The organism is Mesorhizobium sp. 1M-11 (genome assembly GCF_001303895.1).
GTDB lineage: Bacteria > Pseudomonadota > Alphaproteobacteria > Rhizobiales > Rhizobiaceae > Mesorhizobium.
This window is the reverse complement of sequence record NZ_LJSD01000054.1, coordinates 112706-206283: the sequence shown is the minus strand read 5'-3', so window position 1 is coordinate 206283 and position 93578 is coordinate 112706. Positions and strand designations below refer to the sequence as shown.

Annotated in this window: 87 protein-coding genes (1 of these 87 cut by a window edge); 51 read left to right on the top strand and 36 right to left on the bottom strand. The window is 63.4% G+C overall.

All coding sequences use genetic code 11. The features are described from left to right. Window positions 1–98 precede the first annotated feature (98 nt). From AO692_RS24415 to pncA, 3 genes are all read right to left on the bottom strand, one after another. Window positions 99–731, bottom strand: coding sequence for an HAD family phosphatase (locus AO692_RS24415; RefSeq protein WP_054312654.1), 633 nt, complete (start codon window positions 729–731; stop codon window positions 99–101). Between the two features lie 75 nt (window positions 732–806). After that, complete coding sequence (locus AO692_RS24410) at window positions 807–2222, bottom strand: sodium:proton antiporter (RefSeq protein WP_244483471.1); 1416 nt, start codon at window positions 2220–2222, stop codon at window positions 807–809. Between the two features lie 123 nt (window positions 2223–2345). After that, window positions 2346–2945 carry a bifunctional nicotinamidase/pyrazinamidase gene (gene pncA / locus AO692_RS24405; RefSeq protein WP_054312653.1) on the bottom strand — a complete coding sequence of 200 codons (600 nt, stop codon included), beginning with the start codon at window positions 2943–2945 and terminating at the stop codon, window positions 2346–2348. Window positions 2946–3309: 364 nt separating this feature from the next. On the opposite strand from pncA, the gene AO692_RS24400 reads away from it, so the two are divergent. Genes AO692_RS24400 through AO692_RS24375 form a run of 6 tightly spaced genes read left to right on the top strand, consistent with a single transcriptional unit; the run spans window position 3310 to window position 10380 of the window. After that, the gene (locus AO692_RS24400) at window positions 3310–4170 is read left to right on the top strand and encodes a xanthine dehydrogenase family protein subunit M (protein WP_054312652.1); all 861 of its coding nucleotides are present in this window, start codon (window positions 3310–3312) and stop codon (window positions 4168–4170) included. A 2-nt stretch (window positions 4171–4172) separates the two neighbouring features. Then, a complete protein-coding gene (locus tag AO692_RS24395; protein WP_244483476.1) occupies window positions 4173–6929 on the top strand; it encodes a molybdopterin-dependent oxidoreductase in 2757 nt (918 codons plus the stop codon). Beyond that, a complete protein-coding gene (locus tag AO692_RS24390) occupies window positions 6926–8461 on the top strand; it encodes a hypothetical protein (RefSeq protein WP_054312650.1) in 1536 nt (511 codons plus the stop codon). Before AO692_RS24395 ends, AO692_RS24390 begins: the two co-directional genes overlap by 4 nt. Continuing rightward, complete coding sequence (locus AO692_RS24385; protein WP_082407527.1) at window positions 8458–9351, top strand: hypothetical protein; 894 nt, start codon at window positions 8458–8460, stop codon at window positions 9349–9351. The genes AO692_RS24390 and AO692_RS24385 overlap by 4 nt, the downstream gene beginning before the upstream one ends. Next, on the top strand, window positions 9344–9928 hold the full coding sequence (locus AO692_RS24380) for an amino acid synthesis family protein (protein ID WP_054312649.1): 585 nt from the start codon (window positions 9344–9346) through the stop codon (window positions 9926–9928). Before AO692_RS24385 ends, AO692_RS24380 begins: the two co-directional genes overlap by 8 nt. Further along, window positions 9925–10380: a MarR family transcriptional regulator gene (locus AO692_RS24375; RefSeq protein WP_054312648.1), complete on the top strand. Its 456-nt coding sequence runs from the start codon at window positions 9925–9927 to the stop codon at window positions 10378–10380. The genes AO692_RS24380 and AO692_RS24375 overlap by 4 nt, the downstream gene beginning before the upstream one ends. 228 nt (window positions 10381–10608) lie before the next feature. Here AO692_RS24375 and AO692_RS24370 read toward each other — a convergent pair whose 3' ends face one another. The 3 genes from AO692_RS24370 to AO692_RS24360 are packed head-to-tail and all read right to left on the bottom strand — an operon-like array spanning window position 10609 to window position 15840. Further along, a complete protein-coding gene (locus tag AO692_RS24370) occupies window positions 10609–13626 on the bottom strand; it encodes an efflux RND transporter permease subunit (protein WP_054312647.1) in 3018 nt (1005 codons plus the stop codon). A 10-nt stretch (window positions 13627–13636) separates the two neighbouring features. After that, entirely contained in the window at window positions 13637–14698 is a 1062-nt protein-coding gene (locus AO692_RS24365) for an efflux RND transporter periplasmic adaptor subunit (RefSeq protein WP_054312646.1), read from the bottom strand. Further along, on the bottom strand, window positions 14695–15840 hold the full coding sequence (locus AO692_RS24360) for an efflux RND transporter periplasmic adaptor subunit (protein WP_054312645.1): 1146 nt from the start codon (window positions 15838–15840) through the stop codon (window positions 14695–14697). Before AO692_RS24360 ends, AO692_RS24365 begins: the two co-directional genes overlap by 4 nt. Before the next feature lie 261 nt (window positions 15841–16101). Between AO692_RS24360 and AO692_RS24355 the strand changes: the two genes are divergently transcribed. Further along, window positions 16102–17376: a 4-aminobutyrate--2-oxoglutarate transaminase gene (locus AO692_RS24355; protein WP_054312644.1), complete on the top strand. Its 1275-nt coding sequence runs from the start codon at window positions 16102–16104 to the stop codon at window positions 17374–17376. Between the two features lie 76 nt (window positions 17377–17452). Here the strand turns inward: AO692_RS24355 and AO692_RS24350 are convergent, their stop codons facing one another. Together AO692_RS24350 and AO692_RS24345 are read right to left on the bottom strand one after the other, a co-directional pair. Then, a complete protein-coding gene (locus AO692_RS24350; protein WP_054312643.1) occupies window positions 17453–18340 on the bottom strand; it encodes an EamA family transporter in 888 nt (295 codons plus the stop codon). Window positions 18341–18562: 222 nt separating this feature from the next. Further along, the gene (locus tag AO692_RS24345; protein ID WP_054312642.1) at window positions 18563–19807 is read right to left on the bottom strand and encodes an FAD-dependent oxidoreductase; all 1245 of its coding nucleotides are present in this window, start codon (window positions 19805–19807) and stop codon (window positions 18563–18565) included. A gap of 518 nt (window positions 19808–20325) precedes the next feature. Here AO692_RS24345 and AO692_RS24340 point away from each other — a divergent pair. From AO692_RS24340 to AO692_RS24315, 6 genes are all read left to right on the top strand, one after another. Further along, on the top strand, window positions 20326–21615 hold the full coding sequence (locus AO692_RS24340) for an imelysin family protein (protein ID WP_082407529.1): 1290 nt from the start codon (window positions 20326–20328) through the stop codon (window positions 21613–21615). A 93-nt stretch (window positions 21616–21708) separates the two neighbouring features. Beyond that, entirely contained in the window at window positions 21709–22020 is a 312-nt protein-coding gene (locus AO692_RS24335) for a (2Fe-2S)-binding protein (protein WP_054312640.1), read from the top strand. Further along, window positions 21986–22471: a bacterioferritin gene (bfr, locus tag AO692_RS24330; protein ID WP_054312639.1), complete on the top strand. Its 486-nt coding sequence runs from the start codon at window positions 21986–21988 to the stop codon at window positions 22469–22471. The genes AO692_RS24335 and bfr overlap by 35 nt, the downstream gene beginning before the upstream one ends. Before the next feature lie 11 nt (window positions 22472–22482). Further along, entirely contained in the window at window positions 22483–24105 is a 1623-nt protein-coding gene (locus AO692_RS24325) for a di-heme oxidoredictase family protein (RefSeq protein ID WP_082407526.1), read from the top strand. Further along, window positions 24105–25184 (top strand): imelysin family protein, encoded by a 1080-nt coding sequence (locus tag AO692_RS24320; RefSeq protein WP_054312637.1) that lies wholly within the window; start codon window positions 24105–24107, stop codon window positions 25182–25184. Before AO692_RS24325 ends, AO692_RS24320 begins: the two co-directional genes overlap by 1 nt. Window positions 25185–25194: 10 nt before the next feature. Continuing rightward, entirely contained in the window at window positions 25195–26295 is a 1101-nt protein-coding gene (locus tag AO692_RS24315; RefSeq protein ID WP_054312636.1) for a DUF1513 domain-containing protein, read from the top strand. Window positions 26296–26378: 83 nt separating this feature from the next. Here the strand turns inward: AO692_RS24315 and iolB are convergent, their stop codons facing one another. From iolB to AO692_RS24285, 6 genes are all read right to left on the bottom strand, one after another. Continuing rightward, window positions 26379–27176 carry a 5-deoxy-glucuronate isomerase gene (iolB, locus tag AO692_RS24310; protein ID WP_054312635.1) on the bottom strand — a complete coding sequence of 266 codons (798 nt, stop codon included), beginning with the start codon at window positions 27174–27176 and terminating at the stop codon, window positions 26379–26381. Window positions 27177–27180: 4 nt separating this feature from the next. Next, window positions 27181–27402: a hypothetical protein gene (locus AO692_RS24305; RefSeq protein WP_054312634.1), complete on the bottom strand. Its 222-nt coding sequence runs from the start codon at window positions 27400–27402 to the stop codon at window positions 27181–27183. A 12-nt stretch (window positions 27403–27414) separates the two neighbouring features. Further along, window positions 27415–28332 (bottom strand): myo-inosose-2 dehydratase, encoded by a 918-nt coding sequence (gene iolE, locus AO692_RS24300; protein ID WP_054312633.1) that lies wholly within the window; start codon window positions 28330–28332, stop codon window positions 27415–27417. Between the two features lie 35 nt (window positions 28333–28367). Next, the gene (gene iolD, locus AO692_RS24295) at window positions 28368–30221 is read right to left on the bottom strand and encodes a 3D-(3,5/4)-trihydroxycyclohexane-1,2-dione acylhydrolase (decyclizing) (RefSeq protein WP_054312632.1); all 1854 of its coding nucleotides are present in this window, start codon (window positions 30219–30221) and stop codon (window positions 28368–28370) included. Between the two features lie 208 nt (window positions 30222–30429). Continuing rightward, window positions 30430–32361, bottom strand: a complete 1932-nt coding sequence (gene iolC, locus AO692_RS24290; protein ID WP_054312631.1) for a 5-dehydro-2-deoxygluconokinase — start codon at window positions 32359–32361, stop codon at window positions 30430–30432. 123 nt (window positions 32362–32484) lie between these two features. After that, a complete protein-coding gene (locus AO692_RS24285) occupies window positions 32485–33306 on the bottom strand; it encodes a MurR/RpiR family transcriptional regulator (RefSeq protein ID WP_054312630.1) in 822 nt (273 codons plus the stop codon). A gap of 154 nt (window positions 33307–33460) precedes the next feature. Between AO692_RS24285 and AO692_RS24280 the strand changes: the two genes are divergently transcribed. Beyond that, window positions 33461–34570, top strand: a complete 1110-nt coding sequence (locus AO692_RS24280; RefSeq protein WP_054312629.1) for a Gfo/Idh/MocA family oxidoreductase — start codon at window positions 33461–33463, stop codon at window positions 34568–34570. 48 nt (window positions 34571–34618) lie between these two features. Here AO692_RS24280 and AO692_RS24275 read toward each other — a convergent pair whose 3' ends face one another. From AO692_RS24275 to hslV, 10 genes are all read right to left on the bottom strand, one after another. Next, entirely contained in the window at window positions 34619–35710 is a 1092-nt protein-coding gene (locus AO692_RS24275; RefSeq protein ID WP_054312628.1) for a 3-deoxy-7-phosphoheptulonate synthase, read from the bottom strand. A gap of 268 nt (window positions 35711–35978) precedes the next feature. Further along, window positions 35979–36773 (bottom strand): SDR family oxidoreductase, encoded by a 795-nt coding sequence (locus AO692_RS24270; RefSeq protein WP_054312627.1) that lies wholly within the window; start codon window positions 36771–36773, stop codon window positions 35979–35981. A gap of 19 nt (window positions 36774–36792) precedes the next feature. Further along, window positions 36793–37788: an inositol 2-dehydrogenase gene (gene iolG / locus AO692_RS24265; protein ID WP_054312626.1), complete on the bottom strand. Its 996-nt coding sequence runs from the start codon at window positions 37786–37788 to the stop codon at window positions 36793–36795. Between the two features lie 198 nt (window positions 37789–37986). Beyond that, entirely contained in the window at window positions 37987–38949 is a 963-nt protein-coding gene (locus tag AO692_RS24260; protein WP_054312625.1) for a DUF1402 family protein, read from the bottom strand. A gap of 166 nt (window positions 38950–39115) precedes the next feature. Then, on the bottom strand, window positions 39116–39409 hold the full coding sequence (locus tag AO692_RS24255) for a hypothetical protein (RefSeq protein ID WP_054312624.1): 294 nt from the start codon (window positions 39407–39409) through the stop codon (window positions 39116–39118). A 108-nt stretch (window positions 39410–39517) separates the two neighbouring features. Then, window positions 39518–40825 carry an ATP-dependent protease ATPase subunit HslU gene (gene hslU / locus AO692_RS24250; RefSeq protein WP_054312623.1) on the bottom strand — a complete coding sequence of 436 codons (1308 nt, stop codon included), beginning with the start codon at window positions 40823–40825 and terminating at the stop codon, window positions 39518–39520. 12 nt (window positions 40826–40837) lie between these two features. Continuing rightward, window positions 40838–42001 (bottom strand): hypothetical protein, encoded by a 1164-nt coding sequence (locus AO692_RS24245; RefSeq protein ID WP_244483470.1) that lies wholly within the window; start codon window positions 41999–42001, stop codon window positions 40838–40840. A 7-nt stretch (window positions 42002–42008) separates the two neighbouring features. Then, window positions 42009–42608: a DUF2585 domain-containing protein gene (locus tag AO692_RS24240; RefSeq protein WP_054312622.1), complete on the bottom strand. Its 600-nt coding sequence runs from the start codon at window positions 42606–42608 to the stop codon at window positions 42009–42011. Next, entirely contained in the window at window positions 42605–43129 is a 525-nt protein-coding gene (locus AO692_RS24235) for a GNAT family N-acetyltransferase (protein ID WP_280138660.1), read from the bottom strand. The genes AO692_RS24240 and AO692_RS24235 overlap by 4 nt, the downstream gene beginning before the upstream one ends. A gap of 2 nt (window positions 43130–43131) precedes the next feature. After that, a complete protein-coding gene (hslV, locus tag AO692_RS24230) occupies window positions 43132–43683 on the bottom strand; it encodes an ATP-dependent protease subunit HslV (RefSeq protein WP_054312621.1) in 552 nt (183 codons plus the stop codon). Window positions 43684–43921: 238 nt separating this feature from the next. Between hslV and hisB the strand changes: the two genes are divergently transcribed. From hisB to coaA, 9 genes are read left to right on the top strand one after another with little or no spacing between them, the layout of a single operon-like run. Then, complete coding sequence (hisB, locus tag AO692_RS24225) at window positions 43922–44521, top strand: imidazoleglycerol-phosphate dehydratase HisB (RefSeq protein WP_054312620.1); 600 nt, start codon at window positions 43922–43924, stop codon at window positions 44519–44521. A 2-nt stretch (window positions 44522–44523) separates the two neighbouring features. After that, the gene (locus AO692_RS24220; protein WP_054312619.1) at window positions 44524–45012 is read left to right on the top strand and encodes a DUF2628 domain-containing protein; all 489 of its coding nucleotides are present in this window, start codon (window positions 44524–44526) and stop codon (window positions 45010–45012) included. Window position 45013: 1 nt separating this feature from the next. Continuing rightward, entirely contained in the window at window positions 45014–45664 is a 651-nt protein-coding gene (gene hisH, locus AO692_RS24215) for an imidazole glycerol phosphate synthase subunit HisH (protein ID WP_054312618.1), read from the top strand. Window positions 45665–45674: 10 nt separating this feature from the next. Continuing rightward, window positions 45675–45965 (top strand): DUF1330 domain-containing protein, encoded by a 291-nt coding sequence (locus tag AO692_RS24210; RefSeq protein ID WP_244483469.1) that lies wholly within the window; start codon window positions 45675–45677, stop codon window positions 45963–45965. Further along, window positions 45966–46712, top strand: coding sequence for a 1-(5-phosphoribosyl)-5-[(5-phosphoribosylamino)methylideneamino]imidazole-4-carboxamide isomerase (gene hisA, locus AO692_RS24205; protein ID WP_054312617.1), 747 nt, complete (start codon window positions 45966–45968; stop codon window positions 46710–46712). Continuing rightward, window positions 46709–47554: an arginase family protein gene (locus tag AO692_RS24200; RefSeq protein WP_054312616.1), complete on the top strand. Its 846-nt coding sequence runs from the start codon at window positions 46709–46711 to the stop codon at window positions 47552–47554. The genes hisA and AO692_RS24200 overlap by 4 nt, the downstream gene beginning before the upstream one ends. Beyond that, window positions 47551–48345, top strand: a complete 795-nt coding sequence (gene hisF / locus AO692_RS24195; protein ID WP_054312615.1) for an imidazole glycerol phosphate synthase subunit HisF — start codon at window positions 47551–47553, stop codon at window positions 48343–48345. Before AO692_RS24200 ends, hisF begins: the two co-directional genes overlap by 4 nt. 9 nt (window positions 48346–48354) lie before the next feature. Then, entirely contained in the window at window positions 48355–48672 is a 318-nt protein-coding gene (locus AO692_RS24190) for a phosphoribosyl-ATP diphosphatase (RefSeq protein WP_054312614.1), read from the top strand. 23 nt (window positions 48673–48695) lie between these two features. Continuing rightward, the gene (coaA, locus tag AO692_RS24185) at window positions 48696–49655 is read left to right on the top strand and encodes a type I pantothenate kinase (RefSeq protein ID WP_054312613.1); all 960 of its coding nucleotides are present in this window, start codon (window positions 48696–48698) and stop codon (window positions 49653–49655) included. A gap of 29 nt (window positions 49656–49684) precedes the next feature. Here the strand turns inward: coaA and AO692_RS24180 are convergent, their stop codons facing one another. From AO692_RS24180 to AO692_RS24160, 5 genes are all read right to left on the bottom strand, one after another. Then, entirely contained in the window at window positions 49685–50833 is a 1149-nt protein-coding gene (locus AO692_RS24180; protein ID WP_054312612.1) for a glycosyltransferase family 87 protein, read from the bottom strand. A gap of 82 nt (window positions 50834–50915) precedes the next feature. Further along, on the bottom strand, window positions 50916–51530 hold the full coding sequence (locus tag AO692_RS24175) for an alpha-ketoglutarate-dependent dioxygenase AlkB (RefSeq protein WP_054312611.1): 615 nt from the start codon (window positions 51528–51530) through the stop codon (window positions 50916–50918). Window positions 51531–51636: 106 nt separating this feature from the next. Beyond that, the gene (lysM, locus tag AO692_RS24170) at window positions 51637–52107 is read right to left on the bottom strand and encodes a peptidoglycan-binding protein LysM (RefSeq protein ID WP_054312610.1); all 471 of its coding nucleotides are present in this window, start codon (window positions 52105–52107) and stop codon (window positions 51637–51639) included. Window positions 52108–52293: 186 nt separating this feature from the next. Next, entirely contained in the window at window positions 52294–52731 is a 438-nt protein-coding gene (gene arfB / locus AO692_RS24165; protein WP_054312668.1) for an alternative ribosome rescue aminoacyl-tRNA hydrolase ArfB, read from the bottom strand. Between the two features lie 169 nt (window positions 52732–52900). Then, a complete protein-coding gene (locus AO692_RS24160; RefSeq protein WP_054312609.1) occupies window positions 52901–54511 on the bottom strand; it encodes a phosphoenolpyruvate carboxykinase in 1611 nt (536 codons plus the stop codon). Window positions 54512–54862: 351 nt separating this feature from the next. On the opposite strand from AO692_RS24160, the gene AO692_RS24155 reads away from it, so the two are divergent. From AO692_RS24155 to AO692_RS24040, 24 genes are all read left to right on the top strand, one after another. After that, on the top strand, window positions 54863–55564 hold the full coding sequence (locus AO692_RS24155; RefSeq protein WP_129412111.1) for a response regulator transcription factor: 702 nt from the start codon (window positions 54863–54865) through the stop codon (window positions 55562–55564). A 16-nt stretch (window positions 55565–55580) separates the two neighbouring features. Continuing rightward, a complete protein-coding gene (locus AO692_RS24150) occupies window positions 55581–57362 on the top strand; it encodes a sensor histidine kinase (protein WP_054312607.1) in 1782 nt (593 codons plus the stop codon). Between the two features lie 23 nt (window positions 57363–57385). Further along, window positions 57386–57835, top strand: a complete 450-nt coding sequence (locus tag AO692_RS24145) for an HPr kinase/phosphorylase (protein ID WP_244483468.1) — start codon at window positions 57386–57388, stop codon at window positions 57833–57835. Between the two features lie 164 nt (window positions 57836–57999). After that, window positions 58000–58401: a PTS sugar transporter subunit IIA gene (locus AO692_RS24140; protein ID WP_054312606.1), complete on the top strand. Its 402-nt coding sequence runs from the start codon at window positions 58000–58002 to the stop codon at window positions 58399–58401. Further along, complete coding sequence (locus tag AO692_RS24135; protein ID WP_054312605.1) at window positions 58398–58694, top strand: HPr family phosphocarrier protein; 297 nt, start codon at window positions 58398–58400, stop codon at window positions 58692–58694. Before AO692_RS24140 ends, AO692_RS24135 begins: the two co-directional genes overlap by 4 nt. Window positions 58695–58732: 38 nt before the next feature. Continuing rightward, window positions 58733–59524, top strand: a complete 792-nt coding sequence (locus tag AO692_RS24130; protein WP_082407525.1) for an aspartate/glutamate racemase family protein — start codon at window positions 58733–58735, stop codon at window positions 59522–59524. Between the two features lie 144 nt (window positions 59525–59668). Next, entirely contained in the window at window positions 59669–61069 is a 1401-nt protein-coding gene (gene ahcY, locus AO692_RS24125) for an adenosylhomocysteinase (RefSeq protein ID WP_054312604.1), read from the top strand. Window positions 61070–61359: 290 nt separating this feature from the next. After that, on the top strand, window positions 61360–63918 hold the full coding sequence (locus AO692_RS24120) for a PAS domain-containing sensor histidine kinase (RefSeq protein WP_054312603.1): 2559 nt from the start codon (window positions 61360–61362) through the stop codon (window positions 63916–63918). Between the two features lie 8 nt (window positions 63919–63926). Next, complete coding sequence (gene tsaE, locus AO692_RS24115; protein ID WP_244483467.1) at window positions 63927–65420, top strand: tRNA (adenosine(37)-N6)-threonylcarbamoyltransferase complex ATPase subunit type 1 TsaE; 1494 nt, start codon at window positions 63927–63929, stop codon at window positions 65418–65420. Then, complete coding sequence (locus AO692_RS24110; RefSeq protein WP_054312601.1) at window positions 65417–66181, top strand: nucleotidyltransferase family protein; 765 nt, start codon at window positions 65417–65419, stop codon at window positions 66179–66181. Before tsaE ends, AO692_RS24110 begins: the two co-directional genes overlap by 4 nt. Beyond that, window positions 66178–69306, top strand: coding sequence for a double-strand break repair protein AddB (gene addB, locus AO692_RS24105; RefSeq protein ID WP_054312600.1), 3129 nt, complete (start codon window positions 66178–66180; stop codon window positions 69304–69306). The genes AO692_RS24110 and addB overlap by 4 nt, the downstream gene beginning before the upstream one ends. Next, window positions 69303–72821 (top strand): double-strand break repair helicase AddA, encoded by a 3519-nt coding sequence (gene addA, locus AO692_RS24100; protein WP_054312599.1) that lies wholly within the window; start codon window positions 69303–69305, stop codon window positions 72819–72821. Before addB ends, addA begins: the two co-directional genes overlap by 4 nt. Before the next feature lie 73 nt (window positions 72822–72894). After that, window positions 72895–73218, top strand: a complete 324-nt coding sequence (gene trxA / locus AO692_RS24095) for a thioredoxin (protein WP_024924257.1) — start codon at window positions 72895–72897, stop codon at window positions 73216–73218. Between the two features lie 383 nt (window positions 73219–73601). Next, the gene (locus AO692_RS24090; RefSeq protein ID WP_054312598.1) at window positions 73602–73883 is read left to right on the top strand and encodes a cupin domain-containing protein; all 282 of its coding nucleotides are present in this window, start codon (window positions 73602–73604) and stop codon (window positions 73881–73883) included. Window positions 73884–73943: 60 nt separating this feature from the next. Then, window positions 73944–74708 (top strand): sulfite exporter TauE/SafE family protein, encoded by a 765-nt coding sequence (locus AO692_RS24085; RefSeq protein ID WP_054312597.1) that lies wholly within the window; start codon window positions 73944–73946, stop codon window positions 74706–74708. Window positions 74709–75092: 384 nt separating this feature from the next. Next, window positions 75093–76592 carry an ABC transporter substrate-binding protein gene (locus AO692_RS24080; RefSeq protein WP_244483473.1) on the top strand — a complete coding sequence of 500 codons (1500 nt, stop codon included), beginning with the start codon at window positions 75093–75095 and terminating at the stop codon, window positions 76590–76592. Between the two features lie 102 nt (window positions 76593–76694). Further along, on the top strand, window positions 76695–77636 hold the full coding sequence (locus AO692_RS24075) for an ABC transporter permease (protein ID WP_054312595.1): 942 nt from the start codon (window positions 76695–76697) through the stop codon (window positions 77634–77636). Next, complete coding sequence (locus tag AO692_RS24070; RefSeq protein WP_054312594.1) at window positions 77636–78499, top strand: ABC transporter permease; 864 nt, start codon at window positions 77636–77638, stop codon at window positions 78497–78499. The genes AO692_RS24075 and AO692_RS24070 overlap by 1 nt, the downstream gene beginning before the upstream one ends. Further along, on the top strand, window positions 78499–79722 hold the full coding sequence (locus AO692_RS24065) for an amidohydrolase/deacetylase family metallohydrolase (protein WP_054312593.1): 1224 nt from the start codon (window positions 78499–78501) through the stop codon (window positions 79720–79722). The genes AO692_RS24070 and AO692_RS24065 overlap by 1 nt, the downstream gene beginning before the upstream one ends. A gap of 8 nt (window positions 79723–79730) precedes the next feature. Then, window positions 79731–80738 carry an ABC transporter ATP-binding protein gene (locus tag AO692_RS24060; protein ID WP_200911777.1) on the top strand — a complete coding sequence of 336 codons (1008 nt, stop codon included), beginning with the start codon at window positions 79731–79733 and terminating at the stop codon, window positions 80736–80738. After that, a complete protein-coding gene (locus AO692_RS24055) occupies window positions 80735–81727 on the top strand; it encodes an oligopeptide/dipeptide ABC transporter ATP-binding protein (RefSeq protein ID WP_054312591.1) in 993 nt (330 codons plus the stop codon). Before AO692_RS24060 ends, AO692_RS24055 begins: the two co-directional genes overlap by 4 nt. A gap of 12 nt (window positions 81728–81739) precedes the next feature. Continuing rightward, window positions 81740–82228, top strand: a complete 489-nt coding sequence (locus AO692_RS24050) for a RidA family protein (protein WP_054312590.1) — start codon at window positions 81740–81742, stop codon at window positions 82226–82228. Between the two features lie 22 nt (window positions 82229–82250). Further along, on the top strand, window positions 82251–83468 hold the full coding sequence (locus AO692_RS24045; RefSeq protein WP_152979949.1) for an aminotransferase class V-fold PLP-dependent enzyme: 1218 nt from the start codon (window positions 82251–82253) through the stop codon (window positions 83466–83468). A gap of 57 nt (window positions 83469–83525) precedes the next feature. Next, window positions 83526–84344: an IclR family transcriptional regulator gene (locus AO692_RS24040; RefSeq protein ID WP_054312588.1), complete on the top strand. Its 819-nt coding sequence runs from the start codon at window positions 83526–83528 to the stop codon at window positions 84342–84344. Between the two features lie 45 nt (window positions 84345–84389). Here the strand turns inward: AO692_RS24040 and AO692_RS24035 are convergent, their stop codons facing one another. From AO692_RS24035 to AO692_RS24010, 6 genes are all read right to left on the bottom strand, one after another. Further along, window positions 84390–85721 carry a folylpolyglutamate synthase/dihydrofolate synthase family protein gene (locus AO692_RS24035; RefSeq protein ID WP_054312587.1) on the bottom strand — a complete coding sequence of 444 codons (1332 nt, stop codon included), beginning with the start codon at window positions 85719–85721 and terminating at the stop codon, window positions 84390–84392. Between the two features lie 30 nt (window positions 85722–85751). Next, on the bottom strand, window positions 85752–86675 hold the full coding sequence (accD, locus tag AO692_RS24030) for an acetyl-CoA carboxylase, carboxyltransferase subunit beta (protein WP_054312586.1): 924 nt from the start codon (window positions 86673–86675) through the stop codon (window positions 85752–85754). 60 nt (window positions 86676–86735) lie between these two features. Then, window positions 86736–87575: a tryptophan synthase subunit alpha gene (gene trpA / locus AO692_RS24025; protein WP_054312585.1), complete on the bottom strand. Its 840-nt coding sequence runs from the start codon at window positions 87573–87575 to the stop codon at window positions 86736–86738. Window positions 87576–87666: 91 nt separating this feature from the next. After that, complete coding sequence (locus tag AO692_RS24020) at window positions 87667–87912, bottom strand: hypothetical protein (protein WP_054312584.1); 246 nt, start codon at window positions 87910–87912, stop codon at window positions 87667–87669. Further along, complete coding sequence (gene trpB, locus AO692_RS24015; protein ID WP_054312583.1) at window positions 87909–89129, bottom strand: tryptophan synthase subunit beta; 1221 nt, start codon at window positions 89127–89129, stop codon at window positions 87909–87911. The genes AO692_RS24020 and trpB overlap by 4 nt, the downstream gene beginning before the upstream one ends. 29 nt (window positions 89130–89158) lie before the next feature. After that, on the bottom strand, window positions 89159–89830 hold the full coding sequence (locus AO692_RS24010; protein ID WP_054312665.1) for a phosphoribosylanthranilate isomerase: 672 nt from the start codon (window positions 89828–89830) through the stop codon (window positions 89159–89161). Window positions 89831–89934: 104 nt separating this feature from the next. Here AO692_RS24010 and AO692_RS24005 point away from each other — a divergent pair, with 104 nt between their 5' ends. Next, complete coding sequence (locus AO692_RS24005; RefSeq protein ID WP_054312582.1) at window positions 89935–90153, top strand: hypothetical protein; 219 nt, start codon at window positions 89935–89937, stop codon at window positions 90151–90153. 30 nt (window positions 90154–90183) lie between these two features. Here the strand turns inward: AO692_RS24005 and AO692_RS24000 are convergent, their stop codons facing one another. After that, entirely contained in the window at window positions 90184–91056 is an 873-nt protein-coding gene (locus tag AO692_RS24000) for a LysR family transcriptional regulator (protein WP_054312581.1), read from the bottom strand. 170 nt (window positions 91057–91226) lie between these two features. Between AO692_RS24000 and bla the strand changes: the two genes are divergently transcribed. The 3 genes from bla to AO692_RS23985 all read left to right on the top strand — a co-directional run. After that, complete coding sequence (bla, locus tag AO692_RS23995) at window positions 91227–92123, top strand: class A beta-lactamase (protein ID WP_054312580.1); 897 nt, start codon at window positions 91227–91229, stop codon at window positions 92121–92123. A gap of 31 nt (window positions 92124–92154) precedes the next feature. Then, complete coding sequence (ampC, locus tag AO692_RS23990; protein ID WP_054312664.1) at window positions 92155–93327, top strand: class C beta-lactamase; 1173 nt, start codon at window positions 92155–92157, stop codon at window positions 93325–93327. Window positions 93328–93476: 149 nt separating this feature from the next. Beyond that, a protein-coding gene (locus tag AO692_RS23985; RefSeq protein WP_054312579.1) for a GNAT family N-acetyltransferase crosses the window boundary here: on the top strand, window positions 93477–93578 show its 5' portion. The gene runs 411 nt beyond the window's last position; the window shows 102 of its 513 coding nt (coding positions 1–102); its start codon is at window positions 93477–93479; its stop codon lies beyond the right edge, outside the window.

Below are 93578 nucleotides of genomic sequence, written 5' to 3'. Positions count from 1 at the left end.
CGAGATGGACGACTATCCCGGCCAGGCGGAACGGCACCTGGCCGAGCTGAAGGCGATCCTGGATGAGCAGGAGCCCGTCTACCGCAGTTGATTGACGGCTAAAGGCCGAGTTCGGCGCGCAACTCGTCCACGGTGTTGAGGACGACCGCGCCGTCCGGACCGGCCATCGGCCTTTCCGGCCAGAAGATCGTTTTCATGCCGGCGGCCAGGCCGGACATCGCGCCTGTTATGCTGTCGTCGATTGCCACAGCCTCGCTCGGGTCGACATCGAACAACCAGGCCGCGCGCAGGAACGGCTCGGGGTGTGGTTTGCCTTCGCGCACGTCGTTGCGGCTCACCGTCTTCATCCCGGCGTGCGAAAGGCCGACCGCGCCAAGATTGGCATCGACGATCAGCCGGTCGGAATTCGAGACCACCGCCTGCTTCACGCCAAGCGCCCGCAGTTCCTGATAGATCTCGATCGCGCCCGGCCGGGGCTGCAGGCCACCGACATTGGCCATGTAGTAATCATATTTGAGTGCGATCCATTGATCGAACGGCAACGTCAGGCCGAACTCATCGCGCATCATGTCGTAAACGAAAGCGGCGGTCTTGCCGAGCACACGCTCATGCAGATCGGCAGGCGCCGCCAGGCCCACGCTGCGCATCGCCGAAACCAGAGCGGCATCGTGCAGCGGTTCGCTGTCGACGAGTGTTCCATCCATGTCCCAGAAAACGGCTTTTGGCGTCATCGGTCATCCTTTCGGGATCATGCTCTAGAGGTTTAGGGCGACGGGACAATGTCTTCCGACGATCGGTCTAGCGCCTCACCTGAAGAAGATGAAGCCCGCAATCACGAAGGCCGGGATCAGCACCGCGCCCGACCATAGCATATAGCCGAAGAAACCCGGCATCTTGACGCCCTGATGACGCGCAATGGCATAGACCATGAAATTGGGCGCATTGCCGATATAGGTGTTGGCGCCCATGAAGACGGCGCCCGCCGAGATCGCAGCCAGCGTCGTCGCCAGTTCCGTCATCAAATGACGCGCGTCACCGCCAGCCAGTTCGAAGAAGACAAGGTAGGTCGGCGCGTTGTCGAGGAAAGAGGACAGCGCTCCGGTCAGCCAGAAATAGGCGAGATCGTTGGGTGTTCCGTCAGCAGCCGTCACCAGGGCAACCAGAGGCGCCAAGGCGCCATCCTTGCCGGCCTTCAGGATGGCGATCACCGGCACGATGCAGATGAAGATCGCGGCAAACAGTTTTGCCACTTCGGCGATCGGCCCCCAGGCGAAGCCATTGGCCTTGCGGTATTCGGGGCGCGACACCGCCAGTGAAACAAAGGCAAGGGCCAGGATGATCGCGTCGCGCACGAGATTCTGCAATTCCAGCACAACGCCCAACACCGAGACCTCGATGCCCGGTTTCCAGGACGCCGAGAGCAGGATCGCTGCGATTACGCCGGCAAGCAGCGGCAGGTTGGGCAAGCCACGTAGACGCACTTTCGAATCCGGCGTCGGGTCCTTGATCTTCGGCTGGCCTTCCTCACGCCAATGGAGGATGAAATCCAGCACAAGAAAGGCCGCCAGCACCAGCACGGTGACGAACAGCGTTTCCCGCCACAGGTTCGCCGTCGTCCAGAAGAACTCGACGCCGCGCAGAAAGCCGACGAACAGCGGCGGATCGCCGAGCGGCGTCAGTGAACCGCCGATGTTGGAGACCAGGAAGATGAAGAAGACGACGACATGGGCGTTGAACGGCCGGTTGTCGTTGGCGCGGATGACGGGCCGGATCATGATCATCGAAGCGCCGGTGGTACCGACCACCGAGGCCAGCAGTGCCCCGATCAGCAACAGGCCGGCATTTGTCCACGGCGTGCCGTGAATGTTGCCGGCAACCAGAATGCCGCCCGCAATCGTGAACAACGCGAACAGCAGGATGATGAACGACATATATTCGGTGAGCAGCGCGTGCAGCACGGCATTGAGGGAAAGGTCCGCACCGAAAGCCAGAGCCAGCGGGCCGACGACCAGCGCGGCCCAGACGGCGGCAATCTTGCCGTAGTGATGTTCCCACAGATGGGGAAACAGCAGCGGCCCGCTGGCGATGGACAGCAGCAAGCCGGCGAAGGGCAATCCCCACCAGAGCGACATGGTTGCGCCGGGCAGTCCCTCGGCGGCGAAAGCGGGAACCACACTCCCGCAAAGCAGCCCGATCGCCGCCAGAACTTTCCTGTAATGCACGTCGCCCCTCAACCGATCGCCCGAAACACCAAGAGCAATTCCAGGAAAAGTGCGTAGCGGTTTTCCATCCGGAATTGTGTAAAAGAGCTAGAGCGTTTCCGTGAAAACGGAAACGCTCTAGCGTCAAACCAGCACTACGCCGGCATCACGCATACGGCCAAGCATTGCGTCAAGTGAGCCATTCAGATTGATGCCACGGCAGGCATCGAGACGCACGGTCGTCGCAAAACCTTGACTGACCGCGTCGAGTGCGGAGAAAGCGACGCAGAAATCCGTTGCCAGGCCGACGAGCGTGATGGCCTCGATGCCGCGCTCACGCAGATAGCCGGCAAGCCCGGTCGGCGTCGTATGGTCATTTTCGAAGAAGGCTGAATAGCTGTCGATGCCCGAGCGGAACCCTTTGCGGACGATCAGTTCGGTCTTGCTCCAGGCGAGGCCGGAGTGGAAGTCGGAGCCAAGGCTGCCCTGGATACAATGATCCGGCCACAGGGTCTGTGGACCGTAGGACATTTCGACCATCTCGAACGGCTGCTTGCCCGGGTGGCTGGACGCGAAGCTGGAATGGCCGGCGGGATGCCAGTCCTGTGTCATCACCACGTGTTCGGCATTGCGGATCAGGTCGTTGACCAGTGGCACGATCTCATCGCCGCCGGTCACGGCAAGAGCGCCGCCCGGGCAGAAATCATTCTGCAGATCGACAACGATCAGTGCTTCATCGGCCATGGCGTTACCTTTCAGCGGGCAGGAGAGGCCGCCTCGGGTGTGTTGGGAACACACCCTGGGCGACCGGGGTGGAGAAACTCGATCAGATGGTCGCTCGCGTCAACCTTCTAAAGCTGCAGGCCGCTGAGGCCGAGCCGGGAATGCCCACTGCTTTGACAAAGCCAGCACGACTGATATCATTTGCATACGAATGAATTTGCCGGCGATGCACCGGCCGATCTTGGCGCATGACCCTGAAAATCGGAGTCGATTTTCAGAAGGCATCATGTGCTAATTCAGAGTGTTGGAGTGTCCTTTGCGCGCCCAGATGGCGCGACGCTCCAAGGGGAGAAGGCCTCCTTCGGGAGGAACCGGGAAGGCAGGCGTGATCCGTTACGCGAAACCCGCCACACTCGACGAAGCGCTCACGCTGCTCGACGAAACATCGTGGCGTGTGCTTGCCGGCGGCACCGATTTCTACCCTTCCCAGGGCAATCGACCCATTCGCGAGAACATTCTCGACATCAACGGCATCGTCACGCTGCGCGGCGTTGCCGAGAATGAGACGCACTGGTTGATTGGCGCCCGCACGACCTGGGCCGATATCATCCGCCAGTCTCTGCCCTCCGCCTTCGAAGCGCTGAAGCACGCCGCACGTGAGGTCGGCTCGCCGCAGATCCAGAATGTCGCTTCGGTTGCCGGCAATCTCTGCAACGCATCGCCTGCAGCGGACGGCGTCCCTGCGCTGTTGGTGCTGGATGCCGACGTGGAATTGCGCTCGAGCGAAGCGACCCGGTATCTGCCACTCGCCGATTTCATCCTTGGCAACCGCCGCACCGCACGCCGGCCCAACGAACTGGTCACCGCCATCCGTGTGCCCAAGACCAGTGCTGCCGGAACCTCGGGTTTCGTCAAACTCGGTGCTCGGCGGTATCTGGTGATCTCGATCGCCATGGTCGCCGCCCGGCTGGTCATCGAAGACGGTATCGTCCAGCAAGCGGCAATCGCCGTTGGCGCGTGCTCGGCCGTCGCGACACGGTTGTCCCACGTCGAAAAAGCCCTTGTCGGCCGGACGCTCGACGGTTCGCTTGCAGATATCATCCAGGCCACCCCGATGCCGCAACTCGCCCCTATCGACGACGTGCGTGGCTCTGCCGCCTACCGGCTGGATGCTGCTCGCGAGATCGTTGCCCGCGCCATCCAGGCGGCTGCCTGCCAATCTCCTCAGAGGGAGGTTGCGGCATGAGCATGGAGCGTGGGGACATAACCTTTCAGGTCAACTCCAGACAAGCGACCGTGTGTGCCTCACCGGTTAGCCGGCTGTCATCCGTGCTGCGTGACGAACTGCAGCTCACCGGGACCAAGGTGGGGTGCGATGCCGGAGATTGCGGGGCCTGTACCGTGCTTGTCGACGGCCAGCCGGTCTGCGCCTGCCTGACGCCGCTCGCTTCCGTCGGCGGAGCGAAGATCACAACAGTCGAAGGGCTGGCCAACGGCCGGCTCTCCGCGCTGCAGGCATCGTTTCTCAAACACGGCGCCGCGCAATGCGGCATCTGCACGCCCGGCCTGCTGGTGACCGCGACCGCGCTGCTGGACGAGAACCCGCACCCCGGCGAAGCCGAAGTGCGCGATGCGCTGGGCGGGATCCTGTGCCGCTGCACCGGCTATCGGAAAATCATCGCCGCGGTCCTCGATGTCGCCCGAGACAATGGCGCGGAGCTCGACTTTCGCCTGCCGATCGCCGGCAAGGCCGTCGGCTCATCTCCGGTGCGGCTGGACGGCGTGCCCAAGGTCACAGGCACCGAAAAGTTCGGCGCAGACTCCTTCCCTGAAGATGCCCTGGCCGTCCTCGTGGTGCGCTCCCGCCACCATCATGCGCATTTTGCGTTCGGCGATCTCGCAGCCTGGAGCGCAACCCATCCAGGTGTCGTCGGCATCTTCACCGCCGCCGATATTCCAGGCCGGAATGTGTTCGGCGCTATTCCCGCCTTCGCCGATCAACCCGCGCTGGCAGAGGGTGTTGTCCGCTTCCGTGGCGAGGCGGTGGCTTTGGTTGCAGTCGAGCGTTCTGTCGCTGCCGATCTCGACCTGGAGGATTTCCCGGTCACATGGAAGGAAGGCCAGCATCTGTTGGCCGCGGAAGAAGCACAGGCGCAAGATGCGATCCCGATCCACGCGGACCGCACCGGCAATCTTCTGACCAAAGGCTTCGTCGAGCGCGGCGAGCCCGACAAGGCTCTGGCTGCCGCCTTCGCCACCGCTTCGGCAACCATCGAAACATCCTATGTCGAACACGCCTATATCGAGCCGGAAGCAGGCTATGCCTATCTGGACGATGATACCCTTGTCATCGTCGCCTGCACCCAGGCGCCCTACATGGATCGTGACGATACGGCACGTGTTCTTGGGCTTGCCCCGGACAAGGTGCGCATCGTGCCGACAGCCACCGGCGGTGGTTTCGGTTCCAAGCTCGACATTTCCGTGCAGCCATTGATCGGCCTGGTCGCTTTGAAGACTGGCCGCCCTGCCGCCCTTGCCTTTTCTCGCTCGGAATCGATGATGGCGACGACCAAGCGCCATCCGGCAACCATGCGTGCCGCCATCGGCGTGGCGTTGGACGGCACGGTCTCCGTCATGACCTTCGAGGGCGCCTTCAACACCGGTGCCTATGCCAGTTGGGGACCGACGGTCGCAAACCGCGTGCCGGTGCATGCCTCGGGTCCTTATGCCACACCGCACTATCGTGCCGAGGGTCGCGCCATCCACACGAACGGCCCGATTTCCGGCGCCTTCCGTGGTTTCGGCGTGCCGCAGGCAACGATCATGCAGGAAGCCCTCTACGATCAGCTAGCAGAAAAGCTTGGCATCGACCGACTGGAATTCCGCTTGAAGAACTGCCTTCGGAACGGCTCGGAAACGGTCACCGGCCAGAAGCTGGAAGCCGGCGTCGGCATCGGCGCATGTCTTGAAGCGCTCGAACCGCATTGGGCGCGCGCGCTGGCGGAAGCGGACATGTTCAACACCGGCGATCAAGCGGCAAGCCGCGCGCTGCGGCGCGGTGTCGGTATCGCCTCGTGCTGGTACGGTTGCGGCAACACTTCTCTGCCCAATCCTTCCACGATCAAGCTGGGCATCTCGCGGGATGGCGAAGTTATTCTTCATCAAGGCGCGGTCGACATCGGCCAGGGTTCCAACACTGTCATAGCCCAGATCTGCGCGGATACGCTCGGCATCCCACTGGAAAATCTGAAACTGAAAGGCGCTGATACCGCAATCTCCCCGGACGCCGGCAAGACATCCGCATCCCGCCAGACCTTCGTGACCGGCAAGGCCGCCGAAAAGGCGGGACGTGCGTTGCGCGAGCGCATTTTGCGCTATGCCAATGTCTCCGAGGCGGCCACGCTCTCGTTCGACCAGGGTGTGCTGCTTATCCGAGAGGGCGACGCCACCCGCCGCGTCGACCTGGCCGGATTGCCGGCGGACGATGACGGTTTCGTCTTCCGCGCCGAAGAAACCTATGATCCGCCGACCTCTCCGCTCGACGCCAACGGCCAGGGCAAACCCTATGCCGTCTATGGCTATGGCGCGCAGATTGCCGAACTCGAGGTCGACATGCGTCTGGGAACGGTGCGACTGATCAAGATCACCGCCGCGCACGATGTCGGCAAGGCGATCAATCCCATTCTGGCCGAAGGGCAAGTCGAAGGCGGCATCGCCCAAGGCATCGGCATGGCGCTGATGGAAGAATACATCCCCGGCCGCACGGAGAACCTGCACGACTATCTCATCCCGACCATCGGCGATGTGCCGCCGATCGAGACGATCCTGGTCGAGGTGCCCGATCCGGAAGGGCCCTTCGGCGCCAAGGGGCTCGGCGAACATTCGCTGATCCCGACCGCACCGGCGATCCTCAACGCCATCCGCCACGCCACCGGCGTGATGATGGCGAAGGTCCCTGCGACGCCATCGCGCATCCTGGTTGCCATCAAGGAGGCGAGCCGATGAGCGAACTCGCCGAGCGTTTCGACACACATGACCCCGGCGAAAAGCAGGTGGCGGAAAAGATCCGCTGCGATGCCTGTCCGGTTATGTGTTACATCGCCGAGGGCCGCACCGGCGCCTGCGATCGCTACGGCAACCGGGCAGGACGCATCGTGCGGCTTGATCCGCTCACCATTCTGGACCACGCCGCTGAAACCGGCCAGGCCGTGGTGCCCTTCGTCGCCGATGGTGAGGCGTGGACTGGCGACCTCGTCAACACCGGCCGGCGTTTCGTGACGGCGATCGGCGCCGGAACCACCTATCCTGACTACAAGCCGGCCCCCTTCATCGTCAGCCAGGAGGTGGACGGGGTGGACCTCGTCACCGTGGTGACCGAGGGCATCTTCTCCTATTGCGGCGTCAAGGTGAAGATCGACACAGATCGCCATATCGGAGACGAGACGGCAACCGTGCGTGCCGGGGGTGAGGCGATCGGCCATGTCACCACCGGCGAATACGGCTCGCAGATGTTGTCGCTGGGCGGCGTCCATCACCTGACCGGCGGCTCCAAGGCGGAAGGCCGCGCCACCTGCGACGCGTTGCTGGCGCTGTGCAACCAACAGCCGGTCGAACTTGCGATCGACGGCGGTGCCACCCTTGTCGTGCAGGCGGGCAAGGCGCCGGTGATCGACGGCAAGCTGGAACACCGCATGCGGGTCGGTTGCGGCTCGGCCACCATCGGCATGTTTGCCGCGCAATGGCGTGGGCTGGTAGACGAGGTCGTCGTGGTGGACGACCACATCACCGGCGTGGTTTCCGAACACCAGGCCGGCAAGGTGCTGGGCTGGCCGGACACCGGCATCCGCATCGTTGGCCGTCGCTCCACCCCCGGCCGCTATTTCAAGGTCTCGGAGCCTGGGCTCGGCTGGGGTGGCACCGCCATCGACGACCCGCTGTCGATCCTTGGTCCATGGAATGCTGTAAAAGGCGCACGTCCCGGCCTGTCGCTGCTGATGGTTTCCACCACCGGCGAGCAGTTCGCCTATTACGAGCTCGACGAAGAGCTGAAACCGGTCGAAAAACCATTCCCGGAACGGCTCAGGAAATCGGTATCGCTCATCGAGGAGAATTGCGAGCCGGCGCTGTGCACGGTGCTGTTCGTCGGCGGGGCGGGCGGAAGCCTCAGGGCAGGCGTGACGGAGAATCCGGTCAACCTCACGCGGTCGGTGCAGCGCCTGGAGACCTATGTCACGGTCGGCGGCGCACCCGTCTACGTCTGGCCGGGTGGCGGCATCACCCTGATGGTCGATGTCAGCCGTGTGCCGGAAGGCGCTTTCGGCTATGTGCCGACGCCGGCTCTGGTGGCGCCGATCGAGTTCACCCTGCGCCGCGACGATTATCTCAGGCTTGGCGGGTATGAAGCCGAGATCCGCAGTCTCGCCGATATTTTCGCGCGCGGCGGCGAATATCTCAATCCGCGTCGCAACACCGAAGCGCCCAACGCGAATTCCTGGCCGCCGATGGCGCAGCTCAGGCGTCATGGAGGCGGCCTGTGAGCGGGCCACAGGCACACTGGCTGGCCGGTGGCAGGAGGCTGCATCTGAACCATGGCCCGATCGACCTGATCATCGAGGCTTTCGGCGATGCAGCCGAGGTGCGGATGGCCTGCGAACAGGCCGTGGCGCGCTTCCAGACGATCCTGTCCGAACTGGTCGACGAACTGCCGGCGTTGCGCCAGCCTGCTGCCGTCGCCGCGCGTCTCTTCGCCGGGCCGACCGCGCGGCGCATGGAAGCGGCTGTCTCGCCGTTGGCGGAGCGCTTCATCACACCGATGGCTGCCGTCGCAGGCTCAGTCGCCGACGAAATGCTGGCCGCGATGGTTTCAGGGCGAAAGCTCGAACGCGCCTATGTTAACAACGGCGGCGACAGCGCGCTGCATCTGGTGCCGGGCCAATCGATGACGCTGGCGATTGCGGGAACCGGGCATGGTTTCGCGGACCGTATAACCGTGCGTGGCGAGGACGGCGTGCGTGGCGTCGCTACCAGCGGCTGGCGTGGGCGTTCGTTTTCGCTGGGCATTGCCGACGCGGTGACGGTGCTGGCTTCCTCCGGCGCCGCTGCCGATGCCGCCGCGACGCTGATCGCCAACGCCGTAGACCTGCCTGGCCATCATGCCATCGAGCGGCGCCCGGCGCGTCAGCTTGCCCCCGACAGTGATCTCGGCGAGCGGCTTGTGACAACGGCGGTCGGAACGGTATCGCCGCAGGAAGCGGCGCGAGCATTGCAGTTCGGCCTGACCGTCGCCGAGGATTATCGCCGGCAGGGGCTGATCACGGCGGCAGCGTTGTTCTTCAACGGCGCGACCGCTTTCGTCGGGAATTTTCCCAACCTTCGCAGCGATCGGCTGCGCTCATCCGACCAAGCCAAGGATTTCGCCCATGCCTGAATTCCCCATTCGCAAGATCGCGGTACTGACCGAGGAGATCGTCCATGATGGCGGGCCGGTGGTGAACGTTCCGCGCCGCCGTGCTGCGGCGATGGCTCTGGTCAGGAACCCGTTCGCGGGACGCTATGTGGAAGATCTGCAAGGCGCGATGGAGGACCTGAAACCGCTCGGCCTGATCCTGACCGATCGGCTGATCGCGGCACTCGGCGGCGATGCCCACGTCATCGACGGCTACGGCAAGGGCGCCATTGTCGGCAGCGCCGGCGAACTCGAGCACGGCGCGCTCTGGCATGTGCCGGGCGGTTACGCGATGCGCGAGCGGCTGGGCGAGGCCAAGGCCATCGTGCCTTCCGCCAAGAAGGTCGGGGCTTTCGGCGCCCGCCTTGATGTGCCGATTGGCCACATCAACGCTTCTTATGTGCGCTCGCATTTCGACGCCATGGAAGTCGGCGTTGCCGACGGGCCGCGGCCCGACGAGATCCTGTTCTGCCTGGTGATGACCTGTGGTCCGCGCATCCACAACCGCATGGGTGGGCTGGAGGCCAAGGACATCAAGGTCTGGGACGGCCAGCGATGACGACGGGCAAAGCGCCGCTGCTATTGGTCGGTGATGAGTCGGACGACACCTACCGCCTGCAGGATCAGGTCGGGTTCGTGCTGCGCAAGGCGCATCAGCGCCATGTCGCGATCTTCGCTTCGCGCATCGTCGATCTGACGCCGCCGCAATTTGCCGCCTTGGCGAGGCTATATGAAATCGGCGAGACCTCGCAGAACCAGCTTGGCCAGATGATCGCCATGGATGCCGCCACGGTGAAGGGCGTCATCGACCGGCTGAGGGCGCGCGGTTACGTCGATCTCAAGAAACACGACGCCGACAAGCGGCTGCTGCTGGTATCGCTGTCGGCAGCGGGGCGCGAAGCCGTGGTGGAGCTCATTGCACGGGCCAAGGCGATCACCGAGGAAACGCTGGCACCGCTGACGGCGAAGGAAGCCGCACAGTTCCTGCGCCTGCTCGTCAAGATCGCGTAGGAGGATCTGGCGTAGGGGGATCGATCGTCGGTGCCCCTCACCTGCCTGCCGGCATCCTCTCCCCGTGAACGGGGAGAGGATTTCGCCAATCGCCAACATTGCAGAATGGGTACCATCGTTGCGGCCAGCCTCCTTCTCCCCGTTTTACGGGGAGAAGTGCCCGGCAGGGCGATGAGGGGCGGCGCTAATTTACGCCTGCTCCGCCGCCTTCGGCTCCTTCAGCCGGAACTAGGCGACATAGAGGGCCGGCAGGAAGAGCAGGGTGATCGCCGTGCCGGCGATGATGCCGCCCATCATGGCATAGGCCATTGGGCCCCAGAACACCTCGCGTGCGATCGGGATCAGTGCCAGCGAGGCGGCAGCGGCCGTAAGTGCGATCGGTCGCATGCGATGCTCGCTCGCCTCGATCACCGCCAGCCAGCGATCCTTGCCTTCGGCGACGAGGTCTTCGATCTGCACGATCAGGATCACCGAGTTGCGGATCAGGATGCCGATCAGCGCCAGCACGCCGAGCAGGGCGACGAAGCCCATCGGTGAAGAGGACGACACCAGCGCCGCGACGACGCCGATCAGGCCGAGCGGCGCCACCGCCACCACCAGGAACAGGCGCTGAAAGCTCTGCAACTGGATCATCAGGATGGTTGCCATGACGAACAGCATCAGCGGCACCACGGCGGCGATCGGGCCCTGGCTCTTGGCGCTTTCCTCGACCGAGCCGCCGGTGGCGATGCTATAGCCGGCCGGCAGCTTGGCGATGAAGGCGTCGACAGTCGGCTTCAGCTCGTTGACGACCGTGTCCGGCAAGGCATTGCCGACCAATCCAGCCCGCACCGTCAGGGTCGGAATGCGGCCGCGCCGCCAGATCGTCGGCTGCTCCAGCGCATAGTCGAAATTGGCCACCGCCGCGAGCGGGATGGATTCGCCCGTGCCGGTCGGCAGTTGCATGTTCTTCAGCGTTTCCAGCGAGCCGCGTTCTGTCTCGCGCGAACGCCCCACGACATTGACCAGGTAGGTCGCGTCGCGCACCTGGGTGATGGTGACGCCGCCGACCACGCTGTTCAGCGCCGAGGCGATGTCCTGCGAGGTGATGCCGAGCTGGCGTGCCTTGTCCTGCAGAACGTCCACCTTCAGCACGCGCTCCGGTTCGTTCCAGTCGAAATTCGGAGCTGCGAGCTTGGGGTTGGTCGAAATCTGACCGGCGAGATCCTGAGCGAGGCTGCGTACCTTCTGCACATCCGGCCCGCTCACGCGGTATTGCACCGGCCGGCCGACCGGCGGCCCGAGTTCCAGCGTCTTCACAAACGTATCGGTGCCGACGAATTCCTCGCGCAGCAGCTTGTCGATCGCCGCGTGCACGCGGTTGCGCTCCTCGACTCCCTTGGTAACGATGACGGTCTGTCCGTAATAGGGATTGGATGGCTGGACATCATAGGCGAGCACGAAGCGCACCGCGCTCTGGCCGACATAGGAACTCCAGTGGTCAATGTCTTTGTTGCCGACCAGCGCCATCTTCTCGAAACGCTCCATCTGCGCGCGCGTCTCGGCGATCGAGCTGTTCTGCGGCAGGTTCCAGTCGACGATCAGCTCCGGCCGGTCGGACGCCGGGAAGAATTGCTGCTGCACCAGGGTCAGCCCGGCAAGTGAAGCAAGGAAAAGCAGGATGGTGGCGATGATGGTCAGCCAATAGCGTCGCACCGAAAAAAACAAGGCACGCCGGAAAAGCATCGTGAAGCGGCCGGGCTGATCATGATGTTTCTTCATTGTCGCCGGCAGAAAGGTAACGCCCAGCAGCGGTGCGAACAGCACCGCCACGATCCATGAGATCAGGAGCGAGACCGCGATGACGACGAACAGCGTGAAGGTGTATTCACCGGCGGCGCTCGAATTGAGGCCGATGGGGATGAAGCCGGCCACCGTCACCAGCGTGCCGGTGAGCATCGGGAAGGCGGTGGAAGTGTAGACATAGGTTGCCGCCTTGTTGAGCGGATCGCCCGCCTCCAGCCGGGCCACCATCATCTCGACGGCGATCATCGCATCATCGACCAGAAGGCCGAGTGCGATGATCAAGGCGCCAAGCGAAACGCGCTGCAGCGAGATGTCGAGATAGGTCATGACCAGGAAAGTGATGGCCAGTACCAGCGGGATGGACAGCGACACGACAAAACCGGCGCGGACACCGAGGCTGACGAAAGAGACGATGAGCACGATGGCCACCGCCTCGAACAGCGCCCGCGTGAAGCCGGACACCGCTTCCTCGACGATCAGCGGCTGGTCGGCAACCAGATGAACGCCGACGCCGATCGGCAGTTCGCCCTTCACCTCCTCCATCTTGTGTTCCAGCGCCTTGCCGAACTCCAGCAGGTTGGCGTTGGGTTTCATGCCGACAGCGAGCCCGATCGCATCCTCGCCGTTGAAGCGGAATAGCGAGGCCGGCGGGTCGGTATAGCCGCGTGTGATGGTGGCGACGTCGCTCAGGCGGAAGAAGCGGTTGTTCACCCTGAGGTTGATGGCGCGCAGGCTCTCTTCGGAGCTGAACTGGCCGGTGACACGCACGCTGACCTGTTCAGGTCCGGATTGGATGACGCCGGATGGCGCAATCGCGTTCTGCGCCTGCAGCGAAGCGATGATCTGCTGCTGATTGAGGCCGAGCGCGGCGATCTGGCGGGTGGAGAATTCCAGGTAGATCACCTCGTCGCGCGCGCCGATCAGCTCCACCTTGCCGGCATTCGGGACCGTGAGCACTTCGGCTCGCACGTTCTCGACATAGTCGCGCAGCTGGCGTGGCGAGAGCCCGTCGGAGGTGAACGCATAGACGTTACCGAACACGTCGCCGAAGCGGTCGTTGTAGAAGGGCCCGAGCACACCTTGGGGAAACTGCGGCTTGATGTCCTCGATCATGTTGCGGACCTGCAGCCAGGTCGGCACCACATCGCGTGCCTTGGTGTTGTCCTTGAGATTGACGAAGACGATGGTGCGCCCGGCGGTGGTGACCGAACGGGTGAAGTCGAGCTTGTCGAGTTCCTCGAGTTTCTTCTCGATGCGATCGGTGACCTGCTTGGCCTGCTCATCCACGGAGGCGCCCGGCCAGTTGGCCTGGATCAGCATCGTCTTGATGGTGAAGGAGGGGTCTTCCTCGCGGCCGAGATTGATGTAGGCGAACACGCCGGCCACGATGAAGACCAGCATGAAATACCAGACCAGCGACCGATGCTCGAGCGCCCAGTCGGACAGGTTGAAACGCTTCACGTGTCCGCTCCTACTGCAACTTGATCTTTTGGCCAGGTGTCAGGCTGTGCACGCCCGCGGTCACCACGCGTGTTCCCGCGGCCAGGCCGTCTGCCACGGTGAAGGTTCCGCCGGTGCGGGTGGTAACCTGAATATCCTGTGGCGCGACGCTCGCCGTCTTCTCGTCGACGATCCAGACCTGGGTCTTGCCGTCCTTTTCCAGAAGCGCGGAGAGCGGCAATTCGATCGCCGGTTTGAGTGCGGTGGTCCGCGTGACGGTGACGGTCGACCCGATGCGGAAGGCGGCGGACGGATCGACAAGGGAAAGCCTGACGCGGCGGCTGCGCGTGGTGTCGTCGGATTGCGGCGCCATTTCGCGCAGTCTGGCCTGCGTCTTGATCGACGGCAGCGACTGTAACGAGACCTCGAAGGGTGCATCCGCGGTAAGGTCGCCGGTCAGCCAGTCAGGAATATCGACCACCGCCTCGCGCGCGTCGGCGCGCGCCACGGTGACGACCATCTGCCCGGGTGACACAGTCTGCCCGACCTCGGCGCCGACCGCAGTCACCACGCCATCGAAATCCGAGAACAGACGGGCGTATCCGAGCTGTTCCTCCGATTTGGCAAGCGAAGCGCGGGCACGCTCGACATTGGCATTGGCCGCCTGCTTTGCCTGTTGCGCCGCGTCATAGACTGCTTGCGAGGCGTTCCTGGAGGCCAGCAGCTGTCGCATACGTTCTTCGCTGGCACTGGCATTGGCCGATTGGGCCTGCGCATTGGAGAGTTCTGCCTTGGCCGCCTGCACGGCAAGGTCAAGCGCGGTCGGGTCGAGCGCGGCCAGCGTTGCGCCCTTGGCGACTGTATCGCCGACATTGACGTCGCGGGCGACGACACGGCCGAGCAGCCGGAAGGAAAGGCCTGCGCTGTAGCGTGGCTCGACGGTGCCGGCGAAACCGAAGCTTTGGGTGGCGCGCGGCTGCACGACAATCGATAGAACCGGTCGCGGCGTCTCCGCCGTCTTGTCGCCGGTCTCCTGTGAACAGCCGGCCAACAGTGCGATCACGGGTAAAGCGAACAGGATCGAACGGCTCATCGCGCCGCCTCCATCGTTTCGACCACCAGCCCTGGGCTGAGCATCTGCCCGCCGGCGGTGACAACAGTCTGGCCGGCTTTCAACCCTTCGCCGATGGCAACAGTCGCCGTTCCATAGGCCAGTACGGAGACAGGTGCGATGGCGACTGCCTTGCTCGCAGGATCGACCACCCAGACCGCCGGCTTGCCGTCGCTGGACGTGAGCGCTTGCCATGGCAGCACTACAGCCTGGCCATGCGTGCCACTGACGCTGCCGACGACTGCTGCGCCGAGCGGCATGGCGGCAGGGGTCTGGGGAATGCCCACCTTGACGCGGACTGAACTGGAAGCCGGGTCGACCACCGGCGATATCTCGCGCACCACGCCTTGCGCGGTGATTTTCGGGTCTGCCAGCAATGCCACGGCGACTGGTGGCGGCCCGCTGCCGTGCACACCGGCCACCAGCGTTTCCTGCACGTTGAAGACGGCGTCGCGGTCGCCATCCTCGGCGACGACGAACACGGTCTGCGCCGCCTGCACCACCTGCCCCGCCTCGACCGTGCGGGCTGTGACGATGCCGGGCGCGCCGGCACGCAGTTCGGTGAAGGAAAGGTTCTCCTTGGCGTTGGCCAGTGCGCTTTTCGCCGCCTCGACGCTGCCCTGCGCCACTTTCAGCGCCTGGTCGGCCTGATCGTAGTCGCGCCGCGTCGTGTAGCCTTGGGCAAGCAGCGTCTTCTGGCGATCGAAGGTCGCGGATGTCTGCGTGAGCTGTGCCTGCGCGGCATCCAGATTGGCTTGCGCGGTCCTCAGATCCGATTCCTGCTCCTGCGGGTCGATGCGAGCAAGCGTCTGGTTCTTGTCGACGTGGTCGCCCACCTCCACCAGCCGTTCCGCCACCCGTCCGCCGACCCGGAAGGAAAGGTTGTTCACCGTGCGCGCGGCGATCACGCCGGTCAGCGATACCGTGTCGGCATAGTCCGCGATCTCGGCTTTCTGCGTGGCGACCAGAACCGGCAGCTTTTCCGCTTTCTTGGCCTCCTGCCGCTGGCAGCCGGAAACGAGCGCGGCGGTCGCGGTTGCAGCCAGTATGACCGAGGCGAGGCGCAGCGCGGGTGGAAGACGGTTTGCTGCGGGATTGGACGTGACCGATCGTCGTGCTGCCATGGCCGGGCACCTGTGCGCGGGGGGCGCCGCTTCGACATGAAGGGACGCTGATTGAGGGAGCAGGATAGCCTGCGGTCTGGAATTTGAAATAGGTCATTGATTTCGTACCGCTGACGCGGCGGAAATCGAAAGACGGCGGCTTGCGCAGGCACAATGGCTTGGGCCAAGCTGTCGGCTTGAGTTGGGTTGGAAATAAAGCCAGAAGGCTAGGCGAAAGCTGAAGGATACCGGGGCAACGAAGCCCTTGAGGAGAGAAGCACGATGAGCAACGCGACCATTTCCGCCCGCAAGAATGCCGCCATCTCGCGCGGCGTCGGCATGACGACGCAGATCTATGCCGAGCGCGCCGAAAATTCCGAGATCTGGGACGTCGAGGGTCGCCGCTATATCGACTTCGCCTCGGGCATCGCCGTGGTCAACACCGGCCATCGCCATCCCAAGGTGATTGAGGCTGTCAAGGCGCAGCTCGACCGCTTCACCCACACCTGCCATCAGGTAGTGCCCTACGAGAATTACGTCCGGCTGGCCGAACGCCTGAACGGCTTGCTGCCGGGCAAGTTTGACAAGAAGACCATCTTTGCCACCACGGGCGCGGAAGCGGTCGAGAACGCCGTCAAGATCGCGCGCCACGCCACCGGCCGTCAGGCGGTTGTCGCCTTCACCGGCGCCTTCCACGGCCGCACCTTCATGGGCATGGCGCTGACGGGCAAGGTCCAGCCCTACAAGGCCGGCTTCGGCGCGATGCCCGGCGACGTCTTCCACGTGCCGTTCCCGGTCGCGCTGCATGGTGTGACCACGGCGGATTCGCTGGCCGCGCTCGACAAGCTGTTCAAGGCCGATGTCGATCCGGCCCGGGTTGCGGCCATCATCGTCGAACCCGTGCAGGGTGAAGGCGGCTTCTACGAGGCACCGCGCGACTTCGTCTCGGCGCTGCGCAAGATCTGCGACCAGCACGGCATCCTGCTGATCGCCGACGAGGTGCAGACCGGCTTTGCCCGTACCGGCAAGATGTTCGCGATGGAACACCACGACGTTGCGCCGGACCTCACCACCATGGCCAAGAGCCTTGCCGGCGGCTTCCCGCTTTCGGCCGTCACCGGCCGCGCCGAATTGATGGACTCGCCGAACCCCGGCGGCCTCGGCGGCACCTATGCCGGCAACCCGCTCGGCGTCGCCGCGGCCAACGCGGTGCTCGACGTGATCGAGGAGGAGAAGCTCAACGACCGCGCCAATGCGCTTGGCTCCCGGCTTAAGCAGCGGCTGGAGGCATTGCGCGACGACGTGCCCGAGATCGTCGACATCCGCGGCCCCGGCTTCATGAACGCGGTCGAGTTCAACGACGTGAAGACCAAGCTGCCGTCGGCGGAATTCGCCAACAATGTACGGCTGAAGGCGCTGGACAAGGGCCTCATCCTGCTCACTTGCGGCGTCTACGGCAACGTCATCCGCTTCCTGGCGCCGATCACCGTCCAGGACAATGTCATGACCGAGGCGCTCGACATCCTCGAGGACTCGATCCGGGCGGCACGGGCGTAAGCTCTACCGCTCCCTGCTCAATGAAAGAGGCCGGTGCCCGTCAGGCGCCGGCCTCTTTCATATTTCGCTGCACGCATCAGGTTCGGGCGCTGATCGTCGCACCGACGCTGGCGCAGATGACGCAGGCGATGCCGGTGATCTGCTGCGGGCTCAGCGGCTCATGCAGGATGAGATAGCCGGCGAGCGCGCCGATGCCGGGTTCGGCGCTCATGAGGATGCCGAACGTAGCCGAAGGCAATCGGCGCAGGGCCTGCATCTCCAGCACATAAGGCAAGAGCGGGGTCAGTATGGCGAGGCCGACCGTTTGAAGGACCAGACCGGCAGGGAGGTTGAGGCCGACCTCTTGGAGGCCAAAAGGTGTGGCGATGAGCGCCGAGGCCACGAAGGATATGGCCAGGCCGTCGAGGCCTCTGAAGGCGCTGCCCACGCGTTTGTTCAGCAGGATATATGAGCCCCAGCCCGCGCCTGCCGTCAAGGCGAAGGCCACGCCGAGCAGATCGACCGTCCATCCTTCCAGATTCCGCACCAGAAGCAGCACGCCGGCGAAGGCAAGCACCAGCCAGATCAGGCGCCAGCTGCGGGCAAAACCAAAGGCCGCAACGCCGAGGGGGCCGAGAAACTCGATGGCGACGACAAGGCCAAGCGGCACACGCATGATTGCCAGGTAGAAGGTCAGCGTCATGACCGCGATCGTGGCTCCCAGCGCCAGTGCGGCGGCAAGGTCTCGCGGCTGGTAGGTCCGGATATCGGGACGCACGACGAGCCAGAGCAGGATCGCGGCCCAGGCGAGGCGGCCCCAGGTCACCGCAAAGGGGCCGAAGCTGTCCATGGCAGGCCGCGCCAGCGCTGCCCCCAGTTGCACCGAGATCATCGCCGCGACCGCCATCAGCACGGCCAGCCCCAACTGCGAGGACGATGGATCCACTGCCGCCTTGTCGGGTGCGTTCTGCAAACTCGACTCCATGGACGTCTTCAGCGCATCGGCCAGAAAACCGGAACCGATTTTCGAAAAGCACGATGCGCAGGTTCAAAGCGTTAGAACGTCCTTTGTGCGTCCGAATGGACACACGGCGCTCCAATTGTAGCTGCACGGTATAATCGAGAAACCCCATAACGCGCCGTCCGGCATTCGCGCAGTTCCACGCGGCACGTGAATCTGATCCAGCCTCCGGCTCGTCAGGGTCGATTAAGCGGCGGGCTCGGCCTGCTGGTGTGCCGCAAGAGCCGCCTTCAGCGCGTCGGTTCCGGCCTCGACCTGGGAGGGTGTCGGCGAGAAGCCCGCGCCCAGCATCTTGCGGCCGAGCATGTGATCGGCCGGCCGATTGATGGATTCGATGGCGATCAGCCGGTCGCCGCAGAAATGATAGACGGAAAGCTTGTTCTCCGTGGCGTCGCCCGAAACGATGTGCCGGTCGCCGGCGGTCGTCAGCCCGACCATCTGCAATTTCATGTCGCCGATGTCGGACCAGAACCAGGGCACGGCCGAATAGGTGTCTTCGTGGCCCAGGATGGTGCGCGCGGCAAGCTTGGCCTGGTCGGTGGCGTTCTGCACGGATTCCAGGCGGACATCCGTATCTGTCGCCCAATGCCGGTAGTTGGCGACATCGCCCACGGCCAGCACTTCGGGCAATGAGGTGCGCATCCTTGTGTCGATGCGAATGCCGTTGCCGATGGCGATGCCCGCCGCTTCGGCCAGTTCGACATTCGGCACCACGCCGACGCCGACGATGACGAGCTGTGCCGGCAGCCGTTCTCCAGACGAGGTGACGGCCGCCGTGACGTGGCCGTTTTCGCCGTCCAGTCTGGCGACGGTGGTGCCGGTCAGGATGCGAACGCCGCCGGCAATCAGCCTCTCGTGGACATGGGCAGCGATGACCGGTGCGACGGCACGGCCGAGCACCCGATCCGCTGCCTCGACCACGGTCACCCGGCGCCCGCCGGCGCTGAGCGTCGCTGCGATCTCCAGCCCTATGAAACCGCCACCGAGGATGACGGCATCGGATGCCGCAGTGCTGAGTTCGCGGATGATGCGGGCATCGTCCAGTGAACGCAGTGAAATGACGCCGGCGAGATTGCTGCCCGGCAAGGGCAGCAATCTCGGCCGCGAACCGGTGGCCAGGATCAGCCGGTCGAACGGGATGGTGCCGCCCCCCGTGACATCGAGCACCTGCGCGCCTGTGTCGATGCGCTCGATACGGAGGCCAGGCCGGAGGTCGATATCGTGACCGGAATAGAAGGTTTCGCCGCGCAGCGGCTGCGGCTTGGCCTCGGCGTCCTTTATGAAGGTCTTGGACAGCGGCGGCTTGTGATAGGGCAGATCCTTCTCGTCGCCGAGAAGCACGACCGGACCGTCATAGCCTTCCTCGCGCAGGCTGGCTGCAGCCTGAACCCCGGCATGGCCGGTTCCGACAATGACGACACCATTCTTCATCACAACCCGCCTTCGCATGGAATTTAGATCGATGCCGCAAGTGGCAATTGTCCGCTGCCGCCACAAGAGGCCACCTGCGGGTCGCACCCTGGACAGCCGGCTGTCAATGCCATCTCTTGGGCCATTTCGGAACCATCGCCATGTGCAAATGCGGCGTAAACTTGATCCTTCTAGTTTAGAATTATTCTAAACTATTGTTTTGAAAGGCTTTATTGCCGAATTGCATTGACTTTCGCCTTTCTCGCAGCTTTATGGGAGCTCGCGCAACCCCGCGCATTCCTTTGATGTCTGGGCCTTGAACCCTTTCGATTGGAGGCAGTCCATTGCTTTTCCCGCGTGCGCCGCGCCTTCCGGCGGTTATCCGCTCGGCCTTTCGCGACAGCTGTCGCCGCGTCCGCATGCCTTTTTCTCGTAGTTTGCGCCATCTGCCGGCCGGGACCTCGTTTTCCGGGGCTGGTCATTGCCCATCATTGATTGTGATTGTCCCGAGGGAGACGTTTGAAATGCAGAACAAGAAGGTGACGGCACGCTTCGGCGGCAAGATCGTCGCGATCGCCGCCACGCTGGCGCTGACCACGGCCATCTTCGCGCTGCCCGCCAAGGCGGAAACCGACCCGAAGGCGGTCATCAAGACCTATTCCGATATTGCGCTCGCCAAATATGAGGACTCGCTGACCACCGCCAAGGCGCTGGATGCCGCCGTCGATGCGCTGATCGCCAAGCCGTCGCAGGAAACCCTCGATGCTGCCCGCACGGCCTGGAAGGCGGCACGCGTGCCTTACCAGCAGACCGAGGTCTATCGTTTCGGCAATCCGATCGTCGACGACTGGGAGGGCCGGGTGAATGCATGGCCGCTCGACGAAGGCCTGATCGACTATGTCGACAAGAGCTACGGCACCCAGTCCGACGAGAATGCGCTCTATACGGCGAATGTCGTCGCCAACAAGGAAATCGAGATCGATGGCAAGAAGATCGATGCTTCCAAGCTGACCAAGGAATTCCTGTCGGGCACGCTGCAGGAAGCAGGCGACATCGAAGCCAACGTCGCCACCGGCTATCACGCCATCGAATTCCTGCTCTGGGGGCAGGATCTGAACGGTACCGGCCCGGGTGCCGGCAACCGCCCCTTCACCGACTACGACGCCAAGAACTGCACCGGCGGCAATTGCGACCGCCGCGCCGAATATCTGAAGGCGGCCAGCGACCTCTTGGTGGCCGATCTGGAGGAGATGGTCGGCAACTGGAAGGAAGGTGGCGCGGCGCGCAAGGCGCTCGCCGATGGCGATCCCAAGGCCGGCATCTCGGTCATCCTGACCGGCATGGGCTCGCTCTCCTATGGCGAGCTGGCCGGCGAACGCATGAAGCTCGGCCTGTTGCTGCACGATCCGGAAGAAGAGCACGACTGCTTCTCCGACAACACCTACAACTCGCACCTCTATGACGCCGTCGGCATCCGTGACGCCTACCTCGCGAGCTACAAGCGTGTCGACGGCAGCACCGTTTCCGGGCCTTCCGTTGCCGAGCTGGTCAAGGCGCTCGATCCGGCGCTCGACAAGGAAGTCACCGGCAAGCTCGAGACAAGCGTCGCCAAGATGGAGGCGATCAAGGCGCGCGCGGAAGGCGGCGAGGCCTACGACCAGCAGATCGGCGAAGGCAACAAGGACGGCAACGCCACCGTGCAGGCGGCGATCGATGCGCTGGTCGACCAGACAAAGTCGATCGAGCGCGTGGTTGCGGCGCTGAAGCTGGACGCCATCGCCTTCGAAGGTTCGGACAGCCTCGATTCGCCCGACAAGGTGTTCAAGTAGGGGCATGGTGCCCGCCGATGAGGCGGGCGCGAACAAGTAACCCAGAAAGCCATGCGGCGCCGGTGAGGCGCCGCCAGCCATCCAGAACCGCAAATGCTGATCTGTCATTGCAATATCATCACCGAAAAGGAGATCGAGCAGGCAATCGTCGCCTTGCTGGATGAAGATCCGTGGCAGCTTATCGTGCCGGCCAAGGTCTATCATTCCATGCGCAAGCGTGGTCGCTGTTGCGGCTGCTTCCCAAATGTGGTGGAAACGATCATTCGGGTCACCGAGAACTACCACGCTCGCTCGGAGGCGGGCGGCGTGGATATCGTTTCACACCTGGACCGCGTGAGAGAGCTGCGTGTCCAATACGGGAGCAAAACCCATGAAGGGCGAAAAACAGGTCATCGAGCGGCTTAACGAAGCTCTTTTTCTGGAGCTCGGTGCCGTCAACCAGTACTGGGTCCACTATCGCCTGCTGGAAGACTGGGGTTACACCAAGCTCGCCAAGAAGGAGCGGGCGGAATCGATCGAGGAGATGCAGCACGCCGACAAGCTGGTGGCCCGCATCATCTTCCTTGAAGGGCACCCGAACCTGCAATCGGTCGCGCCGCTGCGGATCGGACAGAACGTCAAGGAAGTGCTGGAATCGGACCTCGCCGGCGAGTATGACGCGCGCACTTCCTACAAGCAGTCGCGCGAGATCTGCTCCCAACTCGGTGACTACGTGACCATGAAGCTGTTCGAGGAACTGCTGGCCGACGAGGAGGGCCATATCGACTTTCTCGAAACCCAGCTCGATCTCCTCACCTCGATCGGTGAAGAGAAATATGGCCTGCTCAACGCGGATGCGGCCGACGAAGCGGAATAGGACATGCGCGCATGCGGCGCATCGTAGACTTGTTGCGCCGCGCGCCGCGCGGAACACCTGAACCGACCGACCAGCCCTTAAACGGGATGGTCGGTGTCTTCTGGCCAATTGCCCGCCATTTGGCCGTTGCCGCATTGCTTGCGGCCTTGTCGCCCGCCGCGCTCGCGCTTGCCGGCGATACGTCCGGGCTGCCTGCCACGCGCACCGACCTTTCCGAGCAGGATCGCGCTCGCGTCGAGGCCATCACCAGGCCGACGACGGACTTCTCCAAACCGGAGGAGTATGAGTTGATGCAGGGCGGCGCCGGCACCTCCAGGAAACGCGTCAATGCCGACGCCTTTTCGCAATCCTCGGCCAACATCACCTTCGAGGAAGAAGGCACCTTCAAGCTCGGCAACGCCATCTTCCGCAAGAACTGGGTTTCGTCGCCCTCGTCCACGCAGGCGTCGGACGGGCTCGGGCCGCTGTTCAATGCACGCGCCTGCCAGAGCTGCCATCTGAAGGACGGTCGCGGCCATCCGCCGGAAGGCAATGCCGACGCCACCTCGATGTTCCTGAGATTGGCGCGCGAAGCCTCGACCGAAGAGGAAAAGGCTGATCGCGCCGCGCGCAAGGTGCTGAATTTCCCTGATCCGACCTATGGCGCGCAGTTGCAGGACCTCGCCGTGCCCGGTCTCGCCGGCGAAGGGCGCATGCGCATCACCTATGCCGAGCAGCCGGTGATGCTCGGCGACGGCACCAAAGTGTCGCTGCGCAAGCCGAGCTACGCGGTCGACGATCTTGCCTACGGTCCGATGCATCCGGGCACGACGCTTTCGCCGCGGGTGACCCCTGCGATGATCGGGCTTGGTCTGGTCGAGCAGATCCACCCAGCCGACATCCTGGCCAAAGCCGATCCGGATGACCGCGATGGCGATGGCATCTCCGGCCGCCCGAACATGGTGCGTGATGCCCTCAGCGGCGAACTCACGCTCGGCCGCTTGGGCTGGAAGGCGCAGACCCCGTCGATCCGCCAGCAGTCGGCGGATGCCTTCGCCGGCGACATCGGCATCTCGACGCCCGAGAAGCCGCAGCATTGGGGCGATTGCACGAAGGCCGAAAAGGCATGTCTGGACATGCCGAACGGCGTGCAGGAGCGGCTGGGGCCGGTCGAGGCACCGCCGCCGGTCATGGACCTCGTCACCTTCTATTCCCAGAACCTGGCTGTGCCGGCGCGCCGCGACATCAACAAGCAGCCGGTGCTGGCCGGCAAGAAGGCTTTCTACGAGATGGGCTGCGTGTCCTGCCACACGCCGAAATTCGTCACACGCCGCGACGCACCCAACAAGGCGCAATCGTTCCAGTTGATCTGGCCGTATTCCGACTTCCTGCTGCACGACATGGGTGAAGGCCTGGCCGACGGCCAGGCCGTGGGCGATGCCACCGGCAACGAATGGCGCACGCCGCCGCTTTGGGGCATCGGGCTCACCAAGCGTGTCAACGGCCACACCTTCTTCCTGCATGACGGCCGCGCCCGCAATCTGACGGAAGCCATCCTGTGGCATGGCGGCGAAGGCCAGAAGGCGCGCGACCGTTTCGCCGCTGCAGGTGCCGAAGAGCGCGACGCGCTGATTAAGTTCCTGGAGTCGCTGTGATGTTGAAACGCCTAACCACCGCGCTTGTCGTTCCGTTTGCTCTTGCCGTCGTCGAACCGGCGGGCGCCGCAGTGCAGGCCTCGGATGTCGTCAACAGTGCGGTCGACGGTTTCATCCGCCCGGCCTACGCTTCGCTGCAGCAACACGCCGCGGCGACAGCCAAGGCCGCCAAGGCGTTGTGCGAGGCCCCCTCGCAACAGGCTCTCGACGCCGCGCGCACCGAATTCGCGGGTACGGTGACGGCATGGTCGACAGTCGAGATCGTCCGCTTCGGGCCGATCACCGAAAACAACCGGCTGGAGCGCATGCTTTATTGGCCGGACCGCAAGGGGCTCGGCCTGAAGCAGGTGCAGGCGACGCTGGCCGAAAGGGACGTTTCGGCCACTGATGCCGCCGGCATTGCTGGCAAGAGCATCGCCATGCAGGGGCTTGGTGCGTTGGAATTCGTGCTCTACGGCACCGACGCGGAGACGCTCGCCGGCAAGGACGGCGCCTATCGCTGTGCTTATGGCCTCGCCATCGCCGGCAATGTCGAGACGATTGCCGCCGATGTGTCCGCCGCATGGGCGAAGCCGGACGGATTCGCCGCGCAATGGGCCAGCCCCGGTCCCGACAATGCGCTCTACCGTGACGGCAGCGAAGCGGTGACCGAATTGATGGGCGTCTTCATCAATGGGCTCGAGCTGGTGCGTGATCAGCGCCTCAAGAGTTTTCTCGGAGCCAATGCCGACGCCGCCAAGCCGAAACAGGCGATCTATTGGCGCTCCGGCCTCACCGGCGCCTCGCTTGCTGCCAATCTCGATGGCATGAACCGGCTGTTCCAGGCTTCGAATCTCGGCGATGCGCTGCCAAAGGACGATCGCTGGATCGCCGATTCGATCGAGATTCAGCTGGGCAACGGCGTCGCCGCGGCCAAGGAAGCGTCAGGGCCCGCCGCCGAGGTTCTGGCCGATCCCAAGCGTCGCGCAGCACTTGAACATTTCCAGCTGATCACCAGCAGCCTCAGCAACCTGTTCGGCACCCGGCTGTCGGCCGCCTTCGGCCTGACCGCCGGCTTTTCCTCGCTGGACGGTGATTGAGGGGTTCGCCATGCGCACGCCGCTCATCGACCGCCGCGATTTCCTGAAGGCTGCAGGTGCCGGCTTCCTGGCAGCGCTTGCACCGCAGGCCTGGGCCGCGACGCTGGAGGCAGACGCCGTCTTTGCCACTGCCTACATGAAGCGCGACGGCAGCTACGGCGCTGCCGTGCTTTCCGAAGCCGGCAAGATGCTGCATGCGGTCGATCTGCCCGACCGCGGCCATGACGTGACCTTCGATCCCGTTTCGGGTCGTTCAGCGGTGTTCGCCCGCCAACCCGGAACGTTCTTCGTCGTCTTCGACCACAAGGGCCGCGCTGAACCACTGACCATTGCCAGCCAGCCCGACCGGCATTTCTTCGGCCATGGCGCGTTCTCGAACGATGGCGCGCTGCTCTACGCCACCGAGAACGATTACGACAATGCCGCCGGCATGGTCGGTGTCTACGATGCCAAGGGCGGTTTCAAGCGCATCGGCGAATTCCCAACCTACGGTGTCGGCCCGCACGAGCTGCTGTTGCTGGGCGATGGCCGCACCATAGCGGTCGCCAATGGCGGCATCGAAACGCATCCCGATTTCGGTCGCGCCGAACTCAACATCGCCACCATGAAGCCGTCCTACACACTGGTCGATCGCGTCACCGGTGAGCTGATCGAAAAGCACGAGCTGCCACCGTCGCTGCACCAGCTTTCCATTCGCCACATGGATCTCGATGCCAAGGGTACGGTGTGGTTCGGTTGCCAGCATCGCGGGCCGGCGACGGAGCAGCCGCTTCTGGTCGGCCGCGCCGAGCGCGGCAAGGACCTGGCATTGCTCGACATGCCGAAGGACGTGCTGAGCGGCTTCCGCAATTATATAGGCTCGGTGGCAACCAATCCGGATGCCGGCACGGTCGCGGTGTCGTCACCGCAGGGCAATGCCTTCGCCGTGATCGAGGCGGCGAGCGGTAAGATCGTCAGGACCAGCAGCCTGATTGAGGTCTGCGGCCTGGCACCCGACCAGGCCGGGTTCCTCGCCTCCACCGGCGCCGGCGCCATCATGCAGCCCGACGGCAACACGGTGAGCGAGCCGGATTATGTGTGGGACAATCATATGTTGAGGATAGGGGAGTAGGAGAGTAGGAGAGTAGGGGAGTGGGCAAGTATCGCTCGGCAGTTCCGTGCCTCACTGTTTTATTCCCCTACTCCCTTACTCCCCTACCTGTTCACCAGCCACTCATGCTCCACCGCATTGTGGAACTTCCACGTCCGCTTCGGTCCGGCCATGACGTTGAGATAATAGAGGTCGTAGCCGTGGCAGGCGGCACAGGGGTGGTAACCTTTGGGCACCAGCACCACGTCGCCATCTTCCACCGCCATCGCTTCGTCGAGTGAGCGGTCATCCGTGTAGACGCGCTGGAAGGCAAAACCCTGCGGCGGGTTGAGCCGGTGGTAATAGGTCTCTTCCAGATAGGATTCGGCGGGCAGATTGTCCTGATCGTGCTTGTGCGGGGGGTAGCTGGATGTATGTCCGCCCGGCGTGATCACCTCCACCACCAAGAGCGAATCCGCCGGCTCGCTTTCCGGCAGGATGTTGGTGACATGGCGGGTGTTGGTGCCCTTGCCGCGCACTTCCTGGCCAAGGTCGTCGGGCCGGATCACGCGCACCGGCAGGCCGCCTCCAAGTCCCGGTGCCGTGCAGACGGCAAGCTCCAGCTCGGTTTCTGCCGTCACCGACCAGTCCGAACCTTGCGGCACATAGACCGACCATGGCTTGCCGTCGAAGGGCGACATGCGTTCGCCGAGCAGGCCGAGTTCCTGCCCGCCGGCTGTAGTCTTGCCCCTGCCAGTGACGAAGACCAGGCAGGCTTCACGGCCGCCCGTCTCGCCGGACACGCTTTGTCCCGGCGCCAGCCGGTGCAGGTCGAAACCGACATGGGTCCAGCCGGCGTTCTGCGGCGTGACATTGGCGACATGGCCATGACCTTTCCTGGCCTTCACCAGCAGTTTCGACATGGTCTCAATCCTTGGTTTTGGTTTCACCGGAGGGCGGGGGCTCTTCACCCGGCTTGTATTGGATCAGGAAGGTCCAAACGGCGTAGATGGCCATGCCGGCAAGCAGCGTGCCCCAGAACGGCGTGCCGACCGCGAATTCGACCGCCGACCAGATCACGCATACGGCTATGACCGCGATCCGGCGCCACAATGGCCGGAAGAAGGGATGCTGGTTGTCCTTGGTCATGGCGATGTCCGTTCAGCTGTTAGGGAAGCCTTGCGTCTCCACCGTATAGCCTGCCGCGGTCATCACGCGCATCAGTTCCTCGTGCCCGACCTGTGCCATCCTCAGCGGCGGGTTCTTCTTCGGATCCTGTTCGGCTTCGACCACGAACCAGCCTTCATATCCATAGCCGGCGAATTTCTGCACGATGGCGCCGAAATCGAGAGAGCCATCGCCTGGCACGGTGAAGGCACCCAGCGCTACCGCGTCGAGGAAGGACTGTTGCGACCAGTCCAGGCTCTTGATCACATCCATGCGCACATCCTTCACATGCACATGGTTGATGCGCTTGTGGTGGTTGTCGATGGCCCGCAGCACATCGCCGCCGGCGAAGGCGAGATGACCGGCATCGAGCAGTAGTGGAATGCCTTCGCCCGAATGCGTCATGAAGGCGTCCAGCTCGTGCTCGAACTGCACCACCGCCGCCATGTGGTGATGGTAGGATAGCGGCATGTCTTGTTCGGCGCACCATTCGCCGAACGCCGTCACCTTGCGGGCATAGGCTTTCATCTCATCGTCGCTCAGCACGGTCTTGGTGGCGAGCGGCCTGGAGCGATCGCCCTGGATCGAGCGGCCAACCTCGCCATAGACGATGCAGGGCGCGTTGACCGCCTTGAACAGCTCGATCATCGGCGCGATGCGATCCTTGTTGGCGGCAAGCTCCTCATTGACCAGCGTGCCGGAGAACCAGCCGCCGCACAGTGTGACGTCGGCCTGTTTCAGGATCGGCAACATCTCTTCCGGCGTGCTCGGGAAACGGCGGCCCTGCTCCATGCCGGTGAAACCGGCCGAGCGCGATTGCCTCAGGCACTCCTCGAGCGACACGTCATCGCTCAATTCCACGAGGTCGTCATTCCACCATGCGATGGGGGACATGCCCAGTTTGGCTTTCAATTCAGGACTCCGGTCTCGATGGTTGGCTCGCAAGCTCAGTCGCCGATACTCTGCAGCTTGCGCTTTTCCTCATAGCCTTTGCGGGCGGCGTTGACTTCCTCGCGGGCACTGACTTCCGGCACCGCCACATCCCACCAATGGCCGCCAGCCTCGGTTGAGATCAAGGGGTCGGTGTCGATGACGATGACCGTCGTGCGGTTGTTCGTCTTCGCCTTCGCCAAGGCGCTTTCCAGGTCGGCGATCGAAGACACCTTTTGCGAGATGGCGCCGAGACTCGCGGCATGGGCGGCGAAGTCGATGTCGGGCAGCGTCTCGTGGCGAGTGTCCTTGAGCAGGTTGTTGAAGTTGGCCCCGCCGGTCGCCATCTGCAGCCGATTGATGCAGCCATAGCCGCGATTGTCGAGCAGGACGATGGTCAGCTTCAGGCCAAGCATCACCGATGTGGCGATCTCGGAATTGAGCATGAGGTAGGAACCGTCGCCGAGCATGACGACCACGTCCTGTTCCGGCTTCGCCATCTTGGCGCCGAGCGCGCCGGCGATCTCGTAACCCATGGTCGAGAAGCCGTATTCTGCATGATAGGAGCCCGGCGCGCCGGCCTGCCACAGCTTGTGCAGTTCGCCAGGCAATCCGCCGGCGGCGTGCAGCACGGTGACGCCGGAGCCCATCGCACGCTGGACCGCGCCGATCACCTGCGCGTCGGAGGGATAGGCGGCATTGGTGGGAGCGGTGACCTTGGCGGCCGCAGCCTGCCACTCCTGCTTCCCCTTGGCCGCATTCTCCGTCCAGCCTGCCGGCGCTTTCCAGCCCTGCAGGCCGGCGGTCAGTTCCGCCAGCCCCTCAATGGCGTCGGCCACCAGTGGCAGCGCACGATGTTTGCCGGCATCGAAAGGCTGTACATTGAGGCCGAGGATGGTCTTGGCGGCATTCTGGAACAGCGCCCAGGAGCCGGTGGTGAAATCCTGTAAACGGGTGCCGACCGCGAGAACGACATCCGCCTCTTCGGCCAGCCGGTTGGCGGCCGCGGTGCCGGTAACGCCGACAGCCGCCATGTTGAGTGGATGGTTGTCAGGCAAGGAGGATTTGCCGCCTTGCGTTTCGCAGACCGGAATGCCGGCGGCTTCGACGAAACGCGTCAGTTCGCCGGATGCGCCGGAATAGAGCACGCCGCCGCCGGCGATCACCAATGGTTTCTTGGCGCCCTTCAGCGCTTCGATGGCAGCCGCGAGTTCGGCACGGTCTGGCCGCGGCCGGCGTACCTGCCAGACACGTTCCTCGAAGAAGCGTTCCGGATAATCATAGGCCTCGGCCTGTACATCCTGGCAGAGCGAAAGCGTCACCGGTCCGCATTCGGCGGGATCGGTCAGGACCTGCATGGCACGGGCCAGTGCCGGGATGATCTGCTCCGGCCGGGTGATGCGGTCGAAATAGCGCGAGACGGGGCGGAAGCAGTCATTGACCGAGAGAGTCCCATCGGAAAAGTCTTCGGCCTGTTGCAGCACCGGGTCGGGAACGCGATTGGCGAAGACGTCGCCGGGCAGGAGCAGCACGGGAAGCCGGTTGACATGCGCGAGCGCCGCAGCCGTGACCATGTTCACCGCGCCGGGGCCGATCGAACTTGTGGCGGCCATGAAACGGCGGCGGAAATGCGCCTTGGCATAGCCGATCGCTGCATGCGTCATGGCCTGCTCGTTGTGGGCGCGGAAGGTCGGCAGGTCATCGCGCTGTTGGTAGAGGGCCTCGCCGATGCCGGCGACATTGCCGTGGCCGAAAATCGCCCAGACGCCGCCGAAGATCGGTAGCTTCTCGCCATCGATCACAGTCATCTGGCGGGACAGGAAGCGGGTCAGCGCCTGCGCCATCGTCAGGCGGACGGTTCTAGCCTGCATTTCTCACACTCCATGTGGCCTGCGTTGCACTTTGGGCGAGGCGGATACGGCGTCGAGGGGCGAAGAGCGTATTGGACATACGGTTGAGCCTCTCGACGCCGCAGACGTCCGCCGAAAGGCAACCCGGAGGGCCGGTTGAAGAACCGGCGCAGGCCACATCGAGTGTGAGAAATGCAGGCCGGTCATCGTGCGTGTCCTCCAGCCGTTCTTATGCCGCCTCGCGGTTGCGCGCGGCAAGCCAGGCCCTGGTCAATTCCTCGAAACGCCGCGCCATGTCGTCCACGGCTTCCTCGTCGCTCATTTTTCCGGCGAGCCATTGTCCGGCGGCATGGGCGAAGATGGTGCGGCCGACGGCAAAACCCTTGACGATCGGCACGTCCGCCGTTGCGCAAAAGGCTGTCTCCAGCTCGTTCAGCGGCGCCTCGAGACCCAGCAGCACGACACCCCGGCAGAACGGGTCGTTGCTGACGATGGTTTCTTCGATCTTCGCCCAGGCGTTCGCGGAAGCCTGGGGTTCCAGTTTCCACCAGTCGGGTTTGATGCCGAGTGCATAGAGTTCCTGCAACGCGCGCTGCACCGTGGTGTCATCGATCCTGCCATGCTTGCTGGCGATGATCTCGATCAGCAGTTCACGACCGACTTTCCGTGCGGCTTCGAAAAGGGCGCGCAGCTTTTCCTGCTGCTCTTTCTTCAAGTCCTCCGGATCGTCGGGGTGATAGAAACACAGACATTTGATGCAGTGGTCGACAGGCCAGTCGACGAGTTGCGAACCGATGTCCTGGCTGAACTCGAAGCGCAGCGGCCGGGAGCCGGGCCGTTCGACCGGACGGCCGAGCCAGGCGAAAGAATGGTGTGCGAACTCGAACATCGCTTCACGGCCAAATTTTTCGTCGAGCAGCATGCCGTAACCACCCCGTCCGGCAGCAACCTTCGAGGCGGCCTTCACCGCCAGCACCTTGAAGGCGTTTATCCGTGAAACATCCGCACCGGCCTTGGTTGCGATATCTTCCAGTTGCAGGCGATGATCGCAAGCCAGCGCCATCAGAAGCGGGATGTCGCGGCGTCGCGTGGTCGCCCAGTGGACATGATTGATCGCCTCGTCCTTGCGCAGCGCCAGATGTTTCGAACCGTTCTTCAGGAAGAACTGCAGTTCCGCATAAGTCGGATATTCGGGCGCGCAGAGCAGCCGTGACACCGCGAACGCCCCGCAGGCATTGGCCCAGGTAGCGGCGGTGGCGAAATCCTCGCCGCCCAGCCAGCCACGCAGGAAGCCGGACATGAAGGCATCGCCGGCGCCGAGCACATTGTAGATTTCGATCGGGAAGCCGTCGCCGACGACGCCATCCTCGAGATCGTCGCTGATCGGTCCGTCATAGACGATGCAGCCCTTGGCCCCGCGCTTGAGCACGATAGTGGCGGCAGACAGCGAACGGATAGTCTTGAGTGCGGTCAGCAAATCGCTTTCGCCGGATGCGATCAGCACCTCCTCTTCGGTGCCGACGATCAGGTCGCAATCAGGCAGCACCGTCTTCAACTGCGCCGAGACGCGATCGGATTTGACGTAGCGGCCGAACCCCTCGGCATGGCCTGCGAGGCCCCACAGGTTCGGGCGGTAGTCGATATCGAACACCACCTTGCCGCCATGCGCCTTGGCGATGCGGATCGCCTTGCGCTGGGCGGCGTCGCTGTTGGGTCGGGAGAAATGCGTGCCGGTGACCACGATCGCCCTTGCCGAAGTCACGAAAGCCTCGTCGACATCGTCCTCCGACAGCGCCATGTCGGCGCAGTCGGAACGATAGAAGATCATCGGCGAGACGCCCTCATCCTCAACCGAGAGCAGCACCAGAGCTGTCAGCCGTTCGGGATCGGTGCGAAGGCCTTCGACATTGACTTTTTCGCGGACCAGCTGTTCGCGGATGAAGCGGCCCATCTGCTCGTCGCCGACCCGCGTCAATAGCGCCGACTTCAGGCCAAGCCGCGCGGTGCCCACGGCGATATTGGCCGGGCAGCCGCCGACGGATTTGGCGAAGGACGTGATGTCTTCCAGTCGGGAACCGATCTGCTGACCATACAGGTCCACCGAGGCACGGCCGATGGTGATGACGTCGAGCGCCTTGTCGGCGCCGCGAGGGCTCGCCATGCTTTCCTCCCTGAAATGAAGGCTCCTGACGTCACAAGACGTCGTCGTCACTCCTTGATATGAAATGTTAATTCCATTGCATAGTCAATATGGAATAGAAATTCCCGAGTTGTTTTGCCGGAATCAGGCTCCGCTGCGGCGCTCCGCCGTCGCCACGGCCAGCGTCATCGCCAGCGCCATTGTGGCCGACAGGGAGCGGAAGCCGGCACAATCGGCTTCGGCCACTTCGAACCAGACGCTGGCCGACTGGGCGAGCGGCGAAAAGGCGCTGTCGGTGATGGCCACCACCGGCACGCCCTGGTCGGCCAGTATGCGGGCATAGTCCACGGTCTGCGTGGCATAGGGCGAGAAACTGATCGCCACCACGGCATCCTTCGGCGTGGCGAAGGACATGATTTCCGGATCGAGGCCGGCAGCGGATTCGACCAGCGTGTAGCGGATCTTCAGCTTACCGAGCGCGTAGGCCATGTAGGAGGTGATCGGGTAGGAACGACGGCGCGCGACGAGATAGATGGTCTCGGCCTTGGCCAGGATATCCACCGCGCGATCGAGAAGACCGTCGTCGAGCGAGCGCGATACCGCTTCGAGCGACCGTGTCGAGACCTCCACGAAGCCGTCGAGGATGGCGCGGTTCTGCGTGGTGCCGCTTCCACGCAGCGTTTTCAGCCGATCTTCATAGGATACGGTGCGCTCGCGCAATCGCTCGCGGAAGACCGATTGCAGGCTGGTGAAGCCGTCGAAACCAAGGAACTGCGCGAAGCGGATGAGCGTGGAGGGCTGCACGCCGGCGGAAGCTGCGATACTCGCCGCCGTGCCGAAGGCGATCTCGTCGGGATTGTCGAGCGCATAGGCCGCGATCTGCGCGATGCGTTTCGGCAGTGCGGCGCGCCGTTCCAGGACGAGGTTGCGAAGCGATTCGTAATCTTGCGGCAGGCGAGGGTTCATGAGCCGGAGAATCCCCTGTTCCGTCCCTGATCGCAAGAGCTTAGCAGTCTCAGCAAGGGCTGTCACAGAAAATAGATCGTATGTTCCAAACAAGGAAAAAATGGACTAAAAAGTGCAAATGCTATGAATGCCTTGCGCTCAGAGGAGATCGCGCATGATCGGTGTCGGCCTGATTGGTACGGGTTTCATGGGCAAATGCCATGCCCTGGCCTGGACGTCCGTACGCACCGTTTTCGGCGACGTCGAACCGGTTCGGCTCGTCCATCTCGCCGAGGCCAATGCCGAGCTGGCCAGGCAGCGAGCCGGCGAGTTCGGTTTCGAGACGGCTTCCGGCGACTGGCGCGCTGTGATCGAAGATACAGCCGTCGATGTCGTCTCAGTCACCACGCCGAACCAGTTTCATCCGGAAATGGCCATCGCCGCACTCGAAGCCGGCAAACATGTGTGGTGCGAAAAGCCGATGGCACCGTCCTTCGCCGATGCGGAAGCCATGCTGGCGGCGGCACGCCGGTCCGGCAAGGCAGCAGTGCTCGGCTACAACTATATCCAGAGCCCAGCGATCCGGCACATCAGGACGCTGCTGGATGAGGGCGCGATCGGCGCGGTCAACCATCTGCGCGTCGAGATGGACGAAGACTTCATGGCCGACCCCGAAACGCTGTTCGGCTGGAAGCATGAGGCGGCTTCCGGCTATGGCGCATTGGACGATTTCGCCGTGCATCCGCTGTCTCTGGTCAAGGCGCTGTTCGGCCGGGTCGCCAGCGTGATGTGCGACATGGCCAAGCCCTATGCCGACCGCGCCGTGGCGGGCGGCGGGCGTCGCGCCGTCGAGACCTATGACGTTGCCAGTGCGCTGATCCACCTCGATAATGGCGTTTCAGGCACGCTGCTGGTCAACCGCTCCGCCTGGGGCCGCAAGGGCCGCATTGCGGTGCAGATCTTCGGATCGAAGGGCTCGATCCTGTTCGACCAGGAGCGCTTCAACGAGTTCCAACTCTATGTCACCTCCGACCGTGTCACCGATCAAGGATACCGCACCATCCTGGCGGCACCGGTGCACAAGCCCTATGACCGCTTCATCCCCGCGCCGGGTCATGGGCTGGGGTTCAACGACCTCAAGACGATCGAATGCCGCGAACTGATCCGCCGCATCCGAGGCGAAGAGGCGAACCTCATCGAATTCGACGAGGGGCTGGAGATCGAGCGCACCGTGCATGCCATGGCGCGCTCGTTTGAGGAAAAGCGCTGGGTCGACGTGCGATGATGTCATTGGGCGGCAGACGTCTTCTGCCGCCCAACCGGTGTCCCGCGCTTACGCCGCGCCCGGCCGCTTGGCGATCATCGCATTGCGTGCCGCCCGGCGCTGCTCGACGGCATCGGCGAGCCCCTTGAGCACGGTCTCCGTCGTTGCCCAGTCGATGCAGCCGTCGGTGATGCTCTGGCCATAGACCAGCGGCTTGCCGGGCACGACATCCTGACGGCCCGCAACGAGGTTGCTTTCGATCATCAGGCCGATGATGCGCTCGTCGCCCGCCGCGACCTGTCCCGCCACGTCGGCCGCGACCATCGGCTGGTTCTCCGGCTTCTTGCTGCTGTTGGCATGGCTGACATCGATCATCAGCCGCGGCGCGATGCCGACACGGGTGAGTTCGGCGCTGGCCGCCTCGACGCTTGCGGCATCGTAATTGGGCGCAAGCCCGCCACGCAGGATGACGTGGCAGTCCTCATTGCCGGTGGTGGCCGCGATCGCGCTGCGCCCGCCCTTGGTGACTGCCATGAAATGATGCGGGTGCGCGGCGGATTTCACGGCATCGGCTGCAATGCGGACATTGCCGTCGGTGCCGTTCTTGAAGCCGACCGGGCACGACAGGCCGGATGCCAGTTCGCGATGGATCTGGCTCTCGGTCGTGCGCGCGCCGATCGCACCCCAGGCGACGAGATCGGCGATGTATTGCGGCGTTGTCATGTCGAGGAATTCGGTCGCAGCCGGCAGGCCGAGATTGTTGACTGCCGCCAGCACATTGCGCGCCAGCCTAAGCCCCTTGTCGATGTTGAAGCTGCCGTCGAGATCGGGATCGTTGATCAGGCCTTTCCAGCCGACCGTGGTGCGTGGCTTCTCGAAATAGACCCGCATGACGATCTCGAGCCGGTCGGACAGACTATCGCGCAGTGCCGCCAGACGATTGGCGTAGTCTATGGCTGCGGCCGGATCGTGGATCGAACAAGGACCCACCACGACCAGCAGCCGGTCGTCGGTACCGGTCAACATGGCGTGGATCGCGTTGCGCGACGCGGCGACCGTGCGGGTCGCCGTCAGCGTGCGCGGTATCTCCTGCATCACCTGTTCCGGTGTGCTCAGTTCCTTGAGTTCCTTGACCCGAAGGTCGTCTGTGGTGGTCAACACGGCTTTCTGCTCCTGGTTGGGAGACCTGCCGGCTGAAACAAAAAAGCCGCCAGGTCTGGCGGCTGTTCGGATTTTTATGCTGCAATCTTCAGATCGAGCGCAATCCTCCCGCCGCCAGCGAGCTACCGTAGCTAAAGTACCAAAACGAGGCGGTCAGGTGGATCATGGGGTGGCTAATAGCCGAAGTCATTGCGTTTGTCACGCCCCAGAACACCAACCAAACCCGCTTCGGCTGCCAACTGACGGCGCTTTCTGTGTTCAAGGCATACTATTCGCCGATGATGCCAGGCACATTCTGGTCATAATCCACCAGCGCGCCGGTCATCACGCCGGATTGGGGCGACAGCATGTAGGTTATGAGACCTGCCATCTCGTGCGTCTTCACGAGCTGTCCCATCGGCGCGGCGGCTTCGGCCTTGGCCAGCCAATCGGCTCCGGCGCCGTGGAACCTCGCCTGCGTGTAGGCCTCGCCCGGCGTGTCCATCCAGCCCGGCAGCACGGCGTTGCAGCGGATGCGGTTGCGGCGATAGGCGTTGGCGACATTCTTGGTCAGCGTCGCCAGGGCGCCCTTGCTGGCCGAATAGGAGGACAGGAACGACTGGCCGCCATGCACGTTCACCGAGAGCACATTGACGATCGAGCCCGCCTGCCCGGTTTCCAAGAGATGCTTGACCAGGCCCTGCATCAGGAAGAACGGGCCGCGCACGTTGATGGCGAACATCTCGTCGAACATGGCGGGCGTGGTTTCGACCAGCGAGCCGCGCGCGGCCGAGGCCGCAGCGTTGACCAGCGCATTCAGGCTGCCGAACCGCTTCACGCCGGCTTCAACGGCGGCAAGACAGGCATCCGGATCCGCAAGGTCGGCGCTGATGAAGATCGCTTCCGCGCCCTTCTTCTCCAGCTCGGCCACGGCGACCTGGCCTTTTTCTTGCGAGCGTCCGAGCAGAACCAGCGCCTTGCAGCCCTCGTCGACGAGTTGCCGCGCCACGGCCAATCCGACGCCCTGCGCGCCACCTGTGATCAGTGCGCGCGTTGCGCTGTTGCGTGTATCGAGAGCGCTCATTTCGGCCTCCCTGCCTGCCCTATTTATCGAGACGGATCGTCTTGCCCTGCTTGGCGGATTTGAGCGCCGCATCGGCGATCTTCAGCGCGAGCAGCCCGTCCTTACCGCTGGGCGAGGCCTTTTTGCCAGTAGTCGTCGCCTCGATGAAGGTCGCGATCTCATTGGCATAGGCGTCGATGTAGCGGGTCATGAAGAAGTCGTGCAGCGGCGGGCGGACATAGCCCTTCTCGCTCGCCACTTCGATCGAAACGGGACGCTGGTTTTCGGCTGCGACCATGCCTTTCGAACCATGCACTTCGATGCGCTGGTCATAGCCATAGGTGGCGCGGCGCGAATTTGAGATAACGGCCTGTTTGCCCGACGCTGTTTCCAGGATGACGCTGACGGAGTCGAAATCGCCGGCTTCGCCGATCTTCTTGTCGACCAGCACCGACGCGTGCGCCGATACCGCCACAGGCTCCTCGCCGAGCAGGAAACGCGCCATGTCGAAATCATGGATGGTCATGTCGCGGAAGATGCCGCCCGAACGCTTGATGTAGTCGACCGGCGGCGCACCCGGATCGCGTGAGGTGATCACCACCTGCTCGACCTTGCCGATGGCGCCGTCGTCGATCGCCTTGCGCACGGCGGCAAAATGCGGGTCGAAGCGGCGGTTGAAGCCGACCATCAGCGCCGCCTTGGTCTTGTCGACCACAGCCAGGCATTTCTCCACGCGCTTGACGTCGAGATCGATCGGCTTCTCGCAGAAGATCGCCTTGCCGGCCTTGGCGAAGCGCTCGATCAGGTCGGCATGGGTGTCGGTGGGCGTGCAGATGATCACCGCATCGATGTCCGCAGCCTTCTCGATCGCTTCGATGGACCGGACTTCGGCGCCGTAGCTCTTTGCCAGTTCCTTGGCCGCCTTCTCGAAGGCATCGGCCACGGCGACCAGCTTGGCCTGCGGGTTCGAGCCGACCGCCCGCGCGTGAACCTTGCCGATGCGGCCGGCGCCGAGGAGACCAAAACGCACTGTCATGACAACCCCTTTGCTAGGCGCGCCAGTCGAGGTCGCACCGGATTCGGAATGAAAAGGCCAGAAAGACTCTGTATGAAATATTTATTCCATATTCTCTCGGGCCGTCAAGCACCAAGGCATGCCGGATGCGATCCTGAACACACGCATGTGCTTTGTACGAACGCAGCTTCGACTGACCCTGGAGCAGGCTGGTCGAAGCTAGAACAGCGCCTTCAGTTCGGCCAGCTTGTCGTTGACCAGCCAGCCGTAATAGTTCTCTTCCGGCAGCTTCTCTGGCTCGCCGGCGGCGCGGCGGCGGTCGTTCTCGGCCTTCAACTGAGAAGCGCGCGCTTCCGGATTGCCGACATTGTAGAGCGTGGCGGTAAGGCCTGGATTCTGCGAGATGTCGAAGCCGGCGATGTTGCGATAGGCCTGGATGGATGTCTTCACGATCGCGGCGACGTAGGGCAGCGTCATGTCCGGGTCCATGATCGTCTTGTAGATCTCGTTGGGATCGTCGACATCGAGCTTGGGGAAGCCCGAGACCTTGTTGACCATGTCGCTCATCTGCAGCGCTGTCAGCGGGTTGAGCTGGCCAAGCCCAAAGGTCTGGCCGGCATAATAAGGCTGGAAGAAGGTTGCGCCGAAGCGGTCGTTGGGGAAGCTTTTGCCGCCCACCGTCTTGCCCCGGAAGGAGCGGTTCCACACCTGCTCGCGGCATTCCCAGATGTCGTTGCTGCCGGTCTCGTTGGCGCATTTCGTGAATTCCGGCCGACGGATGAATTCGGAGACGTCCTCGCCCTTGTAGGCGAAGGTCAGCTTCGAGGAGAGGTAGGACATCGCCTTGACGTAATAGGTCTGCAGGCGGTCATAGGCGCCGACATTGTAGGTGTGCTCGCCGACAAGCGCGCCGACGATGTGCATGGGATCGACACCGTAGGCTGCCGCGGCCTTCTTGATCTTGCCACGCAATTCGGCGTCGTTCTGCAGAAGCGCATAGACCTTGCGGTACTTGGCATCGAAGGAGGTGTTGGTCGCCTTGGTGCGCTTGGTGGAGGCGCCGGGGACGGGTGGCTGTTCGGCATTGCGGTTTCCCGGCGGCACCAGGGTGGCTGCATGTGCTGCAACCAGCGTCCCTGCGGCCAGCGCCAAAGCGAGGAGGAAAGAGACCAGTTTCGTCATCAGCGGCCGCTCGAAATCATGCTATCCAAGAACCCGCAAAGGCCCGGAACAGACCTTGCGCTGGATTTGCTCTAGGAAAAGCGAGGGGGCGAGTCGAGCCTTTCGTGCCCGATTGCGGCGAAAGACGTAGGCCTGCTTCCATTTGGCCACACCGGGATGGTGGGATCTAGTCGAGCGCCGACTTCTTCAGGAACTGCACGAATTCTTCAACGAGCCCGGCGTACATCCCTCGTTGGGGGACGTCGAGCACCAGCACCAAGTCATGAAGTTCTTGCTTCGAAAGCGGGCCGTGCTCGGAGCTGACTTCGCCATATTGCGGGGTACCACGCGAGGCGATCGATCGGTTGAGGGTGTAGTTCTTTATCTGACCACCGACCGAGAGCTGAACCCACAGCGACCCGCCATCGGCCGCAGCCGCACAGTCAACGACGGTGGCAGGCGATGGCGTGGCGTCTGTCATTTGGAGTCCGTGCTGCCGGGCAATAACAAACCGATGAAACCACTCGTCGCCGCTACCGCTTCGGCCCGGCGACGAGCGATCTCATCGGCTATTTCTTTTCGCCCAGGGTTACAGGATGAATCGCGACAGGTCGGTGTTCTTCGACAGGTCTCCGACATGCTTCTTCACATAGTCGGCGTCGATCGTCACCTTGCTGCCGTTGCGGTCCGGCGCATCGTATGAGATCTCGTCCAGCACGCGTTCCATCACCGTCTGCAGGCGCCGCGCACCGATGTTCTCCACCGTCGCGTTGAGGTCGACGGCGATGCCGGCCAGCGAATCGATGGCATCGTCGGTGAAGTCCAGGTCGACGCCTTCCGTCTTCATCAGCGCGATATACTGCTTGATCAGGCTGGCTTCGGTCTCGGTCAGGATGCGCACGAAGTCTTCCTTCTCCAGCGCCCGCAATTCGACGCGGATCGGCAGGCGGCCCTGCAGTTCCGGCAGAAGGTCGGACGGTTTGGAGACGTGGAAGGCACCGGAGGCGATGAACAGGATATGGTCGGTCTTCACCGGTCCATATTTGGTCGCCACCGTCGTGCCTTCGACCAGCGGCAGCAGGTCGCGCTGCACGCCTTCGCGCGAAGGGCCGCCCGAAACGTCGGAGCGCGCCGCGATCTTGTCGATCTCGTCGAGGAAGACAATGCCGTCATTCTCGGCCGCTTCCATGGCGCGGCGCACCACTTCGTCCTGGTCGAGCAGCTTGTCGGACTCGTCCTGGATCAAAAGGTCGTAGCTTTCCTTGACGGTGGTCTTGCGCATCTTGGTGCGCTTGCCACCCATGGCCTTCGACAGCATGTCGTTGATGTTCAGCACTCCGACGCCGCCCGGCATGCCGGGAATCTCGAAGCCGGGCATGCCACCGGTGCCAGTATCGGTCACCTCGATATCGATCTCCTTGTCGTCCAGCTCGCCATCGCGCAGCTTCTTCTTGAAGCTTTCGCGTGTCGCCGGCGACGCAGTCTTGCCAACCAAGGCCTCCAGCACGCGCTCTTCGGCGTTGACGTGGGCGCGCGCCTTGACGTCCTCACGCATCTTTTCACGCACCAGGCCGATGCCGACCTCCACCAGATCGCGTACGATCTGCTCGACGTCGCGGCCGACATAGCCGACCTCGGTGAACTTGGTTGCCTCGACCTTGACAAAGGGCGCGCCTGCCAGCTTGGCGAGGCGGCGCGAGATCTCGGTCTTGCCGACGCCGGTCGGCCCGATCATCAGGATGTTCTTCGGCATCACTTCTTCGCGCATCTGGCCTTCCAGCTGCTGCCGGCGCCAGCGGTTGCGCAGCGCGATCGCCACGGCGCGCTTGGCATCTTTCTGGCCGATGATGAAACGGTCGAGTTCGGAAACGATTTCGCGGGGAGAGAAATTGCTCATGAAATTACACGTCTACGCTTGTTTGATGGGAGGGAGTTTTTCGAGCACGGATGTGGGGAGCGTCGGGCGTACGATCAAGCGCCTGATATGCTGCCAGCCGGCGCCGAAGGTTATGATCAGCGCGCCAACCACCAGCAGGATCAAGGCAAAGGGTGGAATTCCGGTGCTGTTGGCCGTTGAATTGACCAGATAGTAGATACCGAGCGACCCGAAATAGGCAAGCGTCGGCACCAGCAGCGACCGGCGGTCGATGGCAAGCGCCACATAGACGAAGGCGATGATGAGGATGGCCAGCATGATCGTGGCGTTCGCATCGGGTTCTATGCGGCCCATCACGACATCCTGACCCGTGGCCATGATGAAAAGCGGGTGCACCAGCATCGGCGCCGACACGACATGAAGCCAGAACGCGCAATCGGACCAGATCTTGCGCCGTTCGCGGTCATACACGTCGAGCGCGACAGCCGTGCCGAAAACGATCAGACCGCAGATGAGCGGCATGTAGAGCGCGGCCCGCATCAGCTCCGGCATGTCTTCCAGCCTTGGCGGCGCAACCATCCCGGTGGTAACGCCGTCGCAAAGCAGGAGCGCGGTCTGAAGGAAGGCGAGAAGCGTTGCGGAGATCGCGAAAACGCCTGCAAGGATGGGGACCCTGAAGCGCCAGAAATAGAGCGCGACTGCCGCCATGATGCCGCCGAGAAAGAGATAGCCGGCGCCCGAGGCCTGCTGGCGAAGCGCCAGCAGCTGCCAGATCGATTCCGGTTTCTGGATCGGATAGCGCGCGAAGATTTCCAGCCCGAGCGCAACGGTGAGGGAAATGACGAAAAACAGGCTGAGCACCGTCGACGACAGTTTCATGCGGTGCTGGCGGGTCACCACTTCGGCGAGCCCCCAGGAAAACACGGCAACGAGCGCCGCGATCCAAAGCCGCTGGCCGGGCAACAGCGTGTTGAGCACGAAATAGAAACCAACCGTCAGCAGGATCGTGCCGACAGTGACGAAAAGATCGTTTCCGCCGCCGATCAGCCGCAGGTTCTCCTCGGCCGACTCCGCGGCATCTTCCGCATTGAAGGAGCCGCTGCGCTCCAGCGCATAAAGCCGGTCGCGCTGCTGCACCGTGATCACGCCCTGGGTAACCGCGCTGTCGAGTGTTTCCTGGCTGATCACGACTGACATCCCGTCATCATGCGGCACCTTGCCAGGCTTTGACGGCCTCGAGCGGGTAGACCAGCATCAGGACGTTGAGCGTGAGATTGTCGCGGATCATATAGCCGGTGCCGAGCTCGAACAGAATGGCGATGGTCACGACCAGCCACACGGGAAAATAGCGGGCGGCCGCAAAGCCTACCATCATGGCCAGTGTGTCCGACACCGAATTGATGATGGAGTCGCCATAATAATCGAGCGAGATCGTGCCGGCGCGGTAGCGGTCGATGATGATCGGGCTGTTTTCCAGGATCTCCCAGCCACCCTCGATCACCAGCGCGAGGGCAAGCCTGACCCAGATCGACGAGCGCGGAAACAGGAATTTCGCCAGCGCATAGAACAGGAAGCCGTGGATGACGTGCGAGGGCGTGTACCAGTCGGTGATGTGCTGGGAATTCTCCGAGCTTATCACCACGCCATGCCACAGCTTGACATAGCCGCAGGTGCAGATCGCCGGATGACCCTGAAGGTAGAGTGTCAATGCCTGGATGGCGACCAGCGACACCACGATCACCAGACCGGCCGGCCAGGCCAGTCGCTGATGCAACGGCAGATCGCGGGCGCCGGCAGCGGTCATTCGCCGTCCGTGTCGTCTGGATTGTCGATCGCCATCAGCAACGCTTCGCCTGTGGCGGTCTTGAAGCGACGGACCGGGCGGAAGCCGACTTTTTCATAAACCCTGACCGCAACCTCATTCGCTGGGTCCGGATCCAGGATAACGCGCGGCGCGCCCTCTTCGAACAGCATCTCCACGAATTCCGTGATCAGCCGGGTGCCGTGACCTTTACCGATCAGGTCGGGTTCGCCGATGAACTGATCGATGCCGAGCGTACCGGTCGGCTGATCCTGGAACGGGTTTTCGTCCTCGTCGAGGTGAGGGTCATAGCTCTGGATGAAGCCAATCGGTTTGCCGTCCAGCTCGATAATGAAAGGTTCGGTGTCGACGCTGTCGATCGTCCCGGCGATGCCTTCCATCTCTGTTGCCTTGGCGCCCCACCATGCCGCGACATGCGGCATGACGAGCCAGCGCGCCAGCAGCGGCATGTCCTCATGCGTCAGTGGACGAAAGCCGTAGCTGGGCGCCTTCGGGGAATTCACGATCAGGCGGCGTCCAGCGTTTCGACGACGAAATTGTGGTTGGTGTAGACGCAGATGTCGGCCGCGATCTGCATGGCCTTGCGGGCGATCTCCTCGGCGTCTTTGTCGGTGTCGATCAGGGCGCGCGCGGCGGCCAGCGCATAGTTGCCGCCCGAACCGATCGCCATCACGCCCTGTTCCGGCTCGAGCACGTCGCCATTGCCGGTCAGCGCCAGCGAAACATTCTTGTCGGCCACCAGCATCATCGCCTCCAGCCGGCGCAGATAACGGTCGGTGCGCCAGTCCTTGGCGAGCTCGACGCTCGCGCGCATCAGTTGGTCGGGATATTGCTCGAGCTTGGCTTCCAGCCGCTCCAGAAGCGTGAAGGCATCGGCCGTCGCGCCAGCGAAACCGGCGATCACGCTGCCGCCCTTGCCGATGCGGCGCACCTTGCGCGCATTGCCCTTCATGATGGTCTGGCCAAGGCTGACCTGGCCGTCGCCGGCGATCACCACCTTGCCACCCTTGCGCACGGTGACGATGGTCGTGGAGTGCATGGAACGTTCGTCTGACATGTTTTGCTCCGGACCCGCGCCATCCCTTCCGAGGCGATTGGCGCGTTACGAGTTGAGTTGCGGCATATGTATGCAGCGCTGTCCCGTTTGCAAACTCGGAATGGAGCTGCAGCCCAACCCGACTCCAAGTCCACAATAGACTGCAAAGGCTTATGTTTCGACTGGCGGTTTTGGCAACTGGCAATCGCCGGATCATGCTGTTAGAACGCACTCGTTTTCCTGTAACGAGGATGAGGTCATGGCGCCCCGTTCGGCCGAAATCAGCCGCAAGACAAAGGAAACCGACATCACCGTGTCGGTTCATGTCGACGGCACCGGCAAGTCTGACATGTCGACCGGGGTCGGCTTCTTCGACCATATGCTCGACCAGTTGTCGCGCCATTCCCTGATCGACATGACCGTGAAGGCGAAAGGCGACCTGCACATCGACGACCACCACACCGTCGAAGACACCGGCATCGCCATCGGTCAGGCGCTGGCCAAGGCGCTCGGCGAACGGCGCGGCATCATGCGTTATGCCTCGATCGATCTCGCCATGGACGAAACGCTGACACGTGCTGCCATCGATGTGTCGGGCCGGCCATTCCTGGTCTGGAACGTCGCTTTCTCGGCGCCGAAGATCGGCACGTTCGACACCGAGCTGGTGCGTGAGTTCTTCCAGGCGCTGTCGCAGCATGCCGGCATCACGCTGCATGTGACGAACCACTATGGCGCCAACAATCATCACATAGCGGAAACCTGCTTCAAGGCGGTTGCGCGCGCCTTGCGCGCCGCGCTCGAAAGCGATCCGCGCCAGCCGGACGCGGTTCCTTCCACCAAGGGTTCGCTGCAGGGTTAGTCATGGCCAGCTTTATCGTCATGGAACCGCCTTCCGACGGCCTCGGCACGAAGCCCGAAGGGACACGGTTGATCCGTGACGGATTTTCCTGGGTGGCCTTCATCCTGCCGCCGCTGTGGCTGCTGTGGCATCGCCTCTGGTTTGCCGCCGTTCTGGCTTTCATCGTTCTTGGCGCGCTGTCCTTTGTCGGCGAAAGCCAGGGATTGGCCCTTGCCGGTTCGCTGCTGACCTTGCTTGTCTCTTTCATCGTCGGATTCGAGGGAGCGACATTGCGGGCAGCTGCACTCCGCCGCATCGGCTGGACCGAGTGGGGCGTGGTCGAGGCTGACAACTTCGCCGATGCCGAAACCCGCTATGCCTTCGGACGGGAAACCTCCGAACCTGCGGTTGAGCCAACGGAACCTCGCCCGACGATCGTGCCGGCCGCCAATCACGCACGCGCGGTGCAGACGGGCATGGCGCTTGGACTTTCCCATCCCGGACGACACTGACATGCTGGTTGCCATCATCGACTACGGCTCGGGCAATCTGCGCTCGGCCACCAAGGCCTTCGAACGCGCCGCGCGTGAAGCGGGCATTGCTGCAGACATCGAACTGACGGCGGATGCCGAGCGGGTACGTCGCGCCGACCGCATGGTGCTGCCCGGCGTCGGCGCCTATGCCGATTGTGCAGCCGGCCTGCATGCGGTCGACGGCATGTGGGAAGCCGTGCAGGAAGTCGCCCTTTCCAAGGGCCGGCCTTTTCTGGGCATCTGTGTCGGCATGCAGCTGATGTCGGAGCGCGGGCTGGAAAAGACAGTCACCCAGGGTTTCGGCTGGATCGGTGGCGATGTGAAGGAGATCAAACCCTCCGAGGCGACCTTGAAGATTCCGCAGATCGGCTGGAACACGATCGAGGTGAAGCGCGAGCATCCATTGTTTGCCGGCATACCGACCGGGCAGGACGGTCTCCATGCCTATTTCGTCCATTCCTATCATCTCGATGCCCGCGACCCGGGGGAGGTGCTTGCCGTTGCCGACTATGGCGGGCCGGTGACCGCCGCCGTCGCACGCGACAACCTTGCCGGTACGCAGTTCCATCCCGAAAAGAGCCAGGCGCTTGGTCTTGCACTGATCGCCAATTTCCTGCGCTGGAAGCCGTGAGGAGGATATCGTGAGCAAGAAGGGCTACTGGATGGCGATGGTCGATGTCCGCGACGCGGATATCTACAAGAAATATATCGAAACCAATGGTGCGGCCTTTTCCAAATACGGCGCCAAATTCCTGGTCAGGGCCGGACGCCATACCGAGCCCGAGGGCCCGACTGGCAACCGGCATGTGATCATCGAATTCAGCTCCTACGAGACGGCACTCGCCTGCTACAATTCGCCGGAATACCAGGAGGCCCTGAAGCATCGGCTGGCTGGATCGATCGGCAAGGTCGCCATTGTCGAGGGGGCGTAAGTGATCCTTTTTCCGGCAATCGACCTCAAGGATGGCAAGTGCGTTCGCCTGAAATTAGGCGACATGGACACCGCCACCGTCTACAATGAGGACCCCGCCGACCAGGCGCAGGCCTTCGAGGCGCAAGGCTTCGAATGGCTGCACGTCGTCGACCTGAATGGCGCCTTCAAGGGCAAAAGCGTCAACAGCGCCGCCGTCGGCGCCATTTTGAAAGCCACCAAAAACCCGGTGCAGCTCGGCGGTGGCATCCGCACCTTGCCGCAGATCGAGGATTGGCTGGATCGCGGGCTTGCCCGCGTCATCCTGGGGACGGTCGCTGTGCGCGATCCCGAGCTGGTCAAGGAAGCCTGCCGGGCATTTCCCGGCAAGGTTGCCGTCGGCATCGACGCCAAGGGCGGCAAGGTGGCGGTTGAAGGCTGGGCGGAAGCCTCCAGCCTCGGCGTCGTCGAACTGGCGAAGAAGTTCGAAGGCGCCGGCGTCGCGGCCATCATCTACACCGACATCGACCGCGACGGCGTGCTGACTGGCATCAATTGGGATTCGACCATCGATCTTGCCGAGGCGGTATCGATCCCCGTCATCGCTTCCGGCGGGCTGGCCTCGATCGCCGACATCGTGCGCATGACCATGCCCGACGCCGCCAAGCTTGAAGGAGCCATTTCCGGCCGTGCGCTCTACGACGGCCGTATCGATCCCGCAGAGGCGCTGGCGATCCTGAAGGGCAAGACGAAGGAGGCAGCCTGGTGAAACTGTCGATTATCCTGGCCTCCTATGACAGTGGCCATTTCCATGGTGGCTGCGGCCAAGGGCCCGACGCGCTGATCGCCGGCGGACTGGTCGAGGCGCTGACGCTTGCCGGTCACGAAGTCGACGTGGAAGATATCGGCAAGGTCGGTGACGAGCAGGGTCGCGAGATCGCCACGGGATTCGCAGTCTGCAACGCGGTCGCCGACAAGATACGCGCCGTGCGGGAAGATGGCCGGTTTCCTGTGGTGCTGACAGGCAACTGCCTGACAGCCTCGGGCGCCGTTGCCGGCGAGGACGCCGATTCCGTCATCTGGGCCGACCAGCACGGCGACCTCAACACACCCGAGACCTCGATCTATGGTTTCCTTGATGGCATGGCGCTGTCGACGCTGCTCGGCCTGTGCTGGAAACCGATGGCACTGGAGATACCCGGCTTCAAGCCGGTCGATCCGTCGCGCTGCATATTGGTCAATGCACGCGATCTCGACCCGGACGAAAAAACGCTTCTGGAGACACTGCCTGTCATCCGCACTGAATGCGGTGGCGCCGTCGGAGCGGTCACCAAGCTGAAAGCGGCCGGCGCGACCCGCACCCACATGCATATCGACCTCGACGTGCATGATCCGAACGAATTGCAGGCCAACCGTTACACGACGGAAGGCGGTCCAAATCCGGTACAGCTGCGCCGCGCGGCCTGCATCATGGCCAAGGACGTGCCTGTTGTGGGCATCACCATCTCGGCTTACGACCCGGCCTTCGATGCACAGGCTGAAGTACCACCATTGGTGGGGCAACTGCTCACCGACCTGCTTGCCACGGTGGAAAAGGAGGCCGTTCTTTGACACTGAAGGCAAGAGTCATCCCGTGCCTGGACGTCAAAGACGGCCGCGTGGTGAAGGGCGTCAATTTCGTCGACCTAGTCGATGCCGGCGATCCGGTGGAAGCCGCCAAGGCCTATGACGCGGCCGGCGCCGACGAGCTTTGCTTCCTCGACATCACCGCCTCATCCGATAACCGCGAAACCATCTTCGATGTCGTCGCCCGCACTGCCGAACAGTGCTTCATGCCGCTGACGGTCGGCGGGGGCGTGCGTCAGGTGGCCGATATCCGCAAATTGCTGCTTGCCGGCGCCGACAAGGTTTCGATCAACACCGCGGCCGTTAAGAACCCCTCCTTCGTGGCGGAAGCCGCCGACAAGTTCGGTAACCAGTGCATCGTCGTTGCCATCGACGCCAAGAAGGTGTCGGCGGCGGGCGAAGCCGACCGCTGGGAGATCTTCACCCATGGCGGCCGTGAAAAGACCGGCATCGATGCGGTCGAATTCGCGGCCAAGGTCGTCAATCTCGGCGCCGGCGAGATCCTGCTGACCTCGATGGACCGCGACGGTACGAAGGCGGGTTACGATATCGCCCTGACGCGCGCTGTCGCGGACGCGGTTCGCGCGCCGGTGATTGCTTCCGGTGGTGTCGGCACTCTCGATCACATGGTCGCCGGCATCCGCGATGGCCATGCCACTGCCGTGCTTGCCGCGTCGATCTTCCACTTCGGCACCTACACGATTGCCGAGGCCAAGCGGCATATGGCGGCGGCTGGTCTGCCGATGCGACTCGACTCGCTGTCCAAAGGGTCTTAAACGGCGGTTATGACTGGCTTTTCGCTTTCCGACCTCGAAGCGGCCATCCACGAGCGCGCGCATTCCGGCGACCCGGAATCGTGGACGGCCAAGCTTTATGCGCGCGGCATGGACAAAGCCGCGCAAAAGCTCGGTGAAGAAGCCGTCGAAACCGTCATCGCAGCCATCAAGGGCGACCGGCAGGGGCTCGTTTCGGAAAGCGCCGATCTTCTCTATCATTGGCTGGTGGTGCTCGGCATCGCCGGTGTGCCGCTGGATGAGGTGCTTGCGGAACTTAAACGCCGGACCGGGCGTTCAGGCATCGCCGAGAAGGCTTCGCGGGACTGATGCTGGAAAGGGCGGGGACCTCGATGGATCAGCTCACGCCGACCGAGAAATACTCTCCCTATCTGTTCTTTTCCGCCGATGATTGGGCCAAGTTCCGCGCCGACACGCCAATGACGCTTGGTCGAGACGAGATCGACAGGCTGCGTTCGCTGAACGACCCGGTCGACCTGGAAGAGGTGACGCGCATCTACCTTTCGATGTCGCGCCTGCTTTCGGCGCATGTCGAATCCAGCCAGATGCTGTTTCGCCAGCGCCGGGCCTTCTTCAACAAGGCAAGCGTGGTCAAGACGCCTTACATCATCGGCATCGCCGGTTCCGTGGCGGTCGGCAAGTCGACTACCGCGCGCGTGCTGAAGGAGCTGCTCGCGCGCTGGCCGTCGAGCCCGAAGGTCGACCTGGTCACCACCGATGGTTTTCTCCTTCCCAACGAGGTGCTGCGCCGCGACCGGCTGATGGAGCGCAAGGGCTTTCCGGACAGCTATGATGTCGGCGCGCTGCTGCGGTTCCTGTCGTCGATCAAATCGGGCGAACGCGACGTGCGCGCGCCGCTCTATTCGCACCTCACCTATGACGTGCTGCCTGGCGCTTATGTCACCATCGACCGGCCGGATATCCTGATCTTCGAAGGCATCAACGTGCTGCAGCCCGGCAGGCTGCCGATGGACGGCAAGTTCGTGCCGTTCCTGTCGGATTTCTTCGACTTCTCGATCTACATAGATGCCGAGGAGGATTTGATCCACGAGTGGTACATCGCCCGCTTCATGCGGCTGCGCGAGACCGCGTTCCGCAATCCGGAATCCTTCTTCCATCGCTATTCGCAGCTGTCGGAGACCGCCGCTCGCGCCATCGCCGAGGGGCTTTGGGCCAACATCAACCTGAAGAACCTGCGCGAGAACATCCTGCCGACGCGCCCGCGCGCCGATCTCATCCTGCGCAAGGGCGCCAATCATCTGGTCGAGGAAGTGGCGCTGCGGAAGCTCTAGGTTGTGCTTGTTGACGGCCGATCCTCGGGTCACGCGAGGAAAAGAAGCGGCAGGATCAACAGCGGGGAGATCGGCACGCCCGCCATGTTGAGAAAAAGCACGAGCTGAGGAATCATCCAGGCAAAGATAATCGGCAGTTCTGCTTTGAATGGGCCGCTGCCAGCGACCCAGGGGCGCCGCGCGACGAGGAGAGCGCCGCACAGCAACAGCGCAAGATCGTAGTTGTGTATGTAAGGGGTTATCAGAACCGTCGCCAGCAGCAGCAGGGCAGCTCGCCGCTCGGGGTCGGACACACGCCAAAGGCGCCAAACGAAAGCAATGCCGATCGCGATGGCGAAGACGGCATGGGCTGCTATGGCGATATCGGACTGCCCCGTCACGATCCGCATGGCCATGAACACGGACGGTATCATGGCCATGAAAGGTCCAGTGCCATTCCGTTCGAGCTCACTGAGTTTCGGCAGGGTGTCACCCAGATAGGTGCGCCATGTTTCGATTCCGAAAATGGCTATCGAGGAACCCAGGAAAAGCACCGTTAGAAACGCTGTCCAGAGGATCATCCACCAGCGGCGTTCGACACCCCAAAGCAGAGGCAGCAAGAAACCGCCTTGCGGTTTGATCGTCAGCACGGTGGCGGCGATGGTTGGAATTGCGTCGCGTGACGTTCGGGCCGACAGTGCCAGCAGCACGAGTCCGGTGACGAGGCTGCCGCTCTGACCATAATAGAGGTTCAGGACCGTGGCCGGGGACGTGAGCAGGACGGCAGTCTCGAGCCGATTGAAACCAAACCGCCGCGCGCCGATGAAGAGCAGGATAAGGCCGAGCGCTGACCATATGGCGAGTGCCGGATAATAGCCGATGAGCCCAAACGGCCAAACAAGAAGCAAGGAGTGTGGTGGATAGGCCCACAGGCGCAGGCCAAGTTCGGCTCCGCCTACCAGTGTCGCCTGATAGGCTTCGAAGTCGGCAATGGAATAGATTTTACCTGCCTGGCCCGACAGCTCCATGCGGGCCACCGTCCACAGATTGATGAAGTCGTCACCAACAGGCCTGCCATCGGCATTAAGCAATCCGTTGATGCCGCTCAGCTCGCTGCTTTTGTATGCCAAAAAGCCGACGAGATGAGCCAGGCCCAATGCAAGAAGAGATAGTTTGAGATTGCGCCCGGTCTTGCCCATGCCCACCACCGCAGCGATTCGATGGCGAGACGATCCCCGAACTGGATGTGGACTGTCTATAGAGAACTTGCGATGAGCCGCGCTACGGCTGTGTCACCCGCCTCAGCGTCAGATTGATCCGGCCGCCGTTCTTCAGCAGTGCCGAAGTCATGGGATAGATGCGATCGACGCCATGGAAGGCGAGGCGCCCTTCGCCGCCCAGCACAACGACGTCGCCCGATTTCAGCCGGAACGAGACCGTCTTGCCGTCGCGCACCGTCTGCCCGACACGGAACAGGCAATCGTCGCCGAGCGAGATCGAGACGACCGGCGCTGCGAATTCAACCTCATCGCGGTCCTGATGCAGCCCCATCTTGGCGTCGGCCGTGTAGAAGTTGACGAGGCAGGCCTCCGGCGGGTGCGGATAGGCTGAAACCTCACGCCACAGGGCGAGCAGGCTTTCCGGGATGACCGGCCATGGCTTTCCGGTCACCGGATGCACGGCCTGATAGCGATAGCCGTTCTCCTTGTCCGTTACCCAGCCAAGCGTGCCGCAATTGGTCATGCGCACGCTCATCTCCTTGCCGGTGCGCGGCATTGCCGGCACGTAAAGCGGCGCTTCCTGCACGACGGTGCGTACGGCTTCGACCAAGGCCTCCTGGGCCGGCCGCGGAAGGTAGCCAGGCATGTGGCGGACGCCTTTGGGCAGGACGAGCATGATGATGGTTCCGGATTCGTCTCGCGTTCGAGGATAACAATGGATCCACGAACGAAAAACGGCGACCCGAAAGCCGCCGTGTCATTGTTCTGGTCCGTTTCGCGGATCAGGACAGCTCAGGGATGCGCAAAACCTGACCCGGATAGATCTTGTCGGGGTGGGTGAGCATCGGCTTGTTGGCCTCGAAGATCAGCGTGTTCTTGGCACCCTTGCCCTTGCCATACTGCGCCTCGGCGATCTTCCAGAGATTGTCGCCCTTCTTCACCGTATAGAATACGGGGGCATTGGCGGGTGCTGCGGTGGCGGTATCGGCGCCGACCTTGAGCTCGTCCGCCTGCACTTTCGAGACACCCAGCGTGTTGCCGACGGCAATCACCGCTTTCTCGAAGATCGACTGGTCCTTGACCTCGCCCTTCAGCACAGCCGTGTCGCCTTTGATCTCGACCTGGACGCCATCCGTGCCGAGCTTGTGCGAATCCAGCTCTTTCTTCAGCGTGCCTGCGTCAGGTGCTGCTTCCTCATCGTCGCCAATGCCGAGCTTCTTGCCGACGCCTTTGACGAAATCGAAAATTCCCATTGGAGGCCTCCATGCCTGTTGAGCGGGAGCGCCAACCTTGCATCAGAAAGCTTCGATGGGAAGTCACTTAGAGCATGATCCCCGAAAGATTGCATGCTTTAGGGCAAAATAACGCTTCAAAACAAAGAGATAGGGCGAAATGGCGGTTCGTCTTTTATCACATTCCGCTCAACCGGAATTTGCCGGTTATTCTTCGCCAACCCTGCCGCGCAGCTTTTTCACCGTTGAACGCCCGGCCTTGCTCTTTAGCCGCCGTTCGATCGCGCCTTTGCTGGGCTTGGTCTTCTTGCGCGGCGGCGGTGGCGGTTCGGCTGCCTTGGCGACCAACGCCACCAATCGGGAACGCGCGTCGGCGCGGTTCTGCTCCTGCGTGCGGAAGCGGCCCGCTTCGATGACGATGACACCGTCCTTGGTGGCGCGCTGGCCGGCAAAGCGTATCACGCGATCGCGCACGCGCTCGGACAGGCCTGTCGCAAGCGCCGCGTTGAAGCGCAACTGCACTGCGGTGGCGACTTTGTTGACGTTCTGCCCGCCGGGGCCGGAAGAACGGATGAAGCTCTCCTCGAGGTCGTCCGGATGGATGACCGCCTCCGCGCTCACCGCGATGATGTCTTCGTTTGCCATGACGCAGTGATGGCGCGGCGGCGACAAAAAGAAAAGGCCCGACCCGGAGCGCCGCGCGTCCTTTCGGACGCGCAAGGGACCGCTCCAGCACTCTGCATGACCCCAAAACTGGGGTCATGCACTGAGCCGGGCCCGTTGGAGGCGGATTAAGATAGGAGCGTTGCGCAGCCTATTCCGCAGCTTCCTGTACACGTGGGGCCGCACCGCGCACGGCCGCGTCGACGTGATCTTCGAACTTGCCGAAATTGTCGATGAACATGCCAACCAGCTTGGCGGCCTGGCGGTCATAGCCGAGCTTGTCGGCCCAGGTCGAGCGTGGATCGAGAATGGCGCCGTCGACGCCTTCCACAGCCACCGGCACCTCGAAGCCGAAATTCGGATCGGTGCGGAATTCGGCCTGGTTGAGGGAGCCGTTCAGCGCGGCTGTGAGCAGCGCACGGGTCGCCTTGATCGGCATGCGCCGGCCGGTGCCATAGGCGCCGCCGGTCCAGCCTGTGTTGACCAGCCAGCAATCGACGCCATGAAGAGCGATCAGCTCACGCAGCAGATTGCCGTATTCCGAAGGATGGCGCGGCATGAAAGGTGCGCCGAAACAGGTCGAGAAGGTGGCTTCCGGCTCGGTCACGCCCTTTTCCGTGCCGGCTACCTTGGCGGTGTAGCCGGACAGGAAGTGGTACATCGCCTGTGCAGGGGTCAGCTTCGCGATCGGCGGCATCACGCCGAAGGCATCGGCCGTTAGCATGATGATGTTCTTGGGATGGTTGGCGCGGCCGCTGGCGCTGGCATTCGGAATGAAATTCAGCGGATAGGCGCAACGCGTGTTCTCTGTCAGCCGGCCATCGTCGAAATCCGGCACGCGCTGGTCGTCAAGGATGACGTTTTCCAGGACGGTGCCGAAGCGCCGGGTGGTTGCGAAGATCTCCGGCTCCGCCTCTGCCGACAGCTTGATGGTCTTGGCATAGCAGCCACCCTCGAAGTTGAAGATGCCATGCGGTCCCCAGCCGTGCTCGTCGTCGCCGATCAGCGTACGCGACGGATCGGCCGAAAGCGTGGTCTTGCCCGTCCCCGACAGGCCGAAGAACACGGCGGCATCGCCGTCCGCACCCTCATTGGCTGAGCAATGCATCGGCATGACGCCCTGCTCCGGCAACAGGTAGTTCAACGCCGTGAACACCGATTTCTTCATCTCGCCGGCATAGGACGTGCCACCGATCAGAACGATCATGCGCGTAAGATCGAGTGCGATCATGGTTTCGGTCCGCGCGCCGTGGCGGGCGGGATCGGCGCGGAAGGACGGCAGATCGATGATCGTCATCTTCGGCAGGAAACCGGCGAGCGCTTCCGTCTCCGGGCGGATCAAGAGGTTGCGGATGAACAGCGAATGCCAGGCGAATTCGGTGATGACGCGGGTCGGCAGGCTGAGCTCGGTATCGGCGCCGCCGACGAGATCCTGTACATAAAGATCCTTGTCGGCCGCATGCGCCAGGAAGTCGGCAAGCAGCGTGTCGAACTGCTCGGGGGTGATTGCCTTATTATTGCCCCACCAGACGGTGTTTTCAGTCCTGGCGTCGCGCACCACGAACTTGTCCTTGGGTGAACGGCCGGTGTGCTGGCCGGTCTCGGCGACCAGGGCGCCGTGAGCCGTCAACTTCGCCTCGTTGCGACGCAGCGCTTCCTCGTAGAGCTCGGCAGCGCCGAAATTGTAGCGCACCGTGCCAGACGTCTTCAGGCCAATCGCCTCGAGTCCGCATGCGGGGTTACGCTTGCCGCGTTCCGCCATCGATATTCTCCTTGATTGCCGTTTCGGTGGTTGCGTCAGATCGGGCGATCCAAGCCTCGGAAAAAGGCCAAAATCAGAAAAGGCAAACGATATCAAATCTTTAATCGATTTAAAAAATTTGAAAGATGTTTAAATCGTTTAAAAGCAAAAAATTCCCGGGCCGGTGCCAAAGCATTGCGAGAGGTGCGTCGTCCAATCTTGGCGAAGTGATGGCGAAGGGCTCATTGTGGACATAAGCGCTTAGCCGATGTAGGACGGCTGGCGGCGTGCCACATTTTGTACCCAATTTGTCCTGCACAAGCCCCTTCCCACCGTATGAAGGGACACCCGCTCATGAGGGAGCCGCTTGAAATGGCGACAATCGCGCTGGTCGATGACGACCGCAACATCCTGACGTCTGTTTCGATTGCTTTGGAATCGGAAGGATACCGGGTCGAAACCTATACGGATGGCGCATCCGCGCTCGAGGGGCTCGCGGCGCGTCCGCCGAACCTTGCCATCCTCGACATCAAGATGCCGCGCATGGACGGTATGGAATTGCTGCGCCGTCTGCGCCAGAAGACCGACCTTCCGGTCATCTTCCTGACGTCCAAGGACGACGAGATCGATGAACTGTTCGGCCTGAAGATGGGCGCCGACGACTTCATCAAGAAGCCTTTCTCGCAGCGCCTGCTGGTTGAACGCGTGCGTGCGGTTCTGCGCCGCACCAGTGCCCGTGAAGCGGCGGCCAAGGCGCCTGCGCAGGCGTCGCGCTCGCTGGAACGCGGCCAGCTGGTCATGGACCAGGAGCGCCACACCTGCACCTGGAAAGGCGAGCCGGTGGTGCTCACCGTCACCGAATTCCTTATCCTGCATTCGCTGGCGCAGCGCCCGGGCGTTGTGAAAAGCCGTGATGCGCTGATGGATTCGGCCTATGATGAGCAGGTCTATGTCGACGACCGCACCATCGACAGCCACATCAAGCGGCTGCGCAAGAAGTTCAAGGCCGTCGACGATGACTTTGAGATGATCGAAACGCTTTACGGGGTCGGCTACCGCTTCCGCGAAGCCTGAGATTGACCGGGATCCGATGGCAGTAGAGGTAGAGCGGAACAGGCCAGCGGCCGCGCGGCGGTCGTCGCGAATCCTGCCCTCGGCCTTGTCGAAGGTAACGGTGCCGATGCGCCGTTTCCTCGGCCATCACATCTTCTCCAGCCTCACCCGCCGCATCCTTTTCCTCAACCTTGCCGGCCTCGCGGTGCTGGTCGTCGGCATCCTCTACCTCAATACGTTCCGCGATGGCCTGATCGATGCCCGCGTCGAAAGCCTGATGACGCAGGGCGAGATCATTGCCGGCGCCATCGCGGCTTCCGCGACGGTGGAAACCGACGCCATCCGCATCGATCCGGAAAAGCTGCTTGAATTGCAGGCCGGCGAGAGCCTCGGTCCGTCAGCCGACCAACTCGACAATCTCGATTTTCCGATCAATCCCGAGCGTGTGGCGCCGGTTCTGCGGCGGCTGATTTCACCGACCCGCACCCGTGCCCGTATCTACGATCGCGACGCCAATCTGCTGCTCGATTCCAGGCATCTTTATTCGAAGGGCCAGATCCTGCGCTATGACCTGCCGCCGGTCGAGGAAGAGGAGCCCAGCCTGGCGGAACGCGCGCAGAAATTCGTCTTCGACATTTTCTCCAACCATTCGCTGCCGGTCTACAAGGAGCAGCCGGGCGGCAATGGCGCTGCTTTCCCCGAAGTGGTGAAGGCGCTGACCGGAGGGCCCTCCACATTTGTGAGGGTCAGCGAAAAGGGAGAACAGATCGTCTCGGTCGCGGTTCCGATCCAGCGCTTCCGGGCGGTGCTTGGCGTGCTCATGCTGTCCACCGAAGGCGGCGACATCGACAAGATCGTCGCGGCCGAGCGCAAGGCAATCCTGCGCGTCTTCGGCGTCGCGGCGCTGGTGACGGCGATCCTTTCGATGCTGCTTGCCTCGACCATCGCCAATCCGCTGCGCCGGCTGTCTGCGGCGGCGGTGCGCGTGCGCCGTTCCATCAAGAACCGCGAGGAGATCCCGGATTTCTCCGAGCGCCAGGACGAGATCGGCAATCTGTCGATCGCGGTGCGCGACATGACCAACGCGCTTTATGCCCGCATCGAGGCGATCGAAAGCTTCGCCGCCGATGTCTCGCATGAATTGAAGAACCCGTTGACCTCGCTGCGCAGCGCCGTGGAAACCCTGCCGCTGGCCAAGAACGAGACCTCGCGTGGCCGGCTGATGGAGGTGATCCAGCATGATGTGAGGCGGCTCGATCGCCTCATCACCGACATTTCCGATGCCTCGCGGCTCGATGCCGAGCTGGCGCGCGATGACGCTGCCAAGGTCGATTTCAAGCAGTTCATCTCCGATCTCGTCAGCGTTTCGCGGGAGGCCTCCCATCACAAGAAGTCGGTCGAGATCGAAGTAAAGATTGCCAAGCTGCCGCAGGGCGCGAAGGGCTATTATGTTCAGGGTCATGATCTGCGCCTGGGCCAGGTCATCACCAACCTGATCGAGAATGCCCGCTCATTCGTACCCGACGGCCACGGTCAGATCACGCTGTCGCTGGCCCGGTCGGGCAAGTTCAATATCCTTACGGTGGACGACAACGGCCCGGGCATCCGTGTCGAGAACATCGAACGCATCTTCGAACGGTTCTATACGGATCGGCCTGCCGGCGAGGCGTTCGGCCAGAATTCAGGCCTCGGCCTGTCGATCAGCCGGCAGATCGTCGAGGCGCATGGCGGCACGCTGACAGCCGAGAACATCTCCGGCACCAAGCCGGGCGAAATCAGGGGCGCCCGCTTCATCGTCGCCCTGCCGGCTGAAGGCTGAGCTTGGCCGAGGACGGGGTGGCTGTGACGTCTGCGCCAAACATCCACGGCAGCGGTCTGCTGATAGGGGACCGCGGCATCCTCATCACCGGAGCGTCGGGCTCGGGCAAGTCGACGCTGGCCCTGGCGCTGATCGGCCATTTTCGCGCGCAAGGCCTGTTTTCCCGTCTGATCGCCGACGACCAGCTCCTCGTCTCCAATCACGGTGGTCGCCTGCTTTGCGCTGCGCCACCCACCATCGCGGGGCTCGCCGAGGTTGCCGGCATCGGCCCGCAGCCGGTGGCATACGAGAAGGAAGCGATGATCGACCTGTGCGTGCGGCTTGTCCCGGCTGCCGAAATGGAGCGGTTTCAGGCGGATACAATGGCCGTCGTTGCAGGTTGCGAGATCCCCGGACTTGACGTCGCGGCCGGCAACGTCACCGCAGCCCTGGCGGCGATTTCGGCGCGGCTGTCGATCGCGTCTTTTCGATGACGTAGCGGAATTTTTATGCTGCAATGCGTCAAAATGGCTCGCGCTGGCGCAAATTGGGGCTTGTCAACGCGACTTGCGTCGACAAGATAGCGCTCCCGCCGTCTGGACAGACTGGCGAAAATAAGATGTGCCTGTGAAGGGGCCATGACGGGAGCCGCCAAAGAATGATCGGACTCGTGCTCGTCACGCACGGTCGACTGGCCGACGAGTTCCGCCTTGCCGTGGAACACGTCGTGGGACCGCAGGACAATTTCGAAACCGTCGCGATCGGTGCCGAAGACGATATGGAGCAGCGCCGCAGGGACATCGTCGAAGCGGTACGGCGCGTCGATACCGGTGCCGGGGTCATCCTGCTGACGGACATGTTCGGCGGCACGCCTTCCAATCTTGCCATCTCGGTGATGGAAGCAGGGCGCATCGAAGTCATTGCCGGCATGAACCTGCCCATGCTGATCAAGCTCTCCAGTGTCCGCAAGAGCGACAATATGGCTGCCGCGCTCGATGAAGCGCAGGCAGCTGGCCGCAAATACATCAACGTCGCCAGCCAGCTCCTCACCAGCAAATGAACACCATGTCCTCCAATGCCGGCCATGTTGTCCGCGATATGCGGATCATCAACCAGCGAGGACTGCATGCGCGTGCCTCCGCCAAGTTCGTCCAGGTCGCCGGCAGCTACGAGGCCGATGTGCATGTCGAGAAGGATGGCACCAGGGTCGGCGGCACGTCGATCATGGGGCTGATGATGCTGGCCGCCAGCCCCGGTTGTTCGATCCGGGTCACGGCCTCCGGTCGCGAAGCGGCCCAGGTGATTGCCGCGCTGGACGAACTCGTCGCCTCGAAATTCGGCGAAGAGATCTGACGCTGGTGCCCCTGCCTGGGGTGTCAGAGGCTTCGCCTTTGTCGCAGCCGATAGCGGTCTTCGATGCCGGCATCGGCAGTTATGCGATTGTCGATCTCATTCGTCGCCGTCAGCCCGGCCGGGATATCGTCTATTTCGCCGATCGGGCGCGGTTCCCTTATGGTGAAAAGGGCAGGGACGAGCTCCTGTCGATCATGCAAGGAACCGTGCGCTTTCTGCTGAACTATGAGCCGCAGGCGATCGTGGTGGCGTCAAACGCGCCGTCGATCATGGTTCTCGACGCCGTGAAAGAGACCTGCCCGGTGCCTGTCTTCGGTGTCGCGCCGCCGCTGGCGGAGGCCGTCGCCCGCAGCCTCAGCGGTGAAGTGGGCATCATGGGCGTTCGTTCGCTGGTCGAGAGCCGGGAACTTGCCTGCTTCGTTCGCGATCATGTCCCGGATCCGGGCCGCGTGGCCCTGATCAACGGCTCCTCCATGGTCGAGCTTGTGGAGAGCGGCGCTTTCCTGTCCGAGCCGGAACGGACGCAACGGGCTGTTGCCGGCTTCCTGGCTGAAATTGCAGTCCAATATCCCGCGATCGACGTACTCACCCTTTCCAGCACGCATCTGCCCTGGTTGCGTCCTTTCTTTGAGCGGGTCCGGTCGGACTGGTCATTCCTCGATCCGGCCGAGAGCGTCGTGGCCGCTTTGCCTGCACCGCAAAGCGGGTCGGGTTGTACGCTGGCGCTTGTCAGCGAAAGCCGGAACTACGACGTCGCCGGCTTTCGCAGGATGCTGGAAAAACTCGGTATCGACCTGGTTCTGACGGTGGTTGATCCAGATATCGCATAGCGCAAGCCATATGCGCAGATAAAGATTTCTTTATATCCCGTTGTCTGTTTCGGCGTGATCTGCTAGGCAGTCGCCAACGCCGCGTTCATCTTCGCGCCATCCGGCCCGGACGCGTCAGCACACCAAATCAATCGGAGCACTGCCATGACGGGTAGCAAGGACTATGTGATCGCCGATATTTCGCTTGCCGGCTGGGGCCGCAAGGAAATCGAGATCGCCGAGACGGAAATGCCGGGCCTGATGGCCTGCCGCGAAGAGTTCGGCGAAAAGAAGCCGCTCAAGGGCGCCCGCATCACCGGCTCGCTGCACATGACCATTCAGACAGCGGTGCTGATCGAGACGCTGAAGGCTCTCGGTGCTGAAATCCGCTGGGCTTCCTGCAACATCTTCTCCACCCAGGACCACGCTGCCGCCGCGATCGCCGAAACAGGCATTCCCGTCTTCGCCGTCAAGGGCGAGTCGCTGGAAGAGTACTGGGAATACACCGACAAGATCTTCCAGTGGGCCGATGGCGGCGTTTCGAACATGATCCTCGACGATGGTGGCGATGCCACCATGTACATCCTCATCGGCGCCCGCGCCGAGGCTGGCGAGGACGTGCTGTCGAATCCGGGCAGCGAGGAAGAGGAAATCCTCTTTGCTCAGATCAAGAAGCGTCTGAAGGCCTCCCCTGGCTTCTTCACCAAGCAGCGCGAAGCGATCCGTGGTGTCACCGAGGAGACCACCACCGGCGTCAACCGCCTCTATCAGCTGCAGAAGAAGGGCCTGCTGCCCTTCCCGGCAATCAACGTCAATGACTCGGTCACCAAGTCGAAGTTCGACAACAAGTATGGCTGCAAGGAATCGCTGGTCGACGGCATCCGCCGCGGCACCGACGTGATGATGGCCGGCAAGGTTGCCGTGGTTTGCGGCTACGGCGACGTCGGCAAGGGCTCTGCTGCTTCGCTGTCCGGCGCCGGCGCTCGCGTGAAGGTCACCGAAGTCGACCCGATCTGCGCATTGCAGGCTGCGATGGATGGCTTCGAGGTGGTTACGCTGGAAGACGCCGCCCCCACGGCGGACATCGTCATCACCACCACAGGCAACAAGGATGTCGTGACGCTCGATCACATGCGCGCCATGAAGGACATGGTGATCGTCGGCAACATCGGCCACTTCGACAACGAGATCCAGGTCGCGTCGCTGCGCAATCTCAAATGGACCAACGTCAAGCCGCAGGTCGACATGATCGCCTTCCCGGACGGCAAGCGCATGATCCTGCTGTCGGAAGGGCGCCTGCTCAATCTCGGCAACGCCACCGGCCATCCGAGCTTTGTGATGTCGGCCTCCTTCACCAACCAGGTGCTGGCGCAGATGGAACTGTGGACGCAGCCCGGCAAGTACGAAAACAAGGTCTACACGCTGCCGAAGCATCTCGATGAAAAGGTGGCTCGCCTTCATCTCGGCAAGCTCGGCGCCAAGCTCACCGAATTGTCCGGTGAGCAGGCCTCCTATATCGGCGTGACGCCGCAGGGTCCGTACAAGCCGGAACACTACCGCTATTAACCTTATCTGACTTTGCTACAAGATATTGAGGCCGGGCGATTGACATTTCGCCCGGCCTTATTTTTGCGGAATCGCCGCCTTCACGTCGATTCGGCGAGCAGGTATTGTGAGGTGATTCGCGAAGCTTCCTGCTCGCGCGCGGCCGCGATCCGGTCCGGCTCAAGGCACGATGCGCGGGTTTCCCGGTAAAGGGGTGTTCTTTGCGTGTCCGGGACGGGCTGCGCAGTGCTCCGGATTCGGGACGATGGCGGGTCGGGGGCGGCTTGTATTCAGGCGGAGAGGACCAGCATATGCCGGGGGAAGACCCGCACGAGGCGGGACAGGCCGTAACCGGCGGCAAAGAGGATTCGGCGATCGGGGATCGCCTGGCGGCGGCCAGCCGTCGGCGTTCGCCGCGCGGGTATCTTGCGCGTCTGCTTGCCGGCACGGCGTTGTTCCTTCCCCTTGGCTGCCTCGCTGCCCGGGCTCAGGACGCGACCGTCAAGGCTGCCGTGCCGCTGGGCACCATCGAAGTCATCCAGATGGCGGTCACGGTCGGCGTGCTCGGCGCGGCACTCATCTCCGCCATTGCGCTGATCCGCGAGCGCCAGCGCACCGCAGCCGAGAATGTCGAGTTGCGGGCCCGCCTGGCCGATGCCAACGCCTCGCTCCAGCGCTCGGAAGCGCTCCTCAACCTGCGCGATCAACGCGTCGTCGTCTGGCCGGCCGACAACAGGAAGCCCGACATCGTCGGCGGCCTGCCGATAGAAACAGGAGCGCCGGACGAGCGTGCCGCCTTCCTGGCTTTCGGGCGCTGGTTGATGCCGCGTTCGGCGGCGGCATTGGAAAATGCGATCACGGCGTTGCGCGAGAAAGGCACCTCGTTCGATCTCGTTGCCGAAACCCAGGCTGGCGCGCCGCTTGACGTCCAGGGACGCAAAAGTGCCGCGCACGGCATCGTACGGTTCGTTTCCCTGTCCGACACGCAGCGCAATCTGGCGCGGCTGAAGCTGGAGCACCAGCAGGTTGCCGCGGAGCACGATACGATGCTCGGTCTGTTCGACGCGTTGAAGATGCCGTTCTGGCTGCGCGACAGAGATGGTCGGCTGAAATGGGTGAACCGCGCCTACTGGAGCGCAGTCGAGGCCACCGATCGCGAAGCTGCGCTGAGGGACGGCCGCGAGTTCCTGGGGGGCCAGGCGCGAGACGCCATCGTCAGCCAGCACAATCAACGGCCAGTGTTCGAACAGACACTGTCGACCGTCATTGCGGGTGACCGGCACGTCTTTTCGGTCACCGATGTCGCCGGCGCAGAGGGATCGGCCGGGCTTGCCTACGATGTCAGCGCCGCCGACACCGCGCGCGAGGAATATGAGCGCACCGTGCGCAGCCATGCCGATACACTCGATCAGCTCAACACGGCGGTGGTGATCTTCGACGCCGATGAGAAGCTGCGCTTCTACAACCAGGCATTCCAGAAGCTCTGGGGTCTGGACACGGCCTTTCTCGGCAGCACACCCGACAATGCGCTGCTGCTCGATCGGTTGCGCAGCGAGGGCAAGATCGCCGAACAACCGGAATGGCGCCGCTGGAAGGAAAGCCTGCTGTCGGCCTATCGATCGGTCGAGCCGGTGGAACACTGGTGGCATCTGCCGGATGGCAAGACCATCCGCGTCGTCGGAAATCCGCAGCCGAAGGGCGGCGTCACCTGGGTGTTCGAGAACCTGACCGAAAAGATCGACCTTGAAAGCCGCTATCAGACGGCGGTGCGGGTGCAGGGCGAAACGCTCGACAATCTGGCCGAGGGCGTCGCCGTGTTCGGACCGGATGGCCGGTTGAGGCTTTCCAATCCGGCCTTCGCCACGATGTGGAACCTGCCGGTGGATGCCACGCAGCCTGGCATCCATGTCTCGCTGATCCGCGATCTCTGCGCCACCCGCGCCGAGGATGGGCCCTGGGCGGGCTTCGTTGCGGCAGTCACCGGTTTCGACGATGAACGCCGCGACCGTCATGGACAGGTCACGCTGGAGGACGGCAGCACGCTGCGCTATGCCGTCATCCATCTGCCGAACGGCCAGGTGATGATCACCTTCGTGGACGTCACCGACAGCGTCAATGTCGAGCGGGCGCTGAAGGAGAAAAACGACGCGCTGCTGAAATCGGATCAATTGAAGAACGACTTCGTCCAGCACGTTTCCTACGAATTGCGCTCTCCACTGACGAACATCATCGGCTTCACGGAATTGCTGTCTCTCCCGGCGACCGGCCCCCTCAGCATCCGGCAGCAGGAATATCTCGACCATATCGGCTCTTCGTCTTCGGTGCTGCTGACCATCGTCAACGACATTCTCGACCTCGCCACCGTCGATGCCGGCATCATGCAGCTCGACATCTCCGAGGTTAAGGTGGAGAGCGCCGTCGCCGCGGCGGCGGAACTGGTGGCCGACCGCCTGGCCGAGCATACCATCCGGCTCGGCGTCGACATCGCAACCGCACCGAAGAGCTTCCACGGCGACGAGACGCGCGTGCGGCAGATTCTTTACAATCTGCTCAGCAATGCCGCCAATTATGCGCCCGAGAAGAGCACGATCGCGTTGACCTGCCGCGAAACCGCGGAAGGCGTGGAATTCTCCGTCCACGATGACGGGCCGGGCATGCCGCCGGACGTTCTCGATTCGGTGTTCCGTCGTTTCGAACCGCGCGTGAATGGCGGCCGCCGGCGTGGCGCTGGCCTCGGACTCTCCATCGTCAAGAGTTTCGTGGAGCTTCATGGCGGCACGGTACGCATCGAAACCGGCGAAAACCGCGGCACGACGGTGATCTGCATGTTTCCGGCAGCACCGGCCGGCATCCGCGCGGCGGCCGAATAGCATTGCCGATGGTGGAGCGGTTTCTTGGCGACGAAGCGGCGACGATGCGTCTCGGCGAGGATCTCGCCATGGCGTTGCGGCCAGGCGATGTGCTTGCGCTCCACGGCGATCTCGGTGCCGGCAAGTCGACGCTGGCGCGGGCACTGATCCGCGCGCTTGCCGACGACGGTGCGCTCGATGTGCCGAGTCCCACCTTCACCCTGGTGCAGAGCTACGACACGCGCGTCCCGGTCCATCACTTCGATCTCTATCGGCTTTCTTCCGCCGATGAACTGGAAGAGCTCGGCTTTCCGGACGTGCTCAAGGATGGCGCGGCTCTGATCGAATGGCCTGAACGGGCAGGCCGATTGCCGGATACGACGATCACCGTCGAGCTCGTCCATCAGGACGAAGGGCGCTCGGTGCGCATCCTGGGTGAGGGTGCCGGTTACGAGCGCGTTGTGCGATCGCTGGCGATGCGCGATTTCCTGGACAATTCCGGTTGGGGTGCGGCCAGGCGACGGCATTTCATCGGCGATGCCTCGGCCCGCTCCTATGAAATCGTCTCGCTGGCGGACCAGGCGCCGCGCGTTCTGATGAATTCGCCGCGGCTCGTGCTGGGACCGCCTGTGCGCGACGGCAGGCCATATGCCGAGATCGCCCATACCGCACAGACCGTTGCCGCCTTTGTCGGTGTCGACAGGCTTCTTCGCGAAGCTGATATCGCAGCACCGGAAATCCATGCGCAGGATCTCGACAAGGGTTTTTTGCTCATCGAACATCTGGGAACGGAGGGGTTGCTCGCATCGGACGGTGCGCCCATCGTCGAGCGGTACGCGCTGGTCTCCGAACTGCTGGCCTTCATGCATGGGAAGCGCTGGCCGGATCGTGTCGCCGTTGCGCAGGACATATTCCACGTCGTGCCGCCCTTTGATCGCGATGCGATGCTGATCGAGGCGGAACTGCTGATCGACTGGTATCTGCCTGCCATTCGGGGTCACGCGGCGAGCGATGAGGAAAGAAATGCGTTTCGGACCGCCTGGAACGCCGTGCTGGACCGTATCAGCGGTGCAGAACCGACCTTGATGTTGCGCGACGTGCAGTCGCCCAACTTCATCTGGCGCGGGGATCGAACCGGCTTCGACAGGCTCGGTATCGTCGATTTCCAGGATGCGCTGATCGGCCCTTCGGCCTATGACGTTGCGTCGCTCGCATTGGACCCGCGGGTCACCATCGAACCCGCGTTCGAGCGCGCCGTCGTGGATGCTTATGTTGCTGCCCGCAGCTCCGCTGGAGGTTTCGACAGGTCGGACTTCGAGGAGGCCTATGCCATCATGGGCGCGCAGCGGCACTCGAAGATATTGGGGATTTTCGTGCGTCTCGACCGGCGCGACGGCAAGCCTCACTATCTGAAACACCTGCCGCGCATCCGCGACTATCTGCGCCGGCTTCTCGTCCATCCCGCGCTCGCCGAGGTGCGGGTGCTGTATGATCGCCTCGGTGTCCTCGAGGAACCGGCATGATGGGTGCTGAACGTCCCTCCACGGCGATGGTGCTGGCTGCCGGGCTCGGCAAGCGCATGCGGCCGATCACCGACACCATTCCGAAGCCGCTGGTGCCGATCGCCGGCAAGACCTTGCTCGACTGGGGTCTGGACAGTCTCCAGCAGGTCGGGGTCGAAAAGGCGGTGATCAACGTCCACTACCTGCCGGATCAGATCGTCCGGCACGTTGCAACACGCGATCGGCCCGGGATCGTCATCTCGGATGAGAGCGAGCGCCTGCTGGATTCGGCGGGCGGCATCGTCAGGGCGCTGCCCGAACTCGGCAGCAAGCCCTTCTATATCCTCAACGCCGACACGTTCTGGCTCGATGCCGGCAAGCCCAATCTCGAACGGCTCGCCCTTGCCTGGGACGGTAAGGCGATGGATATTCTGCTGATGCTGGCAGAACTTCCCTCAACGACCGGCCATTCGGGCGGCACCGATTTCCTGATCGGGCCGGATGGGCGCCTGTCCCGCGCCAAGGGCAATCCAGACGAGCTGATCTATGCCGGCGCAGCCATCGCCGATCCGCATATCTTTGCCGGCGCTTCAGCCGAACCGCATTCGCTCAACGCCTATTTCGACCGCGCCATAGCGGCCGGCCGGCTGTTCGGCATGGTGATGCGGGGGCACTGGATCACTGTCGGCACGCCGGGTGCCATCGCTCCGGCGGAAGCGGCGGTCAGAAGGGCCTTCGCGGATGCGCCCCGCGTGGACATGTCCCGCGTAAACCGACAATGAGCGGACTGCCCCGCGTCTATTCCATTGCGCCCGGTTCTCCGTTCCTGTCGACGCTCGCCGACGCGCTGATCGAAGGGCGCCTGATCCCCGGATTCCGGCACGGAGGCGATCCCCTGGCCCTGGCCGGTGCCACCCTCTATGTACCGACGCGCCGTGCCGCCCGCGCCCTGCGCGGCGTTTTCGCGGAACGTCTGGGTGGTGCTTCGACCATCCTCCCGGTCATCAAGCCGCTCGGCGAATTCGACGAAGACGAAGCGGCCTTCGACCAGGAAGCCGAGGACGCCGGCGCCATCGATCTTGCGCCGCCGGTCGCCGCCCTGGAGCGGCTTCTGCTTCTGGCACCGCTGGTGCGTGCCTGGAAACGCCAGCTCCCGGCCCATGTCGCGGCGCTGTTCGACGAGGAGGTCGTCATTCCCGCCTCGGCAGCGGATGCGGTCTGGCTGGCACGAGATCTCGCCCGGCTGATGGATGAGATCGAGACCGAGGGCTCCGACTGGGCGAGGCTTGCCGGCCTGGTCGAAGGCAATCTTGCCGGCTGGTGGCAGGTGACGCTGGATTTCCTGAAGATCGTCACCGAGGCATGGCCCGGTGTCCTGATCGAACGTGACCGCTCGAACCCGGCTGCGCACCGCAGCGCGCTGCTCAGGCTGGAGGCGGAGCGCCTGAAGCGCAATCCACCGGCCGGTCCGGTGATCGCGGCGGGCTCCACCGGTTCGATCCCCGCCACCGCCGATCTTTTGGCGGTGATCGCCGGCCTGCCGAATGGTGCCGTGGTGTTGCCGGGACTCGATACGGCAATGGATCAGCCGTCATTCGACGCGCTCACCGCGCCGGAGCCACGACCGGCGCTGCTTGGTCATCCGCAATATGGTCTCGCCAAGCTCATCGGCCGGATCGGCATATTGCGTGGCGACGTCGAGGAGATCGGCAGTGTCGCCGACGCGTTGCGCGGCCGCGCGGCGCTGGTTGCCGAGGCGTTGCGACCGGCGGAGACCACCGAATTGTGGACTGAGACGCGGGCCGGCTTTGAAACGTCTCGGATCTCGGCGGCCTTGCGGGGAGTTACGTTGGTGGAAGCCGCCAACGAACGCGACGAGGCAGCCTGCATCGCGCTCGCCCTGCGCCGCGCGGTTGTTCAGCCGGGCCATCGCGCCGCGCTCGTCACCGGTGACCGTGCGTTGGCGCGCCGTGTCTCAGCCGAATTGCTCCGGCTCGGTATCGTCGCCGACGATTCCGGCGGCAGGCCGCTGGCCGACACGCCGTCGGCAAGCCTGCTGCGGCTTTTGCTCGACACGGTGCTGCGGCCAGGCGATCCGGTAGCGATCCTGGCGCTGCTGAAGCATCCGCTGCTCGGTCTCGACCTGCCGCGTGCCGACGTGCGGCGCGCTGCCGAAACGGTAGAACTGGTTGCTCTGCGCGGCGGCACCGGCCGGCCCGACATCGTCTCGCTGGCCGAGCTGTTCGAAACCCGGTGGGCGCTGGCGCAGGAAGCCCAACGCCGGCCGTTCTGGCTGTCGCGGCTATCGGCCAGGCGCATCGAGGAGGCGCGTGCCTTGCTCTCGCGTCTGGCCGATGCCGTCGCGCCACTCGCAACCTGCCGCACCGAGCCGGAAAGCGACGTTGCAAGCCTGGTGCGAGCAAGTGTGGTTGCGCTGGAGGCGCTCGGCCGGTCCGAGAACGGCTCGCTTTCGACGCTCTATGATGGAGATGCCGGCGAGAAGCTGGCTGAATTGCTGCGGGGCCTGATCGGTGCGGATGCCGTCTTCACGCTCTCGCCGCAGGAATGGCCCGATGTGGCGATGGCGCTGATCGCGCCGGAAATGGTCAAGCCGGCGCGCGGCGCGGATGCGGCGGTCGCCATCTGGGGCACGCTGGAAGCCCGCTTGCAGCCTGTCGACACGCTCGTTGTCGGCGGTCTCAACGAAGGTGTCTGGCCGCGCAAGCCGGAAGGCGACCGTTTCATGTCGCGGCTGATGAAGACCGGCATCGACCTGGAGCCGCCGGAGCGGCGCATCGGCCTGGCGGCTCATGATTTCCAGATGGCGATGGGCACACCGAACGTCGTGCTGACCCGCTCGGCGCGGGCCGGCGATGCGCCCGCGGTCGCATCGCGCTGGCTGCAGCGGCTGCTCACCTTCATCGGCAGGGAGCAGGCGCAGCCGCTGCGCCGGCGTGGCGGCGAGCTGCTTGCCTGGGCGCGTGGTCTCGACGCCGGCCCGAAGGTGGACTTCGCATCCCGGCCGCAGCCGAAGCCGCCCCTGGCGAGCCGGCCTCAGCATTTCTCGGTGACCGAGATCGAGACGCTGCGGCGTGATCCCTATGCCGTTTATGCCCGTCGCATCCTTGGCCTGATGCCGCTGGAGCCGGTGATCCGCGACCCGGGTGCGGCGGAACGCGGCACATTGTTCCACGCCATCCTGCACAACTTCTCGCAGGTGGTGACGGATCCACGCGCGCCGGAAGCCCTTGCCGTGCTTCTCGACGCCGGCCGAACCTGTTTTGCCGAGGCAGCGCTTCCGCCCGATGTCGAGGCCGTCTGGTGGCCACGCTTCGAGAAACTGGCCACCGGCATCGTCGAATGGGAGCGCTCGCGTGCGGACAATGTCGTGCGCCGGCAGTCGGAAGAACGCGCCGAGAAGACGATTGTCGGGCAATCCGGCGTCACCTTGTCGGGTTACGCCGACCGCGTCGACCTGCTTGCAGCCGGCATGGCCGATATTCTTGACTTCAAGACGGGTTCATCACCGTCCAAGGCACAGGCGCACACCTTGCTGGCACCGCAGCTGGCGCTGGAAGCCGCTCTCCTGAAACGCGGTGCGTTCCGGGAGGTCGGCGCGCGCGAACCCGCCGAACTCGCTTTTGTCCGGCTCAAGGCCAATGGCGAGGTCGAGCAGGAATCGATCCTCGAATACAACCGCAAGCCGCGCACCGCGTCCGATCTCGGCGAGGAGGCCTGGGCAAGGCTCGAAAAACTGCTCCTGCATTATGCCGATCCGCAGACCGGTTATCTGTCGCGCGCCCTGCCTTTCCGGGAGGGCGAAACCGACGGCGACTACGATCACCTCGCCCGCGTCCTGGAATGGTCTGCCGGCGGCGATGGTCCGGATGAAGGAGGGGAGGCTTGAAGAAGCTCTACCCCATTCCTTCCGGCACCGCCGAGAGCCAGGCGCGCGCTTCCGACCCCCGCACATCCGCCTGGGTCTCGGCCAATGCCGGTTCCGGCAAGACACATGTGCTGGCGCAGCGCGTCATCCGTCTGCTGCTGCGCGGAACCGATCCCTCGAAGATCCTCTGCCTGACCTATACGCGCGCTGCCGCCGCCAACATGTCGAACCGCGTCTTCTCGACCTTGTCGGAATGGACCGTGCTGCCCGATGCGGAACTGGAGAAAAGGATAACCGCGCTCGACGGCCGCATGCCCGATAGCGAGACCATGCGCCGGGCGAGGCGGTTGTTCGCCGAAGCGCTGGAGACCCCGGGTGGCCTGAAGATCCAGACCATCCACGCCTTCTGTGAATCGGTGCTGCACCAGTTTCCGCTGGAAGCCAACATCGCCGCCCATTTCGAAATGCTCGACCCGCAGATGGAACAGGCGCTGTTGGCGCAGGCGCGGCGCGAGATGATCACCGGCGCCGGCGCGCCGGGCGGCGTGGAACTGGCCGAGGCTTTCGCCACCGTGCTGGAGCGCGGCGGCGAGAAAGGGCTGGACGATCTTCTGTCCGAGATCATGCGCAAGCGCGATGGCCTGCGTGGTTTCATCGATGCCGTAGGCGGCGATGGCAAGGGCTTCCGACCGCTCTTCGACGAGTTTGGCTTCGCTTCTGAAGAGACCGCTGCAGGCATTGCCGCTTCGTTGTGGCCACTGCCGGGGTTCGAACCCTCCTATTTCGCGGCCTTCGTGCGCGCCGCCGAGGCGACCGATGCGCGGTCTGTGCTCAACAACATCGTGCCGCATGCGGTACTTGGCTTTGCCGAAGCCGATCCGGTGCGGCGGTTGCCGCTGCTGGCGAAGGGGTTTCTCCGTTCGGACGGCGATCCTTACGATCCGGCTAAAGCATTCAAGAAAGCGCTGCTCGACCGGCTGCCCGACTTGCCCGAACACTATGAGGCCGCCGCCTCTGCCATTGTCCGCACGGCCGACCGGCTGGCGCTGTTTCGCATGCTGGAAGGCACCGTCGCTGCCCTGACCGTCGCAGACTGGCTCATCAGCCGCTACGAGCAGCTGAAGCGCGGGCGCGGCTTCCTCGACTTCAACGATCTGATCACGCGCACCGTCAATCTGCTGTCACGCACCGATGCCGGTCCCTGGGTGCAATACAAGCTCGACCAGGGCATCGACCACATCCTGCTCGACGAGGCGCAGGACACCAGCCCGGATCAATGGGGTGTCGTCCGGCGTCTGGCCGAGGAGTTCTTTTCCGGCGAAAGCGCGCGTCTGGTGCGGCGTACGGTCTTTGCCGTCGGCGACGAAAAACAGTCGATCTATTCCTTCCAGGGCGCGGCGCCGGATTCCTTCCACGAAAGCCGGCAGTTGTTCGCCCGCCGCGTGCGCGAAGCGGAGGCCAGCTTCGCCGACCTGAAACTCACCTGGTCGTTCCGTTCGACCGGCGACGTGCTGGCGGCCGTCGATCGTGTTTTCGCCGCGCCCGAGACACGCCGCGGTATCAGCCACGATCCCGATCCTCTCGACCACAAGGCGATCCGCAATGACGCGCCGGGCTATGTCGAGGTCTGGCCGTCCATCGGGGCGGATGTGGTCGAGGAACCCGACGACTGGACGTTGCCGGTCAACCATGTCAGCGCGCCTGCCGTGCGGCTGGCCGAACAGATAGCCAGGACCGTCAAGGGCTGGATCGAGAGCGGCGAGATCATCGAGGGCAAGGGCCGCAAGCTGAAGGCCGGCGATGTCGTGGTGCTGGTGCGCAAGCGCGACCGTTTCGTGCATGCGCTGTCGCGAAGCCTGAAGGAAAAAGGCATCCCGGTCGCCGGTGCCGACAGGCTGAGCCTGCCCGGCCATATCGCGGTGAAGGATCTGGTGGCGCTTGGCCGCTTCCTGATCCAGTCGCAGGACGATCTTTCGCTGGCGGCGCTGTTGCGCAGTCCGATCTTCGACCTGGCGGAAGAAAAATTGTTCGAGCTTGGCGCTCACCGCGGCGCCGGCATCTCGCTTCACAAGGCATTGCGCGCCAATGCCGAGAGCGACGAGACGTTGGCAATGGTGGTTGCGCAGCTCGATGCCTGGGCCGACGAGGTCGCCTTCAAGCCGGTCTTCGAATTCTATGCCGGCCTGCTCGCGCGCGACGGTGTGCGACGCCGGATGATCGCCCGGCTCGGACCGGAAGCCGGCGACATCCTCGACGAATTCCTCAATTTCTGCCTGGCCGAAGAACGCGCGGGCCTGCCGGGCCTGGAAGTTTTCCTGTCGACGCTGGAAAATGCCGGCCCCGAGATCAAGCGCGAGATGGACCAGACCCGTGACGAGGTGCGCGTCATGACGGTGCACGCCGCCAAGGGCCTGGAAGCACCCGTGGTCTTCCTGGTCGATGGCGGTGCCGCACCCTTCAGCGACCAGCATCTGCCGCGCCTGATGCCGTTCGACGGCTCCGGCGGGCACTGGGTCGGCAAGGGGTTTCTGTGGCGGTCCAATGCCGAAGTCGCCAACGGTTTTTCCCAATCCGTCGCGGCGCGTGCCCGCGAACTGGCCGACGACGAATATCGCCGGCTGCTTTATGTCGGCATGACCCGCGCCGAAGACAGGCTGGTCGTCTGCGGTTATCACGGCAAACGCACACCCAGCCCCGGCACCTGGCATTCGCTGGTGATGCGGTCTCTTGCCGGCGCAGAAGAGACGGAGACGCGTCCACATCCGGTCGACGAAGGAGAGGTGTTCCGCTTCCTGTGGACGAAATTTCCGCCGCTCGTCGCTGCGGAAGCCGGTGAGCAACTGGAAGCCGAGACCTTCTCTCCGGTCCCCTCATCCTTGTTCGAGCCGCTGCCGATCGTCGAAGACCTGCCGCGGCCGCTGTCGCCATCCGGCGCGTCGGCGCTGATCGACGAGACGACCGAGCCCGCCACCGACCGCCGCTCGCCGGTGCTGGATGCCGACAACGAGCCCGGCATGGCGGTGCGGCGCGGCCTTGCCATGCACAAGCTGCTGCAGATGCTGCCCGAGCTCGCGGAAGAACAGCATATGGCGGCGGCCCGTCGTTATCTGGCGCGTGCCGGCAGCGACTGGGCCGAGGCTGATCGCGAGCAGGCGCTGGCATCCGTCGCCAGCATCCTTGCCGACCCGCTTTTCGCGCCCTTGTTTGCATCCGGTTCGCGTGCGGAAGTCTCGGTGATGGGCAGCCTGACGGTGAAAGGCAAGCCGCGCGTCATATCCGGCAAGATCGACCGCTTGGCGGTCGGCGCCGAGAAGGTCTTCATCGTCGACTACAAGACCAACCGTCCGGCGCCTGCGACATTGACCGAGGTGCCGCCGGCCTATGTCCTGCAGCTCTCGCTCTATCGCGCCCTGCTCAAGCCGCTCTATCCCGGTCGGGAGGTTGCCGCCGGACTGCTTTTCACCGAAGCGCCGCGGCTGATCGAACTGCCGGCAGCGGCGATGGACGATGCCCTTGCCCGACTCACCGAGGCGTGACACAAACTGTGCTTGAACAGAGCTGCCTGCAGCACCACATCTAGCATAACGAAACATCCGAAAGGACTTGGCTATGGCCACCGTCAAGGTCGACAACAACAACTTCCGTGCTGACGTACTCGAGGCCAATGTGCCGGTCGTCGTCGATTTCTGGGCGGAATGGTGCGGCCCCTGCAAGATGATCGCCCCGGCGCTGGAAGACATTGCGAGCGAACTCGGCGCCAAGGTCAAAGTCGCCAAGCTGAACATCGATGAAAATCCGGAACTCGCCGCGCAGTTCGGCGTGCGTTCGATCCCGACCCTGATGATCTTCAAGGGTGGCGAAGTGGCCGACATCAAGGTCGGCGCCGCCCCCAAGACCGCGCTGTCGCACTGGATCAACGGCGCCGTCGCCTGATCGCTTTCGGTTCCGATACGATAAAAGCCCGGCCTAGCGCCGGGCTTTTTGTTTGCCCCCACCGAACCTCGGTACTGGCCCTCGTATTGTAGCGTGGGATGGCTTTTCCTTTACCGAAAAGAGGCCGGCGGCACATCTTTTGTGGGATTGTTGGCGCCGCCCCTCATCGCCCTGCCGGGCACTTCTCCCCGTAAACGGGGAGAAGGAGGCTGTCCGCAACGATGGTGCCCGTCCTGCAACGCTGGCGATTGGCGAAATCCTCGGCGGGAGCGTCCCTCTCCCTGTTAACGGGGAGAGGATGCCGGCAGGCAGGTGAGGGGCAGCGCAAATGATCAGCACCCAAGCTGAATATGCACGCTCGCTGGTCGAAAGAGGAGGAAAGCATGACCGGAACCGCCAAAGCCACCGTCTTCATCGACAACGAACGCGTCATCGTCACCGAGTACCGTTTTGCGCCGGGCGCCAACACGGGCTGGCATCGCCATGGCCATGACTATGTCGTCGTGCCGCTGATGGACGGCAAGGTGAAGCTGCTGACCGACGACGGCGAGAGCGTCGCCGAGATGAAGAAGGGCGTGCCCTATTTCCGAAAGGAAGGCGTCGAGCACGACGTCATCAACGCCAATGACGGCGAATACGCCTTCATCGAAATCGAGCTGAAATAGGCGTGTTTTGATCCCAGTGGCCAGCTTGCGCGATTCCATCCCCGCGTCGTACGGGATGTCATGGGTCTAGGGTCTCTCGTCGCCTTTGTCGGTTTTACCGCGGTCGCAGCCTACGTCCAGACATTGACGGGTTTCGCCTTCGGTCTGGTCATGATGGGCGCGATCGCGCTCGTCGGCCTGCTGCCTCTGCCCGATGCCGCCGCGATGGTCGGCATGCTCACCTTGATCAATGCCACGCAGATGCTGGTCCAGGGCGGCTGGCGCGAGGTTGCTCTGCGGGAGTTGCGGCTGATCCTGGTCGCAAGCCTGCCTTCCCTGTTCGTGGGTTATGCGCTGCTGGAATGGCTGGCGGATACGCGGTCCGATCTCTTGAAGATAGGACTTGGTCTGGTCATCATGCTGTCCAGCCTGCAACTGGCCATCAGGCCCGCCGGTTTGGCAAAGCGGTCGTCGAATGCGAGTTTCGTCGGCTTCGGCGTCATCTCGGGCCTGATGAGCGGGTTGTTCGCGACCGGTGGTCCACCGCTCGTCTATCTTCTTTTTCGCCAGCCGTTGCCGCATGCACGCATTCGCGAAACGCTGGTCACCGCTTTCGGCACCGCGCAGGCGGTCCGGCTCGTCGTCGTGGTGGCAAGCGGCAACCTGCCGTCCCTGTCGCCTATCGCGCTCGTTCTCGCCATACCGACAGTGATGCTGATGACCTATGCGGCGCGCCGCTGGCCGCCGTCGCTGTCGCAGCGGACGATGCGCACGAGCGTCTTTTTACTGCTTTTCCTGTCAGGCCTGTCGCTGGCGTTGCCGGCCGCCATGCATCTTGCCGGCTAGAGCGTTTCCGTTTTTCGCGAAGACCCTCTAGCTCTTTGTTTTTTAAGCAATTCCGGACGGAAAACGCGGTGCACTTTTCCTGGAATTGCTCCAGAGAACCATCGCATGCTGGCGCCGAGCATTGAGGCCGACGCTGCCGGCCGATGACTCGCCAGTCAGATCTTTCCCTTCAAATCAGACAGTATTTCTCACGCCGGGCGCGTGATCGCAGCGCCGGTCGCGCGTTGCGGCAGCGCCAGGAGGGATTGAGTCGTCAGCCGCTCGCGCTTGACGAAACGGAAAGTGGATGGAATAGTCATACACAAATAAAGCATAAATTACATAATAAGGGAACAAGGAGAGGCTATGAGACGCTTGTTGAGTGTTGCCGCGCTGCTTGCCGCAATGACATTGCCTGCCGTGCAAGGAGCCTGGGCCGAACCGGTCAAGGGTGGCGTGATCGACGTGGCGACCGTTGGCGAGCCGCCGACGCTCGATCCGATGGCCTCGACCGCCGATCTGGTTGGCATCGTCACCCAGCACATCTTTGAGACGCTCTACACCTTCGGCAAGGACTGGAGCATCACGCCGCTTCTCGCAGCCGACCTGCCCGGGATTTCGGGGGACGGGCTGACCTACACCATCCCACTCAGGACCGGCATCAAATTCCACGACGGCTCCGACATGGATTCGGCCGATGTCGTCGCCTCGCTGCAGCGCTGGGAGAAGGTGGCGACGCGCGGCAAGCAGGCGGCCGAGGTGATCAGTTCCATTGAAGCGGTCGACGCCAGCACGATCAAGATCGTGCTGAAGAAACCCTATGCGCCGCTGGTCTCGCTGCTCGCTTTCAACAATGCGGCGGCCATCATCATCCCATCGGAAAATGCCGGTGAAGACCCCCTCACCAAATTCATAGGCACGGGTCCGTACCTGCTGAAGGACCGCAAACCCGACCAGTTCATCCAGCTTGCCCGCTTCGACGGCTACAAGTCGCGCGAAGGTGAGCCGAACGTCTACGGCGGCGCGCGCAAGCAGTATCTCGACGAAATCCGCTTCGTGCCGGTGCCGGACCCCAATACACGCGTGGAGGGCGCGGTGGCTGGCCAATTCGCCTATGCCGACGCGTTGCCGGTGGAAGCCTACGACAAGATCTCCGGCGGCAAGACCAAGCCGGTGATCCTCAAGCCGTTCGGCTGGCCGGTCTTCGTCATGAACACCAAGGAAGGCCTGAATTCGGATATCCGCATCCGCAAAGCGGTGCAGGCAGCACTTGCCCCGAACGACATGCTGACCGCCGCCTTCGGTTCGACGGACTTCTTCACAATCGACGGATCGATGTATCCGGAAGGCTTCGCCTGGCACAATAAAGTGGGCACTGACGCCTATAAGTCCGACGGCGACACCGAGACCGCCGCGACGCTGCTCAAGGAAGCCGGCTACGACGGTTCGAAGCCGCTGCGCATCCTTACCAGCCGCCAATACGAGTTCCACTACAAGATGGCGCAGGTGGCACAGGCCTATCTCGAGCAGGCCGGCTTCAAGGTCCAACTCGACGTGGTCGAATGGGCGACGCTGACGAAGAACCGCCAGGACCCGAAGCTGTGGGACATCTACATCACCCACAGCCCCTTCCTGCCCGAACCCTCGCTCAATGGCTTCATGTCGGACACGACGCCTGGCTGGTGGGCGACCGACGCGAAGCACAAGGTGGTCGAGGCCTTCAACGCCGAGTCCGATCCGGCCAAGCGCGCCAAGCTTTATGAGGATGTGCAGAAGGTGATCTACGAAGAAGCGCCGATCTACAAGGTCGGCGACTTCAACGCGCTCGCCGCGCAGGCGCCGAACCTGCAAGGGATGACGCCGTCGCCGTGGCCCTTCTTCTGGAACGCTTATCTGGAAAAGTAAGCCGTTCCTCCCGCCCGTCCTCTTCTGCGGAAGAGGCCGCCGGGCGCCGAAAGGTGCCGGCGCCCGGCAAGTTTCCAGCGACTATGCAAGGATCGTGAGCCGATGCTGCGCACCATCTTCAACAGGCTCCTCGGCATGATCGTGGTAATGGCGCTGGTCGTGACCATCGTCTTCGTCATCGTGCGCGTCACGCCCGGCGACCCGGCCGCCGTCATGCTGGGTCCGGACGCCACTGCCGCCGACGTCGCCGCACTTCGTTCGAGGCTCGGCCTCGACCAGCCGATGGTCGTGCAGTTCGGCCGCTATGTTCTCGGCGTCGTGCAGGGCGATTTCGGCCAGTCCATCTTCCTCAACCAGCCGGTGACGACGGCACTCGCCCAACGCGCCGAGCCGACTTTCTTCCTCACCGTCTTCTCGCTATTGATCGCCACAGTGATTGCGCTGCCAGTCGGCATCCTTTCAGCTTATAAGCGCGGCTCCACCTTCGATCAGGTGGCGACGACACTGGCCATGTTCGCGGCCAGCGTGCCGAGCTTCTGGCTCGGCCTGCTGTTCATCCAGTTCTTCGCCGTGAAGCTCGGCTGGTTCGACACGTCTGGTTATGGCGGACCGGGCGCATCCTTCCTCGAGCGGCTCAATCATCTCGTCCTGCCGGCCCTGGCGCTCGGCCTCGTCTCGTCGGCGCTGATCACGCGCTTCGCGCGCGCCTCCATGCTCGACGTGCTCAACGACGACTATGTGCGCACTGCCCGTTCCAAGGGCATGAGCGAGTGGCGCGTGGTTCTCAAACATGCGCTGAAGAATGCACTGATCCCGATCCTCACCGTCATCGGCCTGACGGCGGCACTGCTGATCTCCGGTGCCGTCGTCACCGAGACGGTGTTCAGCCTGCCGGGCGTCGGCTCGCTGGTGGTGTCGGCGGTGCTGAGGCGCGACTACCCGGTCATCCAGGGCGCGCTCCTGGTCATCGCCGGCCTCTACGTGCTGGTGAATTTCGCCATCGACATGCTTTATCTTGCCATCGATCCAAGGGTACGCGCCTGATGGCCGCCATCTCCGCCCCCCTGCAAAGCGAACCCAACCTGCTGGCGAGGCTGATGGGCCGGCCGACCTCGGGGATCGGGCTGGTCGTGCTGGTGGTGATCGCGCTAGCCGCGCTTCTGGCGCCATGGATCGCACCCTATGCGCCGGTCAAGCTTTCCGTCGCGCACCGGCTGGAGGCGCCGAGCCTCACGCATCTGTTCGGCACCGATGATCTCGGCCGCGACGTCTTTTCCCGGATGCTTTACGCCGCACGCACCTCGCTGTCGGTCGCGCTTGCCGTCGTGGTCTTCTCGTCGATCGTCGGCATTGTGCTCGGGCTGATGGCCGGCTTCTTCAAGAAGCTCGACATGCCGGTGTCGCGCCTTGTCGACGCCATGATGACTTTTCCCGACATATTGCTCGCTATCGCGCTGGTCGCAGCACTCGGCCCGACCGCCGTCAACGTTGTGATGGCACTCGGTATCGTTTATGCGCCGCGGCTGGCGCGCGTGGTGCGCGCCTCGACGCTGGTGATCCGCGAGCTGCCCTATGTCGAGGCAGCCCGCGCTCTCGGCGTGCCGACCCCGGTGATCCTTGTGCGGCATGTGCTGCGCAACATCGCCTCGCCGATACTGGTGCAAGGCACCTTCATCTTCGCCAACGCCATCCTGGCCGAGGCCGGCCTTTCGTTTCTCGGCGTCGGCATCTCACCCGACATCCCGACCTGGGGCACCATGATCGCGGTCGGCCGGCAGTATATGGACCAGGCCGGCTGGATCATGATGTTTCCGGGTGCCGCCATCGTCATCACCGTGCTCGCGCTGCAACTGGTCGGCGACGGCTTGCGCGATCTCCTCGATCCCCGCCTGGCAAAGGATATCTGATGTTCGCCAATCGCTTCCCGCAAGCTCAGCGGCCGCTGCTGATCAGCGGGGCAAGGCCTGTCGGCTTCGGCTCCGGTTTCCCCGAACGGCTGGATGTGCTGGTCGGCAGGGACGGTCGTATCGCCGAGATCGGGTCGACAATCGCGGCGGGCGACGATGTGCGGACCGTGGAGGCGAACGGCGCATATCTGTCACCCGGCTGGACCGACCTGCATGTCCATGTCTGGTATGGCGGCACCGACATCTCGCTGCGCCCCGAGCAGTGCGGCGCGGCGCGCGGCGTTACCACCATGGTCGACGCGGGCTCGGCCGGCGAGGCTAATTTCCACGGCTTTCGCGAATATGTCATCGAGCCGGCGCGGGAGAATATCTACGCCTTCCTGAACATAGGCTCGATCGGGCTGGTGGCCTGCAACCGCGTCTCCGAACTGATCGACATGCGCTCGATCGACATCGACCGCACCATCGCCACCGTCGAGGCTAATCGCGATGTCATTGTCGGGCTGAAGGTGCGGGCAAGCCATGTCATCACTGGTGGCTGGGACCTTACCCCGGTGCGGCTGGCGAAGAAGTTCAGCCGCATCTTGAAGCTGCCGATCATGGTGCATGTCGGCGAACCGCCGCCGCTCTACGACGACATCCTGCCGCTGCTTTCGGAAGGCGATATCGTCACCCATTGCTTCAACGGCAAGGCCGGCGGGTCGATCCTCGAGGACGAGGACCTCTACCGGCTGGCCGAGGACGCGGCCGCGCGCGGCATCGTGCTCGACGTCGGCCATGGCGGCGCCTCCTTCTCCTTCGACGTGGCCAAGGCAGCGCTTTCGCGCGGCTTGCCGCCGAAGACGATCTCGACCGACCTGCACAACCGTTCGATGGACACGTCCGTGTGGGATATGGCCACCACCATGTCGAAGCTTCTCTCGCTTGGCATGGCATTCGAAGATGTCGTCGCCGCCTCCACCGTCGCGCCGCGGCGGGCGATCTCGCTGCCGAGCGAAAAGCTCATGGAGAAGGGCAAGCCGGCCGAATTCACGCTGTTCGATCTCGTCGAGGCCGATGTGACGGTGAAGGATTCGCAGGGAGCGGCCTCGACGCTGCACCGCCTGTTCGAGCCGCGCCATGCGATCCTCGGCGCCGAGGCAGTTCCTGCGCACCGCTACGTGCCGGTGGAAGGCGCGCCGAGCGGTGGCCAGGTCTGCCCGCATTGCGGATGGAAATCATGAGCGACAGCCTGGCCTCCGACACCATCCTGTCCGTCCAGGACCTGAAGACCTGGTTCGTTACCCGGCACGTCACCGCCAAGGCGGTCGACGGCGTGACCTTTGACCTGAAGCGCGGCGAGACGCTTGCCGTGGTTGGCGAGAGTGGCTCCGGCAAGTCGGTCACCAGCCTGTCGATCATGGGACTTCTGTCGCACCCAGGCAGGATCGAAGGCGGCCGGATCCTGTTCCGCGATCGCACCGAGAACGTGCATGACCTCGTCACCTTCCGGCCCGCGGACTTCCGCCGCATCCGTGGCCGCGAGATCGCCATGATCTTCCAGGAGCCGATGACCAGTCTCAACCCGCTCTATACGGTCGGCGACCAGATCGGCGAGATGATCGCGCTGCACGAGAAGGTGAGCCGCGAGGAAAAGCGCAAGCGCGCCCTGACCATGCTCAAGCATGTCGAGATCCCGGACGCCGCTTCGCGCCTGGACGACTATCCGCACCAGATGTCGGGGGGCATGCGCCAGCGCGTCATGATCGCCATGGCGCTGGCCTGCAACCCCTCGCTGCTGATCGCGGACGAGCCGACGACGGCGCTTGACGTCACCATCCAGGCACAGATCCTCGACCTGTTGCGCCGGTTGCAGGGCGAGTTCGGCATGTCCATTCTGTTCATCACACATAATCTCGGCGTGGTAGCCGAGATCGCTCACAATGTTGTGGTCATGTATGCCGGCCGCGTCGTCGAGCAGGCGCCGGTCAACCAGTTGTTCGCGCATCAGCGCCATCCCTACACGAAGGGGTTGCTCGCCTGCACGCCGAATGCCGGGCGTGATATCGATGCAGCGGGCGAGCGTCGCGCCCTCTATTCCATTCCAGGCTCGGTGCCGCCGATCACCATGCTGCCGCCAGGCTGCACCTTCGAGCCGCGCTGCGACTTCGCCATCCCGCCCTGCAAGGCAGCGCCTCCGCCGCTGGTACCGGCCGGCGCGAACGGGTTCTCCCGCTGCATCAGGAGCGCGGAGCTATGAGCGCCGTCACTGAGATCGATCGCCGTATCGAGACCAAGCCGCTGCTTGTCGTAGAGGGCCTCACCAAACATTTTCCGGCCCGCAACGGCCGCATCGTCCACGCGGTGGAGGATGTCAGCTTCACGGTGAAGCGCGGTTCGACGGTGGGGCTGGTCGGCGAGAGCGGTTCCGGCAAGACCACTGCCGGCCGCGTCCTCCTGCGCTTGACCGAGCCGACTTCGGGCAAGGCACTGTTCGACGGTGTCGACCTGTTCTCGCTGTCGACCGCCGAGATGCGCGCCTATCGACGCAAGCTTCAGATCGTTTTCCAGGACCCGTTCTCCAGCCTCAATCCGCGCTTGCGCGTGTCGGCCATCCTTGGCGAGGCGCTTGACGCCTGCGGTTTTCCGCGCGGTAGGAAGCGCAAGGAGCGCATCGCTGAACTGCTGACGCTGGTCGGCCTGTCGCCGGACCACGCCTTGCGCTATCCGCACGAATTTTCCGGCGGTCAGCGCCAGCGCATCGGCATTGCGCGGGCGCTTGCCGTGGAGCCGGAATTCGTCGTCGCCGATGAGCCGGTTTCGGCGCTCGACGTGTCGGTGCAGGCGCAGGTTCTCAACCTGCTTGGCGAATTGCAGAAGAGGCTGGGGCTCACACTGCTGTTCATCGCCCACGACCTGTCGGTGGTCGAATATCTCTGCGACGAGGTGGTGGTGATGTATCTCGGCCGGGTGATGGAGCGGGGTCCGAGCAAGCTGGTCTATGCTGCGCCGCGACACCCCTACACCAGGGCGCTGCTCGCCAGCGCACCGGTGCCAGACCCGACGCGCCGGCGCACGCATGTGGCGCTGACGGGCGATATCGCGAGCCCGATCGCGCCGCCGTCCGGCTGCGTCTTCCGCACCCGCTGCCCCGAGGCGATTGCCGCCTGCGCGGAAATCGTTCCGCCTACCGTCGAGATCGACGGTGGGCATCATGTGGCCTGTATCCGCCACGACGGAAGAGCCTGACTGGAGCCTTGCATGAATTTTTCGACAACGAAGCGTCCGCACGAGACGCCCTATGAGCGATTGAAGGCGCTCGGGATCACGCTTCCCGAGGCGCCGCCGCCGATCGCCAATTTCGTCACCCATGTGCAGGAAGGCAAGCTGCTGTTCCTGTCAGGCCAAGGACCGATCGAAACTGACGGCCGCAAGCATATCGGCAAGGTCGGCGCGGATGTCACCATCGAGCAGGCCTACGCTCATGCCCAGCTGACCGGCGTCAACCTGATCGCGGTTATGCACGCGGCCCTGGGCGACCTTTCGCGCGTGCGCCGCCTGGTCAAGCTGTTCGGCATGGTCAACGCCGTACCGGATTTCGCCGACCATCCGGCGGTCATCAATGGCTGCTCCGACCTGATGATCGACGTTTTCGGGCCGGCCGGCGCGCATGCCCGCTCTGCCATAGGCCAAGGTTCGCTACCCGGCCAGATCACTGTCGAGATCGAAGCCATCGTCGCGATTGACTGACGAACGATTGATGAGGAATACCATGGACAAGCCCTCCAGCAGAAAACAGATCGACATCCGCGCCCGGCTCAAGCTCAGGCCGGTCATCAACGTCTCCGGCACGATGACGGCGCTCGGTGCCTCCATCGTGGTACCCGACGCTGTCGAGGCGGTTTCGGCCATTCTCGGTGAATTCGTCGAGATGGGTGATCTCTATCGCCGCGCCAGCTCTATGATCGCGGACCTTACCGGCGCAGAAGCCGGCTTCGTCACGGCGTCCTGTTCGGCGGGCATCACGCTGGCCGCCGCGGCATGCATGACCGGCTCCGATCTGGCGGCGATCGAACGGCTGCCCGACGCCACTGGATTGAAGGACGAGGTCCTGATCCAATCCGGCCACATGGTCAGCTACGGCGCGCCGGTTGAGCAGGCGATCCGGCTGGCCGGCGCGAAGGTCGTTCCCGTCGGCCAGGCCACGAGCGCTCATGCGTATCAACTGGCCGGTGCGATCACCGAACGCACGGCCGCGGCCGTCTATGTCGTGTCGCATCACGTCGTCGACTATGCCCAGATTCCGCTGAAAATATTCTGCGATGTCTGCCATGCCCGCGGCGTGCCGGTGATCGTGGATGCCGCCTCCGAGTACGATATGACTGGCTTCCTCGCTGACGGTGCAGACTTGGCGCTTTATTCCGGCCATAAGTTCCTCGGCGGTCCGACGTCCGGCATCGTCGCCGGACGCAAGGAAATGGTGCGTGACACCTATCTGCAGAACCGGGGCATCGGCCGCGGCATGAAGGTCGGCAAGGAAGGCATCGTCGGCGCGCTTGCCGCACTGCAAGCCTGGAAGAGCCGCGATCATGCCGGTATCCGTGCTCGCGAGCGGCTCGTCTTGGATTGCTGGGTCGAGGCCCTGGCTGACCGGCCGGGTATCACCGCTGCGGTCGTTCCCGATCCGACGCACAACCCGCTCGACCGGTTGAAGGTGAACGTCGACACCGAAGCGGCAAACATCACCGCTTGGGATCTCGCCGACCGGCTGGCCGCCGGCGATCCGCCGGTGATTGTGCGCGATCACGAGGTCGAGCATGGCTACTTCTTCCTCGACCCGTGCAACCTGCATCCCAATGAGGAGTTCATCGTGGCGAAGCGGCTTGCCGAGGAACTGGATCAGGCACGGAAGTCGAACACAGTCATTGCGACGCCTTTCGAGGATCGCCTGCTGGCGCGTGAGGCGGCGATCCTCAAATGGCCGGATTGAACGTCTGTTGCGCACCAACCCCTGATTCTACTATGGGGGTGAAAAAGGCGAGATTTCATGTCGACGACAGAGACTGATATTGAGGTGGGCGAGGCGAAAACGGCGCGGATGCCGCGCCGTTCGCGCACCAGCGGCATCGATCGGGCGCTGCAGGTCCTCGACCATTTGCAGAAGCAGGGCCGGCCGACCACCGCATACGAGATCGCGCGCGCTGTTGGTGCGCCACTGTCGACCATCTACGTCATCGTTGACGACCTTGTCGACAAGGAGATGCTCGATCGCAAGGACGGCGGGCTGCTGTGGCTCGGGCCGCGGCTCTATCATTACGGCCTGAGCTATGCCCGTTCGCTGGATCTGCTCGAGGTTGCCGTGCACGAGATGCACCAGCTGGCGCACCGTTCGGGCGAGACGGTTCAGATTTGCGGCAGGGACGGCGACAACATGGTGGTGCTCGCCATGGAGGAAGGATCGGATCACTTCCAGGTCACCTCGCGCGTAGGCACACGCACGCCGCTGAATTGGACCGCCTCCGGGCGCCTTTTGGTTGGCCATCTTTCCGAAGCCGAACGGCTGGAGCTGTTCGGCCGCTCGGCCACGGCCTCGCCCACCGGCCGCGCCGAAACCGATAAGGAACTGCTTGCGTCCGCCGCTGCCGCTGCGCTCGAGCAGGGCCTGTCAATCCAGGCCGGCGAGTCCGATTTTTCGGTCGCCTGTGTCGCGGCTCCCATCCGCGACTCTCAAGGTGCCTGTCGAGCCACGGTTTCCATTGTCGTGCCGGATGTAAAGATCAAGCAGAAGGATCCGGATCTGGTAGCGCTGGTCAAGGAAAGCGCTCGGCGTATCGAGACACGGCTGGGCTGGCACCGCCCGGACTGAGAAGCCGCCGCATAAGGCAGCCCAAGCGTAATGTGAGCGTCAGGTTCAGCTCGGCGGGGTACCGTTTTCGGCCAGCACGGCACCGGCCAGATAGAGCGAGCCGCCGATCAGGATACGCGGCGGGACTTCCTTTTCGTCCCAGGTATCGCGCAGCAGCATCAGCGCGTTGGCGACGGAGCTGACCGGCTCCGCCGACAGCTCCGCCTCGGCCGCGCGTGCAGCGAGTTCGTCGTTCGGCACCCCGGAATCGCTCATCGACACCGGCACCGTGTAGACATGCCTGGCCAGCCCCTTGAAGGCGCGGAAATAGCCGCTCTGGTCCTTGGTGTTGATCATGCCTGAAATCAGGAACAGCGGCCGCGGCGTCTTTTCCTCCTGCTCGGCGAGCGCCTCGGCGATGGCCGTGCCGGCGCCCGGATTGTGGCCGCCGTCCAGCCAGATCTCGGCGCCGCGCGGTGCCAGGTCCACCAGGCGTCCCTGCGTCAGCCGCTGCATGCGGCCTGGCCAGGATACGCTGGTCATTGCCTGGTCGGCGTCATGTTCGCCGATCTCGAAACCGGCGGCCTTGATTGCGGCGATGGCCGCCGCGGCATTGGCGAACTGGTGGCGACCGGGCAGGCGCGGCGGCGACAGATCCATCAGCCCGTCACCGTCCTGGTAGACCATGCGGCCGTTCTCTCCGAAGGCAAGGAAATCCTGGCCATAGACCGAGAGCGGCGCGCGCAGCCGCTCGGCGGTCTCGATCAGCACGAGCTGTGCCGCTTCGAACTCCTGCGCACCGACCACGACCGGGCAGCCGCGTTTGATGATGCCGGCCTTTTCGGCCGCGATCAGTTCGACGCGATCGCCGAGATAGGCTTCGTGGTCGAGCGACACCGGCATGATCACCGAGACCGCCGGCCGCTTGATGACGTTGGTGGCATCGAACCGCCCGCCGAGGCCGACCTCCATGATGGCGGCGTCCGCCGGATGCTCGGCAAACAGCAGGAAACCGACAGCGGTCAGGATCTCGAAGACGGTGATCGTCTCGCCTGCATTGGCTTCCGCCACGCGGGCGATCGCGTCGGCGAAGACCTTGTCTTCCACCAGCCTGCCGCCGCCTTCGGCGCCCAGCCGGTAGCGTTCGTGCCAGTTCACCAGATGCGGCGAAGTGTGCACATGCACGCGGTAGCCGGCGGCCTCGAGCAGCGCCCGTGAGAAGGCCGCGCAGGAGCCCTTGCCGTTGGTGCCGGCAATGTGGATCACCGGCGGCAGCCTGTCCTGCGGATTGCCCAGCCGCTCCAGCAGGCGGCTGACGCGATCCAGCGAAAGGTCGAAGCCCTTCGGATGCAGCGTCATCAGATGTTCGATCTGACGCTCGGCGGAGAGTGTTGTCATGCGGAGGCTCCGCGCTGCACTTGGATAGGGTTACGCCTGCGGTCGCGCTTCGGGCTTGGTCACAACCGGAGGCAGGATTTCCGGCTCGGCGGTCTTCTTTTCCGGCGGCTGCTTGAGCAGCAGCTTGAGCAGGCCGGCCACGGTTTTCTTCATCTCCAGCCGGGAGACGACCATGTCGACCATGCCGTGCTGCATCAGATATTCCGAACGCTGGAAGCCTTCGGGAAGCTTCTCGCGGATCGTCTGCTCGATGACGCGCGGGCCGGCGAAGCCGATGAGCGCGCCGGGTTCGGCGATGTGTACGTCGCCCAGCATCGCATAGGAGGCGGTAACGCCGCCGGTCGTCGGATTGGTCAGCACGACGAAATAGGGCAGGCCGGCTTCCTTCAGCCGGTCGACGGCAACGGTGGTGCGCGGCAATTGCATCAGCGAGAGGATACCCTCCTGCATGCGCGCGCCGCCGGATGCAGCGAACAGGATCAGCGGGCGCTTGCGCTGCAAGGCGACCTCGAAGGCGCGGATGATGGCCTCACCGGCGGCCATGCCGAGCGATCCGCCCATGAAGGCGAAATCCTGCACGGTAACGACCACGGGGAGGCCCTCGATCGTGCCGGTGGCGTTGAGGATGGCGTCCTCCAGTCCGGTCTTGGCCTTCGCCTCCTTGAGGCGGTCGGTATAGCGCTTCTCGTCGCGGAACTTCAGCGGGTCGATGGGGACCTTGGGGTTCTCGATGACCTCGTACTTGCCGTCGTCGAAGAAGAACTTCAGCCGCTCCCTGGCCGAGATCTTCATGTGGTGGCCTGAGGATGGGATGACGAACTGATTCCCTTCCAGGTCCTTGTGGAAGATCATCTCGCCGGTTTCCGGGTCTTTCACCCAGAGGTTCTCCGGCACTTCCCGGCGGCCCAGCATCGAATTGATCTTCGGGCGAACGAAGTTGGTGATCCAGTTCATCGCTTCGGCTCCTGCCCCAATAGCGTGGTTGGGCGTCGTGATTGGAAAGAGGTAGGAAAACTATTCGGCAGCAGCAAGGCGGGCCGAACGCACGCCTTGTGCCAGGCCGCTCACCAGCGTGGCCACGGCCTCGGCCGGGTCGGCGGTCTTCTCGCCTTTCGGGCCCAGCACATTGGCTATCGCATTGACGATCGCCGTGCCGATCACCACGCCGTCGGCGGAAGCGCCGATGATGCGCGCCTGCTCGGCGGTCTTGACGCCGAAGCCGACACAGACCGGCAGGTCGGTGTGTTCCTTGATGCGCTGGACGGCGGTCGCCACCTTGGTTGTGTCGGCCAGCGCCGACCCGGTGATGCCTGTCATCGACACGTAGTAGACGAAGCCGGAGGTGTTCTCGAGCACCTTGGGCAGGCGCTTGTCGTCGGTGGTCGGCGTGGCGAGGCGGATGAAGTTGATGCCGGCCTTCAAGGCGGGGATGCACAGTTCCGCATCCATTTCCGGCGGCAGGTCGACGATGATCAGTCCGTCGATGCCGGATGCCTTGGCCTCGGCCAGGAAATTGTCGACGCCATAGACATAGATCGGGTTGTAGTAGCCCATCAGCACGATCGGCGTCTCGTCGTCGCCCTTGCGGAATTCGGCGGCTATGGCCAGCGTCTTCTTCAGCGTCTGTCCGCCCTTCAGCGCGCGCAGGCCGGCAGCCTGGATCGCCGGACCATCGGCCATCGGATCGGAAAAAGGCATGCCGAGCTCGATGATGTCGCTGCCGGCCTTGGGCAGCGCCTTCATGATCGACAGCGAGGTGTCGTAGTCCGGGTCGCCGCCCATGAAATAGGTGACGAGCGCCGGACGGCCCTCTGCTTTCAGCTTCGCCATGCGGCGGTCGATGCGGGTGGTCATGCCATGCCCTTCATAGTCGAATGGATCTGGGTGGTTACGCCGGAGGCTGTGGAGCCAGACGCGGCAAGGTCGAGGATCGCAAGCATCCGTCTCATTCGGGATGTTCGCGGATTTCGATGGTCACCGCGAAGGCGTAGAAGCCGTCGCGCGCGATACGGCTGCGTGCCAGCTTCGGATCGAAGGCGATGCGCGGCTCGCCGTCGTCGGCGACATTGGTCAGGAATTTGAGGTTCTGGCTGTCGCGCACGCCCTTGGCGTTTTCGCGCTGGTCGCCGGCCTCCACCGCCACATAATGGTGGGGATTGTGCCTGGAGTGATAGATCTCGAAAGTGCTCATATCTCCATGCCCATCATCTTTGCGACCGTGTGGACGTCTTTGTCGCCACGGCCGGACAGGTTGACGATGATGATCTTGTCCTTGGCCATATTGGGCGCGATCTTGACGGCATGCGCGATGGCATGTGCCGATTCCAGCGCCGGGATGATGCCTTCGGTCCGCGTGCAGAGCTGGAATGCCTCCAGCGCCTCGTCATCGAGGATCGGCTGGTAGTCGACCCGGCCGCTGTCGCGCAGCCAGCTGTGCTCGGGACCGACGCCCGGATAGTCGAGGCCGGCCGAGATCGAATGGCCTTCCAGGATCTGCCCGTCGTCGTCCTGCAGCAGGTAGGTGCGGTTGCCATGCAGCACGCCCGGCCTGCCGGCATTCATCGAGGCGCAGTGCTCGACGCCGTCCAGCCCGCGGCCGCCCGCCTCGATGCCGATGATCTCGACATCCTTGTCGTCGAGGAAGGGATGGAAAAGGCCGATGGCATTGGAGCCGCCGCCGACGGCGGCGATGATGGTGTCGGGCAGGCGACCCTCCTGCTCCAGCATCTGCTGGCGGGCTTCCGTGCCGATGACCGACTGGAAGTCGCGCACCAGTTCCGGATAGGGGTGGGGGCCGGCGGCGGTGCCGATCAGGTAATAGGTGTCCTCGACATTGGTGACCCAGTCACGCAGCGCTTCGTTCATCGCATCCTTCAGCGTGCCGTGACCGGCGGTCACCGGCCGCACCTCGGCACCCAGGAGCTTCATGCGGAAGACGTTGGGGCTTTGGCGGGCGACGTCGGTGGCGCCCATATAGACCACGCAAGGGTAGCCGAAGCGTGCCGCGACCGTGGCGGAGGCCACGCCATGCTGGCCGGCGCCGGTTTCGGCGATGATGCGCTTCTTGCCCATGCGCTTGGCCAGCAGGATCTGGCCGAGGCAGTTGTTGATCTTGTGCGAGCCGGTGTGGTTCAAATCCTCGCGCTTGAGGTAGATCTTGGCACCACCGAGATGGCGGGTCAGGCCTTCGGCGAAATAGAGCTTGGAGGGCCGGCCGGCATAGAAGGTCGACAGTGCCGAGAGCTCGGCCTTGAACTCCGGATCATCCTTGGCCTTGTTCCACTCCCGCTCCAGGTCGAGGATCAGCGGCATCAGCGTCTCGGCGACGAAGCGGCCACCGAAAATGCCGAACATGCCCTGCTCGTCGGGACCCGTGCGGAAGGAATTTGGCAACGCCGGCTTGTTCATAGCCGATCTCCTAGAAAGCTGTTTGATGCTCAGGCGGCGCGGATTTTACGCGCTGCCCGCACTGCCTGAAAGAACTCTGCGATCAGCCGGACATCCTTGACCCCCGGCGCGCTTTCAACGCCGGACGAAATATCGAGGCCGGGCGGATTGGCGATTGCCAGCGCCTCGCCGACATTGTCTGCGTTGAGCCCTCCCGAAAGCATGTAATCGAGATCGGCGTCAAGGCTGGTCAGAATGCGCCAGTCGAAGGCAACACCGTTGCCGCCAGGCAATTCGGACCCTTTGGGCGGCTTGGCATCGAACAGGAAACGGTCGGCGACGCCGCGATAGGGTGTGACGGCGGCGAGATCGTCGGCTTCGCGCAGCGAAAACGCCTTCATGACCGGCAGGCCATAGCGGGCCTTCACTTCGGCCACGCGTTCGGGGCTTTCGGAGCCGTGCAGTTGCAGCATGTCGGGCGCCATCGCCGTCACGATCTCGTCCAGAAAGGCGTCGTCGGCATCGACGGTGACGGCGACTGCCTTGGCTTTGCCGTGTGCCGCCTGGCGCAGGCGTCCGGCATCGGCAGGCGCGATGTTGCGCGGGCTCTTGGCAAAGAAGATAAAGCCGACATGGCTGGCGCCATTGTCAAGCGCGGCGGCCAGGGCCGTCTCGGTCTTGAGACCGCATATCTTGATCTCGCGTGTGTTCTCACGTGCCATGAGGCCGGCAAGTGCCACGAAAAGCCGGCAAAGTCGAGGAAAAGCGACGATTTGCCGAAATGAGGAAAGCGGCTACCTTGTCAGCAAATGGGAGCAGCATTGCCATGGCCGAAAACACCGTCACCGAGCTGAAGGAAAAGCTCGCCCAGGCGCGTGAAGTGATCGCGCATCTGATCGACAAGGCTGCCTTCAACGGGGCCGAGGCGCATCGCGCGCTCGACTATTTCGGTGGCGATGCCTTCGAGAAGGAATTCCTGCCCTGGCCGCGCCAGGAGGACGAGGGGCTGAGGCCCGACGAACTCAATGCCGCCAATGACGATTGAATCCGGCTTCTGCAGCGACTGGCGCGCCGATCAAGCCTGGTCGGTCGTGTCGACCAGCCATTCCCGGAACGCGGTCATTGCCGGCGTCTCTTCGCGCGATTTCAGCCGCGTCAGCCAATAGTTCCCGGTGTGCACGGCGATGTCGAAGGGCTGCACGATCCGGCCTGTCGCGATGTCGTGGCTGAACATCGCCACCGGAACCAGCGCGACGCCGACCCCGCGCGCTGCCGCCTCCACCAGCGTCAGCGAGGAATCGAACATCCAGCCACGCAGGCTCGGTGCCTCTGTCCCGGCAGCTTTGAACCACAGCTTCCATTCGTCGATCCGGTAGGAGCGCAACAGTTCGGCATTGGCCAGGTCGGCGGGGGTGCCAAGGCGCGGATGCAGCGTCGGCGCACACACGGGTGAGAGTGGAGCATCCATGAGGTGAAAGGCCTCTGTGCCGTGCCAGGCGCCATCGCCGAAGCGGATGAAGAAATCGAGCCCGTCGAGCACGATGTCCGAGCGGTTGTTGTTCGTCTTGAGGCGCAGATCGAGATGTGGGTGCTGTTCCTTGAACGCATTGAGCCGCGGCAGCAGCCAGCCGATGGCGAAGGTGCCGACCACGCCGACCGTCAGGATTTCACGGTAATTGCCGTCCTCGAACTGACTCAGGGTTGCGCTCATGCGCCTGAAGGCATCGCTGAGCACGGGCAGCAATGCGTGGCCCTCGTCGGTCATTGCCAGCCCACGCGGCAACCGCTTGAACAGGGTCACTCCCAGGGCATCCTCGAGCGCCTTGATCTGGTGGCTGATCGCCGTCTGCGTGACGCGCAGTTCGAGCCCGGCCCGGGTGAAGCTGCAATGGCGCGCCGAAGCCTCGAAGGCGCGCAGGGCGTTGAGCGGCAGTTGCGACACTTCCATAGGGCTATGACCAAGTTTTGTTCATGCCAGAGCTTAGAATTGATCGTTTGCTTGGGGCAAGCGGCATCGCCATAGTTGTACCCGAGAGTCGCGAATGGGAGTTGGCCACCGGTCTGAGACCGTTGGCGTTCGTTCCTCTCTCCCAATCAATGCTGACATGGAACACGCGAATGACGATGTCCTTTTCGCGCCGGCAGGCTCTTGCCGGCAGCCTTCTTGCCATGCCGACCTTGGCGGCTTTCGATTCGATCGCACGTGCAGAACGCAGCGGCGAAGCTGAAAACAAGCTTGCCGAATTGGAGCGCAAACATCCCGGCCGCTTTTGCGTGACGATCCTCGATCTCGGCAACGGCCGGCGCATTCAGCATCGGGCTGACGAGCGCATCCTGATGTGCAGCACTTTCAAGGCGCTGCTGGCCGCCTTCGCGCTGGCACGTGTCGACAAGGGCGAGGAAAAGCTCGATGAGCGCATCAAGATCACAAAAAAGGATCTCGTCACGGCGAATTCGCCGGTGACCAAGCCGCATCTCGGCGGTCCGGGCCTGACGATTGCCGAACTGTGCGATGCGATCGTCACCCGCAGCGACAACACGGCTGCGAATCTGCTGCTGGCCCGTTTCGGTGGCCCGGCTGCGCTGACGGCTTTCTGTCGCCGCCTTGGCGATGATCTCACCCGTCTGGACAGGTTTGAACTCGAACTGAACTTCCACGACGGTCCGGATGACCAGCGCGACACCACCACGGCAGCCGCCATGGCCGAAACCCTGCGCAAGCTCCTGTTCTCCGACGTGCTATCAGCGGCGTCGCGGTCTCAACTGGCGGCATGGCTGATCACCAACAAGACCGGCGACACGCGGCTGCGTGCCGGCGTGCCTGGAGATTGGCTTGTCGGCGACAAGACCGGCACCAACGGCGATAAGCACGGCAACGCCAATGACATCGCTGTCATCTGGCCGCCGGATCGTGCCCCGCTGATCGTGACGGCCTTCTGTGAGATACCCGAGATATCCTCCAAGGACCGTGATGCCGTCATTGCTGAGATCGGCCGCATCGCATCGCAAGTTTGACATGGCCGGCTTATCGAAGGATCCAAAGACCATGACCGGAATTCTCAAAATCGGAATCCTTGCAGCTGCATTCCTGCAAGTCACCAATGCCCACGCCGCCGACAGCAAGGGTGCCGAGCACCAGCTGGAGCAACTGGTGAACGAGACGGTCCGGCCGGTGATGAAGGAAAACGGATTGCCCGGCATGGCCGTGGCGATCACGGTCGACGGCAAGCGGTTTTTCTTCGGCTACGGTGTCGCTTCCAAGGAAAGCGGCCGGAAGGTCACGGAAAACACCATCTTCGAAATCGGTTCGGTATCGAAGACCTTTGCCGCAACGCTGGCTGCCTATGCCGTGGAAAGCGGCACGTTTTCGCTGTCTGAAAAGGCGAGCACCTACTTGCCGGCGCTTGACGGCGGTGCCTTGGGCGAGACCGATGTCCTCGATCTCGGCACTTACACGGCGGGTGGCCTGCCGCTGCAGGTCCCGGACGATGTGACCAATCAGGACGGAATGATTGCTTATTTCCAGGCCTGGAAGCCGGAATTCCCGGCGGGCACGCACCGCCGCTATTCCAACCCCAGCATTGGCCTGTTCGGTTATCTGGCGGCAGAAAGCATGGGCAAGCCCTTCGATGTGCTCATGGAGCAAAAGCTCCTGCCGGCGCTCGGCCTCTCCAACACCTTCATCCACGTGCCCAAGGCGCGGATGGGCGACTATGCCTATGGCTATTCGAAAGCAGGCAAGCCCGTTCGCGTGACATCAGGCGTTCTGGATTCGCAGGCCTATGGCATCAAGACCACCGCGCCCGATCTGATCCGCTTCGTCGAAGCGAACATGAGTGGCGCGGTGTCGGATGAGAAACTGCGCGCCGCCATCGCCGGCACACATCTCGGTTACTACAAGGTCGGCGGCATGACTCAAGGGCTGGGCTGGGAGAGCTATGCCTATCCAACCACTCTCGACAGGCTGCTGGCTGGCAATTCGGCCGACATGGCGTTCAAGCCGCAGAAGGCCGAGAAGCTCAATCCGCCAGTGCCGGCGGGAGCCGATGCCTGGCTCAACAAGACCGGTTCGACGAACGGTTTCGGCGCCTATGCCGCGTTCATTCCGGCGAGGAAGGTCGGTATCGTCATCCTGGCGAACAAGAGCTATCCCATCCCGGTTCGGATAGAGGCGGCTTATCGTATCCTTTCCGGGATCGAGAAATTGCCTGGCCTGTAAACGACTGCGCAGACGCATTTGCGACTGGACCGGCCGGGTTCGCCTGGCCGGTTCTGTCACTGTCGTCTGGACCATGCCATGGAGTTGCTTCCGACAGGAGCTGTGGCCATCTGTCGGAACAACGGATAGGCGACGAAAGACTGGCGGCGATGACGGACGGCTTCACCATCAGGGCCCTCGAAGCCGGCGATCCGGAGCGGATCGCTGCGACGGACGGCGGCCCGGCATGGAATGCCGACCCCGTACTCTGG

Excerpts from the sequence above, each read along its gene's own strand:
- AO692_RS24390 (WP_054312650.1), top strand. The coding sequence starts at position 6,926 with ATGAGCGAACTCGCCGAGCGTTTCGACACACATGACCCCGGCGAAAAG.
- AO692_RS24220 (WP_054312619.1), top strand. The coding sequence starts at position 44,524 with ATGGCCAGCTTTATCGTCATGGAACCGCCTTCCGACGGCCTCGGCACG.
- AO692_RS24270 (WP_054312627.1), bottom strand. The coding sequence starts at position 36,773 with ATGAGCGCTCTCGATACACGCAACAGCGCAACGCGCGCACTGATCACA.
- iolD (WP_054312632.1), bottom strand. The coding sequence starts at position 30,221 with ATGCAGGCTAGAACCGTCCGCCTGACGATGGCGCAGGCGCTGACCCGC.
- arfB (WP_054312668.1), bottom strand. The coding sequence starts at position 52,731 with ATGGCAAACGAAGACATCATCGCGGTGAGCGCGGAGGCGGTCATCCAT.
- AO692_RS24050 (WP_054312590.1), top strand. The coding sequence starts at position 81,740 with ATGAATTTTTCGACAACGAAGCGTCCGCACGAGACGCCCTATGAGCGA.
- AO692_RS24315 (WP_054312636.1), top strand. The coding sequence starts at position 25,195 with ATGCGCACGCCGCTCATCGACCGCCGCGATTTCCTGAAGGCTGCAGGT.
- AO692_RS24285 (WP_054312630.1), bottom strand. The coding sequence starts at position 33,306 with ATGAACCCTCGCCTGCCGCAAGATTACGAATCGCTTCGCAACCTCGTC.
- iolB (WP_054312635.1), bottom strand. The coding sequence starts at position 27,176 with ATGTCGAAACTGCTGGTGAAGGCCAGGAAAGGTCATGGCCATGTCGCC.
- lysM (WP_054312610.1), bottom strand. The coding sequence starts at position 52,107 with ATGGGAATTTTCGATTTCGTCAAAGGCGTCGGCAAGAAGCTCGGCATT.
- tsaE (WP_244483467.1), top strand. The coding sequence starts at position 63,927 with ATGGTGGAGCGGTTTCTTGGCGACGAAGCGGCGACGATGCGTCTCGGC.
- AO692_RS24395 (WP_244483476.1), top strand. The coding sequence starts at position 4,173 with ATGGAGCGTGGGGACATAACCTTTCAGGTCAACTCCAGACAAGCGACC.
- AO692_RS24260 (WP_054312625.1), bottom strand. The coding sequence starts at position 38,949 with ATGACGAAACTGGTCTCTTTCCTCCTCGCTTTGGCGCTGGCCGCAGGG.
- AO692_RS24280 (WP_054312629.1), top strand. The coding sequence starts at position 33,461 with ATGATCGGTGTCGGCCTGATTGGTACGGGTTTCATGGGCAAATGCCAT.
- AO692_RS24005 (WP_054312582.1), top strand. The coding sequence starts at position 89,935 with ATGGCCGAAAACACCGTCACCGAGCTGAAGGAAAAGCTCGCCCAGGCG.
- AO692_RS24160 (WP_054312609.1), bottom strand. The coding sequence starts at position 54,511 with ATGGCGGAACGCGGCAAGCGTAACCCCGCATGCGGACTCGAGGCGATT.
- pncA (WP_054312653.1), bottom strand. The coding sequence starts at position 2,945 with ATGGCCGATGAAGCACTGATCGTTGTCGATCTGCAGAATGATTTCTGC.
- AO692_RS24020 (WP_054312584.1), bottom strand. The coding sequence starts at position 87,912 with ATGAGCACTTTCGAGATCTATCACTCCAGGCACAATCCCCACCATTAT.
- AO692_RS24075 (WP_054312595.1), top strand. The coding sequence starts at position 76,695 with ATGCTGCGCACCATCTTCAACAGGCTCCTCGGCATGATCGTGGTAATG.
- AO692_RS24355 (WP_054312644.1), top strand. The coding sequence starts at position 16,102 with ATGAGCAACGCGACCATTTCCGCCCGCAAGAATGCCGCCATCTCGCGC.
- hslV (WP_054312621.1), bottom strand. The coding sequence starts at position 43,683 with ATGTCAGACGAACGTTCCATGCACTCCACGACCATCGTCACCGTGCGC.
- ahcY (WP_054312604.1), top strand. The coding sequence starts at position 59,669 with ATGACGGGTAGCAAGGACTATGTGATCGCCGATATTTCGCTTGCCGGC.
- AO692_RS24240 (WP_054312622.1), bottom strand. The coding sequence starts at position 42,608 with ATGACCGCTGCCGGCGCCCGCGATCTGCCGTTGCATCAGCGACTGGCC.
- AO692_RS24090 (WP_054312598.1), top strand. The coding sequence starts at position 73,602 with ATGACCGGAACCGCCAAAGCCACCGTCTTCATCGACAACGAACGCGTC.
- hisB (WP_054312620.1), top strand. The coding sequence starts at position 43,922 with ATGGCGCCCCGTTCGGCCGAAATCAGCCGCAAGACAAAGGAAACCGAC.
- hisH (WP_054312618.1), top strand. The coding sequence starts at position 45,014 with ATGCTGGTTGCCATCATCGACTACGGCTCGGGCAATCTGCGCTCGGCC.
- AO692_RS24000 (WP_054312581.1), bottom strand. The coding sequence starts at position 91,056 with ATGGAAGTGTCGCAACTGCCGCTCAACGCCCTGCGCGCCTTCGAGGCT.
- ampC (WP_054312664.1), top strand. The coding sequence starts at position 92,155 with ATGACCGGAATTCTCAAAATCGGAATCCTTGCAGCTGCATTCCTGCAA.
- AO692_RS24365 (WP_054312646.1), bottom strand. The coding sequence starts at position 14,698 with ATGAGCCGTTCGATCCTGTTCGCTTTACCCGTGATCGCACTGTTGGCC.
- AO692_RS24080 (WP_244483473.1), top strand. The coding sequence starts at position 75,093 with ATGACATTGCCTGCCGTGCAAGGAGCCTGGGCCGAACCGGTCAAGGGT.
- trxA (WP_024924257.1), top strand. The coding sequence starts at position 72,895 with ATGGCCACCGTCAAGGTCGACAACAACAACTTCCGTGCTGACGTACTC.
- hslU (WP_054312623.1), bottom strand. The coding sequence starts at position 40,825 with ATGAGCAATTTCTCTCCCCGCGAAATCGTTTCCGAACTCGACCGTTTC.
- AO692_RS24035 (WP_054312587.1), bottom strand. The coding sequence starts at position 85,721 with ATGACAACACTCTCCGCCGAGCGTCAGATCGAACATCTGATGACGCTG.
- bla (WP_054312580.1), top strand. The coding sequence starts at position 91,227 with ATGACGATGTCCTTTTCGCGCCGGCAGGCTCTTGCCGGCAGCCTTCTT.
- AO692_RS24305 (WP_054312634.1), bottom strand. The coding sequence starts at position 27,402 with ATGACCAAGGACAACCAGCATCCCTTCTTCCGGCCATTGTGGCGCCGG.
- trpA (WP_054312585.1), bottom strand. The coding sequence starts at position 87,575 with ATGACCACCCGCATCGACCGCCGCATGGCGAAGCTGAAAGCAGAGGGC.
- AO692_RS24040 (WP_054312588.1), top strand. The coding sequence starts at position 83,526 with ATGTCGACGACAGAGACTGATATTGAGGTGGGCGAGGCGAAAACGGCG.
- AO692_RS24110 (WP_054312601.1), top strand. The coding sequence starts at position 65,417 with ATGATGGGTGCTGAACGTCCCTCCACGGCGATGGTGCTGGCTGCCGGG.
- trpB (WP_054312583.1), bottom strand. The coding sequence starts at position 89,129 with ATGAACAAGCCGGCGTTGCCAAATTCCTTCCGCACGGGTCCCGACGAG.
- AO692_RS24065 (WP_054312593.1), top strand. The coding sequence starts at position 78,499 with ATGTTCGCCAATCGCTTCCCGCAAGCTCAGCGGCCGCTGCTGATCAGC.
- AO692_RS24070 (WP_054312594.1), top strand. The coding sequence starts at position 77,636 with ATGGCCGCCATCTCCGCCCCCCTGCAAAGCGAACCCAACCTGCTGGCG.
- AO692_RS24320 (WP_054312637.1), top strand. The coding sequence starts at position 24,105 with ATGTTGAAACGCCTAACCACCGCGCTTGTCGTTCCGTTTGCTCTTGCC.
- AO692_RS24135 (WP_054312605.1), top strand. The coding sequence starts at position 58,398 with ATGAACACCATGTCCTCCAATGCCGGCCATGTTGTCCGCGATATGCGG.
- AO692_RS24085 (WP_054312597.1), top strand. The coding sequence starts at position 73,944 with ATGGGTCTAGGGTCTCTCGTCGCCTTTGTCGGTTTTACCGCGGTCGCA.
- AO692_RS24140 (WP_054312606.1), top strand. The coding sequence starts at position 58,000 with ATGATCGGACTCGTGCTCGTCACGCACGGTCGACTGGCCGACGAGTTC.
- AO692_RS24055 (WP_054312591.1), top strand. The coding sequence starts at position 80,735 with ATGAGCGCCGTCACTGAGATCGATCGCCGTATCGAGACCAAGCCGCTG.
- AO692_RS24415 (WP_054312654.1), bottom strand. The coding sequence starts at position 731 with ATGACGCCAAAAGCCGTTTTCTGGGACATGGATGGAACACTCGTCGAC.
- AO692_RS24345 (WP_054312642.1), bottom strand. The coding sequence starts at position 19,807 with ATGAAGAATGGTGTCGTCATTGTCGGAACCGGCCATGCCGGGGTTCAG.
- AO692_RS24325 (WP_082407526.1), top strand. The coding sequence starts at position 22,483 with ATGCGGCGCATCGTAGACTTGTTGCGCCGCGCGCCGCGCGGAACACCT.
- iolG (WP_054312626.1), bottom strand. The coding sequence starts at position 37,788 with ATGACAGTGCGTTTTGGTCTCCTCGGCGCCGGCCGCATCGGCAAGGTT.
- AO692_RS24360 (WP_054312645.1), bottom strand. The coding sequence starts at position 15,840 with ATGGCAGCACGACGATCGGTCACGTCCAATCCCGCAGCAAACCGTCTT.
- AO692_RS24255 (WP_054312624.1), bottom strand. The coding sequence starts at position 39,409 with ATGACAGACGCCACGCCATCGCCTGCCACCGTCGTTGACTGTGCGGCT.
- AO692_RS24155 (WP_129412111.1), top strand. The coding sequence starts at position 54,863 with ATGGCGACAATCGCGCTGGTCGATGACGACCGCAACATCCTGACGTCT.
- AO692_RS24180 (WP_054312612.1), bottom strand. The coding sequence starts at position 50,833 with ATGGGCAAGACCGGGCGCAATCTCAAACTATCTCTTCTTGCATTGGGC.
- iolC (WP_054312631.1), bottom strand. The coding sequence starts at position 32,361 with ATGGCGAGCCCTCGCGGCGCCGACAAGGCGCTCGACGTCATCACCATC.
- AO692_RS24150 (WP_054312607.1), top strand. The coding sequence starts at position 55,581 with ATGGCAGTAGAGGTAGAGCGGAACAGGCCAGCGGCCGCGCGGCGGTCG.
- AO692_RS24190 (WP_054312614.1), top strand. The coding sequence starts at position 48,355 with ATGACTGGCTTTTCGCTTTCCGACCTCGAAGCGGCCATCCACGAGCGC.
- AO692_RS24045 (WP_152979949.1), top strand. The coding sequence starts at position 82,251 with ATGGACAAGCCCTCCAGCAGAAAACAGATCGACATCCGCGCCCGGCTC.
- AO692_RS24380 (WP_054312649.1), top strand. The coding sequence starts at position 9,344 with ATGCCTGAATTCCCCATTCGCAAGATCGCGGTACTGACCGAGGAGATC.
- AO692_RS24375 (WP_054312648.1), top strand. The coding sequence starts at position 9,925 with ATGACGACGGGCAAAGCGCCGCTGCTATTGGTCGGTGATGAGTCGGAC.
- AO692_RS24350 (WP_054312643.1), bottom strand. The coding sequence starts at position 18,340 with ATGGAGTCGAGTTTGCAGAACGCACCCGACAAGGCGGCAGTGGATCCA.
- AO692_RS24335 (WP_054312640.1), top strand. The coding sequence starts at position 21,709 with ATGCTGATCTGTCATTGCAATATCATCACCGAAAAGGAGATCGAGCAG.
- AO692_RS24175 (WP_054312611.1), bottom strand. The coding sequence starts at position 51,530 with ATGCTCGTCCTGCCCAAAGGCGTCCGCCACATGCCTGGCTACCTTCCG.
- AO692_RS24245 (WP_244483470.1), bottom strand. The coding sequence starts at position 42,001 with ATGTCAGTCGTGATCAGCCAGGAAACACTCGACAGCGCGGTTACCCAG.
- coaA (WP_054312613.1), top strand. The coding sequence starts at position 48,696 with ATGGATCAGCTCACGCCGACCGAGAAATACTCTCCCTATCTGTTCTTT.
- accD (WP_054312586.1), bottom strand. The coding sequence starts at position 86,675 with ATGAACTGGATCACCAACTTCGTTCGCCCGAAGATCAATTCGATGCTG.
- AO692_RS24010 (WP_054312665.1), bottom strand. The coding sequence starts at position 89,830 with ATGGCACGTGAGAACACACGCGAGATCAAGATATGCGGTCTCAAGACC.
- AO692_RS24120 (WP_054312603.1), top strand. The coding sequence starts at position 61,360 with ATGCCGGGGGAAGACCCGCACGAGGCGGGACAGGCCGTAACCGGCGGC.
- bfr (WP_054312639.1), top strand. The coding sequence starts at position 21,986 with ATGAAGGGCGAAAAACAGGTCATCGAGCGGCTTAACGAAGCTCTTTTT.
- addB (WP_054312600.1), top strand. The coding sequence starts at position 66,178 with ATGAGCGGACTGCCCCGCGTCTATTCCATTGCGCCCGGTTCTCCGTTC.